Origin of the sequence: Enterobacter sp. RHBSTW-01064 (genome assembly GCF_014103035.1) — a bacterium.
GTDB lineage: Bacteria > Pseudomonadota > Gammaproteobacteria > Enterobacterales > Enterobacteriaceae > Enterobacter > Enterobacter mori.
Genome location: NZ_JABXOU010000005.1, coordinates 170,736 through 286,078 on the forward strand (window position 1 = coordinate 170,736; position 115,343 = coordinate 286,078).

Annotated in this window: 107 protein-coding genes and 1 pseudogene (1 of these 108 only partly in view); 55 read left to right on the plus strand and 53 right to left on the minus strand. The window is 56.2% G+C overall.

The genetic code is table 11. From position 1 onward, the window contains the following. Positions 1–77 precede the first annotated feature (77 nt). Both HV355_RS16230 and mcbA read right to left on the minus strand, forming a co-directional pair. Positions 78–344: a DksA/TraR family C4-type zinc finger protein gene (locus tag HV355_RS16230; RefSeq protein WP_010428900.1), complete on the minus strand. Its 267-nt coding sequence runs from the start codon at positions 342–344 to the stop codon at positions 78–80. A gap of 126 nt (positions 345–470) precedes the next feature. Further along, positions 471–734, minus strand: coding sequence for a DUF1471 family periplasmic protein McbA (mcbA, locus tag HV355_RS16235; RefSeq protein ID WP_042716255.1), 264 nt, complete (start codon positions 732–734; stop codon positions 471–473). A gap of 243 nt (positions 735–977) precedes the next feature. On the opposite strand from mcbA, the gene rlmF reads away from it, so the two are divergent. Then, positions 978–1,889, plus strand: a complete 912-nt coding sequence (gene rlmF / locus HV355_RS16240; protein ID WP_182402655.1) for a 23S rRNA (adenine(1618)-N(6))-methyltransferase RlmF — start codon at positions 978–980, stop codon at positions 1,887–1,889. Positions 1,890–1,934: 45 nt separating this feature from the next. Here rlmF and ybiO read toward each other — a convergent pair whose 3' ends face one another. The 6 genes from ybiO to rhtA all read right to left on the minus strand — a co-directional run bounded on the left by ybiO (position 1,935) and on the right by rhtA (position 8,541). Further along, positions 1,935–4,148, minus strand: coding sequence for a mechanosensitive channel protein (gene ybiO / locus HV355_RS16245; protein ID WP_182402657.1), 2,214 nt, complete (start codon positions 4,146–4,148; stop codon positions 1,935–1,937). A 125-nt stretch (positions 4,149–4,273) separates the two neighbouring features. Further along, positions 4,274–4,996, minus strand: coding sequence for a glutamine ABC transporter ATP-binding protein GlnQ (gene glnQ, locus HV355_RS16250; RefSeq protein WP_089598967.1), 723 nt, complete (start codon positions 4,994–4,996; stop codon positions 4,274–4,276). Then, entirely contained in the window at positions 4,993–5,652 is a 660-nt protein-coding gene (gene glnP / locus HV355_RS16255; RefSeq protein ID WP_010428919.1) for a glutamine ABC transporter permease GlnP, read from the minus strand. Before glnP ends, glnQ begins: the two co-directional genes overlap by 4 nt. A gap of 92 nt (positions 5,653–5,744) precedes the next feature. Then, positions 5,745–6,488 (minus strand): glutamine ABC transporter substrate-binding protein GlnH, encoded by a 744-nt coding sequence (glnH, locus tag HV355_RS16260; RefSeq protein ID WP_010428921.1) that lies wholly within the window; start codon positions 6,486–6,488, stop codon positions 5,745–5,747. A 361-nt stretch (positions 6,489–6,849) separates the two neighbouring features. Then, the gene (gene dps, locus HV355_RS16265) at positions 6,850–7,353 is read right to left on the minus strand and encodes a DNA starvation/stationary phase protection protein Dps (protein WP_010428924.1); all 504 of its coding nucleotides are present in this window, start codon (positions 7,351–7,353) and stop codon (positions 6,850–6,852) included. 300 nt (positions 7,354–7,653) lie between these two features. Then, complete coding sequence (gene rhtA, locus HV355_RS16270) at positions 7,654–8,541, minus strand: threonine/homoserine exporter RhtA (protein WP_120158395.1); 888 nt, start codon at positions 8,539–8,541, stop codon at positions 7,654–7,656. Positions 8,542–8,894: 353 nt separating this feature from the next. Between rhtA and ompX the strand changes: the two genes are divergently transcribed. Next, complete coding sequence (ompX, locus tag HV355_RS16275; protein ID WP_006177301.1) at positions 8,895–9,413, plus strand: outer membrane protein OmpX; 519 nt, start codon at positions 8,895–8,897, stop codon at positions 9,411–9,413. Positions 9,414–9,531: 118 nt separating this feature from the next. Here ompX and HV355_RS16280 read toward each other — a convergent pair whose 3' ends face one another. After that, positions 9,532–11,115 (minus strand): phosphoethanolamine transferase, encoded by a 1,584-nt coding sequence (locus HV355_RS16280; protein WP_182402659.1) that lies wholly within the window; start codon positions 11,113–11,115, stop codon positions 9,532–9,534. 279 nt (positions 11,116–11,394) lie between these two features. Beyond that, positions 11,395–11,523 (minus strand): manganase accumulation protein MntS, encoded by a 129-nt coding sequence (mntS, locus tag HV355_RS16285; RefSeq protein WP_042718971.1) that lies wholly within the window; start codon positions 11,521–11,523, stop codon positions 11,395–11,397. Between the two features lie 183 nt (positions 11,524–11,706). Here mntS and mntR point away from each other — a divergent pair, with 183 nt between their 5' ends. From mntR to HV355_RS16330, 9 genes and pseudogenes are all read left to right on the plus strand, one after another. Beyond that, a complete protein-coding gene (gene mntR / locus HV355_RS16290) occupies positions 11,707–12,180 on the plus strand; it encodes a manganese-binding transcriptional regulator MntR (protein ID WP_010428939.1) in 474 nt (157 codons plus the stop codon). Beyond that, positions 12,177–13,286 carry an anion transporter gene (locus tag HV355_RS16295; protein WP_042718972.1) on the plus strand — a complete coding sequence of 370 codons (1,110 nt, stop codon included), beginning with the start codon at positions 12,177–12,179 and terminating at the stop codon, positions 13,284–13,286. Before mntR ends, HV355_RS16295 begins: the two co-directional genes overlap by 4 nt. 101 nt (positions 13,287–13,387) lie before the next feature. Further along, positions 13,388–14,482, plus strand: coding sequence for an HlyD family secretion protein (locus HV355_RS16300; RefSeq protein WP_182402661.1), 1,095 nt, complete (start codon positions 13,388–13,390; stop codon positions 14,480–14,482). Continuing rightward, on the plus strand, positions 14,479–16,050 hold the full coding sequence (locus HV355_RS16305; RefSeq protein ID WP_042718973.1) for a DHA2 family efflux MFS transporter permease subunit: 1,572 nt from the start codon (positions 14,479–14,481) through the stop codon (positions 16,048–16,050). The genes HV355_RS16300 and HV355_RS16305 overlap by 4 nt, the downstream gene beginning before the upstream one ends. Further along, on the plus strand, positions 16,050–17,573 hold the full coding sequence (locus HV355_RS16310) for an efflux transporter outer membrane subunit (RefSeq protein ID WP_182402663.1): 1,524 nt from the start codon (positions 16,050–16,052) through the stop codon (positions 17,571–17,573). Before HV355_RS16305 ends, HV355_RS16310 begins: the two co-directional genes overlap by 1 nt. A gap of 102 nt (positions 17,574–17,675) precedes the next feature. Continuing rightward, positions 17,676–18,716: pseudogene (locus HV355_RS16315) on the plus strand (aldo/keto reductase). Positions 18,717–18,864: 148 nt separating this feature from the next. After that, on the plus strand, positions 18,865–20,241 hold the full coding sequence (locus tag HV355_RS16320; RefSeq protein ID WP_182402665.1) for a glycoside hydrolase family 1 protein: 1,377 nt from the start codon (positions 18,865–18,867) through the stop codon (positions 20,239–20,241). Positions 20,242–20,292: 51 nt separating this feature from the next. Continuing rightward, entirely contained in the window at positions 20,293–21,615 is a 1,323-nt protein-coding gene (locus HV355_RS16325; RefSeq protein ID WP_045355721.1) for a PTS transporter subunit EIIC, read from the plus strand. A 15-nt stretch (positions 21,616–21,630) separates the two neighbouring features. After that, positions 21,631–22,347 (plus strand): GntR family transcriptional regulator, encoded by a 717-nt coding sequence (locus HV355_RS16330; protein WP_010428962.1) that lies wholly within the window; start codon positions 21,631–21,633, stop codon positions 22,345–22,347. Between the two features lie 43 nt (positions 22,348–22,390). Here HV355_RS16330 and ldtB read toward each other — a convergent pair whose 3' ends face one another. Further along, positions 22,391–23,311 (minus strand): L,D-transpeptidase, encoded by a 921-nt coding sequence (ldtB, locus tag HV355_RS16335; RefSeq protein ID WP_010428965.1) that lies wholly within the window; start codon positions 23,309–23,311, stop codon positions 22,391–22,393. Between the two features lie 222 nt (positions 23,312–23,533). On the opposite strand from ldtB, the gene HV355_RS16340 reads away from it, so the two are divergent. Beyond that, complete coding sequence (locus HV355_RS16340) at positions 23,534–25,129, plus strand: ABC-F family ATPase (protein WP_010428967.1); 1,596 nt, start codon at positions 23,534–23,536, stop codon at positions 25,127–25,129. A 97-nt stretch (positions 25,130–25,226) separates the two neighbouring features. Here the strand turns inward: HV355_RS16340 and HV355_RS16345 are convergent, their stop codons facing one another. Together HV355_RS16345 and HV355_RS16350 are read right to left on the minus strand one after the other, a co-directional pair. Continuing rightward, positions 25,227–27,590, minus strand: coding sequence for a glycoside hydrolase family 31 protein (locus tag HV355_RS16345; protein ID WP_182402667.1), 2,364 nt, complete (start codon positions 27,588–27,590; stop codon positions 25,227–25,229). Positions 27,591–27,607: 17 nt separating this feature from the next. Then, complete coding sequence (locus HV355_RS16350; protein WP_023335029.1) at positions 27,608–28,909, minus strand: MFS transporter; 1,302 nt, start codon at positions 28,907–28,909, stop codon at positions 27,608–27,610. A 288-nt stretch (positions 28,910–29,197) separates the two neighbouring features. Between HV355_RS16350 and HV355_RS16355 the strand changes: the two genes are divergently transcribed. Next, complete coding sequence (locus HV355_RS16355) at positions 29,198–30,271, plus strand: LacI family DNA-binding transcriptional regulator (RefSeq protein WP_182402669.1); 1,074 nt, start codon at positions 29,198–29,200, stop codon at positions 30,269–30,271. On the opposite strand, the gene HV355_RS16360 is transcribed toward HV355_RS16355, so the two are convergent. The 4 genes from HV355_RS16360 to HV355_RS16375 all read right to left on the minus strand — a co-directional run bounded on the left by HV355_RS16360 (position 30,268) and on the right by HV355_RS16375 (position 35,991). After that, complete coding sequence (locus tag HV355_RS16360; RefSeq protein WP_182402671.1) at positions 30,268–31,524, minus strand: DUF1479 domain-containing protein; 1,257 nt, start codon at positions 31,522–31,524, stop codon at positions 30,268–30,270. The genes HV355_RS16355 and HV355_RS16360 overlap by 4 nt on opposite strands. A gap of 149 nt (positions 31,525–31,673) precedes the next feature. Further along, positions 31,674–32,489 (minus strand): Cof-type HAD-IIB family hydrolase, encoded by an 816-nt coding sequence (locus HV355_RS16365; RefSeq protein WP_182402673.1) that lies wholly within the window; start codon positions 32,487–32,489, stop codon positions 31,674–31,676. Positions 32,490–32,654: 165 nt separating this feature from the next. Continuing rightward, complete coding sequence (locus tag HV355_RS16370; protein ID WP_182402675.1) at positions 32,655–35,087, minus strand: formate C-acetyltransferase/glycerol dehydratase family glycyl radical enzyme; 2,433 nt, start codon at positions 35,085–35,087, stop codon at positions 32,655–32,657. Between the two features lie 4 nt (positions 35,088–35,091). Beyond that, on the minus strand, positions 35,092–35,991 hold the full coding sequence (locus tag HV355_RS16375; RefSeq protein ID WP_182402677.1) for a glycyl-radical enzyme activating protein: 900 nt from the start codon (positions 35,989–35,991) through the stop codon (positions 35,092–35,094). Positions 35,992–36,119: 128 nt separating this feature from the next. Here HV355_RS16375 and fsa point away from each other — a divergent pair, with 128 nt between their 5' ends. After that, entirely contained in the window at positions 36,120–36,782 is a 663-nt protein-coding gene (gene fsa, locus HV355_RS16380; RefSeq protein ID WP_126815609.1) for a fructose-6-phosphate aldolase, read from the plus strand. Between the two features lie 85 nt (positions 36,783–36,867). On the opposite strand, the gene moeB is transcribed toward fsa, so the two are convergent. Together moeB and moeA are read right to left on the minus strand one after the other, a co-directional pair. Then, the gene (moeB, locus tag HV355_RS16385; RefSeq protein WP_182402679.1) at positions 36,868–37,620 is read right to left on the minus strand and encodes a molybdopterin-synthase adenylyltransferase MoeB; all 753 of its coding nucleotides are present in this window, start codon (positions 37,618–37,620) and stop codon (positions 36,868–36,870) included. Between the two features lies 1 nt (position 37,621). After that, positions 37,622–38,854, minus strand: coding sequence for a molybdopterin molybdotransferase MoeA (gene moeA / locus HV355_RS16390; RefSeq protein ID WP_182402681.1), 1,233 nt, complete (start codon positions 38,852–38,854; stop codon positions 37,622–37,624). A gap of 189 nt (positions 38,855–39,043) precedes the next feature. On the opposite strand from moeA, the gene iaaA reads away from it, so the two are divergent. The 5 genes from iaaA to gsiD are packed head-to-tail and all read left to right on the plus strand — an operon-like array spanning position 39,044 to position 45,266. Further along, on the plus strand, positions 39,044–39,982 hold the full coding sequence (gene iaaA / locus HV355_RS16395) for a beta-aspartyl-peptidase (RefSeq protein ID WP_148399800.1): 939 nt from the start codon (positions 39,044–39,046) through the stop codon (positions 39,980–39,982). An 11-nt stretch (positions 39,983–39,993) separates the two neighbouring features. Further along, a complete protein-coding gene (gene gsiA / locus HV355_RS16400) occupies positions 39,994–41,865 on the plus strand; it encodes a glutathione ABC transporter ATP-binding protein GsiA (protein WP_148399798.1) in 1,872 nt (623 codons plus the stop codon). Positions 41,866–41,888: 23 nt separating this feature from the next. Continuing rightward, positions 41,889–43,427 carry a glutathione ABC transporter substrate-binding protein GsiB gene (gsiB, locus tag HV355_RS16405; protein WP_108415930.1) on the plus strand — a complete coding sequence of 513 codons (1,539 nt, stop codon included), beginning with the start codon at positions 41,889–41,891 and terminating at the stop codon, positions 43,425–43,427. 5 nt (positions 43,428–43,432) lie between these two features. Beyond that, positions 43,433–44,353 (plus strand): glutathione ABC transporter permease GsiC, encoded by a 921-nt coding sequence (gene gsiC, locus HV355_RS16410; RefSeq protein WP_120158414.1) that lies wholly within the window; start codon positions 43,433–43,435, stop codon positions 44,351–44,353. A gap of 1 nt (position 44,354) precedes the next feature. Then, positions 44,355–45,266 (plus strand): glutathione ABC transporter permease GsiD, encoded by a 912-nt coding sequence (gene gsiD / locus HV355_RS16415; protein WP_010429000.1) that lies wholly within the window; start codon positions 44,355–44,357, stop codon positions 45,264–45,266. Positions 45,267–45,374: 108 nt separating this feature from the next. Here gsiD and rimO read toward each other — a convergent pair whose 3' ends face one another. Continuing rightward, positions 45,375–46,700, minus strand: a complete 1,326-nt coding sequence (rimO, locus tag HV355_RS16420; RefSeq protein ID WP_120158415.1) for a 30S ribosomal protein S12 methylthiotransferase RimO — start codon at positions 46,698–46,700, stop codon at positions 45,375–45,377. A gap of 216 nt (positions 46,701–46,916) precedes the next feature. Between rimO and bssR the strand changes: the two genes are divergently transcribed. Both bssR and HV355_RS16430 read left to right on the plus strand, forming a co-directional pair. Continuing rightward, complete coding sequence (gene bssR / locus HV355_RS16425) at positions 46,917–47,300, plus strand: biofilm formation regulator BssR (protein WP_108415945.1); 384 nt, start codon at positions 46,917–46,919, stop codon at positions 47,298–47,300. A 106-nt stretch (positions 47,301–47,406) separates the two neighbouring features. After that, the gene (locus HV355_RS16430; protein WP_182402683.1) at positions 47,407–48,525 is read left to right on the plus strand and encodes a PQQ-dependent sugar dehydrogenase; all 1,119 of its coding nucleotides are present in this window, start codon (positions 47,407–47,409) and stop codon (positions 48,523–48,525) included. On the opposite strand, the gene HV355_RS16435 is transcribed toward HV355_RS16430, so the two are convergent. Then, positions 48,526–49,152 carry a glutathione S-transferase family protein gene (locus HV355_RS16435; protein ID WP_174340621.1) on the minus strand — a complete coding sequence of 209 codons (627 nt, stop codon included), beginning with the start codon at positions 49,150–49,152 and terminating at the stop codon, positions 48,526–48,528. 242 nt (positions 49,153–49,394) lie between these two features. Between HV355_RS16435 and dacC the strand changes: the two genes are divergently transcribed. Next, positions 49,395–50,600 carry a serine-type D-Ala-D-Ala carboxypeptidase gene (dacC, locus tag HV355_RS16440; protein ID WP_108416088.1) on the plus strand — a complete coding sequence of 402 codons (1,206 nt, stop codon included), beginning with the start codon at positions 49,395–49,397 and terminating at the stop codon, positions 50,598–50,600. Between the two features lie 87 nt (positions 50,601–50,687). Here dacC and deoR read toward each other — a convergent pair whose 3' ends face one another. From deoR to HV355_RS16455, 3 genes are all read right to left on the minus strand, one after another. Next, the gene (deoR, locus tag HV355_RS16445; RefSeq protein ID WP_010429018.1) at positions 50,688–51,446 is read right to left on the minus strand and encodes a DNA-binding transcriptional repressor DeoR; all 759 of its coding nucleotides are present in this window, start codon (positions 51,444–51,446) and stop codon (positions 50,688–50,690) included. A gap of 67 nt (positions 51,447–51,513) precedes the next feature. Next, on the minus strand, positions 51,514–52,122 hold the full coding sequence (gene ybjG, locus HV355_RS16450; RefSeq protein ID WP_126543525.1) for an undecaprenyl-diphosphate phosphatase: 609 nt from the start codon (positions 52,120–52,122) through the stop codon (positions 51,514–51,516). A gap of 7 nt (positions 52,123–52,129) precedes the next feature. Further along, positions 52,130–52,858 carry a phosphatase PAP2 family protein gene (locus HV355_RS16455; RefSeq protein WP_182402685.1) on the minus strand — a complete coding sequence of 243 codons (729 nt, stop codon included), beginning with the start codon at positions 52,856–52,858 and terminating at the stop codon, positions 52,130–52,132. A 168-nt stretch (positions 52,859–53,026) separates the two neighbouring features. Between HV355_RS16455 and HV355_RS16460 the strand changes: the two genes are divergently transcribed. Then, the gene (locus HV355_RS16460) at positions 53,027–54,259 is read left to right on the plus strand and encodes an MFS transporter (RefSeq protein ID WP_010429024.1); all 1,233 of its coding nucleotides are present in this window, start codon (positions 53,027–53,029) and stop codon (positions 54,257–54,259) included. Between the two features lie 58 nt (positions 54,260–54,317). Here the strand turns inward: HV355_RS16460 and HV355_RS16465 are convergent, their stop codons facing one another. Further along, positions 54,318–55,130, minus strand: a complete 813-nt coding sequence (locus HV355_RS16465) for a Cof-type HAD-IIB family hydrolase (RefSeq protein ID WP_010429026.1) — start codon at positions 55,128–55,130, stop codon at positions 54,318–54,320. Continuing rightward, positions 55,120–56,334, minus strand: a complete 1,215-nt coding sequence (locus HV355_RS16470) for an MFS transporter (protein WP_182402687.1) — start codon at positions 56,332–56,334, stop codon at positions 55,120–55,122. Before HV355_RS16470 ends, HV355_RS16465 begins: the two co-directional genes overlap by 11 nt. An 81-nt stretch (positions 56,335–56,415) precedes the next feature. Between HV355_RS16470 and HV355_RS16475 the strand changes: the two genes are divergently transcribed. Beyond that, positions 56,416–56,967: a TetR family transcriptional regulator gene (locus tag HV355_RS16475; RefSeq protein WP_010429031.1), complete on the plus strand. Its 552-nt coding sequence runs from the start codon at positions 56,416–56,418 to the stop codon at positions 56,965–56,967. Between the two features lie 22 nt (positions 56,968–56,989). Here the strand turns inward: HV355_RS16475 and arsC are convergent, their stop codons facing one another. From arsC to HV355_RS16505, 6 genes are all read right to left on the minus strand, one after another. Next, complete coding sequence (gene arsC / locus HV355_RS16480; protein ID WP_182402689.1) at positions 56,990–57,421, minus strand: glutaredoxin-dependent arsenate reductase; 432 nt, start codon at positions 57,419–57,421, stop codon at positions 56,990–56,992. A gap of 12 nt (positions 57,422–57,433) precedes the next feature. Then, the gene (locus HV355_RS16485) at positions 57,434–58,723 is read right to left on the minus strand and encodes an arsenic transporter (RefSeq protein WP_182402839.1); all 1,290 of its coding nucleotides are present in this window, start codon (positions 58,721–58,723) and stop codon (positions 57,434–57,436) included. Between the two features lie 40 nt (positions 58,724–58,763). Then, positions 58,764–59,084, minus strand: a complete 321-nt coding sequence (locus tag HV355_RS16490; protein WP_182402691.1) for a metalloregulator ArsR/SmtB family transcription factor — start codon at positions 59,082–59,084, stop codon at positions 58,764–58,766. Positions 59,085–59,310: 226 nt separating this feature from the next. Continuing rightward, a complete protein-coding gene (tssD, locus tag HV355_RS16495) occupies positions 59,311–59,790 on the minus strand; it encodes a type VI secretion system tube protein TssD (protein WP_108415953.1) in 480 nt (159 codons plus the stop codon). 221 nt (positions 59,791–60,011) lie between these two features. Beyond that, positions 60,012–60,719, minus strand: coding sequence for a hypothetical protein (locus tag HV355_RS16500; RefSeq protein WP_126815621.1), 708 nt, complete (start codon positions 60,717–60,719; stop codon positions 60,012–60,014). Between the two features lie 621 nt (positions 60,720–61,340). Further along, positions 61,341–63,026, minus strand: a complete 1,686-nt coding sequence (locus HV355_RS16505; protein ID WP_089598996.1) for an aspartate:alanine antiporter — start codon at positions 63,024–63,026, stop codon at positions 61,341–61,343. A 273-nt stretch (positions 63,027–63,299) separates the two neighbouring features. Between HV355_RS16505 and HV355_RS16510 the strand changes: the two genes are divergently transcribed. Continuing rightward, positions 63,300–63,674 (plus strand): inner membrane protein YbjM, encoded by a 375-nt coding sequence (locus HV355_RS16510; protein WP_042716356.1) that lies wholly within the window; start codon positions 63,300–63,302, stop codon positions 63,672–63,674. 30 nt (positions 63,675–63,704) lie between these two features. Here the strand turns inward: HV355_RS16510 and HV355_RS16515 are convergent, their stop codons facing one another. Further along, complete coding sequence (locus tag HV355_RS16515; protein WP_010429050.1) at positions 63,705–63,974, minus strand: GrxA family glutaredoxin; 270 nt, start codon at positions 63,972–63,974, stop codon at positions 63,705–63,707. Between the two features lie 184 nt (positions 63,975–64,158). Here HV355_RS16515 and nfsA point away from each other — a divergent pair, with 184 nt between their 5' ends. The 11 genes from nfsA to HV355_RS16570 all read left to right on the plus strand — a co-directional run bounded on the left by nfsA (position 64,159) and on the right by HV355_RS16570 (position 74,878). Beyond that, positions 64,159–64,881 (plus strand): nitroreductase NfsA, encoded by a 723-nt coding sequence (gene nfsA / locus HV355_RS16520; RefSeq protein ID WP_182402693.1) that lies wholly within the window; start codon positions 64,159–64,161, stop codon positions 64,879–64,881. 64 nt (positions 64,882–64,945) lie between these two features. Further along, positions 64,946–65,848 (plus strand): 30S ribosomal protein S6--L-glutamate ligase, encoded by a 903-nt coding sequence (gene rimK, locus HV355_RS16525; RefSeq protein WP_148399779.1) that lies wholly within the window; start codon positions 64,946–64,948, stop codon positions 65,846–65,848. Between the two features lie 63 nt (positions 65,849–65,911). Continuing rightward, on the plus strand, positions 65,912–66,388 hold the full coding sequence (locus HV355_RS16530; protein WP_010429060.1) for a YbjN domain-containing protein: 477 nt from the start codon (positions 65,912–65,914) through the stop codon (positions 66,386–66,388). Positions 66,389–66,740: 352 nt separating this feature from the next. Next, a complete protein-coding gene (potF, locus tag HV355_RS16535) occupies positions 66,741–67,853 on the plus strand; it encodes a spermidine/putrescine ABC transporter substrate-binding protein PotF (protein ID WP_010429062.1) in 1,113 nt (370 codons plus the stop codon). A gap of 102 nt (positions 67,854–67,955) precedes the next feature. After that, positions 67,956–69,089, plus strand: a complete 1,134-nt coding sequence (potG, locus tag HV355_RS16540; protein ID WP_042716353.1) for a putrescine ABC transporter ATP-binding subunit PotG — start codon at positions 67,956–67,958, stop codon at positions 69,087–69,089. A 9-nt stretch (positions 69,090–69,098) separates the two neighbouring features. Next, complete coding sequence (gene potH, locus HV355_RS16545; protein ID WP_042716351.1) at positions 69,099–70,052, plus strand: putrescine ABC transporter permease PotH; 954 nt, start codon at positions 69,099–69,101, stop codon at positions 70,050–70,052. Beyond that, positions 70,049–70,894 (plus strand): putrescine ABC transporter permease PotI, encoded by an 846-nt coding sequence (gene potI / locus HV355_RS16550; protein ID WP_042716350.1) that lies wholly within the window; start codon positions 70,049–70,051, stop codon positions 70,892–70,894. The genes potH and potI overlap by 4 nt, the downstream gene beginning before the upstream one ends. A 65-nt stretch (positions 70,895–70,959) precedes the next feature. Next, positions 70,960–71,433, plus strand: coding sequence for a YbjO family protein (locus HV355_RS16555; protein ID WP_182402695.1), 474 nt, complete (start codon positions 70,960–70,962; stop codon positions 71,431–71,433). A gap of 40 nt (positions 71,434–71,473) precedes the next feature. Beyond that, positions 71,474–72,613, plus strand: coding sequence for a 23S rRNA (uracil(747)-C(5))-methyltransferase RlmC (gene rlmC / locus HV355_RS16560; protein ID WP_126815625.1), 1,140 nt, complete (start codon positions 71,474–71,476; stop codon positions 72,611–72,613). Positions 72,614–72,717: 104 nt separating this feature from the next. After that, on the plus strand, positions 72,718–73,425 hold the full coding sequence (locus HV355_RS16565; protein WP_089599001.1) for a response regulator transcription factor: 708 nt from the start codon (positions 72,718–72,720) through the stop codon (positions 73,423–73,425). Beyond that, positions 73,409–74,878 (plus strand): ATP-binding protein, encoded by a 1,470-nt coding sequence (locus tag HV355_RS16570; protein WP_182402697.1) that lies wholly within the window; start codon positions 73,409–73,411, stop codon positions 74,876–74,878. The genes HV355_RS16565 and HV355_RS16570 overlap by 17 nt, the downstream gene beginning before the upstream one ends. Before the next feature lie 86 nt (positions 74,879–74,964). Here the strand turns inward: HV355_RS16570 and artJ are convergent, their stop codons facing one another. The 6 genes from artJ to HV355_RS16600 form a co-directional block, all read right to left on the minus strand. Continuing rightward, positions 74,965–75,696, minus strand: a complete 732-nt coding sequence (artJ, locus tag HV355_RS16575; RefSeq protein ID WP_033145047.1) for an arginine ABC transporter substrate-binding protein ArtJ — start codon at positions 75,694–75,696, stop codon at positions 74,965–74,967. A 179-nt stretch (positions 75,697–75,875) separates the two neighbouring features. Next, entirely contained in the window at positions 75,876–76,544 is a 669-nt protein-coding gene (gene artM, locus HV355_RS16580; RefSeq protein ID WP_010429086.1) for an arginine ABC transporter permease ArtM, read from the minus strand. Beyond that, positions 76,544–77,260 (minus strand): arginine ABC transporter permease ArtQ, encoded by a 717-nt coding sequence (gene artQ, locus HV355_RS16585; protein ID WP_089599005.1) that lies wholly within the window; start codon positions 77,258–77,260, stop codon positions 76,544–76,546. The genes artM and artQ overlap by 1 nt, the downstream gene beginning before the upstream one ends. Positions 77,261–77,266: 6 nt before the next feature. Next, the gene (gene artI / locus HV355_RS16590) at positions 77,267–77,998 is read right to left on the minus strand and encodes an arginine ABC transporter substrate-binding protein ArtI (RefSeq protein ID WP_125914173.1); all 732 of its coding nucleotides are present in this window, start codon (positions 77,996–77,998) and stop codon (positions 77,267–77,269) included. A 19-nt stretch (positions 77,999–78,017) separates the two neighbouring features. Beyond that, positions 78,018–78,746, minus strand: a complete 729-nt coding sequence (gene artP, locus HV355_RS16595; protein ID WP_182402699.1) for an arginine ABC transporter ATP-binding protein ArtP — start codon at positions 78,744–78,746, stop codon at positions 78,018–78,020. Positions 78,747–78,972: 226 nt separating this feature from the next. Continuing rightward, positions 78,973–79,491: a lipoprotein gene (locus HV355_RS16600; RefSeq protein ID WP_010429096.1), complete on the minus strand. Its 519-nt coding sequence runs from the start codon at positions 79,489–79,491 to the stop codon at positions 78,973–78,975. A 97-nt stretch (positions 79,492–79,588) separates the two neighbouring features. Between HV355_RS16600 and HV355_RS16605 the strand changes: the two genes are divergently transcribed. The 3 genes from HV355_RS16605 to HV355_RS16615 all read left to right on the plus strand — a co-directional run bounded on the left by HV355_RS16605 (position 79,589) and on the right by HV355_RS16615 (position 81,631). Continuing rightward, positions 79,589–79,912, plus strand: coding sequence for a heavy metal-binding domain-containing protein (locus tag HV355_RS16605; protein ID WP_006174327.1), 324 nt, complete (start codon positions 79,589–79,591; stop codon positions 79,910–79,912). After that, entirely contained in the window at positions 79,909–80,739 is an 831-nt protein-coding gene (locus tag HV355_RS16610; RefSeq protein WP_108415962.1) for an N-acetylmuramoyl-L-alanine amidase, read from the plus strand. Before HV355_RS16605 ends, HV355_RS16610 begins: the two co-directional genes overlap by 4 nt. A 268-nt stretch (positions 80,740–81,007) precedes the next feature. After that, the gene (locus tag HV355_RS16615) at positions 81,008–81,631 is read left to right on the plus strand and encodes a helix-turn-helix domain-containing protein (RefSeq protein ID WP_108415963.1); all 624 of its coding nucleotides are present in this window, start codon (positions 81,008–81,010) and stop codon (positions 81,629–81,631) included. On the opposite strand, the gene HV355_RS16620 is transcribed toward HV355_RS16615, so the two are convergent. Continuing rightward, complete coding sequence (locus tag HV355_RS16620; RefSeq protein WP_108415964.1) at positions 81,632–82,258, minus strand: hypothetical protein; 627 nt, start codon at positions 82,256–82,258, stop codon at positions 81,632–81,634. Continuing rightward, positions 82,258–83,823, minus strand: coding sequence for a peptidoglycan-binding domain-containing protein (locus tag HV355_RS16625; protein ID WP_182402701.1), 1,566 nt, complete (start codon positions 83,821–83,823; stop codon positions 82,258–82,260). The genes HV355_RS16620 and HV355_RS16625 overlap by 1 nt, the downstream gene beginning before the upstream one ends. A gap of 300 nt (positions 83,824–84,123) precedes the next feature. Between HV355_RS16625 and gspC the strand changes: the two genes are divergently transcribed. The 15 genes from gspC (at position 84,124) to HV355_RS16700 (ending at position 100,306) form a co-directional block, all read left to right on the plus strand. After that, entirely contained in the window at positions 84,124–84,855 is a 732-nt protein-coding gene (gspC, locus tag HV355_RS16630) for a type II secretion system protein GspC (protein ID WP_182402703.1), read from the plus strand. 12 nt (positions 84,856–84,867) lie between these two features. Continuing rightward, positions 84,868–86,787: a type II secretion system secretin GspD gene (gene gspD, locus HV355_RS16635; protein WP_182402705.1), complete on the plus strand. Its 1,920-nt coding sequence runs from the start codon at positions 84,868–84,870 to the stop codon at positions 86,785–86,787. 15 nt (positions 86,788–86,802) lie between these two features. After that, on the plus strand, positions 86,803–88,281 hold the full coding sequence (gene gspE / locus HV355_RS16640) for a type II secretion system ATPase GspE (RefSeq protein WP_182402707.1): 1,479 nt from the start codon (positions 86,803–86,805) through the stop codon (positions 88,279–88,281). Continuing rightward, positions 88,281–89,489 (plus strand): type II secretion system inner membrane protein GspF, encoded by a 1,209-nt coding sequence (gene gspF / locus HV355_RS16645; RefSeq protein ID WP_182402709.1) that lies wholly within the window; start codon positions 88,281–88,283, stop codon positions 89,487–89,489. Before gspE ends, gspF begins: the two co-directional genes overlap by 1 nt. A gap of 3 nt (positions 89,490–89,492) precedes the next feature. Next, positions 89,493–89,942 (plus strand): type II secretion system major pseudopilin GspG, encoded by a 450-nt coding sequence (gspG, locus tag HV355_RS16650; protein WP_028012525.1) that lies wholly within the window; start codon positions 89,493–89,495, stop codon positions 89,940–89,942. Continuing rightward, positions 89,942–90,427, plus strand: a complete 486-nt coding sequence (gene gspH, locus HV355_RS16655; protein ID WP_182402711.1) for a type II secretion system minor pseudopilin GspH — start codon at positions 89,942–89,944, stop codon at positions 90,425–90,427. The genes gspG and gspH overlap by 1 nt, the downstream gene beginning before the upstream one ends. Continuing rightward, on the plus strand, positions 90,420–90,800 hold the full coding sequence (gspI, locus tag HV355_RS16660) for a type II secretion system minor pseudopilin GspI (protein ID WP_182402713.1): 381 nt from the start codon (positions 90,420–90,422) through the stop codon (positions 90,798–90,800). Before gspH ends, gspI begins: the two co-directional genes overlap by 8 nt. After that, positions 90,797–91,420, plus strand: a complete 624-nt coding sequence (gene gspJ, locus HV355_RS16665) for a type II secretion system minor pseudopilin GspJ (RefSeq protein ID WP_182402715.1) — start codon at positions 90,797–90,799, stop codon at positions 91,418–91,420. Before gspI ends, gspJ begins: the two co-directional genes overlap by 4 nt. After that, positions 91,417–92,427, plus strand: coding sequence for a type II secretion system minor pseudopilin GspK (gene gspK / locus HV355_RS16670; RefSeq protein WP_148399760.1), 1,011 nt, complete (start codon positions 91,417–91,419; stop codon positions 92,425–92,427). The genes gspJ and gspK overlap by 4 nt, the downstream gene beginning before the upstream one ends. 15 nt (positions 92,428–92,442) lie before the next feature. Further along, positions 92,443–93,576 (plus strand): type II secretion system protein GspL, encoded by a 1,134-nt coding sequence (gspL, locus tag HV355_RS16675; RefSeq protein WP_120158444.1) that lies wholly within the window; start codon positions 92,443–92,445, stop codon positions 93,574–93,576. Beyond that, entirely contained in the window at positions 93,573–94,058 is a 486-nt protein-coding gene (locus tag HV355_RS16680) for a type II secretion system protein M (protein ID WP_182402717.1), read from the plus strand. The genes gspL and HV355_RS16680 overlap by 4 nt, the downstream gene beginning before the upstream one ends. After that, the gene (locus HV355_RS16685; RefSeq protein WP_182402719.1) at positions 94,055–94,852 is read left to right on the plus strand and encodes an A24 family peptidase; all 798 of its coding nucleotides are present in this window, start codon (positions 94,055–94,057) and stop codon (positions 94,850–94,852) included. The genes HV355_RS16680 and HV355_RS16685 overlap by 4 nt, the downstream gene beginning before the upstream one ends. 254 nt (positions 94,853–95,106) lie before the next feature. Beyond that, on the plus strand, positions 95,107–97,818 hold the full coding sequence (locus HV355_RS16690) for a glycosyl hydrolase family 18 protein (protein ID WP_148399758.1): 2,712 nt from the start codon (positions 95,107–95,109) through the stop codon (positions 97,816–97,818). A gap of 109 nt (positions 97,819–97,927) precedes the next feature. Next, positions 97,928–98,368, plus strand: a complete 441-nt coding sequence (gene iagB / locus HV355_RS16695; protein WP_108415977.1) for a type III secretion system invasion protein IagB — start codon at positions 97,928–97,930, stop codon at positions 98,366–98,368. A gap of 132 nt (positions 98,369–98,500) precedes the next feature. Then, entirely contained in the window at positions 98,501–100,306 is a 1,806-nt protein-coding gene (locus HV355_RS16700; protein WP_108415978.1) for a glycoside hydrolase family 19 protein, read from the plus strand. Between the two features lie 748 nt (positions 100,307–101,054). Here HV355_RS16700 and HV355_RS16705 read toward each other — a convergent pair. From HV355_RS16705 to poxB, 9 genes are all read right to left on the minus strand, one after another. Next, entirely contained in the window at positions 101,055–101,453 is a 399-nt protein-coding gene (locus HV355_RS16705; RefSeq protein ID WP_108415979.1) for a hypothetical protein, read from the minus strand. Then, positions 101,446–102,891, minus strand: a complete 1,446-nt coding sequence (locus HV355_RS16710; protein WP_182402721.1) for a PAAR domain-containing protein — start codon at positions 102,889–102,891, stop codon at positions 101,446–101,448. Before HV355_RS16710 ends, HV355_RS16705 begins: the two co-directional genes overlap by 8 nt. Before the next feature lie 12 nt (positions 102,892–102,903). Next, a complete protein-coding gene (locus HV355_RS16715) occupies positions 102,904–103,605 on the minus strand; it encodes a hypothetical protein (RefSeq protein WP_182402723.1) in 702 nt (233 codons plus the stop codon). Positions 103,606–103,758: 153 nt separating this feature from the next. Further along, entirely contained in the window at positions 103,759–104,571 is an 813-nt protein-coding gene (locus tag HV355_RS16720) for a site-specific integrase (protein WP_182402725.1), read from the minus strand. A gap of 12 nt (positions 104,572–104,583) precedes the next feature. Then, entirely contained in the window at positions 104,584–105,738 is a 1,155-nt protein-coding gene (locus HV355_RS16725) for an IS481 family transposase (protein WP_182402727.1), read from the minus strand. Between the two features lie 170 nt (positions 105,739–105,908). After that, positions 105,909–106,922 (minus strand): NAD(P)-dependent oxidoreductase, encoded by a 1,014-nt coding sequence (locus tag HV355_RS16730; protein WP_126815645.1) that lies wholly within the window; start codon positions 106,920–106,922, stop codon positions 105,909–105,911. A gap of 92 nt (positions 106,923–107,014) precedes the next feature. After that, positions 107,015–108,451 (minus strand): SDR family oxidoreductase, encoded by a 1,437-nt coding sequence (locus HV355_RS16735; RefSeq protein WP_126815646.1) that lies wholly within the window; start codon positions 108,449–108,451, stop codon positions 107,015–107,017. A gap of 10 nt (positions 108,452–108,461) precedes the next feature. Further along, complete coding sequence (ltaE, locus tag HV355_RS16740; RefSeq protein ID WP_126815647.1) at positions 108,462–109,463, minus strand: low-specificity L-threonine aldolase; 1,002 nt, start codon at positions 109,461–109,463, stop codon at positions 108,462–108,464. A gap of 38 nt (positions 109,464–109,501) precedes the next feature. After that, positions 109,502–111,220, minus strand: coding sequence for a ubiquinone-dependent pyruvate dehydrogenase (poxB, locus tag HV355_RS16745; protein ID WP_182402729.1), 1,719 nt, complete (start codon positions 111,218–111,220; stop codon positions 109,502–109,504). A 152-nt stretch (positions 111,221–111,372) separates the two neighbouring features. Between poxB and HV355_RS16750 the strand changes: the two genes are divergently transcribed. Next, positions 111,373–111,807: a DoxX family protein gene (locus tag HV355_RS16750; RefSeq protein ID WP_182402730.1), complete on the plus strand. Its 435-nt coding sequence runs from the start codon at positions 111,373–111,375 to the stop codon at positions 111,805–111,807. 93 nt (positions 111,808–111,900) lie between these two features. Here the strand turns inward: HV355_RS16750 and hcr are convergent, their stop codons facing one another. From hcr to HV355_RS16765, 3 genes are all read right to left on the minus strand, one after another. Then, positions 111,901–112,869 (minus strand): NADH oxidoreductase, encoded by a 969-nt coding sequence (gene hcr, locus HV355_RS16755; protein WP_182402732.1) that lies wholly within the window; start codon positions 112,867–112,869, stop codon positions 111,901–111,903. Between the two features lie 10 nt (positions 112,870–112,879). Next, positions 112,880–114,532: a hydroxylamine reductase gene (gene hcp / locus HV355_RS16760; protein ID WP_148399746.1), complete on the minus strand. Its 1,653-nt coding sequence runs from the start codon at positions 114,530–114,532 to the stop codon at positions 112,880–112,882. A 144-nt stretch (positions 114,533–114,676) separates the two neighbouring features. Next, positions 114,677–115,343, minus strand: partial view of a lysine exporter LysO family protein gene (locus HV355_RS16765; protein ID WP_010429149.1) — the 3' portion only. The gene runs 233 nt beyond the window's last position; only the last 667 of its 900 coding nucleotides appear in the window; its start codon lies off the right edge, out of view — the gene reads right to left on this strand; the stop codon is at positions 114,677–114,679.

Here is a 115,343-nt window from a genome sequence, read left to right on the forward strand (position 1 = left end):
ACATTTTGCTACGCGACATACGAAAATTCGTGAGCGTAAACGTATTCGCTTGCTCCGTTGACTTAGGTAAAGGAAAGTCAACGTAACTGGCTATCTTTCGATCCTCTGCGATTATATCCCGAATGTGAAGTGTTTTTTGAATCTTTCTCCTGCTGGCAGGTGATGCATAACCTTACTCCAGGGATGGCTTTTTGCCGCGCCTCGGGAATGGGGTCGCCGCACTCCTCACATTCCTGCAGGCTTTCACCGCGCGGTAATTCACCGCGAGCGCGGGCTACAGCATCTTCAATCGTACTGTTGATCTGTTCGTTTACGGCGTCGTCATTTGCCCAACCGGAAGCCATGGCGTTCTCCTGTTTGGTTTTATAAAACTCATAACATTAATGTGGGGTTAAAAATCGTACGGTCAAGACAGGAATAAAGAAACTGCATCTGTTGGGGCAGATGCAGTCGGGAGGAAGGTCGAACGGTTATTTGTAGATGGTTGCTGTGCCATACATGTGGTTATCGCCGCCAGCGGAATTCACCACGAAACCTTTGGCACCTTCCTGACGTGCTTTTTCAGCCAGCTTATCCTGGAGATCGTCAAGGTTACTCGCGCGACTGACGGAGACGGTACCGGCAGCACGCAGCTGGCTGGTGTCTGTGTTTTCATTCAGTGACTGAACGGACCAGGCAGAGAAAGATGCGGCTGCCAGCGCACCCGCGACAACAAGGGTCATATATCTTTTCATAATCACATCCTCAGGGGGAAACAACAGGTGATTCCCTTTAAGTTTAGAAGCCCGACGAGTGTGATTTAGCGCAAAAATTTGATGATGATCTGCTTATTTTTTGAACGATGTAAATTGACAATTTGCTGACAGATCATAGACATAAAGGTGACTGATTTCCGGTGTTTTTTTGCGTTGGGCAGACAGTTATTTACCGTTGGGTCCGCAAAGGGTATCTTACGCCGCTGTTGAAAGGAGAATGCCATGACTGCCCAAAAGCCGGGATTGCACCCGCGTAACCGCCATAACAGCCGCTATGACATGAAAGCGCTGTGCCTGAGCTGCCCTCAGTTGCAGGACTTTATTGTACAGACGCCAGCGGGTGAACCCTCGGTCAACTTTGCCGATCCTCAGGCGGTCAAAACGCTGAACAAAGCGCTGCTGGCCCATTTTTATGGCGTGACGCACTGGGATATTCCCGAAGGCTTTCTTTGCCCACCCGTGCCTGGCCGCGCAGATTACGTCCATCACCTCGCCGATCTTCTTGCGGAAGGGAATGATGGCGTCGTTCCCCAGCAGGCGACAATCCTGGATATTGGCACCGGGGCAAACCTGATTTACCCGCTCATTGGCGCGCATGAATATCAATGGCGTTTTACCGGCAGTGAAATTGGCACTGAGGCATTCGCCAGTGCGCAGGCGATTATTAACGCGAATCCAGGTTTAACCCGGGCGATCCGTTTACGTCGTCAGAAAGATGACAAATCCATCTTCAACGGCATTATTCATAAGAACGAACAGTACGATGCCACGATGTGTAATCCGCCGTTCCATGATTCTGCTGCCACAGCACGAGCAGGCAGCGAGCGTAAGCGCCGTAATCTGGGGCAGGCGGAAGATGCCGCACTGAACTTTGGCGGCCAGCAGCAGGAGCTCTGGTGTGAAGGGGGCGAAGTCGCGTTTATCCTGCGCATGATTGCAGAAAGTAAACAGTTCGGCCGTCAGGTGAAGTGGTTTACCTCGCTGGTGTCGCGCGGCGATAACCTGCCGCCGCTCTACCGCGCCTTGACCGAAGCCGGTGCGGTGAAAGTGGTGAAGAAAGAGATGTCGCAAGGCCAGAAACAGAGCCGCTTTATTGCCTGGACGTTTATGGACAATCACAAACGTCGCAAATAGTACCCCGTCGTAGGCCGGGTAAGGCGAAGCCGCCACCCGGCTCGGTTACAGCGTCGGCTCCTGCGGTGGCAGCGGCGATGCGGGCGGCGGCAATACCTGATACGTCTGCACCGGCATCCGCACATCCGCCAGATCAAAGTGCTTTTTCACCATACTGTCGAGCGCAAAACGCACCGTCCACTGCTTCAGCGGCTGGGTGGTGAACGAGACGCGCAGGGTGAATGCGGTATTCGTCAGCCCGACAATCCCGGCAAACGACGGCTCACCGATCACCAGCCCGCGAATATCGTCCATCTGCATCAACTCTTCTACCGCATCCCGCAGCGCCTGCTTCGCTTTGTCCGCATCCTCGTGGCGATCCACATCGTAGTTCGCCACAACGGAACCAATCCCGCGCACAAAGTTGGCGAAGGTGGTAATCGATGACCACGGAATAATGTGATACGCCCCGGTGTCCTGACGCACGCCGACGGAGCGGATGGACATTCGCTCAACGGTGCCGGTCAGCGGCCCGATGGTCACCAGGTCGCCCGTGTTCATCCCGTTCTCAAACTGAATAAAGATACCGGTAATAATATCCTTCACCAGCGTTTGTGAGCCGAAGGAGATCGCCAGCCCCAGCGCCCCGGCACCCGCCAGCAGCGGGGCGATATTCACGCCGATCTCCGAGAGCACAATCATGATGGTGATGGTGCTGATGATTACCGCCAGCGCGTTGCGGAACAACGTTAACAGCGTTCTTGCCCGCGCGCTGGGCAGGGGCCTGCCGTGAATATCGGACACCAGACGGTTTTCGATAAGGCTCGCCAGCAGCGTCCAGCCGACGGCGGAGAAGAACAGGATCAACGCGATACGGATCAGAATATCGACCGTTTTTTCACCCGCGCCGTTGTGCAGCCAGTTCCAGAAATCAAACAGTCCCCAGGCGTTCAGCAGCAGCATAATCGCCACGCAGACGGTCAAAATCCGCGCCACCTTAAGTGATACCGACATCCAGCCGTTCACGCGCTTTTGCAGTTCAGGGTAGTTCCGCTGTACCTGCGGTGAAAGGGTGATGGTTTTCGAGATCCAGCGGGACAGCAGGCCAGACACAAAAGCCGCAACGCCGATAATCGCCAGGCTTTTGAACGTCGCCCCCATCATAAATTTCAGGCTATTTCCCGGGTCAAACAGCGAGAAGAAGCAGAGCACAATAAAGTAGGCGCTCGCCAGCCAGTGCCACACCAGCGCGAAGGCGCGGATAAACAGGCTGAAGAAGGAGAGGGAACGGTCGGCCAAATGCAGCAGGCTTTCGGTGATCGCCTTTTTATTGTGAAAGATAAGATACAGCGACCAGACGGTAATACAGAGCATAATCAGCACGTTCGCCAGTGCGCCAAACTGCACGTTGACCTGGTTGGAGATGATTGGCACGGCCACCAGCAGGCCGTAGCCAATCAGGCCGCTGAGCACGCTTAACCGCACGGCCCAGTATTTCGCGCTCTCATCCTTAATATTAAAAGGGCGAAGTTCAGGCACGCGCGGGCAAAAGATGACGCGCAGCACCGCTTTAAAAAATTCGATGAGCGCAAATGCATTGAGGAAGAGCGCCTGCTGGAAGGCAATGGTTTTGTTGCCCGTATTGAGGCGATCGGCCAGGATCTGACCGACAAACAGCGTCAGTGCCAGCAGCAGTAAATCGATGATAAAGGCTCCGGCAACCATCGCCGGGAGGTGCAGCCAGCTGCTTTTATGCTGGTTTTTTTTCCGCCCCCAGATACCCATCTTGCGGTACAGCGGCCAGGCACACAGGCGTACCAGCCAGTAAAAAATAAACACACCGGCGGCCAGCATTAAAAACTGCGTGACGGCAGTGGAAAAGGTCTGTGGATTAAAGGCCTTATGCGGAGAGCCAATCAGATTTCGGTAAAGCTGGGCAAAACGAGAGGAGAGGGCATCCCCATAGTGGCGGCTGACGTCGGTGACGTTTTCCAGCACTGTTTTTTGCTCCTCCACCTGGGGCGGAGTGATGGCCGGAACGGACTCCTGGGATGGCGTGGCGGCGACTTTACGAAGCTCACCGATTAACTCTTGCCGGGCGGCGTCGTTTTCCAGCACATCGGCAAGGGCGCCGTAGGCGGCTTTTTTCTTTTCGACATCGGGCTCCGGTGGCGGCGTACTCTCCTTCGTCGCGGTGGTTCCGGTGGTGACGCCGGGGATCGCGACGGCGAACGATGGCGCACTAAACAGGCTAATCAACAGCAACAGGATCCACGGCACGGCGCCCTCCGGTGAAAATGTCGAACAAAATGATAAGTATAGAAGTCGAGGCGCGGAGGGGAATTTTTGGGAACAATCTGGCGTAAAAAAGCCGGGCAGGGCCCGGCTCGGTGTGACGCGAGGGATCAGGAGACGTGCTGGAGGAACTCCTGCAAACGCTGCCCTGGCGGGTTAGCAATAAGCTCTTGCGGGTTACCGTCCTGAGCAATACGGCCTTTATCAATAAAGATCAGGCGGGACGCTACTTTCTCAGCAAAGCCGATTTCGTGGGTCACGATCACCATCGTCATCCCTTCTTCGGCCAGATCCTGCATGACTTTCAGCACCTCGTGGCGCAGCTCCGGGTCGAGCGCGGAAGTCGGCTCATCAAACAGCATCATCTTCGGTTTCACCGCCAGCGCGCGGGCAATCGCCACGCGCTGCTGCTGGCCGCCGGACAGCTCGGAAGGGTAGTGGTGCGCACGTTCGGCCAGGCCGACCTTGGCCAGCAGATCTTTTGCCTGCGCTTCCGCCGCCGCTTTGCTCGCCCCGCGCACGCGCAGCGGGCCAAACATCACGTTTTCCAGCGCCGTAAGGTGCGGGAACAGGTAGAACTGCTGGAACACCATGCCCGCTTCCTGACGAATCAGACGCTCATCCACTTTCGGGTCATTGACCTTCAGGCCGTCGACGATCAGATCGCCGCTGGTGATCTCTTCCAGCTTGTTGATGCAGCGCAGCAGGGTGGATTTACCGGAGCCGGACGGCCCGATAATCACCACCACTTCGCCCTGTTTGATGCTCAAATCGATATTATGCAGCACCTGGGTTGGGCCAAAGTGCTTAGAAACGTTTTTAAATTCAATCACAGGATTTTCATCCTTCTTTCAAGACGACGCAGAACGAAGCTCAGAACCAGAGTGATGATCAGATAGACAACGGCTACCGCACTCCAGATTTCCAGCGCGCGGAAGTTGCCCGCAATGATCTCCTGGCCCTGACGGGTCAGTTCAGCCACGCCGATAACAATAAACAGCGACGTGTCTTTAATGCTGATAATCCACTGGTTACCCAGAGGCGGCAGCATACGGCGCAGCGCCAGCGGCAGAATCACGTGGCGGATCGTTTCGCGACGGGAAAGCCCTAGCGCCAGACCGGCTTCACTGAAACCTTTATGAATCGACAGCACCGCACCGCGGGTGATTTCTGCGATGTAAGCGCCTGAGTTGATCATAATGGTCACGACGGCGGCGCTGAACGGGTCAATGCGCAGATCGTTGAAAGCCATTGGCAGGGCGAAGTAGATAAACATGACCTGCACGACAATCGGGGTGCCGCGGATCACTTCGATGAAAACCAGTGCGATGTGGTTTGCAATCCAGCCGCCGTAGGTGCGGGCGAAACCGGCGACAAGACCGATAATCAACCCGCCAACCAGACCCAGGACCGAAATCCACAGGGTCATTTTAGCGCCTTCAAGCAAGAGAGGAATGGCAGGCCAGATGGCGCTCCAGTCAAACTGCATGATGTATTCCTGTATACCGTGGTAAAAAACGAAAAACGTAGGCCCGGCAAGCGTGAGCGCCACCGGGCGTTACAAACCTGAATTCAGGTAAATTATTTAGGCTCGGTACCGAACCATTTTTTGTAGATTTCGTTATAGGTGCCGTTCTCTTTCAGGGTTTTCAGCGCGCCGTTAACTTTCGTGCGCAGGTCGTCGCTGCCTTTCGGGAACGCGATACCGTACTGCTGTGCTTCCAGAGAATCACCGACCGCTTTGAACTTGCCGTTGCCCGCGGTTTTGATGAAGTACAGGATGTTAGGCGTGTCGTGCAGAACGGCGTCAGCACGGTTGGTACCCAGTTCCATGTAGGCATTGTCGATGTTCGGGAACTGGCGCAGATCTTTGGTTTTGATATTCGCTTTCGCGTAATCAACGGAACCCGTACCGCTCTTCACTGCCACCACTTTACCGTCGAGATCTTTTACGCTTTTTACGTCGTTATTGTCGGCTTTCACCATCACCAGCAGGCCGCTTTTGTAGTAGCCGTCGGAGAAGTCGATGGCTTTTTTACGCTCTTCGGTAATCGTGATACCCGCCAGTGCCAGGTCAACGTTTTTGGTCTGCAGCGCAGGGATGATGCCGCTGAAGTCCATCGGTTTCAGGGTGTAGTCCAGTTTGAGTTCTTTTGCGACCGCAGCCCACAGATCCACGTCAAAACCAACGTATTTGTCACCCTGTTTGAATTCAAACGGAACGAACGCCGTGTCGGTCGCCACAACGAGTTTGTCGGCAGCCTGAGAGGACACTGCAAATGCCAGGGTAAGTGCAGCCAGTGAAACTTTTAATACAGACTTCATAGCATTTCCTTTTATAACCACGGGGCGATCCCCTGCGAGAACGACAGGCACCATGAAAAAATCGTGCCAACTTTACAAGCTGTTGTTTTACAAAGGGGATGATGTCACGCATTGCACAAAAAATGGAGCAATGATGTCGTGTTGCACCAGCGTGAGGCACCATTTTGGTGCGACTCATTTGGCGTATCTGACGAGGTGATATTTAGCGCAGATTCTGACGGAAAAACAATCTTCCGTTAACGGTTGTGTGAGGTGATTATTACATTTCGTTCACTTTTGCAGGTGTGCAGAGCAAAAGTGTGCACCATAAATGTGCAAAACCCCCGCCAGAGGCGAGGGTGTCATTGGTAATTCGTATGGCTCATTCGATGTTAGATTCGATAAACCACAGGAATTGATCCAGGTCGCGAGAGGCGGCGGTGAAGATATCAGCCGTGTCTTCGTCTTTCGCTTCGCCGATGGCTTTACGCACGTCGTTCGCGACGATGGCATAACGGTCCGCCAGCTCTTTCAGGTGATCCTGAACGGTATGGATATCCAGCGGATAGCTTTTCAGCGGCGTTTTGCTGTTAATCACCTGCGTGGTCCCCAGCGCTACACCGCCTAACTGAACGGCACGTTCGGCCATCGTATCGAGGTGGGTAACCAGTGCTGTGCGGAAGCCATCCAGCATTTCATGAACGGCAATAAAGTTTGCACCGCGCATATTCCAGTGGGCCTGTTTGGTGATCAGCGAAAGATCGATGAACTGGATCACCTGGCGATTCAGCAACTCAATGGTCGCCTTTTTGTCGCTATCCGATACATCGTTACGGGTATAAAGCAGATTAGACGCTTTCGTTTTCACCAGTTTAGCGGTACTCATAATCTCATATCCTCTTGATGTTTGTGTCCCAGGTAATTACGGAACTAAGTATAGCACCGGATTTTTTGCCTGCGGTTTGGCTCTGCCTATCGGTTTAATAGCAAGAAGGACGTTGAGTCTGTATCGTGCTGAAAATAAATGATTTTTATGAAATTGATACAGATCAATCTTAATTCTGAACGTACGGTGCGTAGCCCTGGGGATTATTTCGTGAAGATGACAATTCGTGTAACGAAATATGATGAGCGTGGAAGGCGCTTATATTCTGCATGGCGAGAAAGCCATGCAGAATATAGAGCATTAATTGATGTCAACTTTCTGCACTTTGGGTTCAGGGCGCATTGTCAGCGTTGATCCCATAGAGGCCGCGATAATGGAGCACAGTGCCAGCGTCTGGGTAAACGTCAGCGTTTCGCCGAGGAAGACCATCCCCGAGATAGCCGCCAGCGCAGGCTCCATGCTCATTAACGTACCGAAAATGCGTGTCGGCAAACGCGTCAGGGCTATCATCTCCAGAGAATAGGGGAGTGCCGTAGAAAGAATAGCGACCGCCAGCCCCACGGGCAGAATGGACCATTGCCAGATGGATTCGGTGGCCTGCGCCATACCGAGGGGGACAAAGATGATGGCGGCAATCAGCGAGCCCAGCGCAACCGTGGCCGGACCGTGCTCCTCCCCGGCGCGTTGGCCGGTGAGGATATAGACAGCCCAGCAGGCACCCGCGCCCAGTGCCAGCGCGGCACCCGTCAGATCAATCTGCGCGACGCTCTGACCCAGCGGCAGCAGGAACCAGAGCCCCAGAACGGCTAACACGACCCAGATGAAATCCACCGGACGACGTGAAGAGAAGAGGGCAACCGCCAGCGGCCCCGTAAATTCAAGCGCGACGGCAATCCCCAGCGGGATGGTCTGAATAGAGAGGTAGAACATGTAGTTCATCGCGCCCAGCGCCAGCCCGTATAAAAGAAGCGGCAGTCGCTGCTCTTTTTTGAAACGCAGACGCCAGGGTTTAAAGATAACCACGAGGATCAGCGTCCCTAATGCAATACGCAGGGCCGTAACGCCGGGCGCGCCCACCAGAGGAAAGAGTGATTTTGCAAGCGACGCGCCACTCTGAATCGACAACATGGCGATCAGTATTACAGCGACCGGCATCCAGACCGATGACGTGCGGGATAACCCTGGCATCCTTTCTCCTGTCAATTTATGTCAAATAGGGTAAAAGCCGCAGTGTAATGGAAATATGCGCTCACGGTTGAGCTACTGTTGAAAAAAAACCAGGGAAAATCCGTAAAATAGATAAGCGTTGCTGGTTTTATCGCCTGTCAGATTAGGAATAATCTGGATGAATGTAACGGCGATGGCGCGCACTATGACTATTTTGCAGCGAAAATTTAACGTAATTTGAACGAGATAGCTGATTCTGGAAACGTTCTGTTACAGGAAAGACCTCGTTAGACATTACGAATCACAAAGAGTTTCGCAAAATTTTTTGATATATTTAAAACTTACGGACTTACTTGAACACATTTGAGGTGGTTATGAAAAAAATTGCATGTCTTTCAGCACTGGCCGCAGTTCTGGCTGTTTCCGCAGGTACTGCTGTAGCTGCTACTTCTACCGTTACCGGTGGTTACGCTCAGAGCGATATGCAGGGCGTGATGAACAAAACTAACGGTTTCAACCTGAAGTACCGTTACGAGCAAGACAACAACCCGCTGGGCGTGATCGGTTCTTTCACTTACACCGAGAAAGATCGCACTGAAAACGGCGCATATAACAAAGGTCAGTACTACGGTATCACCGCTGGTCCTGCTTACCGCCTGAACGACTGGGCTAGCATCTACGGTGTTGTAGGTGTTGGTTACGGTAAATTCCAGCAGACCGAAAACGAAGGTCTGAACCGCACTGCAAGCAACAGCGACTACGGCTTCTCCTATGGCGCGGGTATGCAGTTCAACCCAATCGAAAACGTTGCACTGGACTTCTCCTATGAGCAGAGCCGTATCCGCAACGTTGACGTTGGCACCTGGATCGCGGGCGTAGGTTACCGCTTCTAATCACTTCGGTGAGCCAGTAAAAAATCCGCCCATTGTGGCGGATTTTTTTTTGTCTTTTTCCCTCTCCCACAGGGAGAGGGGCAGGGTGAAGGCATCAGACCGCACGAGACGGTAGAGATCACTTACTCTTAATATCAAAAATGTCCGTACCCAGGTGGTTATAGTCAACTTTCTGTAACTTGAAGTTGGTAACGTAAACTGGGGGGCCCTTCTTGTTTGAGACAAACGGGTAAGAAATTTTTATCTGCTCTGCAGCAATCCCCGTCCATTGTGAAAAGAAAGCCAGAAAATCATTCGCCGAACGACGCGCTTTGATGATGCGATGCTTTTTGTCGTCACTCGACAGCACCATAAAAGGCACCTGGAAGTTCTGCTGAAATGCATCGTCGTGCGCCAGGTACTGCACCTCTTTACCGCGCTCTTTAAACGCCAGCCCGTGATCGGAGAAATAGACCATCGAGAAACTGTCGCCCGTATTGCGCAGCTGGGCATAGAGCTTGCTGAGCAGGTCGTCGGTTTGCGTCATGGTGTAGAGATAACATGATGTCTCTTTGGACTGCACAAACTCTGTGTACTTTCCGTTTGTACGATCGCACGCCTGAGGATGTGACCCCATCAGGTGCAGAACAATCAGCTGTGGCTGGGTGCGCTGAGTGGCAAAGACCTGTGCTGTCATTTTCAGCAATGCTTCATCTTTGGTGTTTTTGTCGGCTTCAAAATCACCGCTTTTCAGGAACTGAACCTCATCGGCACGCTTCGCAATACTGGCGATGGCGGTATCGTATTCGCCAATTTGCCCCTGGTTGGAGAACCACCATGTCTGGAACCCCGCGCGGTTTGCCAGCGTGACAAAGTTATCCTGGTACTGCGGTTTGCCGTCGACCACACGGTTCAGGGTCAGGCCGAGTGATTTCTGCGTCGAGCCGCTGGCTGCAACGTAATCGGTAAACAGGGCACCGTTTACCGAACTGGCAAACGGCGTGTTGTCCCAGTGACCGCCAAAAGCACCGAGCGCATCGCGGCGCGCGCTTTCGCCAATCACCACCACGTAGGTATGGTACTTAGGCTTCACGGCCAGCACGTTCCAGGTGTCTTTCATGGTGGAAAGTTCAGCCATACGCGCCTGCTCGTCGAGAACCTCTCTATTATTAACCACGACGTCTTTCACGAAGCGGAAAACCGGATAGCCGATATTGATGAGCCTTAACTTACCGTCCCAGGGAATATTCTGGATGGGGGCGACAAACGCCACGGCAATGCTGAACACCAGACAGAGTATTTCGATCTTACCCCAGGATTTTTTCTCGCCCGACTGGCGGCGGATGGCGATAACGCCCAACGCGAAGATAAAGAGCCCGACCACGTAGCTGTACCACGGGAAGATCGTCAGGATCTCCGTCGACTCTTCCATATTGGTCGAATGCAGCGCCAGCAGGGTATTGAAGTTTGGCGCGCCGTAGGCCTGGCCAAACGGGAAATACATCGCAGCAACCAGCGAACAGACCCCGACCAATGCTTTCTGCACGCGCGGGGCACTCCGCCACAGCACGTGGAGCACGCAGGTAAATGCCACGGCGTAGAGCAGGCTAAACGGGTAGCCAAGCGCAAAGTTAATCAGCAGCGATTGCAGAAAGTAGAATCCCGTCCACGGGCTTAAGGCCCGGCTGCGGGTAACAAGTGTTTCTTTCAGGGTTAAGTTCATAGATCACTATCATGAAAACGCCATGTGCTCACCCTGGCGCCAAGGGTCAAAGCCTGCCTGACAGTGCGTGGAGAGGGAATGAGGGTCCGCTTCAGCGAGCCGCAAATGGTGCAGGGCTGCAAGAAGATAGTGCGAGCGTGAAATAAGGTCAACAGTTGCTAAACAGATGTTTTGCGAGGGAGACTGCAAATCCGTAAAAAAGATCGGGATTAAGGCGGCCAGAGGCCAGTTTACATGGGGTTTGTGACGGAAAAATGAAGCGGCGTACCGCGACGCCGCTTAGTGAGAAGATTTGTCATCCTGCTGCGGTTTGTTGTTAAACATATCGCACAGCATGTTCAACAGCATTAAGCGCACTTTAAAAGGAGAGTGGGTAAACACGTTCATACACCTCTTGAATTCATTCATGTGACCTCCTGATTTCTGATCCCTTCGATCCGTGAAGGGTGACTGCATTACATACAGATATAGCACAGGCTATATTGTATAGCTATGGCTAATTCGTTAAATTTTTGTGCTTGTAGAGCTATGGTTTACAATGTGCGCTCCGTTACAGGACGCTGGAAGCGTCACCCCCATTGAGGAAGCACAATGAACCGTCGCGCAGGTAAGCCAACTACAAAAAAAACGACGCAACTGGTGAATGTTGAAGAGCACGTAGAAGGGTTCCGCCAGGTGCGTGAAGCGCATCGCCGGGAGCTGATTGATGACTATGTGGAACTGATCTCCGATTTGATTCGTGAGGTTGGCGAAGCACGTCAGGTCGATATGGCCGCGCGGCTGGGCGTTTCCCAGCCAACGGTAGCCAAAATGTTAAAACGTCTGGCGTCAGTGGGCTTGATCGAGATGATCCCGTGGCGCGGCGTGTTCCTGACGGCAGAAGGCGAAAAGCTGGCGCAGGAGAGCCGCGAGCGTCATCAGATCGTGGAGAACTTTTTACTGGTACTGGGCGTCAGCCCGGAAATTGCCCGCCGGGATGCGGAAGGGATGGAGCACCACGTCAGTGAAGAAACGCTGGTGAAGTTCCGTGAATTTACACTCAAATATGGTTCTTCTGCTGAATGAACATCCCCGGCCTGCAAGCCCTGACGCGTGACCGTTTCTTTCATCTCTTACTGATTATTGGTGCAGGCTTAAGCCTTTTTGTCCCCTTTACCCCTCACGCCTGGCCTGCGGCCATTGACTGGCGCACGATTATTACCCTGAGCGGCTTAATGATGCTCACCAAAGGGGTAGAGCTAAGCGGCTACTTTGATGTTCTGGGGCGCAAAATGGTGCGCCGTTTTGCCACCGAGCGCCGGCTGTCTCTGTTCATGGTCTTTTCCGCAGCGGTGCTGTCGACGTTTCTGACCAACGATGTCGCGCTGTTTATCATCGTGCCGCTCACGCTCACGCTGCGTAAGCTCTGTGAAATTCCGGTCAGCCGTCTGATTATCTTTGAAGCACTGGCCGTGAACGCTGGCTCGCTGTTAACGCCCATCGGGAATCCACAAAATATCCTGCTCTGGGGCCGTTCGGGTCTGTCGTTTGCCGCCTTTACCTGGCAGATGGCCCCGCTGGCGCTGGTGATGATGCTTTCCCTGCTGGCGGTCTGCTGGTTTGCCTTCCCGGATAAAAAACTGCAGTACCACAGCGGGACAACGGGCCCGCAGTGGCAGCCGCGGCTGGTCTGGAGCTGTCTGGCATTGTATATCGTCTTTTTGGTCGCGCTGGAGATGAAGGTTGAGCTGGCGGGCGTGCTGCTGGTTGCCGCCGGGTTTTTAGTGCTGTCGCGGCGGGTGCTGGTGAGCGTCGACTGGACGCTGCTGCTGGTCTTCATGGCGATGTTTATCGATGTCTATCTGCTCATCCAGCTGCCTGCACTGCAAAATGTGCTTCACGGCGTCAGCGGTCTGTCGCAGCCGGGACTGTGGCTGACGGCGATTGGCCTGTCGCAGTTTATCAGTAACGTGCCGTCGACCATTCTGCTGCTCAACTATGTTCCGCCTGACACCCTTCTGGCCTGGGCGGTAAACATCGGCGGGTTTGGGCTGCTGCCCGGTTCCCTTGCCAACCTGATTGCCCTGCGCATGGCCAACGACCGCCGCATCTGGTGGCGCTTCCATTTATGGTCGGTCCCGATGCTGATGTGGGCAGCCGCGATCGGTTTCGGACTATTCCTTCTCATATAGTGCGCTATTTGTCAGTTTATCCTGGCAAATGTATAGCAACGTCCTAGCTTTAGTGAACGGCATAGTGTGATGCCGCTCACTGACAGGACCGTTGCTGACCTATGGCTGAAGATCAAAACCCGCCTGCTGACGAGCAGGAAAACAACAATAAGGCGCGCAAGCGCCCGGGCAAAAAACCGTTAATTATCCTCGGCGTTGTCGTGGTGGTAATGGTCGTCGTGGCGCTGGTCTGGTGGTTTTTAACCCGTAACGAAGAGACGACCGACGACGCCTTTACCGACGGCGACGTGGTGACCATTGCCCCCAAAACGGCGGGATACGTCACCGAGCTTCGCGTGCGCGATAACCAGCGCGTGAAGAAAGGGGATCTGCTGGTGGTTATCGATCCTCGCGATACTACGGCCCAGCGCGATCAGGCTCAGGCGCAGCTTGGGCTGGCGCTTGCTCAGCTCCACCAGGCGCAGGCACAGCTGGCGCTCTCGAAGGTGCAATATCCTGCCCAGCGTGACGAAGCCAAAGCGCAGGTGCTAAAAGCGCAGGCCGATATGGCGAACGCCCAGGCGGAGTACCGCCGTCAGCGCGGCGTTGACCCGCGTGCGACCACGCAGCAAAGTATCGATTCTGCGAATGCCCAATTGCGCAGTGCGCAGGCCGGACTGGCCAGCGCCCAGGCGCAGCTGGAAGTGGCGGAGCAGGTACAGCTACAAATCCGTCAGCAGGAAACCAACGTTGAAGCCCGCGAACGTCAGGTCGATCAGGCCAAAGCGCAGCTGGAAAACGCGAACCTGAATCTCTCTTACACCGAAGTCCGCGCCCCGTTCGACGGCTTCGTCACCAAACGCAACGTACAGCCCGGCACGCTGGTGCAGGCGGGTACGGCGCTGTTCTCACTGGTCTCCCCGAACGTGTGGGTGGTGGCGAACTTCAAAGAGTCGCAGCTGGAGCGCATGAAGCCCGGTGACAAGGTCAGCGTCTCTGTGGATGCCTGGCCGGATATGGAACTTGAAGGCCACATTGACAGCATCCAGCAGGGCAGCGGTTCGCGCTTCTCCGCGTTCCCGTCGGAAAACGCCACCGGTAACTTTGTCAAAATCGTCCAGCGCGTGCCGGTGAAAATCGTGATTGATAAGGGGCTGGATCCGAACAGGCCGCTGCCGCTGGGGCTGTCGGTTGAACCGAAGGTGACGGTGGAATGACGGACCACAGCCACGATAGCTGGAAGCCCGCCAGCAACCCGTGGGCGGTGGCAATTGTCGTCACCCTCGCGGTGTTTATGGAAATTCTGGACACCACCATCGTCAACGTGGCGCTGCCGCACGTGGCCGGGTCGCTCTCGGCCAGCTATGACGAATCCACCTGGGTACTGACCAGCTACCTGGTGGCGAACGGCATCGTGCTGCCCATCTCAGCCTTCCTCAGTCGCCTGTTTGGCCGCAAGCAGTTCTTCTTAATCTGCATCGTGATGTTCACCATCTGCTCGTTTCTGTGCGGCATCGCCACCGAGCTGTGGCAGATCATCCTGTTCCGCGTGATGCAGGGCTTCTTTGGCGGCGGGCTGCAGCCCACGCAGCAGTCGGTGCTGCTCGACTACTTCAAGCCGGAGGACAGGGGCAAGGCCTTTGGTCTGTCGTCCATTGCCATCATCGTTGCGCCGGTGCTTGGTCCGACGCTGGGCGGCTGGATCACCGACAACTACTCCTGGCGCTGGGTGTTCTTTATCAACATTCCGGTGGGGATTGTGACGGTGCTGGCGATCTACCAGCTGCTGGAAGATCCGCCGTGGGAGAGTAAGTCAAAAGAGAAGCTGACCGTCGACTGGACGGGGATCGGCCTGATCGCCCTCGGCCTGGGCTGCCTGCAGGTGATGCTCGACCGGGGTGAAGATGACGACTGGTTCTACTCGAACTTTATCCGCACCTTCGCGGTGCTGACGCTCATCGGCATTATCGGCGCGATTTACTGGCTGCTGTATGCCAAAAAACCGGTTGTGGATCTGCACTGCATGAAGGACCGCAACTTCGCCATTTCCAGCCTGCTGATGGCAGGGATGGCGATGATCCTGTACGGCAGCTCGGTGGTGATCCCGCAGCTGGCGCAGCAGGACCTGGGCTATACCGCCACCTGGTCAGGGCTGGTGCTGTCGCCCGGCGCGGTGTTGATTGTGTTAACCATCCCGCTGGTGCTGAAGCTGATGCCGGTGGTGCAGACGCGCTGGATCATCGCCTTTGGCTTTACCTGTCTGGCGGTGTCGTTCTTCTGGTCGCGCACGCTGACGCCGGATATCGACTTTGAAACGCTGGTGCTGTTCCGCAGCGCCCAGTCGATAGGGCTGGGGTTCCTGTTTGTGCCGCTGACCACCATTGCCTTTATCTCGATACCGAGGCGGCTCAACGCCGACGCGGCGGCGCTGTTTACCATGTTCCGCAACGTGGCCGGTTCGATTGGGATTTCGCTCTCGACGGCGGCGATAACCGAACGCGCGCAGGCGCACAGCGCTCATCTGGCGTACCACGCTTCGCCGTTCAACGAACAGTTCCAGCTGGCGATTCGTGAGAGCGCGCAGGCGATTCAAAACTTCACCACCCAGGTGGGCGACCCTACGGGAATTGCCACCGGGCGGATGTACCAGACCATGATCGAGCAGTCGCGCTTCCTGGCCTACATCGACGTTTTCACCCTCCTGAGCGCGGTGGCCTTTTTACTGATCCCATTTTGTTTGTTGCTCTCGCCGGTTAAGAGCGAGGGGAGTGCAGGAGCACATTGATGATACACAGACGTTTACACCCCCTGATGATAATGATGCTGCTGGTGGGCTGTGCCGTAGGGCCGGACTACCAGCAGCCCGCGCCACCCGCCGTCACGCACTGGAACGATAAGGGCGACGGCGGGGTGAAATCTCAAACCACCTCCGCCGCGACCAACCCGCGCTGGTGGAAGACCTTCGGTTCGCCGCAGCTCGACAGCCTGGTTGAACGCGCCATCGCGGGAAACCTGACGCTGCAGCAAACGGTGCTGCGCATTGCCGGCGCGCGTGAACAGATTAACCAGGCGGGCGGGGCGTTTTATCCGTCGGTGAACGGTAACCTGCAGGCGACGCGCCAGCAGCTCGGGCTGGAAGGGGAGCTAAAATCCCACGGCGTGTACGACCAGGTGGATAGCATCGATCCCGATCTGAAAGGCGCGCTGGGGCCGCTGACGCAGCCGGTTAACCTCTACCAGGGCAGCTTCGACGCCCAGTGGGAAATCGACCTGTGGGGCAAGGTGCGCCGTCAGGTGGAGGCCGCCGAAGCGCAGCAGAAAGCGGCGATAGAGCAGCGTAACGACGCGCTGGTGTCGCTGGAGGCCGAAGTGGCCCGGGCGTGGCTCCAGCTGCGCGGGGCGCAGAGCATTATCGCCACGTTGAACACCCAGATTGAGAGCGCCCGGCAGACGCTGGATCTGACCGAAAGCCGCCAGCGCGGCGGGCTGTCTCCGCAGATGGATGTAGAAAACGCCCGGGCGCAGCTGGGGAATCTTGAAGCGCAGCTGCCGCAGTATCAGGCGCAGGAGCGGCAGGCGATGAACGGCCTGGCGATCCTGCTCGGCAAGCCGCCGGGCGCGCTGGATGCGGAATTGCAAAGCGTGCAGCCGATGCCTGCCCTGCCTGATATCGTGCAAACGGGCATTCCGTCGACGCTGGCGCGCCGTCGTCCGGACGTGCGCGAAGCGGAGGCGAACCTTCACGCTGCCACGGCGCAAATCGGCGTCTCGGTGGCGGAGCTGTTCCCGAGCTTTACGCTCTCCGGGCAGTTTGGCCTGCGCAACAGCGAAACTAACTGGCTGACCGACTGGAGCAGCCACTTCTACAGCTTCGGTCCGCAGGTCTCTATTCCCATCTTCCAGGGCGGCCGGCTGGTTTCCAGCGTCAAGGTGGCGCGTGCGCAGCAGGGCGCAGCGGTGCTGGACTATCGCCAGACGGTGCTCACCGCGCTCGGGGATGTGGAAAACGCGCTGGTGAGCTATCGCACCGACCAGCAGCGTGAAGCGGGCCTCGCGAAGACCATCGACGCGCTGCAAAACGCGTTCGACCTGGCAAGCGACAGCTACCGACAGGGGATCGCCAGCTTTATCGACGTGCTGGACGCCCAGCGTCAGCTTGCGCAGGCCCAGCAGCAGCGCGCACAGGCGCAGGTGCAGAGCGCGCTCGATCTGGTGGCGCTCTACAAAGCTCTGGGCGGCGGCTGGGAGCCGTATCAGCAGGTGCAATTACCGGAGTACAACGTCTTTGGCGACGCCCCGCGCGGATAAATTCAGAGGATTGGGCAAGAAACGGACAGGAACGCCACATTCGCGAGGGTTGAGGGGCGGGTATAACTATCGGGTACCCAATCGACATGCGAGGAATCACTTATGCGTTATCAAAAACTGGGCAACACCGGACTGTTTGTTTCTGAACTGTGCCTCGGCACCATGACCTTCGGCGGTGAAGACGGCATGTGGGGCAAGATTGGCCAGCTTAAGCAGAACGAGGCCGAGCAGCTGGTGGGCCGCGCGCTGGACTCGGGCATCAACTTCATCGATACCGCCGACGTTTATTCGGAAGGGCGCTCGGAGACGATACTCGGGCAGGCGCTGAAAAACCTGAACGTCCCGCGCGAAAATGTGGTGGTGGCCACCAAGGTGTTTGGCGAAACGGGCACCGCCGGGGTGAACTCGCGCGGCAGCTCGCGCTATCACATCATCAGCAGCGTGAAGGAGAGCCTGCGCCGCCTGCAGCTCGATCATATCGATCTCTAGCAGCTTCACGGCTTTGACCCCGCAACACCGATTGAAGAGACGCTCTACGCGCTGGATAACCTGGTGCAGCATGGCCACGTGCGCTACATCGGCGTTTCTAACTGGGCGGCGTGGCAGATTGCCAAAGCGCTCGGTATTTCTGAACGTCTTGGGCTGGCGCGTTTTGCGTCATTGCAGGCGTACTACACCATTGCCGGACGCGATCTGGAGCGTGAACTGGTGCCAATGATGCAGAGCGAAGGCGTTGGGCTGATGATCTGGAGCCCGCTGGCGGGCGGCCTGCTGAGCGGAAAATATGGCCGCGACGGGACGAGCGAAACCGGTGGCCGCCGTCTGGAGTTCGACTTCCCGCCGGTGGATAAAGATCGCGCCTTCGACTGCGTGGACGTGATGCGCACTATCGCCGAAAGCAAGGGTGTCTCCGTCGCGCAAATCGCGCTGGCGTGGCTGCTGCACCAGAAAGCGGTAACCAGCGTGATTATTGGCGCGAAACGCGTCGATCAGCTGGACGACAACATTGCCGCAACGGGGATCCGCTTAAGCGAAGACGAGCTTAAGCAGCTGGATGCGGTGAGTGCGCTGCCGCGCGAGTATCCGGGCTGGATGCTGGAGCGCCAGGGAGAATATCGCCGTAACCAGCTCGCACAACAGTAACCTTCCTTTTCCCCGGTGGCGCTTCGCTTGCCGGGGCTTTTTTTCCCGCACTGCTCACAAAAAACGATCCTCCTCTTTGATCCAAATTTAATCTTCGCCTATATGACTAGTCATGAAATTTTAAATGACTAGTCATATAGGAGAGACCATGAACAATTCACTGCCAGCCAACTTTTTATGGGGCAACTCGGTGTCCAGCATGCAGACGGAAGGAGCCTGGAACGAGGGTGGGAAAGGCATGTCGGTTTACGACATTCGCGAAGCCGGGGAGAACATCTCTGACTGGAAAGTCGCAACCGACTCCTACCACCGCTACCGGGAAGATTTCGACCTGATGCAGGATCTGGGCATGAACTGCTACCGTTTTCAGATCTCGTGGAGCCGCGTCTGCCCGCAGGGCGACGGCGAGTTTAACGACGAGGGCATCGCGTTTTACGACCGTTTTATCGACGATCTGATCGCCCGCGGCATCGAGCCGATGGTTTGTCTTTACCATTTCGATATGCCGCTGGCGCTGGCGCAGGAGTACAACGGCTTCAATGACCGCCGCGTGATGGACGCCTTTATCCGCTACGGCAAAAAAATGATCGACTGCTATGGCGACCGCGTGAAGTACTGGCTGACCTTCAACGAGCAGAACATCTTCCATATGCCGGAAGCGTTTCGTATTTCGGGCTATATGAAAGGCGAGCAAACCCTGCGCGAGCTGTATGAGCTGCAGCACCATACGATGGTGGCGCACATGGCGCTGACCGAGTATCTGCACCAGACCAAACCGGGCCAGCTGATGGGCGGCATGCTGGCACACCAGCTCATCTACCCGGCCACCTGCAAACCGCGTGACATCTTCTGCGCCCAGCAGTATGACGAATTTCTCAACCAGAACCTGCTGCGCGTTTTCGCGGGGCAGGGCTACAGCCCGGCGGTGATGGCGGTGGTAGAGCAGGAGGGCTTTGGTGATATCTACCGCGCCGAGGATTTAGCGCTGCTGGCGCGCACCAGAAACGACTATATGGCCTTCAGCTACTACGCCAGCAAAACGCTGGATAGCGATGCGATCCCGGAAGGCACGCCGGTGAACTATTACCTGCTTCACGGTGAGAAAAATAACCCGTACCTGAAGGCCACCGAGTGGAACTGGCAGATCGATCCGCTGGGCTTTCGCACCATCATCACCCGCTACGCCAACGACTGGCGGATGCCGGTCTTCCCGATTGAGAACGGCATTGGGGTGATTGAATCCTGGGACGGCGTGAACCCGATTGATGACACCTACCGCATCGACTACCACCGGGCGCATATCGAGGCCATGAAGGAGGCGATGTTCGAGGACGGGGCGGAGGTCATTGGCTACCTTGGCTGGGGCTTAATCGACATTCTGAGTTCCCAGGGCGACATGCGTAAGCGCTACGGCGTGGTCTATGTCAACCGGGAAAACCACGACCTGAAAGACCTGAAGCGCGTGCCGAAGAAGAGCTACGCGTGGTTAAAACAGGTTATCCATACCAACGGACGCGAGATGTAAGCCGTACGCTGCCGGGCCGTTTTTGTGACTGATTGATGGGAACTATCCGCTATGTCTGAAACAAAAATAACACCGCACATGCAGTCCTTTGTCGATAAGTTTGTTGAGTTTTCGGCGCGCCTGGCAAACCAGGTGCACCTGCGCTCCCTGCGCGACGCCTTCGCCACGGTGATGCCGATTTTCATCCTCGCCGGTCTGGCGGTGCTGGTGAATAACGTGGTGTTTCCGTGGATTTTTCACGGCGACACGCTCGCGCAGTTTAAGGTGTGGGGCGAGGCGATTATCAACGGCACGCTGAACATCGCCGCGCTGCTGCTGGCTCCGATGATTGCCTGGTCGCTCGCGCGCAACAAAGATTTCGACAATCCGGTCTCGGCAGTGGTTATCGCCGTCAGCAGCTTCATCATCATGATGCCGATGCGCCTGCAGATTACGCCCGTTGGCAGCGATGCCGCGGTGAACGTCACTCAGGTGCTGACGTTCGCCAATATTGGCTCAACCGGGATTTTCGCCGGGGTGCTGATCGGGCTGCTTTCAACAGAAGTGTTTATCGCCATCTCGCGGCTGAAGGCGCTTCACATTTCCCTCGGGGAAAACGTGCCGCCGGCGGTGAGCAAATCCTTTACCGCGCTGATCCCAACTATCCTCACGCTCTCCCTGTTCGCAGTGCTGGCGGCCATACTGGCAAACGTGCTGCACACGGACCTGATCCATCTTATTACGACCTTTATCCAGCAGCCCCTGCGGCTGATCAACACCAGCCTGCCGGGAACGATCTTCATCTACAGCTTCGGTAACTTCCTGTTCACGCTGGGTATTCATCAGTCGGTGGTGAACAGCGTGGTGCTGGAGCCGTTCCTGCTGATTAACACCAACGAGAACATGCTTGCCTTCGCCAACGGTCAGCCCATCCCGCATATCATCAATAACATCTTCGTGCCGACGTTCGGCATGGTGGGCGGCACGGGCAGCACGATATCGCTGCTGATCGCCATCTTTATCTTCTCCCGGCAAAAGTCGGCGAAGCAGGTGGCGCGTCTGTCGCTGGCGCCCGGCTTATTCAACATCAACGAGCCGGTGATCTTCGGCCTGCCGATTGTCTTTAACCTGCCGCTGATGATCCCGTTTGTGCTGCTGCCCGCCATCGGCATCTATTTCGCCTGGCTCTGTACTACGCTGGGGCTAATGTCGCGCTGCGTGGTGATGATCCCGTGGACCACGCCGCCCATTCTGAGTGCCTGGCTGGCGACGGCGGGGGACTGGCGGGCGGTGGTGGTGCAGTTGGCAATCATTGTATTTGGTGTATTCTTCTACCTGCCTTTCCTCAAGATTGCCGAGCGAGTGGCGTTGAAAAACAGCGGGATAGAAAACTAACAGAAAGGAAGGACGATGGCGGCGAAGTACATCACCATAGCGCGGGAAATTAAGAAACGCATTATCAGCCAGCAGTACGCCGCCAATGAACCGCTGCCGGACCAGTTTGCGCTGGCGGCGGAGTTCAGCACCAGCCGGATGACCATTCAGCAGGCCATGCGCCAACTGATTGTCGAAGGGCTGGTCTACACCCGTCAGGGGCAGGGAACGTTCATCCGTAAAAATTTCCTCCAGCTCTCGCAGTGGGATCTCTCCGGCAGCGACTACTTTGGCGCCACCAAAACCTGGGAGCATCTTGGAACGGTGACCAGCCAGGTGGTGCATTTCGAACTGCGCTTCCCGAACGAGAAAGAGCAGGCGTCGCTGATGATTAACGCCGATGCGCCGATCTATGACTTTATTCGTCTGCGTTTGCTGAACGGCGAGCCGATGTCGCTGGATTCCACGGTGATGCCGCTGAATCTGGTGCCCGGCCTGAACAAAAGCCATCTTGAAAGCTCGGTGTTCCGTTACGTGCAGGAGACGCTGGGGCTGAAAATAATGGGCTCGTATCGCGTCGTGCGCGCGTTAAAACCAAATGCGCTGGATATGCAGCACTTAATCTGTGAACAGACTGACCCGGTGCTGGAGGTGGAGCAGGTGATCTATCTTGAAGATGGCACGCCGCTGGAGTACGCACACTGTCACTATCGCTACGATCACGGCGGGATTGTGATCGTGAACAACGGATAAAAAAAAGCGGGCAACGAGGCCCGCTTTTTTATTCGCTTTGTTATCAGTTCAGACGTACTGGCATACCGGAACGGTTCTGGATCGCCTGGTCAACCACGGTCGTTTCCACGTCAGCCTGAGAGGTCACGGACTGCACCGCGCTGGTCAGGTTGATTGGCACGATTTCGTTGTTGTTGATCTGATCTTCGCTGGTGGACAGCGGGTTGTGCACTTCGATGTAACGGCTGCCGTCTGGCTCAGAGGTCGCTTTCACCGGTTCGTTGATGAACTGCACGCGGGTGCCGACCGGCACGTTTTCGAACAGGAACTTAATGTCGTCGTTACGCAGACGCACGCAGCCGTGGCTGACGCGCAGGCCGATACCGAAGTTGGCGTTAGTACCGTGGATAGCGTACAGGCGGCCAATGTACAGCGCGTACAGACCCATTGGGTTATCCGGGCCTGCTGGCACTACGGCTGGCAGCGGTTCGCCCGCAGCAATGTATTCCGCGTGCATTTTCGCGGTTGGGGTCCAGGTTGGACCCGCTTTCTTACGCTCAACTTTAGTGGTCCAGTTCAGCGGGGTATCTTTACCCAGCTGGCCGATACCGATTGGCAGCACGATAACGGTGTTAGTGCCTTTCGGGTAGTAATACAGACGCATTTCGGCGCTGTTGATTACGATACCTTCATGAACAGTATCCGGCAGGATCAGCTGCTGAGGGATGTTCAGCACGGTACCTGCTTTTGGCAGATACGGGTCAACGCCCGGGTTTGCTTCGAGCATGTTAGACAGACCGAGCTGGTATTCAGCGGCAAAATATTCCAGCGGCTGAGCGTTGCCTTCCGGCACAATCACCACCTGGTTTTGCCCAACCAGACGGCTACCGTCTGTCGGCAGGGGATACGTCACCGCAGAAGCGGTCTTGCAAAAACCTACTACGGCTAACGCTGCCGCAAAAAGCGTTGTCAATTTCATGTTCATGTTGTGCGAGGTATCTAAGCCATTCAGGCGATGAGTTGATAAGTCTGAATCTGTGATGGGAGCGCATTATATGTGCATTCCCGCTAACAGGGAATTCAGATGTGTACGAAATCACATTTTTTTCGATTTTGTTAAAGTTTAGTGGATTGCCGCAACACGGGATCTCAATTCGGAATTGTGGCATAATGCCGTGTTTATCACACTTTTCGCAGGAATCTCCCCGTGTTAGTTACCAGCAACGTCACTATGCAGTTTGGCAGTAAGCCGCTGTTCGAAAACATTTCCGTCAAATTTGGCGGCGGCAACCGTTACGGCCTGATTGGTGCCAACGGTAGCGGAAAATCCACCTTTATGAAAATCCTCGGCGGTGACTTAGAACCGACGCTCGGCAACGTGTCGCTCGACCCTAACGAGCGTATCGGTAAGCTGCGTCAGGATCAGTTCGCCTTCGAAGAGTTCACCGTGCTCGACACCGTGATCATGGGGCACGCGGAGCTGTGGGAAGTGAAGCAGGAGCGCGATCGCATTTACGCGCTGGCCGAAATGAGCGAAGAAGACGGCTATAAAGTGGCCGATCTGGAAACGCAGTACGGCGAGATGGACGGTTACTCTGCGGAAGCGCGCGCGGGCGAGCTGCTGCTGGGCGTAGGCATTCCCGTTGAACAGCATTACGGCCCGATGAGCGAAGTTGCGCCAGGCTGGAAGCTGCGTGTGCTGCTGGCACAGGCGCTGTTCTCTAACCCGGACATCCTGCTGCTCGACGAACCGACGAACAACCTGGACATCGACACCATCCGCTGGCTGGAGCAGACGCTGAACGACCGCGACAGCACCATGATCATCATCTCGCACGACCGTCACTTCCTGAACATGGTCTGTACGCACATGGCGGATCTGGACTACGGCGAGCTGCGCGTCTACCCGGGCAACTACGACGAATACATGACGGCGGCCACCCAGGCGCGTGAACGTCTGCTGGCGGATAACGCCAAGAAGAAAGCGCAGATTGCTGACCTGCAGTCCTTCGTCAGCCGCTTTAGCGCCAACGCCTCTAAGTCGCGTCAGGCGACCTCGCGTGCGCGTCAGATCGACAAAATCAAGCTGGACGAAGTCAAAGCCTCCAGCCGTCAGAACCCGTTCATCCGCTTCGAGCAGGACAAGAAACTGTTCCGTAACGCGCTGGAAGTGGAAGCCCTGGCAAAAGGCTTTGAGAACGGCCCGCTGTTTAAAAAATTCAACCTGCTGCTGGAAGTGGGCGAGAAGATTGCCATTTTGGGCGCCAACGGCGTGGGTAAATCCACCATGCTGAAAACCCTGGTGGGTGAACTGCAGCCGGACAACGGCACCGTGAAGTGGTCTGAAAACGCGCAGATTGGCTACTACGCGCAGGACCATGAATACGAGTTCGAAAACGACCTCACCGTCTTTGACTGGATGAGCCAGTGGAAGCAGGAAGGCGACGACGAGCAGGCGGTGCGCAGCATCCTGGGCCGTCTGCTGTTCAGCCAGGACGACATCAAAAAGCCGGCTAAAGTACTTTCCGGTGGTGAAAAGGGTCGCATGCTGTTCGGCAAGCTGATGATGGAAAAACCAAATATCCTGGTGATGGATGAACCGACTAACCACCTGGACATGGAATCTATCGAATCCCTGAACATGGCGCTGGAGATGTATCAGGGTACCCTGATTTTCGTCTCTCACGACCGTGAGTTCGTCAGCTCGCTGGCAACCCGCGTGATTGAAATTACGCCAGAGCGCGTGGTGGACTTCACCGGAAACTACGAAGACTACCTGCGCAGTAAAGGTATCGACGGCTAAAAAAAAGCCGGGTGGCGGCTTCGCCTTACCCGGCCTACGTTCTATTCCCTCTCCCCGTGGGAGAGGGTTAGGGTTAGGGTGAGGGCATCAGGCCGCACTACATCACCCACTCGTTCGCTTCAACCCCGTTCACCCGCAGCTTACGTTTTTCCCCTATCGGTAACGACACCTTCAGCGCTTTCCACGCCGGACGGTAATCCCCGCGCGCGTTGACCTTCAGGTTGATGGTTGCGCCGTCGCACACCATTTCCCAGTCCACCCACAGCGCATTGCCGTTCTGATAGCCCCAACTTTCTCCGTCATCTTCAAATAGCATGCCAGAGGTTGTCCCGACGCCTTTAACCGGGAAAAGCTTCAGCTCGCGGGTGTCGTCTTTTTCTGCGGATACGTGGGTGATACGCTCGCTGAGCGGCAGGCCGGCACCGGCGCGCACCAGCAGCGGCAGTTTTTCCAGCGGCGCGTCGAGAACAATCGACTGGCCGCCCGCATACCACGCGTGGGTGTAAAAATCATACCAGCCGGTGGCGTTATCCGGCAGCCAGACGCGGCGCTCGCGCTGCCCGGCTTCGACGACGCTGGCCACCAGCAGGTCGCGGCCCAGCAGGAAGTCATCGCACTCCTCAAACGTCTGCGCATCGTGCTCATGATCGAGGAAGGTCGGGCGCAGCATCGGCTCGTCGTCGGCGTGCGCCTGCCAGAGCAGGGTGTAGAGGTATGGCAGCAGGCGGTAGCGCAGCTCCACCGCGCCGCGAATGGCTGGCGTGACGCCCGGGTACATCCACGGCTCGTTCACGGTATGGTCATCGTTCCACGAGTGAATGGTAAAGCGCGGATGCATCACGCCGTTCTGCACCCAGCGCACGAACAGCTCGGCGTCTGGTTTGTCGCCGGAGAAACCGCCGACGTCGTGACCGACGTTGAACAGTCCGGACAGGCTCATGCCCAGCCCCATGCGGATGTTATAGCGCAGGGTGTCCCAGTTGGTGCGGTTGTCGCCGCTCCAGGTCTGGACGTAGCGCTGCATCCCGGCACAGCCGGAGCGGGAAATCAGGTACGGACGCTTTTCCGGCGCGAAACGCTGCTGCGCTTCAAGCGAGGCGCGCATCATCAGCAGCGGCATCACCGGGCGAATGTGCTTGATGGCGATCTCCTTGCCGAAGCCAAAGCAGCGCGCTTCCCCGTCCCACACTTCATACTCGTTGTTGTCGTTCCAGGTGGAGTCGATACCCATCTCCAGCAGCTGCGTGGTGACGCCGTTCTGCCACCACTGCACCGTCTGCGGGTTGGTAAAGTCGAGGTGCGAGCCTTCGTCATCCCAGAAGCTGGAACGTTCCGGCGCATCGGTTTCTGAATCGCGAATAAACAGTCCGCTCTCCGCCACTTCGTTATAGCGCGGATGATCCTGCAGCAGGCACGGCTTGATGTTGGCCGCAAGCTTCAGCCCCGCGTCGTGGAATGCCTGGCTCATCACCTTCGGCTGCGGCACCTTGTCATGGTTCCAGTTAAAGACGTAGCGCTTGCCGTTGATGGAGGTATAGCCGGAAGAGAGCTGGAACGAGTCGCACGGAATGGCGTGCTCTTCGCACAGGCGGATGAAGTTCATCAGCTGGTTCTGGGCGTCCGGCGCATCGGTGTAGTGCATGGTCGAGCCGCTGTAGCCGAGGCTCCATTTTGGCCCGAACAGCGTTTTCCCGGTCAGGCGAACAAAGGCTTTGGTGACGTCCAGCACGCGCGTGCCGGTAAAGATGTAGTAATCGATATCGCCCGCTTCCGCCTGCCAGCGACGGTAGGCGGTGTGGTAGTTGTCGATTTCGTTACCCAGATCCAGCCAGCAGCTGCTCAGGTTGTCGTAGAACAGGCCGTAGCTGACGTCGTCGCGGCGGGCGATGGTGAACGGGATGTGCTTGTAGAGTGGGTCGGTGCTGGCCGCGTTATAGCCCATTGCGTCGAGGTTGCGCATCTCGTAGCGTTTACCGTTGCGCTGCAGATCGCCCGCTTTCTCGCCTAGGCCGTAGAAACGCTCGTCCTTACGACGGCTCAGATAGTGCGCCACGCCGTCACCGTGGGCGTTCAGCAGGTAGGCGCTGGTTGGGCGGTCGTTGACCAGCGGCAGCCACTCGCCCGCCTCATTGCGGTAGTGCCACTCCAGCCACAGCGGCTGGTGGACGGTCACGCGCAGCCGTTCGGTTGCCACGGTTAGCGTCTCATCCTGCTGCGTGAGCGTCCAGGCCGGGCAGGTGAAACCGCTTAAATCGTCACGGCGGCGGCCTTCCCACGGCACGTCTTTTTCCGGCGCGATGCTCCAGGTGCGGTCCAGCGCCAGCTCGCCTTTGCGTTTGATCAGCACGCGGAACAGGTTCTCTTCCAGCACGTATAGGCACAGGCGGTGCTGATTATCGACCAGCAGTTCCAGATGGTTTGCCGACTGCTTATCTACGGTCCAGTTTTTCAGGGTTTTCATATGCAATACATCCACTATCAGGCGCGCTTGGCGCGACGTTCAGCAATAAATGCTACCAGGAAGACAGCGCCAATCAGGTCAAAGAAGCCCATGGCAATAAAGAGCGGGTTAAAGCCGATTTTGTCGGCGGTCACACCGATTAACAGCGAGAACAGGAAGCTGGCGATCCACGCCGCCGAGCCGCGCATGCCGTTGACGGTCGCCATCTGGCCTTTGTCGAACGACTCGACGACCAGGGCGCTCAGCATGCAGGAGATGATCTGGTGCCCGAAGCCGCCGATGGAGATCAGCACGATGGTGATATACGGGTCGCGGGTGATGGCCACGATGCCCAGCGAGATCATCAGGAACGCGCCCGTCACAGAGCTGGCAACAACCGAGTTAACGCGGGAGCAGCCGAACAGGCGGGTGTACAGACGCGTCAGGTAGCCGCTCGCCACGCTGCCCAGATCGGCGGCAAGGAACGGCAGCCAGGCAAACATCGCAATCTGCTTCAGATCCATGCCGTGCTCTTTGGCGAGGTACAGCGGCACCCAGAAGCTCAGCACCGCCCAGGCCGGTTCCGCCATAAAGGCTGGGATGGCGATACCGTAGAAACGTTTGTTTTTCGAAACGGTTTTCAGCGCGGTCAGGAAGGGCAGCCTCACCGCAGGCGGTTCGTTATCCTGCTTGATAAACGCCAGCTCGTCCTTGCTCAGGTTCGGGTGCTGTTCCGGGTTGTGGTAGAACGCCCACCAGAGGATCACCCACAGCAGCGCCAGCACGCCGGTAAACATAAACGCGCCCTGCCAGCCGAATGAGGCGTGAGCAAAGTAGATGATGGGCGGGGCCAGCATCGCGCCGATGGAGAAGCCCACGCCCGCCCAGCCTGCGGCAACGGGGCGTTCTGATTTCGGGAACCATTCGCCGATGGTTTTGGCGTTCGCCGGGGTGGCGGCGGCCTCAGAGGCACCCATAAAGAAGCGCAGAATCGCCAGGTGCAGCCAGCTTCCGGCGCCCGCGTGGAAAATACACATCAGCGCCCAGATCCCGGCGCAGACCATAAAGCCAATCTTCAGGCCGATAACGTCGATCAGCCAGCCGCACAGGGGCTGGAAAATGGTGTAGGCGATCTGGAACGCGCCGACGATCCAGGAGTATTGCTCGGTGGTGATGCCGAGGCTCTCTTTCAGTTCCGGGGCGAGGATCCCGAGCGAGTTTCGGGTGATGTAGTTAACGGTGACGCCAAGTAAGAACAGCACCAGCACGTACCAGCGCAGGTTCTTGATGACGCGACGGGTTTTGCTTGTCGCAACGGTGTTATTGATGTCCTGACTCATTTTACTCTCCACAAGACGGACGGTAAGGGGACGGAGGTTCAGGTGTCACACGGATTGTTATGGCTTTGATTTCTATCCATTTAAACTGCTTAAGTTGGTATACAACTAGTATGGAAGTTGTGTGACAAGTTCACCTTAAGGGAGAAAATGAGCAGGCAATAGTGGATTTTGTGCAAAATTTCTCATAACTGACGAAATGCCTCTGGCATGATGGTGTTTATGTCAGTTATTGCCTGACCAATACGCTATGAAAAATTTTTCATTTCGCAAATGGAGCCAGATCACAAAATGGACAAAAGGCTAAAAATCACCGAAATTGCCGCCCGTACACAGCTCTCCATCAGCACCGTGTCGCGGGTGCTGGCGGGGAAAGCGAATACCAGTGAAAAGGCGCGCGCAAAGGTGCTGGCATGCGCCCGTGAGCTGGGCGTGATGGAAGGTATGGCGGCGGGGCGGCTGCTGCTCAATAGCCTGGTGGTTTTTGCCCCCCAACGCGCCTTCGACGAGCGGTCCGACATCTTTTACTACCGTGTGATCCAGAGCGTGAGTAAAGGCCTGGCGTCCCACGATGTGCGACTTCGCTACTGCGCGCTGGAAGAGAACGATAGCGACGCGCAGCTGTTTCTGGCGCGCATGAATGAAGCGGACACCCAGGCGGCAATCCTTCTTGGCATCGACGATCCGCATATCCACGATCTGGCGGTAGATGTGGGGAAACCCTGCATGCTGATTAACTGCCGGGACCGCCACATGCGTCTGCCTGCCGTTGCACCGGATCATCGCGCCATTGGCGAGCGGGCGGCGGAGTACCTGTTCGAGATGGGGCACCGTGAGGTGATGAACGTGCTGTGCCTGCGTCGCTACACCATGGAGCTGCGCCTGTCGGGGATCCGCGATGCCTGGCAGTCCCATAACCTAAAGTTCAACGATAAACGCGATCTGCTGGTGGTGCCCAGCTTCAGCGCCAAAGAGACGGAACAACTGGTCAGCGAGTGGCTTAACCAGCAGAAGGGAAAGGATCTGCCGACGGCGTTTCTGGTCGGCGGCGACTTTATGGCGGCGGGCACCATTAGCGCATTACAAAACCACGGCCTGCGCGTGCCGCAGGACGTGTCGGTGATGAGCATTGACGGGTTTAACCTGGCGGCGATTCAGGATGTGCCATTAACGGCGGTACATGTTCCCCGCGATGAGCTGGGAACCGAAGCGGTGCATATGCTCCAGCAGCGGCTGATGCGCCCGGACGCGCCGGTGGGGACGTTACTGCTTAACGGTACGTTGACCGTTCGGGATTCGGTACGGCGGATACGTCAGGGGAAACGACGCACCGCCGTGGAGCGGGAAGGGCTGTACGACAGTTAGACCATGCCCAGCGCGCGCTTGCCGTGGATATTGAGATCGTTCACGGTAAAGCGGTCCTGCCAGCTCTTTTCATAATCCTCGCGCGGGAAATCTCCCGGCGACGCGCCGGTTTCCAGCGCTTCCTTGACCTTTTTCGCGTAGGCGAGGTTCTTCTCGCACATCGGCGCGGCAGGGATGTACATCACATTGCCCCAGCCCTGCTGATTTTCCACCGGCGCGACGGAGTGGATCACATCGCAGTGCCACCACACGGAATCGCCCGCCTCAAGTGCCGGAATGCTGCTTAATGCCTCGATGAGCAGCGGGTGCCACTTCTCGGAAACCGGCAGCACGCGTCCCGGCGCCACGCCGCACAGCTCGTCCTCCGGCACGTCGTCCAGCAGCGGGCGCAGCAGAATGTAGGCCATCGCTTCCGGGATCGGCACCACGTGCAGCAGCCCCTGGCCGGGGATCATGTCCGACAGCGCCGTCCAGCCCTGGAAGGTGCGGAACACCGAGCATTTGGTGGTGTTATCGACGGTGTACTCTTCCACTTCAGTACGGTGCGCGGCGTTCCACGGATCGTACTTATCGACGTTGCCGTCAAACACGCGGGCGAACACCTGTTGATAAGCCGGAAGCAGCCAGCGCTCCAGCGCGCCGGAGTCGGTATGCGCGCCCAGCCCTTTCGAGGTGGTTCCCGGCGGACGGCGGCGGATACGGTCCGGGTAAATCACGCTCACGTCCGGGTCGAACCACTGTTTGCCGTTGCTCTCGAATGTCCATAAACGGTTCAGGAACGACTGCACCTGCGCCATCTCTTCGCTCTGGCGCGCCTGCATTTGCGCCTGAGACCAGTAAATCGGGTAAATCTCCGGACGAGAGGCCGTTAAGGTGCCGAAGAAGTTATCGCCTGGGCCTTTGTACACGTCGTCAAACGTGTTGAGATCGAGGTAGTCGAGCATCGACTGATCCCATGCCAGCGCCTGCTCGCGCGGGAAATGACCTTTAATCACCGCGCAGCCGCGGCGTTTAACGGCCTCGCGCTGTGCGTCGGTAATGGTGCCGTTTTTCACATCCGCGAACGGGATCACCGGCCAGACGGTTTCGCCTTTGTTCTTAAGAGCGTTGATTTCCGCCACGCGGGTGGCAATTTTATCGCTGAGCTTATTAAACACCGCCTGCACGTCACCGATCTGCGCGCGCAGCTCACGTTTCAACTGACGGATTGCCGCTTTGTGATCCGCTGGCAAAGTTTCACTGGTAAAGGTCATAACTGCCTCGCATCTTTCATTCGAAAGTAAAAATATCTACAAGTGATACTTTAAGTTAAAATTAAGTTAATGCAAGTTTAAAAACTTGACGCAAGCCACAGGACGGAAAAAGAGTAAGAGGCCGGAGCGAGGCTCCGGCGAGGCGAGGATCAGACGTCGAACGGGGAGTGGTTGTCGAGCACGGCCTGAATGACGTTCAGCGCGCCCTGATGGTTGTTGTCGTCGGTGCTGTAGCGGCTGATGTCTTTGATGCTCTGCGCCGCGTTACCCATCGCAAAGGAATATTTCACCAGCTTTAGCATCTCGGCATCGTTGCCGCTGTCGCCAATGGCCACGCACTCCTGCGGGGAGATTTTCCAGCGTTTCAGCAGGCGGCTGATGCCGTTGGCTTTGTGCAGGCCGGGGATAATTAAATCCACAAAGCCAAAGCCGCTGGTGACCGGCTTCATGATGCCGTCCAGGGAGACGTGCAGTTTATCCACCAGATCAGGGATATCGCTGTCCGGCAGGTTCAGGGAGAATTTAAACAGCACATCGTCAATTTCGCGGTAATCGCTGATGCGCTTTAAGCGGTGATAGTGCTTTGACATCAGCGCCACAAACGCTTCAGGAGCCTGGTCGCTGACGTATGCACTCTCCAGCCCGCAGGCCACGAAGTTCAATCCTTTGTCTTTCAGCAGTTCGCCAATGACGATCTGCGATTCATGACGCGTCAGCTCGCCGTGGAAAACCTGTTCCCCGTGATCGAACACCAGCGCGCCGTTTTCCGCCACGAAGGAGATCTGCTCTTTCAGCTCCGGGAAGAAGGAGATGAGCTGGTAATACTGGTTGCCGCTGGCAACAACGAATTCAATGTCGCGGGCTTTAAGCTGTTCAAACTGTGCCTGAAAGCGGTCTCGATCGTACTGCTTGGCATCATCAAGAAAAGTTCCGTCCATATCGGTGACGATAACTTTAACGGTCATACTGTGCTCCTGGGTCACTGCGTTTTGAAACATTCTAATAACAAGGTGACGGGGAGCACAAATTTAATTTCGAATGAAAGTCAGAAAGCCGGGTGGCGGCTTCGCCTTACCCGGCCTACGGAGGGAGGAGTAGGCCCGGTAAGCGCAGCGCCACCGGGCGTTTTTTTACAGCGTATGCTCGGTACGGGCAATAATATCGTCCTGCGCATCCGGCGACAGGGCGGTGAAGAACGCCGAGTAGCCCGCCACGCGCACCACCAGATCACGATACTGGTCAGGATGTTTCTTCGCTTCCAGCAGCGTATCGCGCGAGACGATGTTGTACTGGATATGCCAGCCCTTATGCACCTCGAAGAAGGTGCGCAGCAGCACCATCAGCTTCTGGCGATCGCTGTCGTTTTCCAGCGTCGACGGGTTCAGCTTCTGGTTAAGCAGCACGCCGCCGAGAATCGCCTCGGTAGGCAGTTTACCGACTGAGCCAATCACCGCCGTCGGGCCGAGGTGGTCCGTACCGGAAGCCGGGCTTGCCCCTTCCGCCAGCGGGGTGTGCGCCTTACGTCCGTCCGGGGTGGCCATTGTCGCTGCGCCAAACGGCACGTTTGCGGAAATAGAAGAGGTGCCCGCGTAGTAGTTACCGCCAATCGGGCCGCGGCCGTAGCGCGGGTTGTGGTACTGCTTCAGCTCTTCAATGTAGGTCTGATAGGCGCGCGTCAGCAGCATATCCACGCTGTCGTCGTCGTTGCCGTACTTCGGCGCGCCGTTGATCAGACGCTGGCGCAGCTGTTCGTGGGTCAGCCCGTCGAAGTCATCCGCCAGCGCCGCCGCCAGCTGCTGTTGACCGATAGTGCCCTGCTCGAACACCAGCTTTTTCACCGCCGCCAGGCTATTGCCGAGGTTGGCGATGCCCACCTGCAGGCCGGAGACCCAGTCATACTTCGCGCCGCCCTGCTTGATGCTTTTTGCGCGCTCGATGCAGTCGTCCACCAGCGCCGAGCAGAGAATATCGTGGACGTTCTCTTCCAGCATGGTGTCCACCACGTACTCAATCTCGATGGATTTACGGGTGTAGTAGCGGATCTGGCTGTCCCACGCCGCCATCACCTCCTCGAAGTTGTCGAAGTTACCGGCAGAGAGGGCTTTCTCCTGCGGGAGGAACACCTTGCCGCTGGTGGCATCGCGCCCGCCTTCCATCGCCGCCAGCATCACGCGGGCGAAGTTGATAAAGCTCATGCCGGTGCAGCGGTAGCCCCATTTGCCGCCCACCGCGGTTTCGATGCAGCCGATGGCCGCGTAGTCGTAGGCGTCGTCTCGTTCTACGCCGAGCTTGATGAATTCCGGAATGACGATTTCATCGTTGTTAAAGGCCGGCATCCCGAAGCCGCAGCGGATCACCTGCACGCAGGCGTCGAGGAAGTCGTTGCTCATGCCCGCATGGTAGCGCACGCTCAGGTTTGGCTGGGTGGAGCGCAGGCGACCGCAGGATTCCAGAATTGCGTAGGAGAGCGGGTTGACCGCGTCCATCGGCTCGCCGTTGACCAGCTTCTGGCCACCGATGGTGACGTTCTGGTACAGCGGGCTACCGGCGGAGGCTTTAGAGTGCGAGCCGGAACGGATCTTGTTCACTTCCAGCAGCTTCAGCCAGCAGCTGTGCAGCAGCTCAATGGCGTGCTCGCGGTCGAGGCTCTGGTTCAGCTCAACGTCGCGGCGGTAGTACGGATAGAGATACTGGTCCATACGCGCGAAGGAGACGGAGTGGCCGTTGGACTCAATCTGCAGGATCAGCTGAATGAAGTAGCACAGCTGCAGCGCCTGCCAGAAGGTTTTTGGCGGCTCGTGGGCAATGATGTCGCAGTTTTCCGCCATTGCCAGCAGCTCGTCGCGGCGGCTTACGCGGGTTTCGGTCGCGGCCATTTCACGCGCCAGATCGGCAAAGCGTTTGATGTGCAGGCTCACCGCTTCCAGCACGATATCGATCGCCTTCAGGAACTGGTCGCCGTGCAGGTCTTCCAGCACCGTCAGGTTGATGCGCGAGCGGCGCTCGGCCACTTTGGCGCGCAGGCCGTCGAGACCTTTCTCCAGTACCAGCGGGAAGTTCACCGCCAGGTGCGCGTCGCCGGAGGTCATGTTGCCTTCGGCTTTGATAATGCCGGTTTCCAGCAGGCCTTTCTGCTCGTCGGTGAACATGCCGTAGCAGCGATCCTGCACCGTCTGGCCGCGCCACCACGGGCAGATGTCATGCAGGACGCGCTTGTTCTCTTCGCTTACCGCAAAGCCCGCGCCCGGGCGATCCGCCAGATCGTCGATCTCTTTCTCAATCCAGGAGACGGTATATTCCGGGAAGATCGGCGCGGCGCGCACTTCACTTGCCTGGTTACCGATGATCAGCTCGTCGTGTTTGATCCAGATGGTGCGCTCGGCCAGGTGATGCGCCAGCGCCAGGGCGCGACGCACCGGGATCGGCTTGTCCATGTGCTGCTGATACATTTCGGTGTAATGCTGCGCGCGCTCGGTACAGACCGGCGGCTTGACGATATGTACGAGGGCCGTTTTGTGCGCTTTAATGCGCTCGCTGAGGGTGTTGAGATTCAGGGTCGTCATAAGTTTATCCTCGTAAGGTCGCGGTTAACCCTTTCTGGCAGGCGTACTGCTGCGCGAAGTCCAGCAGGGCAGGGTTATCCAGCGGTTTGTCAGGGGCAGAGTAGGGTTGGCCGAGCAGGGTGTATTTGTTCATGCCCAGCGTGTGGTACGGCAGAAAATGGATATCCTCGACGCCGAGCTCGTCGGCAGCGAAATTGGTAATGGCGGTAACAGAGGCTTCATCGGCGTTAAAGCCCTGGATCAGCGGCACGCGGATGGTGATTTTTTTCCCGGCGGCGGCAAGGCGTTTCAGGTTGTCCAGGATCCGCTTAGCCGAACCGTCCGTCCACTGCTTGAAAACTTCAGCGTCGACATGCTTCAGGTCGGCGAGGAAGAGATCGACGTAGGGTAATGACGGCTCGATATAGTGCCACGGCACGTGAAGACAGGTTTCGACGGCGGTGTGGATACCCTGTTCGTGGCTGGCTTTAAACAGCGCGTACGCCAGCTCCGGGTTCATAAACGGCTCGCCGCCGGAGAGGGTAATTCCGCCGCCGCTGCGGTCGTAAAAAGGCTTATCGCGCAGTACGGTCGCCATGATCTCCTCGACCTGCTGTTCTTCACCACAGACGGTCAGCGCCTGCGTCGGGCAGCAGTCGGTGAGGACGTTGAGCGTGGCGTCATCAAGCTTCTCACGGTGAATGACCATCCCGTTCAGCGCACGTTCGATACAGCCCGGAGCCGCTTGCTGGCACAGGTCGCAGCCGTCCAGGCACAGGCGCGCATCAAACAGCACGTCCCGGCTGCGGGATCGGCTTTCCGGGTTCTGGCACCAGCGACAGCCCAGCGAGCAGCCTTTCAGGAACACCACGGTTCGAATGCCGGGGCCATCGTGGGTAGAGTAACGCTGAATATTGAAGATCATGATTTCGCCTCTCATCTTGCATATGAAGATTAAATTACTTTCGAATGAAAGTTATCTTGATGCAGGTCAACTCTTGAGCAGGTTTTGTCGTGATAGGGTAAGTGCAGGCTAATTTTGAGGGTGACATCATGGAACTTTATCTCGACACATCTGACGTTGCGGCAGTCAAACAGCTGGCGCGTATCTTCCCACTGGCGGGCGTGACCACCAACCCAAGCATTGTGGCAGCCGGTAAAACGCCGCTGGACGTGCTGCTGCCTGAACTGCACGACGCGTTGGGCGGTAAAGGCCGTCTGTTCGCACAAGTGATGGCGACTACCGCTGAAGGGATGGTGGAGGACGCGCGCAAGCTCCGCGCCATCATTAATGACCTGGTGGTGAAAGTGCCGGTGACCGCAGAGGGGCTGGCGGCAATTAAGATGCTAAAAGCGGAAGGGATCCCGACACTGGGTACGGCGGTATACGGTGCCGCGCAGGGGATGCTCTCCGCGCTGGCGGGGGCGGAATATGTGGCGCCTTATGTTAACCGCGTGGACGCGCAGGGCGGGGACGGGATCCAGACCGTGGTTGAACTGCAACAGCTGCTGACGCTGCACGCCCCGCAGTCAAAAGTGCTGGCCGCGAGCTTCAAAACGCCGCGTCAGGCGCTGGACTGCCTGCTGGCAGGCTGCGAGTCCATCACGCTGCCGCTGGACGTGGCGCAGCAGTTTATTACCTCTCCGGCCGTGGATGCGGCGATTGTGAAGTTTGAGCAGGACTGGCAGGGGGCGTTTGGACGGACGTCGATCTGACGCGTTTGCCGGGTGGCGCTAACGCTTACCCGGCCTACGTTCGAGCCGTTGTAGGTCGGGTAAGGCGGAGCCGCCACCCGACTTTTTATTTGCTACAAACCTCACACCCCGGGTTACGCATCAGCTTCATCTCGCGGAACTGGCAGGTCATCGCGTCATACATGACGATTTTTCCCGCGGCAGGCGTGCCGTAGTGTGCCAGGACTTTGATCGCTTCCATCGCCTGCAGTGAGCCAATCACGCCGACCAGCGGCGCCATCACGCCCGCCTCAACGCAGGTCAGCGCGTTCTCGCCGAACAGGCGGCTCAGGCAGCGGTAGCAGGGTTCACCTTCCGCGTACGTGAAGACGCTGATTTGCCCCTCCATGCGGATCGCCGCACCGGAGACCAGCGGAGTTTTGTGGGCAAAACAGCCTGCGTTCAGCTGGTTACGGACGGCGACGTTGTCGGTGCAGTCCAGCACCAGGTTGTGCTGCGCAATCTGCGCCGACAGCGCCTCGTCATCCAGCATAGCGTCAATCAGGGTGAACTGAACGTTGGGGTTGATGCGGGCCAGCGCAGCCCCGGCGGATCCCACCTTCGGCTGGCCAATGGTCGCGTCGCTGTGCAGCGTCTGGCGCTGCAGGTTAGACACCGATACGGTATCGAAATCCAGCAGTGTCATCCTCCCCACGCCTGCCGCCGCAAGGTACTGCGCGGCGGCGCAGCCCAGCCCGCCAAGACCAACAACCAGCACGCTGGCCGCCTTGAGCGCTTCCTGGCCCTCGAAATCAAACCCGCGCAGGATAATCTGGCGGTTATAGCGCAGCATCTCCGGGTCGCTCAGCTCCACCGTCATGTCAGCCTCCGAACAGGTGGTTAAAGCGCTCGATCTCAACCCATTCGCCTTCTTCCACATTGCCGCGCTCGCGCTCCAGCACGATAAAGCAGTTGCCCTGGCTGAAGGAGCTGAAAATGTGCGAGCCCTGGTGCCCGGTGGTGCTCACTTCGAGCTCACCGTCCGCGTTGCGCGCCAGAATGCCGCGCTGGAAATCGAGACGGCCCGGTGATTTTTTCAGGCGCGTGGCGGCACGCACGCGCAGGCGTTCCGGCAGCGGGTTAGCCTTGTTGCCGGAAAGCTTCGCCAGCAGCGGGATCACCAGCTGGTAGAAGGTGAGTGCCGCAGAGACCGGGTTACCCGGCAGGCCGCAGAACCAGCTGTGCGTGAGCTTGCCAAAGGCGAACGGTTTGCCCGGCTTGATAGCCAGCTTCCAGAAGGCGATTTCGCCCAGCTCTTCAAGGATGGTTTTGGTGTAATCCGCTTCGCCCACGGAGACGCCGCCAGAGCTGATGACCACGTCGGCTGCGTTATCCGCCTCGATAAACGCGGCGCGCAGTTTTTCCGGATCGTCAGGAATGATGCCGAGGTTAATCACGTCGCAGCCCAGCTGCTCCAGCATCAGGTGTACCGCCAGGCGGTTGGTATCGTAAATCTGGCCGTCCTGCAGCGGCTGGCCCGGAAGCTGCAGCTCGTCGCCGGTGGAGAAAACGGCAACGCGCACTTTACGGACAACGTCGATTTCAGCAACGCCGAGCGACGCCAGCACCGGCAGTTCACCTACCGTTAGCTTCTGTCCGGCGGCAAAGACCGTCGCGCCAAGCGTGATGTCTTCGCCCGTGCGGCGGATATTCTGGCCCGCTTTAACGTTCGCGGTAAAACGCACGCCGTCGTCGGTCTGTTCGGTCTCTTCCTGCATCACCACGGCGTCGCAGCCGGCCGGAACCGGCGCGCCGGTCATGATGCGCACGCAGGTACCCGCAGGCCATTCACCGCTAAACGGCTGACCCGCAAAGGCTTTACCTGCCACCGGCAGGGCGTTACCCGTCTGGAGATCCGCCAGGCGCACCGCGTAACCGTCCATCGCGGAGTTATCAAACCCCGGCACGTTAAGCGGAGAGACAATATCGCGCGCGGCAATACGGCCAAAACAGCGCACAAGCGGCAGCGTTTCAACCTCATGCAGCGGGGTAATGCGGCCAAGCATCTGCGTGAGTGCCGTCTCAAGCGGCATCAGTCCGGCGGTAAAATCCATGGTGGGCTCCTGCGGAGTAACAACGAAAACGCCCATTATGGCAGAAAAGTGCGGCTAACTGTATGACCCGATGGGTGTACGCTTTACATCACAGTTGCGTCTTTCTATATTCAAAAATCATCTGAAGTTTCATCGACGATAATGATATTTATAGAAAAAGCCGCAAATCAGGCTAACGGGTGATGCGAAATGGTTAATGCGGTAATCGCAATTCATGGTGGCGCTGGGGCAATCACCCGTGCACAGCTCAGTCCCGAGCAGGAAAAGCGCTATATTGACGCGCTGTACGCCATTGTGGAAACAGGCCAGCGGATGCTGGAAGCGGGCGAGAGCGCGCTGGATGTGGTCACCGAGGCGGTGCGCCTGCTGGAAGAGTGCCCGTTGTTTAACGCGGGGATCGGTTCGGTCTTTACCCGGGATGAAACGCACGAGCTGGATGCCTGCGTGATGGACGGTATTACCCTGAAAGCGGGCGCCGTGGCAGGCGTCAGCCGTCTGCGCAACCCGGTGCTGGCGGCACGTCTGGTGATGGAAGCGAGTCCGCACGTCCTGCTGGCGGGCGAAGGGGCGGAGACGTTTGCCTTCGAACACGGGATGGAACCGGTATCGCCCGATCTTTTTTCCACGGAGGAGCGCTTTCAGCAGCTGCTGGACGCGCGTACGGCAGGCAAGACGCAGCTTGACCACGCCGCGCCGCTGGATGAAACCACCAAAATGGGCACGGTCGGCGCAGTCGCGCTCGATAAAGCCGGAAACCTCGCGGCGGCAACGTCAACGGGCGGAATGACCAACAAGCTGCCGGGACGCGTCGGCGACAGCCCGCTGCCCGGCGCAGGGTGCTACGCCAACAACGCCACGGCCGCCGTGTCCTGTACCGGAACTGGCGAAGTGTTTATTCGCGCTCTCGCGGCCTATGACATCACCGCGCTGATGGATTACGGCGGATTAAGCCTGAGCGAGGCCTGCGAGCGCGTGGTCATGGAAAAACTCCCCGCGCTTGGCGGCGTCGGCGGGTTGATTGCGGTGGATCGTGAGGGCAACGTGGCCCTGCCGTTTAACAGCGAAGGGATGTACCGCGCCTGGGGCTATGCCGGTGATGAGCCCAGTACGGGGATCTATCGTGAATAAGGGGGCAAAACGTGCCGCACAGTGAAGAGCTGGACAACCGCCAGGTATTGGCTGTCCATCAGCTGAATATTGCGTTTCAGGAGGAGCGGCAGTTCATCCCCGCAGTACAGAATTTATCGTTTTCGCTGCATCGCGGCGAAACGCTGGCCATCGTCGGTGAGTCTGGTTCCGGTAAATCGGTTACCGCACTGGCATTGTTGCGCCTGCTGGAGCAAACGGGCGGGCAGGTCGGCAGCGAGAAAATGCTCCTGCGCCGCCGTAACCGTCAGGTCATTGATTTAAATGAACTGAGTGGTTCGCAGATGCAGGGCGTGCGTGGGGCGGATATCGCCATGATTTTCCAGGAGCCGATGACCTCGCTGAACCCGGTTTTTCCGGTGGGCGAGCAGATTGCCGAGTCCATCCGCCTGCATCAGGGGTTAAGCGGCGATGAAGCGCTTCTCGAAGCGAAGCGGATGCTGGAGAGGGTGCGCATTCCTGAAGCGCAGGCCATTCTGGGGCGCTATCCGCATCAGCTTTCCGGCGGGATGCGCCAGCGCGTCATGATTGCGATGGCGCTCTCGTGCCGTCCGGCGGTGCTGATCGCCGACGAGCCGACAACGGCGCTGGATGTGACGATTCAGGCTCAGATCCTGCAGCTGATCAAAGTGCTGCAGCAGGAGATGGAGATGGGGGTGATTTTTATCACCCACGACATGGGCGTGGTGGCGGATATCGCCGACCGCGTACTGGTTATGCACCAGGGGCACGCCGTGGAGACGGGCACGGTTGAGCAGATTTTTCATGCGCCTGTTCATCCTTACACCAAAGCGCTGCTGGCGGCGGTACCGCGTCTTGGGGCGATGAACGGCAGCGATTTACCGCGCCGTTTTCCGTTGATGGCTCAGGGCGAGGCGGGCGTGCAGACGGCTGAAACCGAGCAAGATACGGTGGTGCCGGGCAGGCCCATTCTGGAAGTCCGCGATCTGGTCACGCGTTTTCCGCTGCGCAGCGGGGTGTTCAATCGCGTGAAGCGCGAAGTCCATGCGGTTGAAAACGTCAGTTTTGATCTCTGGCCGGGCGAAACGCTGGCGCTGGTGGGGGAGTCGGGCTGCGGTAAATCCACGACCGGACGCGCGCTGCTCAGGCTGGTGGAGACCCAGGCCGGGACCATTACCTTTAACGGCGAACGTATCGACACCCTGCCAGACAGTAAGCTGCAGGCCGTGCGCCGGGATATTCAGTTTATTTTCCAGGATCCCTATGCCTCTCTCGATCCGCGTCATACGGTGGGGTATTCGATCATGGAGCCGCTGCGGGTGCATAACCTGCTCGACGGCGAGGCGGCGCAGCGTCGCGTGGCCTGGCTGCTGGAGCGCGTCGGGCTGAAGTCTGAACATGCCTGGCGTTATCCCCACGAGTTTTCCGGCGGACAGCGGCAGCGCATTTGCATTGCGCGGGCGCTGGCGCTGAATCCAAAAGTCGTGATTGCCGATGAGTCCGTTTCGGCACTGGATGTCTCTATCCGCGCGCAAATCATCAATTTATTGCTCGATTTACAGCGGGATATGGGCATTGCCTTCCTGTTTATCTCGCATGATATGGCGGTGGTGGAGCGTATCAGCCACCGTGTTGCGGTGATGTACATGGGGCAAATTGTTGAGATTGGCCCGCGGCGGGCGGTATTTGAAAACCCGCAGCATCCTTACACCCGCAAGCTGATGGCCGCTGTGCCGGTTGCCGATCCTGCGCATCACCACGCCCAGCGCGTGCTGCTGCAGGATGAAATGCCGAGCAATATTCGTAAACGGGGCGAAACCCTGGAGCGCGTTACGCTTCGGGAAGTCGGTCCCGGTCATTTTGTCGCACCACCGCGTCAGGACAATGCATTCTCGCGGTTATAACGTACACCAGGCAGGAGAACACAATGGTTAAATTTGTTGCTCGTACATGGCTGTTAGCCGCGAGCGTGACGGCGGCGCTGGCCGTCGCCCCCGCGTTCGCTGCCAAAGACGTGGTCGTGGCGGTCGGCTCTAATTTTACGACGCTCGATCCGTATGATGCTAACGACACGCTGTCGCAGGCGGTGGCGAAATCGTTCTACCAGGGGCTGTTTGGCCTGGATAAAGAGATGAAGCTCAAAAACGTGCTGGCGGAGAGCTATACCGTTTCGGACGACGGGCTGGTGTATACCATCAAGCTGCGTTCCGGCGTGAAGTTCCAGGACGGCACGGATTTCAATGCTGAAGCGGTAAAGGTCAACCTCGACCGCGCCAGCAATCCGGAAAATAGCCTGAAGCGCTACAACCTGTATAAAAATATCGCCAGTACCGAGGCGGTCGACCCGGCAACCGTGAAGATCACCCTCAAAGAGCCGTTCTCCGCGTTTATCAATATCCTTGCGCATCCGGCAACGGCAATGATTTCGCCAGCGGCGCTGAAGAAATACGGCAAAGAGATCGGCTTCCACCCGGTAGGCACCGGCCCGTACGAACTGCTTACCTGGAATCAAACCGATTTTGTGAAGGTGAAGAAATTCGCCGGATACTGGCAGCAGGGCTTGCCGAAGCTCGACACCATTACCTGGCGCCCGGTGGTGGATAACAACACCCGCGCGGCGATGCTGCAAACCGGTGAAGCGCAGTTTGCCTTCCCGATCCCGTATGAGCAGGCAGCGCTGCTGGCGAAAAACAGCAAGCTGGAGCTGGTTGCCAGCCCGTCAATCATGCAGCGCTACATCAGCATGAACGTCACGCAAAAACCGTTCGATAACCCGAAGGTGCGTGAAGCCATCAACTATGCCATTAACCGCCAGGCGCTGGTGAAAGTGGCCTTTGCGGGCTATGCCACCCCGGCGACCGGCGTGGTGCCGCCAGCTATCGCCTATGCGCAAAGCTACCAGCCGTGGCCTTACGATCCGGCCAAAGCGCGCGAACTGCTGAAAGAGGCGGGATTCCCGAACGGCTTCAGCACCACGCTGTGGTCGTCGCATAACCACAGTACCGCCCAGAAGGTGCTGCAGTTTACCCAGCAGCAGCTGGCGCAGGTCGGCATCAAGGCGCAGGTGACCGCGATGGATGCCGGACAGCGTGCGGCTGAAGTGGAGGGCAAAGGGCAGAAAGAGAGCGGCGTGAGGATGTTCTACACCGGCTGGACCGCCTCCACCGGTGAAGCCGACTGGGCGCTGTCACCGCTGTTTGCCTCACAGAACTGGCCGCCAACGCTGTTCAATACCGCGTTCTACAGCAACCCGCAGGTGGATAAAGACCTGGCCGATGCCCTGAAAACCACCAAACCGGAAGAGAAAGCGCGGCTGTATAAAGATGCTCAGGATATCATCTGGAAAGAGTCGCCGTGGGTGCCACTGGTGGTGGAAAAACTGGTCTCCGCCCATAACAAAGCGCTGACCGGGTTCTATATCATGCCGGATACGGGCTTTAGCTTTGACGACGCGGATTTAAAATAAACCTCATGCTGAATTATGTTTGTAAACGCCTGCTGGGGCTTATCCCGACGCTGTTGATTGTGGCGGTGCTGGTGTTTCTGTTTGTCCATATGCTGCCGGGGGATCCGGCGCGGCTGATTGCCGGGCCGGAGGCGGATGCGACCGTTATTGAACTGGTGCGCAAGCAGCTGGGTCTCGACAGGCCGTTGTATATGCAGTTCCTGCACTATATGGGCAACGTGCTGCAGGGCGATTTTGGCACCTCGATGGTGTCGCGTCGCCCGGTGTCGGAAGAGATTGCCAGCCGCTTTATGCCGACCTTTTGGTTAACCCTTGCCAGCATGGGCTGGGCGGTGGTGTTTGGTCTCGGTGCGGGAATTGTCGCCGCCGTCTGGCGCAACCGCTGGCCGGATAAACTGGGTATGGCGCTGGCCGTGACCGGCATCTCCTTCCCGGCATTCGCCCTCGGGATGCTGCTGATGCAGATCTTCTCCGTGGAACTGGGCTGGCTGCCGACCGTGGGCGCGGATACCTGGAAGCACTACATTCTCCCATCGATGACCCTTGGCGCAGCCGTGGCGGCTGTGATGGCGCGCTTTACCCGCGCCTCGTTTGTCGACGTGCTGAGTGAAGACTACATCCGCACCGCGCGGGCGAAAGGGGTCAGCGAGAAGTGGGTCATCCTCAAGCACGGTTTTCGCAACGCGATGATCCCGGTAGTCACGATGATGGGGCTGCAGTTTGGCTTCCTGCTGGGCGGCTCTATTGTGGTGGAGAAGGTCTTCAACTGGCCGGGGCTGGGGCGTCTGCTGGTCGATTCGGTCGACATGCGCGATTATCCGGTGATTCAGGCGGAAGTCCTGCTGTTCTCGCTGGAGTTTATTCTTATCAACTTAGTGGTGGACGTGCTTTACGCCGCCATTAACCCGGCCATCAGGTACAAGTAAGATGCGATTGTTGAACTGGCGTCGTCAGGCCGTATTAAATGCTATGCCGGGGCTAAAGCCGGAGCACATCCGCACTCCGTGGTCTGAATTCTGGCGGCGTTTTCGCCGTCAGCCTGTCGCGATGACGGCGGGGCTGTTTGTTTTGCTGCTGATTGTGGTGGCTATCGTTGCACCGTGGGTCGCGCCGTTTGATGCGGAAAATTATTTTGACTATGACCGTCTGAACGACGGGCCGTCGATGATGCACTGGTTCGGCGTGGATTCGCTCGGGCGGGATATCTTCAGCCGCGTGCTGGTGGGGGCGCAGATCTCGCTGGCCGCCGGGGTCTTTGCGGTGCTGATCGGCGCGGCGATAGGCACGGTTTTGGGTCTCGTCGCCGGGTATTACGAAGGCTGGTGGGACCGCATCATCATGCGCATCTGCGACGTGCTGTTTGCCTTCCCCGGCATTCTGCTGGCGATTGCCGTGGTGGCGATCATGGGCAGCGGCATGGCGAACGTCATCATTGCGGTCGCGGTCTTTTCGATACCGGCCTTCGCCCGTCTGGTGCGCGGCAACACGCTGGTGCTAAAACAGCAGACCTTTATCGAATCCGCCCGCAGTATGGGGGCCAGCGATGCCACCATCCTGTTCAGCCATATTCTGCCGGGTACGGTGTCGTCCATCGTGGTCTATTTCACCATGCGTATCGGCGTGTCGATTATCTCGGCGGCCAGCCTGTCGTTTCTGGGGTTAGGGGCGCAGCCTCCCACGCCGGAGTGGGGCGCGATGCTGAACGAGGCGAGAGCAGATATGGTGATTGCACCGCACGTGGCGATCTTCCCAAGTCTGGCGATTTTCCTGACCGTGCTGGCGTTTAACCTGCTGGGGGACGGGCTGCGCGACGCGCTGGATCCGAGGATTAAGGGGTAGGTTTATTGCCCCTCACCCTAACCCTCTCCCCGGAGGGGAGAGGGGACTGCTCGGTGCGGTTTTCCCCCTCGCCCCTTTGGGGAGAGGGCCGGGGTGAGGGGAATGTAATTAAACCCGGCTACCCCACAGGTCATACTCGTCCGCGTTTTCAACCTTCACGCGAATAATATCACCCGGCTTAACGTTGGTTTCACCGTTCAGGTACACCGCGCCGTCGATTTCAGGGGCGTCCGCCATGCTGCGGCCAATCGCGCCCTCTTCGTCCACTTCGTCGATAATCACCAGAATTTCGCGGCCCACTTTCTCCTGCAGGCGCTCAGCAGAGATCTGCTGCTGCAGCTGCATAAAGCGGTTCCAGCGCTCTTCTTTCACCTCTTCCGGTACCTGGTCCGCCAGCTCGTTGGCGGTTGCGCCCTCTACCGGGCTGTACTTGAAGCAGCCAACGCGGTCCAGACGGGCTTCTTTCAGGAAGTCGAGCAGCATCTGGAAATCTTCTTCGGTTTCACCCGGGAAGCCGACGATGAAGGTGGAGCGCAGGGTCAGATCCGGACAGATTTCACGCCACTGCTTGATGCGCGCCAGCTGGCGGTCAACGGAGCCAGGACGCTTCATCAGCTTCAGAATACGCGGGCTGGCGTGCTGCAGCGGGATATCCAGGTACGGCAGAATTTTGCCTTCCGCCATCAGCGGGATCACATCGTCAACGTGCGGGTATGGGTAGACGTAGTGCAGACGCGTCCAGATACCGAGCTTCGCAAGCTGCTCGCACAGGCCGACCATACTGGTTTTCACCGGCTCACCGTTGTGGAAACCGGAGCGGTGTTTCACGTCCACGCCGTAGGCTGAGGTGTCCTGGGAGATGACCAGCAGCTCCTTCACGCCCGCGTCGGCCAGACGTTTGGCTTCCGCTAGCACTTCACCGATTGGACGACTCACCAGATCGCCACGCATGGACGGGATGATGCAGAAGGTGCAGCGATGGTTGCAGCCTTCGGAAATTTTCAGGTACGCGTAGTGGCGCGGCGTCAGCTTCACGCCTTGTTCCGGCACCAGGCTCAGGAACGGGTTGTGCTTGGGTTTTGGCACGTAGTGATGAACATGTTCCAGCACCTGCTCGTAGCTGTGCGGGCCGGTGATCTCCAGCACCTTCGGATGCACTTCGCGGATCTGATCCACTTTCGCGCCCAGGCAGCCGGTGACAATGACTTTGCCGTTTTCGGTCAGGGCTTCACCGATGGCTTCCAGAGACTCCTGAACCGCACTGTCGATAAAGCCGCAGGTGTTGACGATCACCATGTCGGCATTGTCGTAGCTTGGCACCACGTCATAGCCTTCGGTACGGAGTTCGGTCAGGATGCGTTCGGAATCCACCAGGTTTTTCGGGCAGCCGAGGGAGACGAAGCCGATTTTCGGCTGGTGCGTAACATTGCTCATAGGTTAAAAATTCATCAATTATGGAGTTATCAGGGCGGGATTTTACAGCGTATCGCGGGGGATTTATACATTCTTTGCATGGCGGATGCGGTGAGGAAAGGTTGTAACATTGTAAAGAATGTTAATCAGTTAAGAATTATTGATCTCAGGCATTAAATTGTACAAAAAATGACCTTATTCTGAATGTGCAACATGACTGACAGAGGAGGAAATAGCATGTCCGTTGACAGACTGAAACGCGATCTGCTTAACAAGCTGATCAACGCCCGAATCGACCTGGCCGCGTATCTGCAGCTCAGGAAGGCAAAAGGCTATATGTCAGTCAGCGAAAGCGAACATCTGCGTGATAACCTGTTTGAACTTTGCAATTTCATGCGTGAAAAAGCACCGACCCTGAAAGCGGAATACGACGAAAGCGAGCTGATGGCGCTGCGCCGCGCCGCTGAGGTGCTCTCCATTGCAGGGGTATGTTTGATGAACGGACGCCACGACTGCCCGAATTTTATCGCTGTTAACGCGGAGAAGCTTGAAAACTGCCTGACAACGCTCTCTCTTTGCATCATGTGTCTGAACGAGCACGCGAAGCTTGCCCAGCACTGAGCCCGGGGGAGGCGACTCCCCCTTCTGCTTAAGCTTTTGTAAAAGTGGTAACGCGCCCGAACGTTGTGGCTAATCTTTATGCCATATGCCGATAAAGGAGCGCGTTATGCATCGATCCTCGCTGATTTTACTGCCTGCGTTATTTTTCCCTTTTTCTCTCCTCGCTGCCCCTGACGCGGTAAAGGTCGAGGTGTTGCAGAACCGACTCGATCACCCCTGGTCACTGGCCTTTTTGCCTGACAATAAAGGCGTGCTCATCACGCTCAGAGGCGGCCAGCTGAAACACTGGCAGGCCGGAAAAGGGTTGTCTGACCCGATTGTCGGCGTGCCCAGGGTGTGGGCAAACGGCCAGGGCGGTTTGCTGGACGTGGTGCTGGCACCTGATTTTGAACAATCGCGACGCATCTGGCTGAGCTATGCCGAAGTGGGAAATGACGGGAATGCGGGCACGGCGGTGGGCTACGGTCGGCTGAGCGACGATCTGTCGCGCATTGAAGCCTTCGAGGTGGTGTTCCGCCAGATGCCGAAACTCTCCACCGGGAACCATTTTGGCGGTCGGCTGGTGTTCGACGGCAAAGGGTACCTGTTTATTGCTTTAGGGGAGAACAATGAGCGTTCAACGGCGCAAGATCTGGACAAGCTTCAGGGCAAAGTGGTGCGCCTGACGGAGGACGGGAAGGTGCCGCCGGATAACCCGTTTGTAAACACCGCCGGCGCGCGGCCTGAAATCTGGTCCTACGGCATTCGTAACCCGCAGGGGATGGCGATGAACCCGTGGAGCGACACGCTATGGCTTAACGAGCACGGCCCGCGCGGCGGGGATGAAATCAACATCCCGGAAAAAGGGAAGAATTACGGCTGGCCGCTGGCGACCCACGGCATCAACTACAGCGGCCTGAAAATTCCGGAAGCCAAAGGCGAACACGCGGAGGGAACGGAAAAACCACTGTTTGTCTGGAAGGTTTCCCCTGCGGTGAGCGGCATGGCGTTTTACAACAGCGACGTCTTCCCGCAGTGGAAAAACAAACTGTTTATCGGCGCGCTGAAGGAGAAAGACGTCATCGTGCTGAGCGTCGACGGCAATAAGGTGACGGAAGACGGGCGTATTCTGGGTGATAAAGATAGGCGTATTCGCGATGTGCGGGTTGGGCCGGACGGCTATTTATATGTCCTGACCGACGAGACGGACGGGCAGCTGTTGAAAGTCAGCCCGTCCGGTACGTAATCAGGTAACCGGGATCATCACCGCGTTACGGTACGCCGGGCGCTCGGTAAGCTGCTGAAGCCAGCGCTCGAGGTGAGGGCGCGGCGTCCATTTCAGACCCATATTGGTCAGATTCCAGACGAATGGTGCAACCGCAATATCGCCCACGCCGAACGCGTCGCCTGAGAACCATTTGTGCTTCGCCAGCTCGTCGTCCATCATCGCAAACAGGGTCTCGCAGGTGTCCTGGGCTGCATGAATGGCGGGATAGTCACGTTCGGCTTCCGGCGTGCGGATAAGTCCCATCAGGATCACGCGGTGAGTGGGAGAGAGCGTCTGGTTTGCCCAGTCCATCCATTTTTCACCCTGAGCACGCTGGGCCGGGCTCTCTACCCACAGACGGCCCTGACCGTACTGCGCTGCAAGGTAACGGACAATGGTGTTGGACTCCCACAGCGTGGCATCGGTCTCATCGTCGCGCAGCAGCGGCACCAGCCCGTTCGGGTTCATCGCCAGGTAGTCAGCCTCTTTGTTCACGCCGAACGACATGCCGGCCATGATTTGATTGAACGGTAAATCCAGCTCCTCCAGCGTCCAGAGCACTTTCTTCACGTTGGTTGAGTTGTTCCTGCCCCACAGCGTAATCATATTTACTCCCGATGAGATGTGAATCCGAGTCAGCTTTTCGCCATGGTGAGATAAACCTAACAATTACGCAACAGAAGACAAAAAAATCGCCTGAATCAAAGCGTAAATGAATGTTATTGCATAAACTTTAATAACTTTACCCTGGTTGGGTTTCTTTAACCGTTTTAGTGCGCTATTACTCATCGCTTCTTGCGACACGGTGATGTGACGTAATTTTTTGAATGGACACTCGGGTGGCATTTATGACGCGAAAACTGACTTCTCTGCGCAGCCTGGCGGCAGGCTCTGCGCTCCTCTTCCTTTTTGCCCCAACGCTCTACGCGGCGGAACAGGCGGCGCCCGAAGCGCCACCGGTGGATGCCCGCGCCTGGATCTTAATGGACTACGCCAGCGGTAAAGTGTTGGCGGAAGGGAATGCCGACGAGAAACTCGACCCGGCAAGCCTGACCAAAATCATGACCAGCTACGTGGTGGGTCAGGCGCTGAAAGCAGGCAAAATTAAGCTTGATGATATGGTCACCGTCGGGAAAGATGCCTGGGCGACCGGTAACCCGGCACTGCGGGGCTCGTCGGTGATGTTCCTGAAGCCCGGGGATCAGGTCTCCGTTTCCGATCTGAATAAAGGTGTGATCATTCAGTCGGGAAATGATGCGTGTATCGCGCTGGCCGATTACGTCGCGGGCAGCCAGGATTCGTTCATTGGTTTGATGAATGGCTATGCGCAAAAACTGGGCCTGACCAACACCACCTTTAAAACGGTCCACGGTCTCGATGCGCCGGGGCAGTTCAGTACCGCGCGTGACATGGCGCTGCTGGGGAAAGCGCTGATCCATGACGTACCGGACGAATACGCGATCCACAAAGAGAAAGAGTTTACCTTCAATAAGATCCGTCAGCAGAACCGCAACCGTCTGTTGTGGAGCAGCAACGTCAACGTGGACGGGATGAAGACCGGCACCACGGCGGGCGCGGGTTATAACCTGGTCGCGTCCGCTACCCAGGGCGATATGCGCCTGATTTCGGTGGTGCTGGGCACCAAAACCGATCGAATTCGCTTTAATGAATCAGAAAAACTGCTGACCTGGGGCTTCCGCTTCTTTGAAACCGTGACGCCGATTAAGCCGGATGCCACGTTCGTCAGCCAGCGCGTCTGGTTTGGCGATAAGAGCGAGGTGAATCTGGGCGCGGGTGAGGCCGGTTCAGTGACCATTCCGCGCGGTCAGCTGAAAAACCTGAAAGCCAGCTTTACCCTGACCGACCCGCAGCTCACGGCTCCACTGAAAAAAGGCCAGGTCGTCGGGACGATTGATTTCCAGCTTAACGGCAAGTCGATTGAACAGCGTCCGCTGATCGTGATGGAAGCGGTAGAAGAGGGCGGATTCTTCAGCCGGATGTGGGATTTCGTACTGATGAAATTCCACGGGTGGTTTGGCAGCTGGTTCAACTAAGTTTTTTGCCGGGTGGCGCTGCGCTTACCCGGCCTACGTTCGAGCCGTTGTAGGCCGGGTAAGGCAAAGCCGCCACCCGGCATAACCTCAATACATCAACTTTACCTGCTGCGCCTTCGCATGGGCCACAATCTCGTCGTCCGGGCGGCAATCGCTCACAATAGCGTCAAACTGCGCCAGCTCGCCCATTCTTGCCGGACGCACCTTGCCAAACTTGCTGTGGTCCACCACCAGCACATGATACTGCGCGGCATTTAACGCCCAGTGCTTCACGGGTAACTCTTCCAGGTTAAAGCAGGTCGCGCCCTGACGCACGTTCACGCCCGCCGCAGAATAAAACGCGATATCCGGGCATAAGTTACTCAACGTGTCCTGCAGGTTCAGCGGCTTAAAGATGGCATTACTGGCGTGGAACTCACCGCCGCAGAGGATCACCCGGCATTCGGGTTTCTCCTGCAGCGCCAGAAAGGTGTTCAATGAGTAACAGACGGCGGTAAACGGGAGGCTGCTGTCAATGGCTTCGATGATCCACGGCGTGGTGGTCCCGCAGTCAAAAAACAGGGTTTGATGCGGCTGCACCAGGGAGGCCGCGAGCCGTGCCGCTTTGCGCTTCTCTTCCACCAGACGCGTTTTTTGATCGCTGATCAGATAGTGGCTGGCGCTACGCGGCTCGAGGACGATGTATCCGCCCAGCAGCACAACGGGGGCGCTGTCGCTGTTAAGATCCCGACGAATGGTCATCTCAGAGACGCCGAGCAGCGTGGCGGCTTCCTTGAGGTGCAGTTTATCACTGCGCTTCAGCGCCTGGAGCAGCTGAGCAATGCGGTCATCGCGTCGTGTTTCCATAGATCCTCAGGATGAAAAAGTGAACCCCCGCAGGGCGGGGGCTCAAGTGTAACCTGTCGGAACGGGATTAGTCACGTATCCAGCCTTTGCGGATCGGGAGGGCAAACAGCACGCGATACAGCTGAGACAGCCCGCGGTAAAGCGCCGGGCCAAAGAGGCTCCACAGGATCGCCGCGCTCACGCAGCCGATCAGCCCCACCAGGAACCCGCCCACCATATCCAGCGGCCAGTGAACGCCAAGATAAACGCGGGACCAGGCGATGGCCAGCGCGATACCCATCAGCACTGCGCCAGACCACAGGCGATGCCAGAACAGGAACGCCAGGGCGAAGGTGAAAATCACGGTGCCATGATCGCTTGGGAAGGAGTCATCAGGCGCATGGTGCAGGAAATTATACCCAACGCGATCGACGAACGGACGGTCGTGGGGGAAGGCATGTCCCAACAGATAGCTGGTCACTACGCTGACACCGATGGCCATCGCCACTTTGATCACCAGCTGGCGCTGTGCAGTGACCTCTTTACGCGGACCCCACAGCCAGAGAACAACGGCCAGTACAGGCACAATCGAGATCAAATCTCTGGCAACAAAGGTGGCGAAATCAATCATCCATTCCGGCGAGGCTGGCGTGGCGTTGATGAAATAAAACAGTCCGTAGTTCAGATTCTCTAACATAATGTCGTCACTCTTTCGCAAACCAGGCGGAAACAAGGCCATAGACCACCACCTGGGAAAACCAGACCCACCACCCAGCCCACAGGTTGTGAGAGAAAAAATGCGCCCCGCGCATGACCTGACCGTAGCCCATGGCCAGACCCAATACCGCACCCAGCACGACGAAACTCCAGGCCAGACGTGGACGTTCGCGCCAGAAGGCAAAAAACAGCCCCATCACCATAAAGCCGCTTGACGAGTGGCCGCCCGGGAAGCAACGGCCCGGTCCGCTGTCTGCCGGTACCGCGCTAAACAGGGGGTAAGAAACCGCCTTCCCGCCATACTCCACCAGATCCCACGGACAGCTATGGTGGCTAATGCTTTTCAGCACGCCGACAACCAGCGCACCCAGCCCCATCAGAAGCGCAGCCGTGACCAGTCGGGCATTGCGCTTGACGACACCGTAAATCAGCGCAACCGCAGCCAGGGCGATAGAGACATACTTCGCCAGCCGATGGTTGAGCAGGTCCAGCATCGGGTTTTGCTGCAACGGAAAATGGCGCGTCGCTGCGTCATACCAGAAATCGGTGATCCATCTGTCGAGCGTTTCGTCGCGTGAAAGCCAGGTAAACAGAACGGCGAGGACAATCAGCACGAAAAGCTGATAACCATAAAAGCGCAGGGGCAAACGGTAAAGGTCTTTTGTCTTATTTGTCGGCAAGTTAGACAATTCTGAAGGGCTGAAGGTGTAGGCCATAATTAGGGTCAGTGACGTGAAAATAGGGCTATCATAAAACTGTCAACTTAAGGAAACCTTAAACGACGACGATAAGTGCTTTATTTCTGTTTACTATCGATAATTTGCTATCTCGGGCTGCGGCAATTCATTACACTCATCGCGATTTTTTCATCATAAAGAGATTGCATGTTAAACCGTTCTTCTTCTGGTAATCGTCTGGGGCGTCAGGCGTTACTTTTCCCTCTGTGTCTGGTGCTCTACGAATTCTCTACCTATATCGGCAACGATATGATCCAGCCCGGTATGCTGGCCGTGGTAGAACAGTACAACGCGGGTATCGAGTGGGTGCCGACCTCCATGACCGCCTATCTGGCGGGCGGCATGTTTTTACAGTGGCTGTTAGGGCCGCTGTCGGACCGTATTGGTCGTCGTCCGGTGATGCTGACCGGCGTGGTGTGGTTTATCGTCACCTGTCTTGCCACGCTGCTGGCGCAAAACATTGAACAATTTACCCTGCTGCGTTTCCTGCAGGGGGTGAGCCTGTGCTTCATCGGTGCCGTGGGGTATGCCGCTATTCAGGAGTCGTTTGAAGAGGCGGTGTGTATCAAAATCACCGCGCTGATGGCGAACGTGGCGCTGATTGCGCCGCTGCTGGGACCGCTGGTGGGCGCAGCCTGGGTGCACGTTGCGCCGTGGGAGGGGATGTTCATACTCTTCGCCGCCCTTGCTGCCATCTCCTTCTTTGGTCTGCACCGTGCGATGCCGGAAACGGCTACGCGTCTGGGTGAAAAGCTCTCCCTGAAAGAGCTGGGACGCGACTACAAAGAGGTGTTGAAAAATGGCCGCTTTGTCGCGGGTGCGCTGGCGACGGGCTTTGTCAGCCTGCCGTTGCTGGCGTGGATTGCGCAGTCGCCCGTCATTATCATCAGCGGTGAGAAGCTCAGCAGTTACGAGTACGGTTTGCTGCAGGTGCCGATCTTTGGCGCGCTGATCGCCGGTAACCTCGTGCTGGCACGTCTGACGTCGCGCCGCACCGTTCGCTCGCTGATTATTATGGGCGGCTGGCCGATTGCGGCAGGGTTGGTCATGGCTGCGGTCGCTACGGTGGCCTCTTCCCACGCCTACCTGTGGATGACCGCGGGGCTGAGCGTCTATGCCTTTGGTATTGGCGTGGCGAATGCCGGACTGGTGCGCCTGACGCTGTTTGCCAGCGAAATGAGTAAAGGCACGGTGTCCGCCGCGATGGGCATGCTGCAGATGTTGATTTTTACCGTCGGAATTGAGGTGAGCAAGCACGCTTACGCGTTTGGCGGCAACGGGCTGTTCAGCCTGTTCAACCTTGCCAACGGCGTGCTGTGGGTGGGATTAATGGTGGTGTTCCTGAAAGACAAACGCATCGGCAGCGCCCTGCAACCCTAATTATTATTCCCTCTCCCCGTGGGAGAGGGTTAGGGTGAGGGCACCAGACCGCACGGTATTAATTAAAAGGTGCCTCCCCGTTCAACACCTTCTCAATCACGTTTAAAACGCCTTCATCGTTATTATGCTGCGCTTCAAACCGGGCGACCGCCTTAATATGCGGTTTGGCATTGGCCATCGCAAAGCTAAACCCTGACTGGCGCAACATTTCTACGTCGTTGCCGCTGTCGCCAAAGGCCACCACGTCGCTGTTCTCTATGCCCCATCGCGCCTGCAAAATGCGCAAGCCGTTAGCTTTGTGCACGCCGGGGATAATCAGGTCGATACTGCCGTGACCGGTGGTGACGGGCACCATAATATCGCCCAGCCTTTCATGCAGCAGCGCCTGAATACGCGGAATTTCATCATCGGAAACGTTAAGCCCAAACTTGAAGAAAATATCGTTCAGGTTATCGAAATCACTGACCCTTTCGAGGCGGTGATAATATTTTGAGGCCATATCGATGAAGGCATCGTCATAGGCTTTGAGGGTGTAGGCGCTGCCTTTGCCGCAGGCAATTATCTCAATGCCCGGAACGTCATTTAACACGTTCGCGACGGTCTCGAAATGGGCTTTCGACAGTTCACCATTAAAGACATCTTCACCTTCGCTCACGACCCAGCCGCCGTTTTCGGCAACAAACGCAATCTCATGCGCGATCTCCGGGAAAAAGGAGATCAGCTGGTAGTATTGGTTGCCGCTGGCGACCACGAAGCGAATGCCTTGCGCCTTCATGCGCGCGTACTGCGCCAGAAAACGCGTGCGGTTGTACGTCTTCGCATCGCTCAGGAAGGTGCCATCCATGTCGACTGCAATCAGTTTAACGCTCATATCCCTTCTCCAGTGTCGTTTGTTCTGCTTCCGGCTTTGCCACCGCGCGCGCCACCAGCGCCGCGATAATGACTAACCCTAATACCACCAGCATGGCGCTGCGCAGGCCGTAGTGCTCCCCGAGGAAACCGAGCAGCGGTGGTCCCACCAGGAAGGCGAGGTAACCGGTGGTCGCCACTACGCTGACGCGCGTTGGCGCATCCGGGCCGGTGTCGCTGGCGGCGGAAATGGTCAGCGGGAAGCCAAGTGATGCTCCCAGTCCCCACAGGATCACGGAAATGCCTGCAATCCAGTCCACGTCCACAAAGATGATCATCGCGATGCCTAACCCGCCGAGAAGGGCACTGGCGCGCACCACCGCTACGCGACTGTAGCGGTCGATAAACCAGCCGCCGGTGAAGCGCCCGACGGTCATCCCCAGCGTAAACCCGGCGTAAATCAGCGAGCCGGAGGTCGGGCTGAAGCCGTGACCGTCCACCATCAGCAGAGGTAGCCAGTCGTTGGCGGAACCTTCCGCGAACGCCATTGCCAGCACCACCACGCCGATCAGCATCAGCTGGAAGTCGCGGTAGAAGGGCAGCCCTTTTTCGGCCGAGTGCTGTTCGCCAGCGGAGTTCTTACCGGTGCCGTCCGGGATCGCCCGGATGCCCGTCAGGATCGGAATAATGCACACCAGCGCCGCCAGTAAAATATGCAGATTGGCCGCCACGCCAAACGCCGTCAGCGCCATCCCCACTCCCGCACCCGCCAGCGTGCCGAGGCTGTAAAAGCCATGCATCATCGGCAGCACGGTTTTGTTCATCTCACGCTCGACAGATGCCCCTTCGACGTTAATCGCTACTTCCGCCGCGCCGAAGCTGCCGCCAAAGACCGTCAGCCCCAGAGCAAACAGGACCGGCGAGGCAAACCACAGCGCCACGCTCAGCACCATCATCCCGAACACCGCGCAGCACATGGTGGTGCGGATCACCGCCCGCGTGCCAAAGCGTTTAACCAGCCACGCGGAGCAGAGAATGCCGCTCATGGAGCCTATCGACAGGCCGAACAGCACGATGCCCATCTCGGCGGTAGAGACGGACAAAATATCGCGAATAGCCGGGGTGCGCGTGGCCCAGGAGGCCATCAGCAGCCCGGGAATAAAGAAGAACATAAACAGCGCCCACATGCGTAATTGCAGGGCCTTACGGGGAGAGGTCAACGTCATTGGGGTAGCACCAGAAGTACAACAATAGCGACAACACTAGCAAGTTTGTGTACATTTGTACATAAACCGGATGAGGAATTTATGAGCAGACCACCCAACGATCCGCACCGCCGGGAAAAAATACTCCAGGCGACGCTGGACACCATCGCTGAGCACGGTATTCACGCCGTCACGCACCGTAAAATCGCCTCCTGCGCGGGCGTACCGCTGGGGTCGATGACCTACTATTTTGACGGTATGGAATCGTTGCTGGAAGAGGCCTTTACGTGGTTTACCCGGCAGATGTCGCAGCAGTATCGGGATTTCTTTGCCGGTGTGACCGGCCCTGAAATGGCGTGTGAGTCCATCACTACGCTGATCCACAGCTCGCAGGTGACCACGCCGCACAACATGGCGCTGATGTACCAATTGTACGCTTTTATGCACCGCAGCGCGGCCCTTAAAACGGTGATGCAGGACTGGATGAAGATGAGCCAGGACACGCTGGAGCAGTGGTTCGACCCGGTCACCACCCGCGCGCTGGATGCGTTTATTGAAGGGATGACGCTGCATTTTGTCACCGACCGCAAGCCCTTAAGCCGGGAGGAGATCCGCGCGATGGTTGGGCGGATAGCGGGCGAGGGCGGCCGTTAGGCACCACTCGCCCCAGTCAGACCTACCTGTGGTCGATTTTTTTCCCGCTGGCGTCCACGACGGCTTCGCCATCCTCTTTCGTAAACGCCCCTTTCTGCGCATCAGGCAGGATGTCGAGGACGATTTCAGACGGGCGGCACAGGCGGGTGCCAAGCGGCGTTACCACGATCGGACGGTTAATCAGGATCGGGTGTTGCAGCATAAAATCGATAAGCTGGTCGTCGGTGAAGTTAGCTTCGGCAAGGCCAAGCTGCTCATAGGGCTCCACGTTTTTACGCAGCAGGTCCCGCACTGAAATGCCCATATCGGCAATCAGCGTGGTCAGCTTATCGCGCGACGGTGGGGTTTCCAGATAGAGGATAATCTCTGGCTCCGTGCCGCTGTTGCGGATCATCTCCAGCGTGTTGCGCGAGGTGCCGCAGGCGGGGTTATGGTAGATAGTGATGTGGCTCATATCAGTGGCTCATTACAGTGTGAAGGAGAGACGTAGCGCCAGCGCGGCGAGCGTCACAAACAGGACCGGCAGCGTCATCATGATGCCCGTCCGGAAATAGTAGCCCCAGGTGATCGTCATGTTTTTCTGCGCCAGCACGTGAAGCCAGAGCAGGGTGGCGAGGCTACCGATAGGCGTGATTTTCGGCCCCAGATCGCAGCCAATCACGTTGGCGTAAATCATCGCGTCCTTGATCAGTCCCGTTGCCGTACTGCCCTCAATGGAGAGCGCGCCAATCAGCACCGTGGGCATATTGTTCATTATGGATGACAGGAACGCGGTGATGAACCCGGTTCCCAGCGTGGTGGCCCACAGCCCGTGTCCGGCGAGGTTATTCAATACGTCTGTGAGATAGTCCGTCAGCCCGGCATTGCGCAGGCCATACACCACCAGATACATCCCCAGCGAGAAGATGACGATCTGCCACGGTGCGCCGCGCAGCACTTTTCCGGTGTTTATCGCATGTCCGCGTTTTGCGACAGCGAATAAAATCAGCGCGCCGACGGTCGCAATGGCGCTGACCGGAATGCCGAGAGGCTCAAGTACGAAGAAACCGACGAGAAGCAGCAGCAGGACGATCCAGCCCGTTCTGAACGTCGGGAGGTCGTGAATGGCGCGCGCGGGCTCGCGGAGTTTTGACAGGTCATATTCCGGGGGAATTTCCTTACGGAAGAAGAGGTGCAGCATCACCAGCGTTGCGACAATTGCGGCGATATCCACCGGGATCATCACCGAGGCATATTCGCTGAATCCCAGCTTAAAGAAGTCTGCCGACACGATGTTGACCAGGTTGGACACAATCAGCGGCAGGCTGGCGGTATCGGCGATAAAACCCGCCGCCATCACAAACGCCAGCGTGGCCTGCTTGCTGAACCCCAGCGCCAGCAGCATGGCGATAACGATAGGGGTCAGGATCAGTGCCGCACCGTCATTGGCAAACAGCGCCGCCACGGCTGCACCCAGCAGCACGATATACGTAAACAGCAATCGCCCGCGACCGTTCCCCCAGCGGGCAACGTGCAGCGCCGCCCACTCGAAAAAGCCGGACTCATCCAGCAGCAGGCTGATGATGATGACGGCGATAAACGTTGCCGTGGCGTTCCAGACGATATTCCACACGACCGGAATATCGTTAATGTGAATCACGCCGCTGGCCAGCGCCAGCACGGCGCCGATGGTGGCGCTCCAGCCGATACTGAGCCCTCTGGGCTGCCAAATGACCAGTACCAGCGTAAACAGAAAAATAGCCCCTGCCAGAAACATCATTTACTCCGTTATATTTGATTTGGTGAATGTGTTGCGATTAACATGCGCCCGGTAGTCGGTTTTTTAGCTTCATGCGCGTCTCTTCCCGCAGGCAGTTCCAGCTGTTGTCGATAACGGTTGCCGCCCACGCAGGCATGTTGGGAGAGAGACGGTAATAGACCCACTTACCCTCGCGACGGTCGATCACCAGCCCGGACTCGCGCAACAAGGCCATGTGACGGGAGACTTTCGGTTGCGACTCGGTGGTCGCGGCGCAGAGATCGCAGACGCAAAGCTCACCGGCTTCGCGGAGCAGCATGACGATGGCGAGCCGCGTTTCGTCGGAGAGGGTTTTGAAGAGCTGGAGTGGGTGGAGCATTCTGTCATCCTGAATGTCTTTTTTCATATTCAGTAAATCATATATGTTTGTGGTGAGCGAGAAAAGAGGGGGATAACAGGAAGGATAGAAAAAGCGCCTGGAGGACTCGTTGAAGATCAAAACAGTCTTTATGGCTTGCCCGGACTACTCCTGATCGTCATGGGAAAGAAACCGTCCCCTTGGGACGGTTTCTTTTTATCTGCTCACTTTCAACGCTCTTCTGTGCTCAGGCGCAGCAGCGATCGTTCCAGGTGTCACGATAAATGATATTCCCCTCCGTGTACTTCCATGAGATGGCTTCATAACGTAATTCGAGCGTTTCAAGATGGGTGCTGCTCATCCCGTTAGGGGTCAGAAAGGGCGCCACTGTCGTGAACTTAACGTTTTCCATAACGATATTGAAATATTCGGCCTCGATACCGGACTCTAGAATACGGTACATTTTAATTATTCCCTTCTTCATAACTCGCCCTTCGCACACGGCGCGGTAAAGAAGCGGGGTAGTCTGATCAAATTCTTTGACTATCGTAATAGGGCGATGGATGCGCGTGCCAGTGAGCTTGCCCCAGCTTGGGTCAACCGGAATGGTTACGCCATGGGAGAACGATTTCAGTTCTATGGAACCATGACGGGTGGGCATCGTGCAGCTACCGACAATTGGCGAGCCGTTCTCGTCTTCAAGCCAGAGATGTGCGGGTGTAGACATGTTATTTCCTTATTAGTAAACATGAAGCTTTTATGGTCCTCAATGCCATATCCAGTAAGCCAGCCCCAGTGTGACCAGGTAAAACAGGAGGATGAATCCCGGGCTAACCTCAGGGAAATAAACGTCAAGGACATAGCCAAAAATGAACGTGAGAATGATGGGTATATAGGTCCAGAAGAAAAACTGGGCCTGAGATTTGAGCCAGCGTCTTAGAAAGCCCATTAGTGCCTGCCCATTAGCTTCAGGATCGTGTCTGCAACACCATAAGGGCTTTGGCCATCAGTCCACTGTTGGGTTAGCACCCCCGCGCGCATAAACGCAGGCTCCACCAGGAAATACATCATCTCCAGCTCTCGCAGGTATAACGCTTGATAGTAGGCTGGATGCATCACTTGCAGGCGGTGAGCGCTGTCAGCAGCTTTTTGCACAACCCCGTATATCCCCAGCCCGCCAATAGCCGCGCCAGTTAATCCTGAAACGACCTTTAACCCTGAAGGTGGAAGGCTCACATAGAGGCAAACAGTCGATGCGACGCTTGCAGAGAATGAATATGAGGTTAGCGTGCTGGTGGATATATAAACGTTAGCGCGCATTAGAGCATGCTGTATCGATAATAAATCTGCCGAGGAATAATCCTTAACCAGTTCCTCAACGTACGTGTTGATTAGGTCAAAGACGATGTTCCAGCGAGAAACGAGATGAAATATGCCCTTTCGGAAGCGAGCGTCCTCCAGGTTTTGTCTGGTGCATACATCATAATATTCATCAGTAAAGCAGGAGGTGTAGTACAGCAGGCGTTGGGCACCGGCCCCTATATTACTCAACTGGCTCTTTACCTCTTCGCCTACATCACGTACCGCCCGGTCCAGCTTCATTGCCAGTATCTTTTGGCTCTGAAGCTGGCGGATGATCTCTTCAGAATGGTACATGTTTACTGGCCTCGCTCTTCAGCTCAATAGAGCGATTTTTTGCTGCATGCCCTAAGACCTGTACGATGAGTTCAATTGCCATTACTGCCCGTGAAAACTTCATTCCTGTTCCCTCCATAACGTGTTTCTATCCGCTCCAGCGTATGCCCGCCACTAGTATGGAAGTTCAAAGCAGATCATGTTTATGACAAGCAGAGGCTTTTTAGGACAATGACCTGATATTTTTTAACCTAAATACAATCTGTCTGGCGTTCGAGGTGAAAATAGATGAGTTCGATATTGAATGGCTTGTTCCAGAATCCGAAAGGAATGCAGGAAGAATTAGCTTACTGATACTGACGCACCGCTGGCAGGTTTTTAATTACCTGTTACAGCCACATAAAACGTTCTACCGCGACGATGTCGCCATGTAAGGGAAAGTGGTGGTATAAGCCATTGATTTAAAGAGTGGTAATTTTCAGGCAACAAAAAACCCATCAACCTTGAACCAAAACGGCGGGGTTGATGGGCTCCACAAATTGGGGACATCAAAGAAAAGCAGTGGCACTAGTTATGACTGCCCCCTGATAAAAAAGTTCTGCGCGTAACGAAAATAATTTTCACCACGCGCAAACTTAAGACTTATCCGAGTCCTGGCCAGATGATAATGATCAGCGTACCCGCCAGCGTGAGCAGTACGTTAGCGATGGCGTACGTGCCCGCATACCCCAGCGCCGGAATGTTGCTGCGCGCGGTATCGCTGATGATTTCCATAGCAGGCGCACAGGTACGCGCGCCCATCATTGCCCCGAAGAGCAGGGCGCGGTTCATGCGCAGCACGTAGGCACCGAACAGGAAACAGATAACGACCGGCACCAGGCTGACGATAAGTCCGGAAACCAACATTTGCCAGCCGACGGCCCCCAGGCTGTGGCCGATGCCGCTACCGGCGCTCAAGCCGACGCCTGCCATAAACACCATCAGACCGAACTCTTTTACCATGTTCAGCGCGCCCTGCGGAATGTAGCCGAAGGTTGGGTGGTTGGCTCGCAGGAAGCCCAGCATGATACCGGCGAACAGCAGCCCGGCGGCGTTACCGATGCCGAAGCTAAAGTTGCTGAACTGGAAGGTGATCATCCCGATCATCAGGCCGACGATAAAGAACGCGCAGAAGGCCAGCAGGTCGGTGACCTGGCTGTGGATGGAGATAAAGCCGATGCGGTCAGCTACGGTTTTCACCCGTCGCGCGTCGCCGCTCACCTGCAAAACGTCACCTTTGTTGAGCACGACGTTGTCGTCGATGGGCATCTCAATCTGGCTGCGGATCACGCGGTTGAGGAAGCAGCCGTGGTCGGTCAGCTTCAGCTGCGCCAGGCGGCGGCCCACGGCGTTATGGTTTTTCACCACGATCTCTTCGGTGACGATACGCATGTCGAGCAGGTCGCGGTCGAACACCTCTTTACCGTTGCGGAAGCTCGGATCGAGACGGGCATGGGCGTCCGGGTAACCCACCAGCGCGATGTCGTCGCCCATCTGCAGCACCGCGTCGCCGTCCGGGTTTGCCAGAATGCCGTTGCGTCGAATACGTTCGATGTAACAGCCCGTCTGGCGATAAATGCCGAGTTCGCGCAGGTTTTTGCCGTCGGTCCAGGCCACCAGCTCCGGCCCGACGCGATAGGCGCGGATCACAGGCAGATAGACTTTACGCTTGGTGTCCGTGTCCAGACCGCGCTCGCGAGCAATTGTCTGCGCGCTGGTCTGCAGATCCTGGTGCTGCAATTTTGGCAGGTAGCGCGCACCCACGATCAGGCTCACCAGACCAATAAGGTAAGTCAATGCATAGCCCAGACTCAGGTGGTCGAGCGCGGTGGAAAGCTGTGCGCCCTGCATGCCGGAATGACGCAGGGTATCACCCGCACCCACCAGCACCGGGGTGGATGTCATGGAGCCTGCCAGCATACCGGCCGTTAACCCGATATCCCAGCCAAACAGTTTACCCAGTCCTAACGCAATCAGCAGCGCGCTGCCGACCATCACCAGCGCCAGCATCAGGTAATTTTTGCCGTCGCGGAAGAAAATTGAAAAAAAATTCGGCCCCGCTTCCACGCCAACACAAAAAATAAACAGCATGAAGCCTAAATTGAGCGCATCCGTGTTAATACTGAAATGCTGCTGACCTAATAATAAAGAGACGACTAAAACGCCAATGGAATTACCCAGTTGAACTGAACCCAGGCGCAATTTACCCAGGCAAAGGCCCAACGCCAGTACCACAAATAATAACAGGATGTAATTCCCATTTAACAAGTCTGCGACGTTTATATTCACGGAGGCTAACTTCTTGTTTACCAGTAAGTTGTTGAATGAAAGGACTATTTGGGCTACTGTTTTTAGGGCCAGGGAAAGACTTCACGACTCCCTGCTTCCTAATAAATTCCCTAAAACATGCGCTGGCGGTTAGTTTAATCGTATTAGCTACCGACAGCCACCTATTATCGCATCAGCCTGTGCGTGCTTTGGCAAGGATTGCCGTACTGCTTTATCTGACTGGGCGTCCACTGGACGAAGTTGTATTTGATAGAGATAAGTCAGGAGGATAGTTTGAACATTAAACGAAACTGGGCGGGCGTGGTCAGCTGCTTTTTGCTGTTTACGGTCGTTTGCATGTCGCTCGCTTTTAATGTGAAGGGGGCATTCAGGGCGTCCGGCCATCCGGAACTGGGTTTGCTCTTTTTCATCCTGCCGGGCGCCGCAGCCAGTTTTCTCTCGCGTAAAGGAGAGGTGATCAAGCCTCTACTCGGGGCCATGCTGGCAGCACCGCTGTGCCTGCTGATGATGCGTCTGATGTATGTCCCGACAAGAAGTTTGTGGCAGGAGCTGGCGTGGTTACTGAGCGGGGTGTTCTGGTGTGCGCTGGGGGCGCTTTGCTATCTGTTTGTGCGCAGCCTGCTGCACCGGCGCAAACATCCGCAATAAAAACGCCCTCACGGTGAGGGCGTCTTCGCATTACTGAGCGGCAAACAGGCCCAGGTTTTCTTTGGCGTAGGCTTCAAAGTCAGTGCAGCCGCCGATGTGTTTCTGATCGAGGAAGATCTGCGGTACGGTTTCAACCGGCTTGCCGACGGTTTTTTCGAGATCCGCTTTGGTGATGCCTTCCGCGTGGATATCCACGTAGCGGAAGTTGAAGTCATCGCGCTCTTCGGTCAGTTTCTCAGCCAGCTCTTTCGCGCGAACACAGTAAGGGCACCCTGGACGACCAAAAATTACTGCAAACATTTCTCTCTCCTCAAAAAACAAGCCTGACGGCGAATGACACGTATAGTGCCCCATAACCCGCCGTCATTAAAGAAGGTTTCGCCTGTCGTTATAATATCTATGAGCTATGTTTCGCCAATTACACCGCGCACATCATTGCCTATACTGGCTGCCATAGGGTTTTAGCAAGATAAAGAGAGAGAAGATGACGCCAACCATAGACCTGCTCCAGTCCCACCGTTCCATTCGCCACTTCACCGATGAGCCGATTACCGAGGCGCAGCGTGCCGCGATTATTGACAGCGCCAGGGCGACCTCCAGCTCCAGCTTCCTGCAGTGCAGTTCGATTATACGCATTACCGACCCGGCCATGCGCGAGCAGCTGGTCACGCTGACCGGCGGGCAGAAGCATGTGGCGCAGGCGGCAGAGTTCTGGGTATTCTGCGCCGACTTTAACCGCCATCTGCAAATCTGCCCTGAAGCCGAACTGGGGCTGGCCGAACAGCTGCTGCTGGGCGTGGTGGATACTGCGCTGATGGCGCAAAACGCCTTTACGGCGGCGGAATCGCTGGGGTTAGGCGGCGTCTACATCGGCGGCCTGCGTAATAACATCGAAAGCGTTACTGAGCTGCTGAAGCTGCCAAAACATGTGCTGCCGCTGTTCGGCCTGTGCCTCGGCTGGCCTGCGGATAACCCGGATTTGAAACCGCGTATTCCTGCGGCGATGCTGGTGCATGAAAACCACTACCAGCCGGTCAATCAGGACGTCCTGGATCAATATGATGAAGAGCTGGCGAACTACTACATGACGCGCGGCAGCAATACCCGTCGCGATACCTGGACTGACCATATTCGTCGCACCATCATTAAAGAAAACCGCCCGTTTATTCTCGATTATCTTCATAAACAGGGCTGGGCGACGCGGTAGTCCATTCCTCCTGCGCCTCGTGTATGATATGCAGGCTTTTTCCATGTCTTCAGAGAGGTGCAGGGTGAAAATTGCCATATTGTCCCGGGATGGAACGCTCTATTCATGTAAACGCCTGCGCGAGGCGGCGGCAAAACGCGGGCATCAGGTTGAGATCCTCGATCCGATGTCCTGCTATATGAACATCGACCCTGCTGCGTCGTCGATTCACTACAAAGGCCGCAAGCTGCCGCATTTCGATGCGGTGATCCCCCGCATCGGCTCTCAGATCACCTATTACGGCACCGCCGCGCTGCGCCAGTTCGAGATGCTGGGCAGCTATCCGCTCAATGAATCTGTCGCCATTTCCCGCGCCCGCGATAAACTGCGTTCGTTGCAGCTGCTCGCCCGTCAGGGGATCGATCTTCCCGTCACCGGAATTGCCCATTCACCGGACGACACCAGCGATCTGATCGACATGGTGGGCGGTGCGCCGCTGGTCATCAAACTGGTGGAAGGCACGCAGGGCATTGGCGTGGTGCTGGCAGAAACGCGGCAGGCAGCGGAAAGCGTGATTGACGCCTTTCGCGGTCTGAATGCGCATATTCTGGTGCAGGAGTATATCGAAGAGGCCAAAGGTCGCGATATTCGCTGCTTCGTGGTCGGAAATGAGGTGGTTGCCGCCATCGAGCGTCAGGCGAAAGAGGGCGATTTCCGCTCTAATCTTCACCGCGGTGGCATTGCCAGAATCGCGGATATCAGCGAGCGCGAGCGGGAAATCGCCGTGAAAGCGGCGCAAACCCTTGGGTTGGACGTGGCCGGTGTGGATCTTCTGCGGGCGACACGCGGGCCGCTGGTAATGGAAGTCAATGCCTCGCCGGGGCTGGAAGGCGTGGAAAAAACCACAGGTGTCGATATTGCGGGTAAAATGATCGCATGGATCGAGCGTCATGCCACGCCGGGTTACTGTCTGAAAACGGGCGGTTAAATGGTATTGAGCACGCTTTTTGCGTAATCTATGCAAAGTTTTTATTTAAGAGGCTGCACAGCGATGGATTTACAGGTCGTTCCAACACTGGATACGTTACGTCAATGGCTTGATGATGCCGGAATTACGTTTTTCGAATGCGATTCCTGCCAGGCGCTGCATCTGCCTCATATGCAGAATTTCGACGGCATTTTCGATGCTAAAGTCGATCTGATTAACGACGTGATCCTTTTCTCCGCGCTGGCCGAAGTGAAGCCGTCCGCGCTGCTGGCGCTGGCTTCCGATCTTTCGGCCATCAACGCCAGTTCCTTGACGGTGAAAGCATTTCTCGACATACAGGATGATAATCTGCCAAAACTGGTCGTTTGCCAGTCTTTATTCTCCGGTGCTGGCTTATCCTTTAAGCAGTTCGCCTGGTTTATGCGCTTGAGTGAAGAGCAAATTTCGATGGTCATGATGGAAGCCAATGCACATCATCTGCTGTATAGCGCGGAAGATGACGCAGAGAATAATGATGCATCTCCCAATTTTCTCCACTAAGCCTGTCTGACTTTTGCGCAGTCGCTGCCAGAGCGGCTGCATAACGCCATTTTTTCTGCTGCTTTTAACCTTTCCTTAAAGAATTTTTCACCTCCCTGAAGGCCCTTTCGGCTTATCACGTAGACATAACCTGCATAAAAAATTGATAAAAGGCGTTTTTTCGTCTGGGCTATAGCCGGAGACACGGGCTACAGTTATTCTTGCGATGCTTACAAAAAAGCGAGCGGAACCTGCCAGGAAAGGGGTTTATTTTTATTTCGGGCAGAACGACAAACTATGCATGATTTTTGCATATATCCAGATTGCACAGTTTTGGTTCGTTTGTTAACGAGCTTTCAGAAGGAATAACACTATGATCGCCTTGAATAAAAAATGGTTATCGGGTCTGGTTGCGGGTGCTCTGATGGCCGTCTCTGCCGGCACGCTCGCTGCGGAACAAAAAACGCTGCACGTTTACAACTGGTCTGACTATATCGCGCCGGATACGGTCGCTAATTTTGAAAAAGAGACCGGCATTAAAGTGGTCTATGACGTTTTCGATTCCAACGAAGTGCTGGAAGGAAAGCTGATGGCGGGCAGCACCGGTTTTGACCTGGTGGTGCCCTCTGCGAGCTTCCTTGAGCGTCAGCTGACCGCCGGCGTTTTCCAGCCGCTGGATAAGAGCAAATTATCGAACTGGAAAAACCTCGACCCGGAAGTGCTGAAGTTGGTGGCGAAGCACGACCCGGACAACAAATACGCGATGCCTTATCTGTGGGCGACCACCGGTATCGGCTACAACGTCGATAAAGTGAAAGCGGCGCTCGGCCCGGACGTCAAGTTGGACAGCTGGGATGTGGTGCTGAAGCCGGAAAACCTTGAGAAGTTGAAAAGCTGCGGCGTCTCCTTCCTCGATGCGCCGGAAGAGATTTTCGCGACCGTGCTGAATTACCTGGGCAAAGACCCGAACAGCAACAAAGCCAATGACTACACCGGCCCGGCGACCGATTTGCTGCTGAAGCTGCGTCCAAATATTCGCTACTTCCACTCTTCCCAGTACATCAACGACCTGGCAAACGGCGACATCTGCGTCGCAATCGGCTGGGCAGGTGACGTGTGGCAGGCGGCTAACCGCGCGAAAGAGGCGAAAAACGGCGTGAACGTCTCTTACTTCATTCCAAAAGAGGGGGCGCTGGCGTTCTTCGACGTCTTCGCGATGCCTGCTGATGCGAAGAACAAAGACGAAGCCTATCAGTTCCTCAACTATCTGATGCGTCCGGACGTGATTGCCCACATCAGCGACCACGTTTACTACGCGAACGGTAACAAGGCCTCGGTGCCGCTGGTGAGCGAAGAGATCCGCAATAACCCGGCGATTTATCCACCGGCGGATGTGTTTGCCAAGCTGTTCACCCTGAAAGTTCAGGATCCCAAAATTGACCGCGTGCGTACCCGCGCGTGGACCAAGGTGAAGAGCGGTAAATAAGTTACCGTGAGTCGTAGGCCGGGCAGGTGCTAGCGCCCCCGGCAACAGGTGCACCGTTCTGGTGCGCCTGCACCAGTTTTGATCTCTACCGGAGAACACCCCGTGAATGACGCGATCCCCCGCCCGCAGGCGAAAGTCCGTAAAGCGCTGACCCCGCTGCTTGAAATTCGTAACCTCACCAAATCTTTCGACGGCCAGCATGCCGTGGACGACGTCAGCCTGACGATCTACAAAGGCGAAATCTTCGCGCTGCTGGGCGCATCCGGCTGTGGAAAATCGACCCTGCTGCGTATGCTGGCGGGTTTTGAACAGCCTACCGCCGGGCAAATCGTGCTGGACGGCGTAGACCTGTCCAGCGTGCCGCCGTATCAGCGCCCGATTAATATGATGTTCCAGTCCTACGCGCTGTTTCCGCACATGACGGTGGAGCAAAACATCGCCTTTGGCCTGAAGCAGGACAAACTGCCGAAGGCTGAAATTACCGCGCGCGTGGCTGAGATGCTGAGCCTGGTGCACATGCAGGAGTTCGCGAAGCGTAAACCGCACCAGCTCTCCGGCGGCCAGCGTCAGCGCGTGGCGCTGGCCCGCAGTCTGGCAAAACGTCCGAAATTATTGCTGCTCGACGAACCGATGGGCGCGCTGGATAAAAAACTGCGCGACCGCATGCAGCTCGAAGTGGTGGACATTCTCGAGCGCGTGGGCGTGACCTGCGTGATGGTTACCCACGACCAGGAAGAGGCGATGACCATGGCCGGACGTATCGCGATCATGAACCGCGGTAAGTTCGTGCAGATCGGCGAGCCGGAAGAGATTTACGAGCATCCGACTACGCGCTACAGCGCGGAGTTTATCGGCTCGGTGAACGTCTTCGAAGGGCTGTTGAAAGATCGTCAGGAAGACGGGCTGGTCATCGAATCGCCGGGGCTGCAGCATCCGCTTAAGGTCGACTCTGATAACTCGGTGTTAGATAACGTGCCGGTCTACGTGGCCCTGCGTCCGGAGAAGATCATGCTCTGTGAGGATCCGCCAGCCGATGGCTATAACTTTGCCGTCGGGGAAGTGGTGCACATTGCCTATCTGGGCGACCTGTCTATTTACCATGTGCGTCTGAAAAGCGGACAAATGCTCAGCGCCCAGTTGCAGAACGAACATCGCTATCGCAAGGGACAGCCGACCTGGGGCGACGAAGTGCGCCTGTGCTGGGACGCGGACAGCTGCGTCGTACTGACGGTATAAGGAGCGATCATGAGTACACTTGAACCTCCAGCCCGCGTCAAAAAGCCGGGCGGTTTTGCCCACTGGCTGGCGCGCATGCAGATGAACCACGGTCGCAAGCTGGTGATCGCCATGCCGTATATCTGGCTGATCCTGCTGTTCCTGCTGCCGTTCCTGATTGTTTTCAAGATCAGCCTGGCGGAAATGGCGCGGGCGATCCCGCCGTATACCAACCTGCTGGACTGGGCCGACGGGCAGCTGACGCTGACCTTAAACCTGGGCAATTTCCTGCAGCTCACCGACGACCCGCTCTATTTCGAAGCCTATTTGCAGTCGCTGCAGGTGGCGGCGATCTCGACGATCTGCTGCCTTCTCATGGGCTATCCGCTGGCCTGGGCGGTCGCGCACAGCAAGCCGTCGACGCGTAACATCCTGCTGCTGCTGGTGATCCTGCCGTCGTGGACCTCGTTCCTGATCCGCGTTTACGCGTGGATGGGGATCCTGAAAAACAACGGCATACTGAATAACTTTCTGATGTGGCTTGGGGTGATCGACCAGCCGTTGACCATCCTGCACACCAACCTCGCGGTCTATATCGGGATTGTTTACGCCTATCTGCCGTTTATGGTGCTGCCGATTTACACGGCCCTGACGCGCATTGATTACTCGCTGGTGGAAGCGTCGCTCGATCTTGGCGCACGTCCGTTAAAAACCTTCTTCAGCGTCATTGTCCCGCTGACCAAAGGCGGCATTATCGCCGGGTCAATGCTGGTCTTTATCCCGGCGGTAGGGGAGTTTGTGATCCCTGAACTGCTCGGCGGCCCGGACAGCATCATGATTGGCCGCGTGCTGTGGCAGGAGTTCTTCAATAACCGCGACTGGCCGGTGGCCTCGGCGGTGGCGATTGTCATGCTACTGCTGCTGATCGTGCCGATCATGTGGTTCCACAAGCATCAGCAGAAACAGATGGGAGACCACGGATGAACAACTTACCGGTAGTGCGCTCCCCGTGGCGAATTGCGATCCTGGTGATTGGCTTTACCTTCCTGTATGCGCCGATGCTGATGCTGGTGATCTACTCCTTCAACAGCTCTAAGCTGGTAACGGTCTGGGCGGGCTGGTCGACGCGCTGGTACAGCGAGCTGTTCCACGACGATGCGATGATGAGCGCGGTGGGGCTGAGCCTGACCATTGCCGCCCTGGCGGCCACGATGGCCTGTGTTCTGGGCACTATCGCCGCGCTGGTGATGGTGCGCTTCGGGCGTTTTCGCGGTTCGAACGGCTTTGCCTTTATGATCACCGCGCCGCTGGTGATGCCGGATGTGATCACCGGCCTGTCGCTGCTGCTGCTGTTCGTTGCCCTGGCGCACGCCATCGGCTGGCCGGCGGATCGCGGCATGCTCACCATCTGGCTGGCCCACGTCACCTTCTGTACCGCCTACGTGGCGGTGGTGATCTCCTCGCGCCTGCGCGAGCTGGATCGCTCTATTGAGGAGGCGGCGATGGATCTCGGCGCTACGCCGCTGAAAGTCTTCTTCATCATCACGCTGCCGATGATTATGCCTGCGGTGATCTCCGGCTGGCTGCTGGCGTTTACGCTCTCGCTCGACGATCTGGTTATCGCCAGCTTCGTTTCCGGGCCGGGCGCGACGACGCTGCCAATGCTGGTCTTCTCCAGCGTGCGTATGGGGGTGAATCCGGAGATCAACGCCCTGGCGTCAATTATCCTCGGCGTAGTCGGAATTGTCGGATTTATCGCCTGGTATTTGATGGCGCGCGCGGAAAAGCAGCGGGTGCGTGATATCCAGCGTGCAAGACGCGGCTGAAGCATTTAAAATTTCCAGTGAAGTGCCGCGCATGACGCGGCACTGTTTTTCAGGGAAGTAAAACATTGGGATTCTTTCAAAAAACACGTCATACGCATGCCCGTCCGAACGTTCCTGCGCTGGTGCAGGTGGCGGCGCTCGCCATTATTATGATCCGCTGTCTGGACGTGCTGATGATTCTGAACACCTTAGGCGTCCGCGGCATCGGTGAATTCATTCACCGCAGCGTACAGACGTGGAATCTGACGCTGGTTTTTTTGAGCAGCCTGGTGCTGGTGTTTATTGAAATCTACTGTGCATTCTCGCTGGTCAAAGGGTGCAACTGGGCGCGCTGGGTCTATCTGCTGACGCAAATCATTGCTGCGGGTTATTTGTGGGCGGCTTCGCTGGGCTACGGATATCCTGAACTGTTTAGCATTCCCGGTGGTTCCCGGCGGGAAATTTTCCAGTCGCTGGTGATGCAAAAGCTTCCGGACATGCTGGTGCTCTGCCTGCTTTATATCCCGGCTTCCAGTCGGAGATTCTTCCGCCTGCAATAATGTGTATAATCGCAGCCCTCGTGATCCTTAAGGTTTTAATATGCAGTGCGCACTCTTTGACGCCGGACGCTGCCGCTCCTGTCAGTGGATAGAACAGCCGGTCTCTCAACAACTCACCGCCAAAATGGCCGACCTGCAACAGCTGCTGGCAGCACACGCGGTGGGCGAGTGGTGCGCACCCGTCAGCGGCCCGGAGCAGGGCTTTCGCAACAAAGCCAAAATGGTGGTCAGCGGCAGCGTTGAAAAACCGCTGCTGGGAATGTTGCACCGCGACGGCACGCCGGAAGACTTAACCGACTGTCCGCTTTATCCCGCCTCGTTTGAGCCCGTCTTTGCCGCACTGAAACCTTTTATCGCGCGTGCGGGCTTAACGCCTTACAACGTTGCCCGCAAGCGCGGCGAGCTGAAATACCTTCTGCTGACCGAAAGCCAGAAAGACGGCGGCATGATGCTGCGCTTCGTGCTGCGCTCCGAATCCAAGCTGGAGCAGCTGCGCGCGGCGATACCGTGGCTTCAGCAGCAGCTTCCGCAGCTGAAGGTGATTACCGCAAACATTCAGCCGGTGCATATGGCGATCATGGAGGGGGAGAAAGAGATTTTCTTCACCGGACAGCACGCGCTGGCCGAGAATTTCAACGGTGTGCCGCTGTGGATCCGCCCGCAAAGCTTCTTCCAGACTAACCCGGCCGTGGCAAGCAGTCTGTACGCCACCGCCCGCGACTGGGTGCGTGCGTTAAACATCCAGCATATGTGGGATCTGTTCTGCGGCGTGGGCGGCTTTGGCCTGCACTGCGCGACGCCAGAGATGCAGCTCACCGGAATTGAGATCTCCGCCGAAGCGATTGCCTGCGCGAAACAGTCCGCCGCCGAGCTGGGGTTAACAAATCTGCACTTCCAGGCGCTGGACTCCACGCAGTTCGCCACCGGCCAGGGCAACGTGCCGGAACTGGTGCTGGTGAACCCGCCGCGTCGTGGTATCGGAAAAGCGCTGTGCGACTATCTGAGCCAGATGGCGCCAGAGTACATCATTTACTCCAGCTGTAACGCGCAGACCATGGCGAAAGATATCGCTAACCTGCCGGGCTACCGCATTGAACGCGTGCAGCTTTTCGATATGTTCCCGCATACCGCGCATTATGAAGTGTTGACGTTGTTAATCCGTAGGCCGGGTAAGGCGTAGCCGCCACCCGGCATGAACCCCGCACAATGTTCAACAAAATGTGAACTCTTCATCCCTGCGAAATCAGGTAAGCTTACGTCATAAGAAATGAATAAGGCTTACCCATGAAGCAGATCCTGCTGGTGGAAGACGACCACGATATCGCGGCGCTTCTGCGACTCAATCTAGAAGATGAAGGCTACGCCATCACCCACGAGCCCGACGGGGGCAACGCCCTGCAGCGTCTTGAAAAACAGCCGTGGGATGCGGTGATCCTCGACCTGATGCTGCCCAACGTTGACGGGCTGGAGATTTGCCGCCGCATCCGTCAGATGACGCGCTACCTGCCGGTCATTATCATCAGCGCCCGCAGCAGCGAAACCGACCGCATCACCGGGCTGGAAACCGGCGCCGATGATTATCTGGCTAAGCCGTTCTCGGTGCAGGAGCTGATTGCGCGCATCAAAGCGCTGTTCCGCCGTCAGCAGGCGATGGGGCAGGCGCAAACCGACGGGCAAATTCAGGCTCACGGGCTGACTATCGATCCGCTGGCGCGCAGCGTGCTGCTTCACGGCCAGGTGGTGGATCTCACGCCGCGTGAATTCGAGCTGCTGTACTTCTTTGCCCGTCATCCCGGCGAGGTGTTTTCCCGGTTAGCGCTGCTGGAGCAGGTCTGGGGCTATCAGCACGAAGGCTATGAGCACACCGTTAACACCCATATCAACCGCCTGCGCATCAAGATTGAAAAAGATGCCGCCGAGCCGGAGATTATTCGCACCGTCTGGGGCAAGGGCTATAAATTTGCGGAGCCAAATCATGATGCGCCGCTTTAGCCTGAGCCAGCGCCTGACGCTGCTATTCATCCTGCTGATGATGCTCTGCGCCACCGTCGCCTGCGCGGTACAGCTCTACAGCAGCACGCAGTACGGTAACGCGATGGTGCAGCGGCTGTCGGGCGGGCTGGCGCAACAGATAGTCCAGCGCGAACCGATTCTGGACGCGCAGGGCAGGGTCGACCGAACGTCACTCAAGCCGCTGTTTGACCGGCTGATGACCTTTAATCCGAGCGTTGAGCTGTACGTCGTCTCCCCGGATGGCGATATCCTGGCCGATGCCGCACCGCCGGGCCATATTCAGCGGCAAAAAATCGACCTGTCGCCGGTTCAGACCTTCCTGAGCGGTACCGCTATTCCGATATTGGGCGACGATCCACGCAGCCAGAATAAAAAAGTCTTTAGCGCCACGCCGCTGCGGCAGGACGGCGAGCTAAAAGGCTATCTGTACATTATTTTGCAGGGCGAGGAGTCGAACGCGCTGGCGGAGATGGCCTGGCATAAGGCGCTGTGGAGCACGGTGCAGTGGTCACTGTTGTGGGTCGCGCTGTTTGGCCTGCTGGCGGGCCTGCTGGTCTGGTACTGGGTCACGCGTCCGGTAAAAGAACTGACGGTCGAGGTCGCCGGGCTGGATCGGGACAGCATGAGCGCAATCAGGCAGCTGTCGGTAGAAATGCCTGATGCGACGGCAAAGGATGAAGTGGCGCTCCTGCGCAACAGCTTTATCGAACTGGCACGCAAAATCACCCAACAGTGGGACCAGCTGGCCGACAGCGATCGCCAGCGCCGGGAGTTTATCGCCAACATTTCGCACGACCTTCGCACGCCGCTCACCTCGCTGCTGGGCTATCTGGAAACCCTGTCGCTAAAATCCGCGACCCTGACGCCGCAGGAGCACCAGCAGTATCTCGCTACCGCGCTCCGACAGGGGCAAAAGGTACGCCATCTTTCACAGCAGCTGTTTGAGCTGGCGCGCCTGGAGCATGGCGGCATAAAGCCGCAGCGCGAGCGGTTCGCGATGGCGGAGCTGATTTCCGACGTGGCGCAGAAGTTTGAGCTCACTGCCCGCACGCGCGAGGTGAATCTGCATATCGACGTACCGGGGCCGCTGCCGCTGATTAACGCCGATGTGTCGATGATCGAACGCGTGGTGACCAACCTGCTGGATAACGCAATGCGGCATACGCCGACCGGCGGGGAAATTCGTCTGGCGGTCTGGCAGGAGAATCAACAGCTTCAGGTCGAAGTGGCAGACAGCGGAACGGGCGTCGATGCCGCACTGCGCGACGATCTGTTCCAGCGGCCGTCGGCGTTGACGACCCAGGCATCGCGGGAGAATCGCGGCGGGTTGGGGCTGCTTATTGTGAAGCGAATGCTGGAGCTGCACGGAGGCGGGATCAGGCTGATGGAGTCGGTGAGCGGGGCGCGGTTCAGGTTCTTTGTGCCGTTGTGAGAGAGTGCCGGGTGGCGCTGCGCTTACCCGGCCTACAACTCCCCCCGTAGGCCGGGTAAGGCGCAGCCGTCACCCGGCAAAAACCATTACTGCGGGAACCACTGGTCGCTGATTTTCTGATACGTACCGTCCGCTTTAATCGCTTTCAGCGCACCGTTCAGTTTTTCCAGCAGGGCCTTGTTATCAGGACGTACCGCGATACCCAGGCCTGTACCAAAGTACTGCGGATCGGTCACTTTCTCGGTTGCCGTGCCCAGCTGCGGATTGGTTTTCAGCCATTCGTTCACCACGGCGGTGTCACCGAATACACCGTCGATACGGCCATTTTTCAGGTCGATAATCGCGTTCTGGTAGCTGTCATAGGCCACGGTTTTCACTTCAGGATGTTTGTCCTGCAGGTATTTCTGGTGCGTGGTGCCGTTTTCCATTCCGATGCGTTTGCCTTTCAGCTGGTCAAAAGAGGTGTATGCCCCTTTTTTCGCAATCACCACCGCCGAGTTGGCGTAGTACGGGTCGGTGAACGCAACCTGCTTGCTGCGCTCAGGCGTGATGTCCATCCCGGAGATCACCGCATCGTATTTTTTGAATTTCAGCGACGGGATCAGGCTGTCGAAGGCATGGTTGGTAAAGGTGCAGTCGGCCTGCATCTGTTTGCACAGCGCTTTCGCCAGGTCGATGTCGAAACCGACGATCTGGTTGCTGGCATCCAGCGATTCAAACGGCGGATAGGTGGCGGAAACGCCAAAATTGATTTTATCCGCAGCGGATGCGCCAGCGGCGAAGGTTGCCAGTAATGCGGCCAGAACTAACTTTTTCATTGTAATGCTCCCGTCTGTCTATCTTGTCATCATGCGCCGTGTCTGCGGCATGGATGCACAATGCCAGTTAATGAATTTATATGCAATAAATATGATTAAATATTGTGTCTCACACAAAAAAAAGCGGATAACCCATCAGGTTACCCGCCTTTGATATACAGATTTATGCATTTGCCAGGTTAATTTCTGCGCTCAAACGCCAGCGCTTTACGCTCGATCAGGCGCATCATCAGCGTCAACAGACCGTTGACCACCAGATACACCAGCCCCGCCGCCCCAAACACCATCACGTCGTAGGTGCGTCCGTACAGCAGCTGTCCGTGGCCCATCACTTCCATCAGCGTGATGGTGTAGGCCAGAGACGTACTCTTGAACACCAGCACCACTTCGTTGGAATAGGAAGAGAGTGCGCGCTTGAAGGCGTACGGCAGCAGGATCGCCAGCGTGTCTTTCTTGCTCATGCCCAACGCCCCGCACGACTGCCATTGTCCTTCCGGGATGGCGCGGATCGCCCCGTAGAACAGCTGGGTGGTATAGGCCGCACTGTTCAATGAGAGCGCAATCAGGGCACACAGCCACGGCTCAGAGAGCAGGTGCCAGATAACCGGATACTCCTGCAGCGACGGGAACTGGCCCGGGCCATAGTAAATCAGGAAGATCTGCACCAGCAGCGGCGTGCCGGTAAACAGGGTGATGTAGGCACGCACGATCCACACCAGCACCGGCGTTTTCAGCGTCAGGATGATGGTGAAGATCAGCGCCAGGATCAGCGCCACGACGATGGACGCCACGGTCAGCGTCAGGCTGGTGTGCAGCCCCTTCATCAGCTCGGGTAAGTAGTCAAGCATCAGCCCGGTCTCCGTTCAAAACGCGTTGCACGCAGGTCGATGCGTTTGAGGATGTACTGACTCAGCAACGTGATCACCAGGTAGATCGCCGCCGCCACGATGTACCAGGTAAACGGCTCCTGGGTACGGGTGGCGATACTTTTGGTCTGCAGCATTAAATCGTTCACGCTGATGAGGCTCACCAGCGCGGTATCTTTCAGCAACACCAGCCACTGGTTACCCAGTCCTGGCAGGGCATGACGCCACATCTGCGGCATCACCAGGCGGAAAAAGATCGCCGCTTTCGACATGCCGAGCGCCTGGCCGGATTCCCACTGTCCTTGCGGAACCGCCTTCAGCGCCCCGCGCAGCGTTTGTGACGCGTAGGCAGAGTAAAGCAGGGAGAGGGCAATCACGCCGCACAGGAACGGGCTGACGTCGAAGTTTTCAATCTGCATCTGCACTGGGATCTGCGCAAAGCCGAGATTGATCGTGAAGCCGTCCGACAGCGTCAGCAGCAGCTGTGAGGAACCGAAATAGATAAACAGGACCACCAGAATTTCCGGCAGTCCACGCAGCACGGTCACCAGTGCGGAACCTGTCCAGGCGACGGGGAACCATTTTGCTGATTCCCACACCGCAAAGAACATCGCCAGCACAAGGCCGATAATCAGTGCGCAAACGGCAAGGCCGACAGTCATCCCGGCGGCGCTTGCTAATGGAAGAATTTCATTCATCAGGAATTACTTCTGGAACCATTTTTGGTAGATGGTTTCGTAGGTGCCGTCTTTCTTCACTTTTTCCAGCGCAGCGTTGAATTTCTGCTGCAGCTCAGTGTTGCCCTGACGCACGGCGATGCCCAGACCGGTACCGAAATAGGCTTTATCGGTCACTTTGTCGCCCACTGGCGCCAGCTTGTCGTTGGCTTTCAGCCATTCAGTCACCACCGCGGTATCACCAAACACGCCGTCGATACGGCCGTTCTGCAGATCCAGCTTCGCGTTCTGGTAGCTGTCATACGGAACGGTGGTGATTTCCGGATGTTTATCCATGATGAATTTCTGATGCGTGGTGCCGTTCTGCACGCCCACTTTCTTGCCTTTCAGCTGGTCGATGGACGTGAACTTGCCTTTCTGCCCGATGAACAGGGCGGAGTTGTCGTAGTAAGGGGTAGAGAACAGCACCTGCTTTTCACGCTCAGGGGTGATGTCCATACCGGCCATCACGGCGTCAATACGGCGGAACTTCAGGCTTGGGATCAGGCTGTCGAACGCCTGGTTGCTGAAGGTACAGGTTGCGTCGATCTCTTTACACAGGGCGTTCGCCAGGTCTACGTCGAAGCCAACAATCTTGTTGTTCGCATCGATGGATTCAAACGGAGGATAAGACGCTTCAGTGGCGAAACGAATGGTCTGGGCTGCGGTAGCGGAAAGGCTGACGCTAGCAAGCAGCGCGGCAATCAATACTTTTTTCATTATCATTTTCCCTAACACATCAGTGAGATAAGTAATTTTTAAAGGCATCGGTTTGCGGGTTGGTGAAGCAGCTCGCGTCCCCTTGTTCAACGATATACCCGTTTTCCATGTAGACCACGCGGCTGGCGGTTTTGCGCGCCACTTCCACCTCGTGGGTCACGATGACCTGGGTAATGTTGGTTTCCGCCAGCTCGCGAATGATGCTCACGATCTGGGCGGTGATTTCCGGATCCAGCGCCGCGGTTGGCTCGTCAAACAGCAGCACCGCAGGCTCCATCATCAGCGCGCGGGCAATCGCTACGCGCTGCTGCTGGCCGCCGGAAAGATGTAAAGGATAGCGGTCGCTGTACGGCTTAAGGCGCAGACGTTCCAGCAGCTTTTCGGCACGCGCCATCGCCTGGTCCTTGCTTAAACCGAGCACGCGGCACGGCGCTTCAATCAGGTTTTGCTGAACGGTCAGGTGCGGCCAGAGATTGTATTGCTGAAAGACCATGCCCACGTTTTGACGCAGTTCACGAATCGCTTTATCAGACGGCGTTTTCGCAAAATCAAAATGGTTACCGGCAATTGCCAGCGTACCCGAGCGGGGCATTTCAAGCAGATTAAGGACACGCAGAAGAGAACTTTTGCCAGCGCCGCTTGGGCCGAGCAAAACCAGCGTTTCGCCCTCCGGGCAGTTCAGCGTGATGTCGAACAGCGCCTGGTGTGCGCCGTAGAAGCAGTTAATGCCGTTTAGTTTAATACTCATCGGGGCAGTCTTTACTCATCCAGGCAATCTATAGCAATTGAGGCCGCAGATAGTACCGTTGACAGAATAGTTATGCAATATTTCTGCGTTAAAAGTTAAATATAACCCGTATTTCCTCTTAAACATAGCACAAAATAGCGAAGGGTAAGGGGGGCGAGTATAAATGTCGGCATTCCGCGAGAAATGCCGGACATTTTACGGGGTTAACAATTATTTTACTGATGAGTTAGCGGTTCTCAATCGACTGTCGCAGCGTGCCTGCCGGGGCATGAACGCTGCCGCCGATGTAGCGTACATCGTCGACGGCCCAGCACTGGCCTTCGCGGATCATCAGCACTTCATCCTGCCAGGACTGGGTGCCCTGGGTCAGCTTCACGCGCAGCGGGATATTTCGCGCATCGGTGTTTGGGATGGTGGAAGCACTCGCGACCTCGGCGCTGTCGGGCAGCGTTGCGCGGCTGGAGAACGGGTCCGACTGAAGCAGCGCGTTATGCTGCGGATCGCGGGTCGCATCATTCAGCAGTTTGGCCAGACCGTCGCTCAAATACGGACGAAGGGCAGTAAGATCGTTACCGCGATGCTGAATACGATAATCATAGAACTGTTGCGCCACGGTATCCGGGCCACCGTCAATGCAGGGGCCGCTGCGGGTACCGATATCCTTAAAGGCTGGCGTGACCGGGGTGGTGCACGCGCTGAGCACCAGCGCGCAAGGCACTAAAAGCGTTAAAGCAGAGTAGCGCATGTTGATTTCCTTATTTATTAACTATCCTTTCAATCATAGCGTAACGAACCGATAATGCTGGTGGTAAGGCATTGAACGCTAAAGAAGGAGAGAAAGTATGCAGTTTTCCACCACCCCAACCCTGGAAGGGCAGCCAATTACCGAGTATTGCGGCGTCGTGACGGGCGAAGCGATTCTGGGCGCCAACATCTTCCGCGACTTTTTTGCCGGTATTCGCGACATCGTCGGCGGACGCTCGGGTGCTTACGAGAAAGAGCTGCGCAAGGCCCGCGAAATTGCCTTTAAAGAACTGGGCGAGCAGGCAAAAGCGCTGGGCGCTGATGCCGTTGTCGGCATTGATATTGACTACGAAACGGTCGGTAAAGACGCCAGTATGCTGATGGTGAGCGTAAGCGGCACGGCGGTGAAAACCCGTCGATGAAGCGTTCGCTTTCAACACTCCTGCTGGCGCTGCTGCTGGCAGGGTGCGCCACGGAAAAAGGCGTTATTGATAAAGGTGCCTACGAGCTGGATACCCGCCACCAGGCGCAGGCGGCCTACCCGCGTATCAAGGTGCTGGTGATCCACTATACCGCGGATGATTTTGACAGCTCGCTGGCGACCTTAACGGACAAAAATGTCAGCTCCCACTATCTCATTCCGGCAATTCCTCCCGCTCCTGATGGCAAACCGCGCATCTGGCAGCTGGTGCCTGAAAGCGAACTGGCGTGGCATGCCGGGATCAGCTTCTGGCGCGGCACCAACCGTATCAACGATACGTCCGTGGGGATTGAGCTGGAGAACCGTGGCTGGCAAAAAACGTCTGGCGTTAAGCACTTTACCCCTTTTGAGCCTGCGCAAATTGCGGCGCTGGTGCCGCTCGCCAAAGACATTATCACCCGCTACAACATCAGGCCTGAAAATGTGGTGGCCCATTCGGACATCGCCCCGCAGCGTAAAGACGATCCCGGCCCGCTCTTCCCGTGGCGGCAGCTGGCACAGCAGGGCATTGGCGCATGGCCCGATCCGGCACGCGTCGCGTTCTATATAAACGGGCGTCCGCGCTATCAGCAGGTGGATACCGGTGCATTACTCGATCTGCTGGCGCGGTATGGCTATGAGGTGCCGGTTGACAGCACGCCGGCGCAGCAAAATCGCATCATTACGGCGTTCCAGATGCATTTCCGGCCTGACCTGTGGAACGGCGTCGCGGATGTAGAAACCCTGGCAATTGCAGAAGCACTGTTAGAAAAATACGGGCAGGGGTAATCCTTCGGTTACCCCCGAATGAGTATATTTAGACTGTTTTCGTTAAGATTAATCTTAAGTACAAACTCAATTCACTTTTAGTTAATTGACTTAAAAGTATCCGGATTTAAGATAGACACATAGCTTGCTAAGTAATGAAGCAAACAAATTTAAAACGCGCTTATTTTATTTTTATCTTTCATTTTTTCATCAGGAAAATATTTCGTGATTTGGGCCCGTTCGCCTAAATTGCGGCTTTTAAATTTTACATCTTAAATCGGGTATAACAATGTTAAGCATCTATGCAAAAAAATTACGTCCGCAACAGGAAATGGAAGCCATTATTTCTGCAACGTCAGGTTTTGAAGAAAAAACCTTAAAGAAATGGCAGAAAATATCCACGTCTGAATCGCAATATATTCATATTATCGTCAGCGGTGAAGTTGAATTCCGCCGCGAATCTGACGAACTGTGTATGTTCACGGTTACGGGCCAGTGTATTTTTGGTCTCTCCTCGATGTACTACAACGCAACCCATATGTACGGCCTCGTTCGCGCCAACACCCTGGTGCGCTCGATCAAGAAAGAGACCTTCGCCCAGTTGATGACGGATAACAACTTATGGCCTGAATTGACTAAAGTGCTCTCCTGGTACATCTGCATGCTGAGCAAACGTGACGATGTGCTGGTTGCCCGCAGCGCTTACTCTGTTGTGCGCGAATTCTTGTACGAAATTAATGAGCTTATTGTTCATCATCAGCGCGATATCAATATTTATGATTACATCCAGGAATATACCAACCTGGCGCGCAGCACCATTATTAAAATTCTCTCCGACCTGAAGAAAGGCCAATATATCGTGGTGGAAAAAGGTCGACTTCTTAATCTCAACGCTCTGCCAGAAAAATATTAATTACTCCAGCCGGTCTCCTTTAATACTTAAGGGAGATCGCGCCTTATTTTCGTGTAGCATACTGCTTTGAGGATTTTCCTGCGTTTCGTCTACCGGCGGCGCGGGAATTTTGCCTTGGGAATAATCCTGCTCTTGTTCTTTTAACGCCTGCTTAAATAACGCCGTTAATGATGAATCATCGCCGCCTGCGCTGGTGGGCGCAACATCGTGCGCTTCGGTTCCCGGCAAGGTATCCCGCGAGGTATCGTGCGGAACGGCGCCATCGGGTGCCTGCTGCCAGTCGGCATCATCGCTGTTAATGGGCAAATCCTGCATGGCCGGGACGTCGGTATGCACGGGGACAGGTTTCGGCTGCGGATGTGGGAACGGTTTGCTCACATACACATAATGCATATCCGAAAGCTGCGTTTCCGGTTTGGCGACGCTCACTTTTATCGGTTCTGGCGCAGGGTGGCGCAGGTTCCAGTAAATGTGCGCGTACAGCCCTGCTATTACCATGGCGCACAGACCCAGCATGCATAAAAAGGTTTTACCGAACACTTTTCTCAGGTTTGGGACGCGGTACGAAAACCAGACCGCCTCCCCGGTAGTGTAGCTGCGCTGAGCCGCAAGACAGATGGTAGACATCAGGAATGCTTCTCCTGCTTTTTCGCGTCCGGTGTGGAACGCGAGGCCTGTATTAATACGCTCGGTGCGGTATCGGTTTCACGCATTAACTGCATCAGCGTATCTTCCCCTGGAATGCCATCCACGTGCAGATGCATTTTTTGCTGGAACTCTCGTGTGCGTTTCATCAGCTCCGCCGTCCAGGTCTGGGCATGGGTTTCCGGCTGGTTAAGGGCCACGCTCAGCTGCTGGTCAAGCCAGCCCATGTCTTTTGCATCGCTGGCGGCGCTGATGGCGTCTTTGCCGTCCGGCGTCAGGCGGTGCAATTGGGTGTAGTTGCCGGTCGCATGCTGATTAAACCAGCTGCGGCTCACCTGCCAGGTACGGTTGTTCATCAGCAGATCGAGAGAGGTCTCCCCGACGCGTGCGACCACGGCGTAATTAAGGTGGTTGCCGGTTTTCAGTTCACTGACCCATGGATAGCCCTCCAGTGCCAGCGCATCCGGCGAGGCGTTCCCCTGTTTACACATCAGGTTCACCTTCGCGGCGTTTTGACACAGGGCATCTTCCGCCGAGGCGTCATACCCCCACATCTGATAAAGCTGATGCATGGCGTCCGGCTGATTAACGACGTCGTTGTCAATAACCGGCAGCACGGGCACCTGTACTTTTGGCGTCGGGTGTTGCCAGCTAACGGGAACGGGCAGTTGAACCGGCAGTCTTGCACTAATAGAGGACGTTAAACACCAGCCGCAGGCGGCGAACAGCACGGACGCGAATAATCCCACGGTTGCCAGGCGCTTACCGTGTTTTTTCGCGGGCAGGATCTCACCTGCCGCCAGGCGTAAATGACGCGGGCTGACCTGTCTTGCCCGTTCGGTCCAGGCGGCCAGCAGCGACAGGTGCGCCAGCTCGTTCAGCTTGCTGATACTCCCTTTGGTCAGGGCATGCATCTTGCGCACGCGCGCCGGCGTTAAGGGCGAAGTCTCGCACCCGTGCTCCTCACACTGCGCCTGAACATAGCTCAGGAATTCGCGGCAGGTCAGGGGACGCAAGGCATGATGTGTGTGCGTGTATTCACGCAGTTCAGGCTGCTGCTTCAGAACGGCTTCCTGATCCGCCGCGCCCATCAACACCACGGACAACCGGAAATCCAGCTCCTGAGCGCGGGTGAGCAACATCGCCAGGACTTCCCGGCAGTTGTCTTTCATCGCTTCGGTATGGGCGATGACCAGCACTTTGGCTTTCGCTTTTCCCTCCTGCCACTGACGCAGTACGGCATCCACCGCCTGAAGCCGGTTCTTGCTCTCTTTCGTTCCCGGATTGAGTTTGTACAGCAGGCTACTGGCACTCAGTTTTGGAAACGCGTTGATGGCAAGCACGCCAGCATTAGCGGATTTCAGGGCACTGTTGAACTGGCCCAGCAGCGGGGCATCGTTGGAAAAGAGCCCGATAATTCCCGCCCGTTGGGTTTTCTCTTTCAGCAGGTTGAACACGTCCTGATGATAAGGCACCAAAAAATCCCCGGATAACCGGGTTATTTTCCGAAAGGGCGGATTTTTAAAATTAAAGTGGCTCTGATACATAACGACTTACCGTCTCTGATTAGGAATAGCAACAGGACGAGAAAGTAAAGCAACGCTATAGGGTGGTCAATTTGCGCACAGGGTAAAAATATCCTGCCGGTAAGGCCTAACATCTGGATTTTATACGGTCAATATTTTTCGGTATGAAAGTTAGCGGCAAAGTCAGTGGTTGTTTTTACAGCGTGAAATTACTCTTTGCTCACATATTGGCGCAGCACGACGCTGCTTATTTTCGCTTTGTTAAAGGCCAGATGAAAAATGAGGTTCTCATTTCTGTCACGGTGGGTAACGCCTTGCATTATGTTTGTGCTGTTAATTTTTTGCGGCGAGCAAGGGTATCTGACGTTTAAAGATTATAAAAAAGTTACGAATAAGTTGGCTAATGCTGATGCGCAGCCGCTGAAAAAACGTCATGACGAAAAGCCATTCACCCTTTTCACGGCAGCGGTACGTCAGGACAACGCGGCAACGGCGGTAAACGTCCCGCTGGCAGCGGAAATAGAAGGCATTGTTCGCAGCGATGACGCCTGGCTTTCGTTCGCCGTTATCAAAACGCCGGGTGGCCAGAAGAGCTACCGTGAAGGCGAGCCGCTGATCGGTTTTAACGATGCTTTTATTCAGGAAATTAATAAAGACAATGTGGTGGTTAATTACGAAGGTGCTACGCAGGTACTGGCGTTAAATAAACCTGATTATTTTAAAGGCGGCGTTGACAGCGGCCCGGTGACCAAATCGACGAAAGATGCAGGCGTGGACAGTGTGCATCTGGATGATTATCTGGTGTTAAAGCCGTTAATCGAAAAGGGCCAACTGGAAGGCTTTAATATTAATCCACGGAATGCGTCTCCTTTTTACAGCGATACAGGGCTGAAAAAAGGCGATGTGGTAGTGAAAGTCAACGACGTCGATATGACGAAAGAAGCGCAGGCGAAAAATATCATCGCTAACTGGTCGAAAATGAAAGAGGCGGAGGTCGTCGTCAGGCGGCACGCTCACCTTGAAAATATTCGGGTTAATGTTTTAAACAATTAACAAGTGTACATCATGAAGAAATTTCCGTGGGCGTGCGTGGCGCTGACCGCATTGTCGTTATATTCCAGTTCGCTGCTTGCAGCTAACTTTAGCGCCAGCTTTAAAAATACCGATATCCGCGAGTTTATTGATACGGTGAGCCGCAATCTGAACAAAACCATTCTCGTCGACCCGTCCGTTCAGGGCTCTGTGTCGGTGCGAACCTACAACGTGCTGACGGAAGATGAGTACTACCAGTTCTTCCTGAGCGTGCTGGATCTGTACGGCCTGTCGGTGATCCCGATGGACAACGGCATGGTGAAAGTGGTGCGCTCAAGCGTAGCCCGCACCGCCGGCGCGCCGCTGGCCGACAGCAAAAACCCGGGCAAAGGCGATGAGATCATCACCCGCGTGGTGCGCATGGAAAACGTGCCGGTGCGTGAACTGGCCCCGCTGCTGCGTCAGCTTAACGATGCCACCGGCATCGGCAACGTGGTGCACTTCGAGCCCTCCAACGTGCTGCTGTTGACCGGTAAAGCCTCGGTGGTGAACCGCCTGGTGGATCTGGTGCAGCGTGTCGATAAAGACGGCATTCAACGCCGCGAAATTGTGCCGCTGCGCTTTGCCTCCGCTAAAGATCTCTCGGACATGTTGAACAACCTCAACAACGAAGAGCAGAAGGGGCAGAACGCGCCGCAGCTGGCGACCAAAGTGGTGGCGGATGACGAAACCAATAGCCTGGTGATCAGCGGTTCGGAAGATGCGCGCATGCGTACCCGCTCCCTGATCCATCAGCTGGATCGCGAGCAGAACAACGAGGGGAATACCCGCGTCTTCTACCTCAAATTTGCCAGCGCCACGAAGGTGGTGCCGGTGCTGACAGGGATTGGCGAACATCTGAAGGACAAGCCGGGTGCCGCAAAAGCGAAAACCGCGAGCGCCTCGACGGATCTGAATATTACCGCCGACGAATCAACCAACTCGCTGGTGATCACCGCCCAGCCTAACGTGATGAACTCGCTTGAGAAAGTGATCGACAAGCTCGACATCCGCCGTCCGCAGGTGCTGGTGGAGGCGATCATTGCTGAAGTGCAGGACGGTAACGGTCTGGATCTCGGCGTACAGTGGACCGGCAAGCACGGCGGCGTGCAGTTCGGCTCCACCGGCCTGCCAATCAGCCAGATTAAGAACGGCACTATGAAGGGGGCGAGCTTCACCGGCCTGGCGACCGGCTTCTTTAACGGCGATTTCGGGGCGCTGATGACCGCGCTCTCTACCGACGGCAAAAACGACATTCTCTCCACGCCAAGCGTGGTCACGCTGGATAACAAAGAGGCGTCGTTCAACGTCGGTCAGGACGTTCCTGTGCTCTCCGGCTCCCAGACCACCAGCGGCGACAACGTCTTCAACTCCGTTGAGCGTAAGACGGTCGGTACCAAGCTGAAAATTGTGCCGCAAATCAACGACGGCGACATGATCCACCTGAAGATTGAGCAGGAAGTCTCCAGCGTTGACAACAGCGCGACGGAAGACGCCAGCCTCGGCCCAACCTTTAACACCCGCACCATCAACAACGAAGTGATGGTGCACAGCGGGCAGACGGTGGTGCTCGGCGGACTGATGGAAAACGTCACCAAGCAGTCGGTCTCCAAAGTGCCACTGCTGGGCGATATCCCGCTGGTCGGCCAACTGTTCCGCTACACCTCGCAGGATTCGTCCAAGCGTAACCTGATGGTGTTTATCCATACCACCGTTCTGCGTGACGACGACAACTACAGCGCGGCGTCAAAAGAGAAATATGACCAGATCCGCGCCCGCCAGCAGCAGCGTGTGGAAGAGAAAAAGCTCGGCATTATTGAGCCAGCGGATAACGCGGTACTGCCCGCGTTTCCCGTCGACGCCAGCGCCGCACCGGTGAAAACCAGCGCATCGCGTAATCCGTTCAAACACTAAGGCGGAGGGGGCAACGTGGACGAACTGAGTAAAGCGCTGTGCAGCAGCAGCTACGCAAAGGATAACGGCGTTCTGTTTTATAACAATGACGTCTACATCCGTGATGACACGCCAGCGACGGCACTGCTGGAGGTGCGCCGGGTGCTGGGACGCGCGTTCGTCCCGGTGACCCTGACGGCGGAAGCCTTTGACGAACTGCTTGCCAGGATCTGGCAGCAGAGCAGCGGCATGTCGCAGCAGCTGGTGGACGACATGGACGCGGATATCGATCTGATGGCGTTAACCGAGGAGATCCCGGATCACGAGAATCTGCTCGATAACGACGAAAACTCCCCGGTGATCCGCCTGATCAACGCCATTCTCGGCGAGGCGGTCAAAGACGGCGCGTCGGATATTCATATCGAAACCTTCGAACGCACGCTGAGCATTCGCTTCCGCGTCGACGGCGTGCTGCGCCCGGTGCTGCAGCCGGCGCGTAAGCTCGCGCCGCTGCTGGTGTCGCGCATCAAGGTGATGTCAAAACTGGACATCGCCGAGAAGCGCCTGCCGCAGGATGGTCGTATCTCCCTGCGCATTGGCCGCAAGGCGATCGACGTGCGCGTGTCGACCATTCCTTCCCAGTACGGCGAGCGCGTGGTCATGCGTCTGCTCGATAAAAGCAACCTGAAGCCCGACATCAACAAGCTGGGCCTGATTGATGAAGAGCTGGAGAAGTTAAAAGGGCTGATTGACCGCCCGCACGGCATTATCCTGGTCACCGGGCCAACGGGCTCCGGTAAAAGTACCACCCTGTACGCCATTCTCTCGGCGCTGAACGGCCATGAACGCAACATCCTGACCGTTGAAGACCCGATTGAATACGAGCTGGAAGGGGTGGGGCAGACGCAGGTTAACCCGCGCGTGGACATGACCTTTGCCCGCGGGCTGCGCGCTATTCTGCGTCAGGATCCGGACGTGGTGATGATCGGGGAAATTCGCGACGGTGAAACCGCGCAAATTGCGGTGCAGGCGTCGCTCACCGGTCACCTGGTCATGTCTACGCTGCACACCAACAGCGCCGCAGGGGCGATTACCCGTCTGCGCGATATGGGGCTGGAGTCCTTTTTAATCGGTTCATCGTTGCTCGGTGTCATTGCCCAGCGTCTGGTGCGTCGGCTGTGTACCCACTGCCGAACCACCAGTCCGCTGGACGCCAATGAAAAAGCGCTGTTCAGCTTTATGGACGCGCCGCCCAAAGCGATTTACCGCGCGGTGGGCTGCGAGCACTGCCGCCAGAGCGGCTACCAGGGGCGTGCCGGTATTCATGAGTTCCTCGTCGTGGACAGCACCATGCGTCGGGCCATTCATGAAGATAAGGACGAGATGTCCATCGAAACGCAGCTGTTTAAGCAGGCCTACAGCCTGCGCGAAAACGGGCTGCTGAAGGTGATTAGCGGCGTAACCTCTCTGGAAGAGGTGATGCGCGTCACCGCCGAGCGTGGGGGAGATGAGTAATGGCCTTCTACGCCTGGACGGCGACGGATGTCGCGGGCAAAACCCGGCGCGGCACTTTGCAGGCCGAGGGGCAAAAGCAGGTTCGCCAGATGTTGCGCGAGCAAAAGCTGATGCCCGTCAGCATCACCGAAACCCGCGAGGCGGCGGCGTCCGGTAAAGCAAAAACCGGGGCCAAGCTCTCCACGCCGGTGCTGTCGATGTTTACCCGTCAGCTCTCCACGCTGGTCAACGCCGCGCTGCCGCTGGAGAGCGCGCTGAAGGCGATCTCGAAGCAGACGGAAGACAAAAAGCTGGCGACGATGGTGGTAGAGATCCGCGAGAAGGTGGTGGAAGGGCATACGCTCTTCGACGCCTTTAGCCAGTTCCCGCGCACCTTCGACAAGCTCTACTGCACGCTGGTGATGGCCGGTGAAAAGACCGGCCACCTGGGCGACGTGCTGGAGAAGCTGGCGGAATACAACGAGCAGCGCCAGAAGATGAAAAGCAAGCTGACGCAGGCGATGGTCTACCCGATAACCCTGACAGTGGTGGCCATCGCGGTGATCGGCATTCTGCTGGTGGCGGTGGTGCCGCAGGTGATCGAGCAGTTCACCCACATGAAGCAGCAGCTGCCGATCACCACCCGCACGCTGATTGCGGTGAGCGATTTCCTGCAGGCCTACGGCATCTATATTGTCGGGCTTCTGGGCGGTGGGGTTGTCGGTTTTAAAACCTGGCTCAGAAATGCCAAAAACCGTTTTCGCTGGAACCGCTGGCTGGTGAACGGCGCGCCGATTAAAAAGCTGGTGTGCGCCATCAACAGCGCCCGCTATATCCGCACCCTGAGTATTCTGCAGGCCAGCAGCGTACCGCTGCTGGAGGGGATGTATATCGCCATGGACGGTATCGAAAACCTCTACGCCCGACAGGTGCTGGAGCAGGCGGCGGATACCGTGCGCCAGGGGGCATCGCTTTACGCGGCGCTCGAGCAGGCGAAATTATTCCCGCCGACCATGCTGTACATGATTGCCTCCGGCGAAGAGAGCGGCGAATTAGGCAATTTAATGGACCGCGCGGCGGAAAACCAGGAATCGGCGCTGCAGCATCGCATTACGTTAACGCTGTCGGTATTTGAACCGGCGCTGGTGGTCTCCATGGCGACGATTGTTTTATTCATCGTGCTGTCAATATTACAACCGCTTCTGCAACTTAATAATATGGTAGGTTAAATCATGGCTTTAAAACGTAAAAACCTGGCTCGCCAGGCGGGCTTCACATTGCTCGAATTAATGGTGGTCATCGTTATTCTCGGCGTTTTAGCGAGTATGGTGGTGCCAAACTTAATGGGCAATAAAGAAAAAGCGGATACGCAAAAAGCGACCAGCGATATTGTCGCGCTCGAAGGTTCGCTGGATATGTACAAGCTGGATAACCACCGCTATCCGACCACCGAACAGGGATTGCAGGCGCTGGTGACCAAGCCTGAAATCGCGCCCATCCCGAACGGCTACCGCGCCGACGGCTATATTCGCCGCCTGCCGCAGGATCCGTGGGGCGGGGATTATATCCTGGTGAGCCCGGGCGAACACGGTGCGGTTGACGTCTTCTCTGCCGGTCCGGACGGTGAAGCCAATACCGCTGATGATATTACGAACTGGTCTCTGGATAAGAAAGAGAAATAATGAAACATCAACGCGGCTTTACGTTGCTGGAAATTATTCTGGCGCTGGTGATATTTGCCAGCTGCGCCATGATGGTGGTGTCAACAATACCCTCGCGCAGCGGTGCGGATATATTTGGCCAGCAATTAAAAGCCCTCGTTGATTATGGTTCAGACCGTGCGGTAATGGATGGAAATATCGTCGGGCTGGTAATGACCACGGATAACTATCTGCTGGTGACGCTCGACGATAAAAACGGTGAGCGCCGCTGGGTGCCGTTAACCGCGGGCCGTATTACCACCAAAGGCGATTTCCCTGAGGAGATGCACGTTTCGCTCTCGCCGCAGCGTCTGGCCGCCACGGTCGCCTCCGAGCCGCAGGTGATCTTTTTGCCGGACGGTGAAATCAGCCGCTTCACGCTGACGCTGCAAAGCTACGACAAACAGCACCATTTCCGCGTGGTGTCGCAGGGCGCGGCTCCGGTATCGGTAGAAAACGATGGCTAACGGAAAGAAAAAGCAAACGGGAATGACGCTGCTGGAGGTCATGGTCGCGCTGGTGATCTTCTCCACCGCCGCGCTGGCGCTGATGAACTCGGTCTCCCTGAACGTGCGTTTTACCCACGGGCTGGCCGACACGCTGCAGGCGAGCTGGGTAGCTGAGAATCAGCTGGCAGAAGCGCAGCTCGCGAAAACCGACTTCCCGGATGCTGAGCAGCAGGGAACGGAAATCATGGGCGGACGCAGCTGGAACTGGCACAAGCAGCGGGTCAAAACCGCCGACAGCGGCTGGGCTAACGCCATCCGCGTGTATGCGGAGGGCGACGACAGCCAGCCGGTCATCACGTTACAGATCGTTGGGCCGGGAGAGAGCCAGTGAAGAGAACCCGACGCCAGGGCGGTTTTACCCTGCTGGAAATCATGATTGCGCTGACCATCTTTGCGGTGATCAGCACCCTGGCCTGGCAAATTCTGGACGGCGCGATGCGCACCAGCTCGGCCACCGATGCCAGCGCGGCGAAGCTCAATCAGCTCCAGCGGGCCTGGAACCTGATGGAGCGCGATTTCTACCAGCTGCAGGCGCGCGCGCCGCGCAACGAGCCGGAACTGTTTCGTCAGGTGGACGACGCGCTTGAGCTGACCACGCTGAACGGCGTGAGCGGAACGGTCCAGCTGGAGCGCGTGCGCTGGCGGCTGGAAGCGGGGCGGTTGTATCGCGACGTCTGGCCGGTGATTGACGGCCCGGCGGACGCCAAACCCGATGAAGTCCCAATTGTCAGCGCGGTGAAATCCCTCCAGTGGCGTTTTTACCGTCAGGGCTGGCAGAAAAGCTGGAACGACCCGGCGCACCTGCCGGACGGCGTGGAGCTGACGCTGACCATGGAAAACGGCGATACCTGGCGCTGGGTGTTTACGACCCCGGGCGATATGCCTGAAGCGGCCACACCAGCGCCTGCCGCAGCGCCTGCGCCACAACCGGCACCGGAAGCAAAATCATGAGTGCATTACGCAAACAGAAAGGCGTGGCACTGCTGGTGGTGCTGATCCTCCTGGTGATGATGTCGGCGCTGGCCGCCAAAATCAGCCAGCAGTTCTGCCGCAACCTGCAAAAAACGCATTACCAGGTAAGCCAGCAGCAGCTGCGCTGGGCGATGCAGGCGCAGGAAAAGGTGGTGAAAGACCGGCTGCAGACCGACGCCAGCGGGGAAAGCAAACCGCTCTCCCTCGACGGCGACTGGCATCAGCCGCTGGAAACCCGGGGTGAAGACTACACGGTGGTCAGCCAGGTGGAAGACGCGCAGGACTGCTTTAACGTCAATAACCTGCTGGCGGTCGAAAAAATTGCGCAGGGGCAAAACGCCCCGACGGTGCCGGAAAAGCCCCGCAGAGAGCAGATTGTTGAACGGCTTCTGACGGAGAGCGGCCTGAGCCAGACCAACGCGGAAGAGGTGTATCTGCAGCTGGTGGACTATCTCGATGGCGACACGACGACGGCCAAAGAAGGCGCAGAGACCGATGCCTGGGCTGGCGTGGTGCCCGCCCGCCAACCGGCGAACCAGATGATGCGCACCATTGCCGAGATCAAGCTGCTGCCTGCGTTCCCGGCTGCCGCTTATCCGAAGGTGAGCAAGCTGCTGTGCGCGCTGCCGGACTCCGCCAGCAAGGTGGATGTGAACACCCTTAAACCGGAGCAGGCCGCCTTACTGGCCGCCCTGTTCCCCGGAAAACTCAATGAAGATGATGCCGCTCGCCTGATTGAATCGCGTCCTGAAACCGGCTGGGAAAATAGGGAAACCTTCAGCAAAGCGCTGGAGCAGAGCTTCCCTCAGTTAAAGGACGACCTCCCACAGGTGGCCGACTATCTCTCCATTAATAGCCGGTATTTCCGCGTGAACTATACCGGCAATACCGATGAATTAACGCTTCGCGTGGTGAGCCAGCTTCAGGTGAATAACGAAGCCGGTGAGATCGTGACGTGGCAACGTCGTTACCGAATGATTGAATAAGAAAAGTAGAACGCTATGAAACAGGTCCTTTTTGTTCGTCCCGACAGCCGCGAGGGCGGGAAAATAATGTGGTGTGTCTCCGGCAGCGAGCAGGTTGAGGTGCTGGAGAGCCTGGACGCGCTGGTGGACCATCCTCTGGCCGCCCGCGTTTGTTTGCTGCTGCCCGCCTGCAACATGATCTTCCGCCACTTTACGCTGCCGAAGAAAGTTGCCTCGCAGGCGACGGCATTCTCGTGGATGGCGGAAGAGACGTTGATTGGTGACGTGGATAACCTTCACTGGACGGTGCTCAACAAAAAGGGCGCCGAGGTCGATGCTGTGGCGATTGATGCCGACCTGCTGCGCGCATGGTTAACCCGTTTTCAGGCCGCTGGAATGAAGGTGATTCAGGCATTGCCGGATGCCTGGCTACTGCCGGTGGCTGAAGGGGGAAGCACGCTTGTCCAACAGGATGAAAGCTATTGGCTGCGTTTATCCCCTCATACCGCCGGGGAGATGGAGGCCAGCCTGCTGCCGCTGCTGATGCAAAAAGCGGGCGAGGGCGAGGTGTGCTGCTACGGCGCGCAGCCTGAGGGGGTTGACGTGGACCTTCTGCAGCCCTGGCAGCACCCGCTGGTACTGATTCAGCCGCAGTGGCAAACCTGCCGCGTGAATATTATGCACGGCGAATTCAGTGCAAAAGCGGGCACGGATAAAGCCCGGAAAGGCATCAAAGCGGCAATGGTCGCGGCGGGCCTGCTCTCTCTCGGCCTGCTCCTGGGCCCGCGCGTCGCCATGGCCTGGATGCTCGTTCAGCAGGAGAATGCCATTCAGCAGGAGATTGTTCAGGTTTACCAGCACCATTTCCCCAGCATGCGCCAGCAGACCAACATCAAATACCACTTTGGTCAAAACATGAAGAAACAGACCAAAGGGGTATTTTTGCAGCTTGAAGTGCTGGAGAAAGCCAGGCAGGCCGTACCGGCGATGGAGATCGATCTGCTGGAATACGATGCTCAACAGAATACGCTGACGCTGAGCGTCAGTGCGCAAACCCAAACCGCGTTGCAGACGTTTGTGAAGCAGGCCGGTGAAAACTTTGATTTCACCTTGCAGCCTGTCTCCACCGCTGCGCCTTATACCGCCATGATCGCAGGGAAATATAAATGAAAGAGCGAATCGCGCAGCTTAAGTCTCGTTACCAGAATTACAGCGTCAGGGAAAAAGTTCTTATAAAAATGTTTGCCGTTGCCCTTGCAGGGGCGGCCGTTTATTACGCAGGTGTGATCCCGCTGGATAATATGATTCAAAACAGTAAAGCCACGCTAAGCAGACAAAAGGAGACGCTGAACTGGATGCGCAGTGAAATAGATAAAAATCATCTGCAGGTACAGATTATCAAAACGGATAATCCACGCACGGTGGTGGAGAATAGTGCGCATGAGATTAATTTGTCACTGACGGATGTGCGTCAGGATGGGCAAACCTTATCCTTTGTGGTCAGTCGCGTTAACGTTTATGAATTAAAGAGCTGGCTGCGGGAAATTAACCAGACCGCAGGCGTCAGATTGCAGAAAATGAGCCTCACCCCGGTCGATCATCTCAGTGACGTAAAAGCCGAAGTGCAGCTCACCTGGAGCAAAACCGCATGAACACCTTCGCGCTGATGCGGGAGGTCTACCCGGTGGGGTTCCCGGTGATGAGCGCGATCCTGGGCGGTATAGTGGGGAGCTTTCTGGGCGTCGTCGCCGAGCGCGTACCGGGCATGGTGATGGACGACGAGGGCGGAGGCAATTTGCTGTTCCCGGCCTCGCACTGCCCGGCGTGTCAGCACGCGCTGGCCGCCTGGGAGAATATTCCGCTGGTCAGCTGGCTTGTTTTACGCGGACGCTGTAGCCGCTGCGGCACCGCCATCCCGCTGCGGATATTTTTAATCGAACTTTTTTCCGCGCTGTTTTTTGGCGTCTCCGCCTGGTGTATGCCGGACGTCCAGTCATTGTTCTCCCTGTGGCTGCTGGGGAGCTTTTTAATGCCCCTTGCGCTGATCGACTGGCGGCACCAGCTGCTGCCGGACTGCCTGACGCAGCCCCTGTTGTGGGCAGGATTATTGCTCCATGCATTTGACCATACGCTGCCGCTACGCGATGCGCTGTTCGGCGCCGTTGCGGGCTATCTCTCGCTCTGGCTGCTGTACTGGGCGTTTCGCCTGACCACCGGACGGGAAGGGCTGGGATATGGTGATTTTAAGCTGCTGGCGGCCCTGGGCGCCTGGTGCGGCTGGCAGGCATTGCCCTCGCTGGAATTAATCGCTGCGTTGAGCGGTATTGTCGGTTATTTCGCGTTAACGCATTTAAATAAAAATAACCTCACTATTTCTTTCGGACCTTATCTCTCATTTGCTGGAATAGTGGTGTTCAGTGCACAGCAGTTTGCTTTCATATTTTAAATATTCAGGTCAAGTTGTTTTATAAATTTTTTCGATTGTGTAAGAGAAGGACGTCTCTTTGCGCTCAGTGTATCGTAAGGGATATAAGCTACACGGAATTTGGGCTTGTATCTTTTTATGGAGGAATACAACGCAGCAACGCTTTTTTGTCACGGTTTTCAGGTTGGTTAAATACGCATTACGCGAAAACACGCCATGTTCTCATGGAAGACATGGGTTATTAACGTTACGAATAAATTTATCAGGAAATATAAATGAAATTTATGAAGCCTAAATATCTGGCGCTTTTTGTTGCGGCCGCAACAAGCTCTGTATTTGCAGCGGCACCAGGTACGCCGACTATCGGCTATGGCAATGACAAGTTTGCGCTTGTTGAAGTCGACCCGGCGGCACAGGATTACAACAACCTCGTTAAAGTACACAACGATGGTGTGGATGTGAAAGTCGAGTGGAACGTCTGGAGCGGTGATGCACCAACCTCTGCAAAAGTACTGCTGGATGGTAAAACCGTCTGGACAGGGGCGGGCAGCGCGAACGGCTCTGCGACCTTCAAGGTGAAAAAGGGCGGACGTTATCAGGAGCAGGTTGAACTCTGTAATACCAGCGGCTGCACGAAGAGCGCCAGCAAGCTGATCATCGTTGCAGATACCGACGGTAGCCACCTGCTGCCGCTAAATGCGCCGATGCAGGAGAACAACAAAACCTTCGCTAAGCACACCGACAAAGTGGTTGCGGCCTATTTCCCTGAATGGGGCGTGTACGGTCGTAACTTCCCGGTTGATAAAATCCCCGCAGCTAACCTGAACCATATCCTGTACGGCTTCATTCCAATCTGTGGCGGTGACGGCATCAACGACGGTCTGAAAACCGTTGAAGGCGGTAACAGCTTCGAAGTGCTTCAGCGTGACTGCCAGGGCCGCCCGGACTTTACCGTGGCGATCCACGATCCGTGGGCTGCGCTGCAAAAACCTCAGTCTGGCGTTTCTAACTGGGACGACCCGTACAAAGGTAACTTTGGCCAGCTGATGGCGCTGAAAAAAGCGCATCCAGACCTGAAAGTGCTGCCTTCCATCGGCGGCTGGACCCTGTCCGATCCGTTCTACCACATGGGCGACCCTGCCATTCGCGCACGCTTCGTCTCTTCCGTCAAAGAGTTCCTGCAAACCTGGAAATTCTTTGACGGTGTGGATATCGACTGGGAATTCCCGGGCGGCGGCGGCGTAACTGAGACCAAAGGCAATCCGCAGCAGGATAAAGCGACCTATACCGCGCTTATGCACGATCTGCGCACCATGCTGAACGAACTGTCTGCGCAGACTGGTCGTACCTATGAACTGACCAGCGCCATCGGTGCCGGTAAAGATAAAATTGAAGATGTGGATTACACCACCGCTCAACAGTATCTCGACCACATTTTCCTGATGAGCTATGACTTCTACGGCGGCTGGAGCAACACCGACCTGGGCCACCAGGCTGCGCTGCGTGCACCGGCATGGCGACCTGATACCAACTATACGACCGAAAACGGCGTTAACGCGCTGCTTCAGCAGGGCGTGCAGCCAGGCAAAATCGTCGTGGGTGCAGGTATGTATGGCCGCGGCTGGACCGGCGTGCATGGTTACACCGGCGACAATCCATTCACCGGTACCGCAACCGGTATGGTGAAAGGCACCTGGGAACCGGGCGTGGTTGACTACCGTCAGATTGTTAACGAATACAAAGGCAAGCCAGGCTGGGAATCCGGTTACGACGCAACCGCTGAAGCACCTTATGTGTTCAACAAGTCTACGGGCGATCTGATCTCTTATGAGGACGCGCGTTCAACAACGGCAAAAGGCAAGTACGTTCTGGCGAATAACCTGGGCGGTCTCTTCGCATGGTCAATCGATTCTGACACCGGCGATATCCTGAACGCGATGAACGAGAGCCTGATGGGCGGTTCTGCTCCGGTCGACCCGGTTGTAACCAACCACGCGCCAATCGCGTCATCTGCTGACCAGAACATCTCTGGCCCGGCGACCGTTACGCTCGATGGTTCTGCTTCCAGCGATCCAGATGGTGATGCGATTACCTATAAATGGACTCAGGTTTCTGGCCCATCGGTCACTATCACCAACAGCACCAAAGCGAAAGCGACCTTTAATATTGCAGCCGCGACGTCCGACCAGACTCTGGTGTTCCGCCTGACGGTGACTGACGCTAAAGGCCTGAGCAACGCGATTGATGTGCAGGTTGTGAACAAAGCGCCAAAAGCGAACCAGGCGCCGGTGGTAAACCAGATGGAAGCGGTCACGCTGCAGGCGGGTGAAACCTACGCCCTGCATGCGCAGGCTGTGGATCCTGACGGTGACGTGCTGACCTACGCCTGGAGCGTACCAGCGGACATGCACGCCACCGGTACTGATACCGCGAACGTGAGTATCACTGCGCCAGATGTGGCCTCTACGTCTACTTACACCCTGAGCGTGGTTATCGGCGATGGTAAAACCAGCGTGCAGTCTAACGTGCAGGTTACCGTGAATCCGAAACCGGCTGACGTTACGCCACCGGCTGATGACGTTACGCCACCGGCTGATGATGTGACGCCTCCAGCGGACGACGTTACACCACCATCTGACGAAGGCTCTGCAACCGGTAGCTGCGACAATCCTGTCGATGCTAACGCCAGCAAATATGCTGCGTGGGATGCCAGCAAAATCTACAACAATGGCGACACCGTGAGTGCCGACCATCTGGTGTGGAAAGCGAAGTACTGGACGCAGGGCAACAAGCCTGGCTTCGGTGTGGATGCATGGGAACTGGTCAGCAACGTGAAGATGAACTGGCGTTCTGACCTGGTCTACAACGGCGGCGAAACCACAACCTACCAGGGCAACGTTTACCGTGCCAAATGGTGGACCCGTGGTGATAACCCGGCTAACAGCGATGTATGGGTGAAAGAAGGTCCATCAACCGACTGCAAATAATCTAACCCGATAAACGCTCACCGCTCTCTTCCGAGGGTGGTGGGCGATTCAAAATTCATTTTACAGGATGTGGGCAAGGAGAAATTACCAAAACTGTCAGCAGGTAAAAATGAAAAAATTAATGTTGTTGTTATTGATAATAAGCCAAAGCGCACTGGCAAACTGTTGGGATAAAGCGGCGCATTATTATCATGTCGATCCTTATTTATTGTATGCCATCGCCAATGTTGAATCCGGAATGAATCCGTATGCGGTGGGCCAAAACCACGACGGCACACGCGATGTCGGGCTAATGCAAATAAACAGCTCGCATTTTACGGCGCTGGAGAGCAGGGGGATTGATGAGTACCGGCTAATGACCGAACCCTGTACCTCCATCATGGTGGGCGCGTCCATCCTGTCCGGAATGATTAAAGTTTATGGCTATAACTGGGAGGCGGTAGGCGCCTATAACGCCGGTTTGAAAAAAGAGAATTATCCGCAGCGGATGAAATATGCTCATAAAGTCTGGGCGAAATATCAGCAGTTGAAACTAGCGGCGCAATATTAATGTTTTTTATTTTTGAAGAATTCCCGAGGGTGTTCTTCGAAAAGTGAAAACAGCTGTCTGTGGTTTATTTATTAACGGATTAATACATAAGCCGGGATTTTTAATTTAACTTCTATTTACAGGAATACAGAAATGAACAAAAGGACGTTACTGAGTGTACTCGTTGCTGGCGCATGCGTAGCCCCGTTTATGGCGCAGGCTGCTTCGCTGCAAGCGACCACCAGTGAACCGTACACCATGAAAGCCAGCGATCTGGCGAAGAAGGAAAAAGAGCTGACCAGCTTCCCGCTGATGGCCTCCGTAAAAGAGACCATCCAGACGCTGGACAATGCTCAGGTCGAAATGATTGAGCCAGGCCGTGCGGCGAACCCGGAAAACGTTAAGCGCGTTGAAGGGATTGTGAAGGCCAGCGACTGGGAATACCTGTTCCCGATGCGTGCGCAGTCCTATACCTACAGCAACTTCCTGAAAGCGGTGGGTAAATTCCCGGCGCTGTGTAAGACCTACAACGACGGTCGCGACAGCGACGCCATCTGCCGTAAAGAGCTGGCAACCATGTTTGCCCACTTTGCGCAGGAAACCGGCGGCCACGAAAGCTGGCGTCCGGAAGCTGAATGGCGTCAGGCGCTGGTTCACGTCCGCGAAATGGGCTGGACTGAAGGTCAGAAGGGCGGCTATAACGGCGAATGTAATCCGGACATCTGGCAGGGGCAGACCTGGCCATGCGGGAAAGACAAAGACGGTGATTTCGTAAGCTACTTCGGCCGCGGTGCTAAACAACTGTCTTACAACTACAACTACGGTCCCTTCTCTGAAGCGATGTTTGGTACTGTCCGTACCCTGTTGGACAAGCCTGAACTGGTGGCCGACACCTGGCTGAATCTGGCGAGTGCTATCTTCTTCTTCGCCTATCCGCAGCCGCCAAAACCAAGCATGTTGCAGGTGATCGACGGCACGTGGCAGCCGAACGATCACGATAAGGCCAACGGTCTGGTACCGGGCTTTGGCGTGACCACCCAGATCATCAACGGCGGCGTCGAGTGCGGCGGCCCGACTGAAATCGCGCAGTCTCAGAACCGCATCAAGTACTACAAAGAGTTCGCGAACTACCTGAAAGTGCCTGTTCCGGCAAATGAAGTGCTGGGCTGCGCCAACATGAAGCAGTTCGATGAAGGCGGTGCCGGCGCGCTGAAGATTTACTGGGAACAGGACTGGGGATGGAGCGCCGATACGCCAGACGGTAAGACCTACTCTTGCCAGCTGGTGGGCTACCAGACGCCATTCAGCGCGTTCAAAGAGGGTGACTACACCAACTGCGTTAAGAAGTTCTATAACGTGAACATCATTAACGACGATGGTTCTGCCACTACGCCGGATGAAAAACCCGTCACGCCAACGCCAGCTGAAGATGAAATGCCAGCACCAGCGCCAGTACCGGATGAAACTCCGGTAGTCGTGAACCACGCCCCTGTAGCACAGATTGCAGGTCCAATCGGTGCGGTTGATGCCGGTGCGCAGGTCTCTCTGAGCGCGGAAGGTTCTACCGATGCTGATGGCAACAAGCTGACCTACACCTGGCGTTCACAGGATGGTCAGACCGTCACCGGTCAGGATAAAGCGGTGGTGACCTTCAAGGCGCCAGAAGCGGCGACGGCTCAGCAGATTGAAATCAGCCTCACCGTCAGCGATGGTGAACTGAGCAGCACCACGTCCTACCTGCTGAACGTGAAGGCGAAAGCGGCCACGCCATCTCAAGACGACGCGTCTTACGCCGCGTGGAGCGCGAACAGCAAGTACAACGCAGGTGATATCGTGAACAACCACGGTAAACTGTTCCAGTGCAAACCGTTCCCGTACAGCGGCTGGTGTAACAACGCTCCGGCATACTATGAACCAGGCGCAGGCCTGGCATGGTCTGATGCCTGGACGGCTCTGTAAAAGCAAACGGCAACCGAAAGGTTGCCGTTTTAGTGTTTGCACCCTCTCCCTATGGGAGAGGGCAGAGAAGAAGCAAAGCTAAAAAAAATTTTTTATAAAAACAATGGTTTAGTTATAATTTTAATCAACCAACTTATTTGAAGTTCAAGGAAAAGTTCAAATTTCAGAAGCCAATTTAAGAGGTGCTCCTGGATTATGCATTTTATTGCATAAAAAATTTATAAAAGAGCAGTGATAGGAAAGGTGTTAGTGTTTATAAATGAGATATCATAATAGTCAATGTGATTTGATAGACTACATCCTCTGACTGTAACATCATTTGCATGAGTTCGAGAAGGGTAGTCATAGGCAAACATGCCGTTTGAATATGTTCCTAACCAACCATAAGAGGCCATATCCCCCCAGTCACCAACCAGTGTACCTGCTGTTCCACGAACAAATGGTTCGCCTATACTACCAAAGTCAGGCAAGGCAGGAATATTGTATAAAGGGTAATAATCCCCAATGAACTATATTTACCATGAATGAATACCCTTAAATCATTGATGAGGTAATGCATACGTTCGAATGTTTGCGGGAGGGATTTTGTTACGGAAGGCGATAAAAATATGTGATTGTTATCTAATAATAATTCATCTGAAAATCATATAAATAAAACATTATAATCCAGAAAAGGAATGTCTTAAATTTTATAAAATAGATATATCAATAAAAAAGCCCCGCAGGGCTTTTTTATTGAATTAAGGGTCTAGATATATTTATCAATCAGCACTAATATTCCTAATACCACCATAAACGAAAATGCCGTAACTGTTATGCCGTATTCTATATAGAATGGTTTTCTGAGTCGTAAAGGTAATCCACGAATGAAATCTTTATCATCATTTTGGGAAGAACTAGATTTCTTATTCCATATCAATGGTCTGAAAATAAAATCCATCCGAAAGCCGTAAGCGGATTTAACATATAAACTGTTAATGTTGTCATATATTTGAGTCATCCAAGGAAGTTTACCATACTTTTCTTTATATAAGGCGCAAATTTCTTTGTAATATTTACGGTTCACTCTCCCTAGAATAGCGCTGATTATGCACAACAGCATAGCTATAATACCAGTATATGCTATAGCGTACTGTAAGTTATTCATCACTTGTTATCTCATATAAGCCAAGCATCTTACCAAGATACTCTCCAACACTACCGAAGGTAGAACCAAAAAATTTATCGCTACCATACCCAATTCCTCCAGCTACGCCTATCGTACAAAGCAAAGCTCCCGCACCACCTGCTTCAACGGTTGCAGCTCCCAGAACTAATGAGCAGACGGCAGTTGCAGCTCCTTTATCAATTAATTGTGAAGCTACCATCCCACCAAACATACTACCTGAAAACTCACCAATCGAGGTAAAAGCAGTTTTTGCACAATCCCGGCCCACTGCGCAAGCTTCTGTAATTTTTGAAGCAGTATCAAGGGCAGATAAACCAACTCCGATTTTTCCTGCCACGTCCATCAATTTGATGTACTTTGCAAGTTTCTCAATATGAGTAGCGTAGCCCTCGATATCTCCGACACCTGTTTCATCCCACCGATGTGTTATGGAATGGGTTGAAAGGCCCAGGGCTGATTTCAGGTCTGCATATTGATTGAACATGAAGCGATGCTTCATGAACATTTTCAGAACGCTATCAAGTTCCTTAAACAACCTTCCTCTTTCAACATAAAATTGTTCGCCGATCAGTGTGCCACTGGTGAGGTACTGATTTTTGTAGGTTGTTTCGATCTCTTTGAGAATTTTCTCAACTCTTTCAAAGTAACGTTTAGCGGCTTCTGTAGCTTGTCCAGAATAACTGTACACGTTGTTTGCTGTACTGGCGGCGGCTGCAAACATTTCAACAGTATCTTTATTTTTATAGAGGAAGCGGGCCTGTTGGTCTGTCAGAGGGGCTAATGCTTTATCTAACTTCTCCTGTGCTGCTTTCATATGCTCTATCTGCTTGCTGTCCTGCTTATCAGGATCAACCAGAAGGAAGATAGAACCTGCTTTTCGTGAAACATTCGTGTTCAGTGAACGATATAGTTCGCGTGTACCCGCTGGTGGATTATCGAAAATATAGCGATCAAACGCTGGAGCAGATCCGCCATAGGGAAGAATGCAGTAACCCGCATCTACAGGGATTCTTGGCTCGCTGGGGGCTACTGGAGCTGGGGCTGGAGCAGGTTGTGCAACGGTTTTCGGCTGAACTTCAGGCTTGGCGCTGGCAACAGGTTTTGGTGCTGGCCTGGCTGATTGCAGTTTACTTTCAGATTCGAAGTTATAGCTATCATTCCAGTTAGAGGGGATGAAGCGGCACTTGCAGCCGCACGTACCTCTGCTGTGTAGGGTTCCCGCAGCACTTACTCCATGAATTATATAATTTGGTATGCCGCCAGCAATATGGTAAATTTTTCCATCTTCACCACAAATGTATTTATCTCCATTCCTTGCAGTGGCGCGTCCATAAAATGAATGATTTTCACAGCCTGTTATTATTCTGCCCCCGCAAGTTGTCTTATCACCAACCGTTAAAAAATATCCCGTAGCCATTTTTTTAATCCTTTAATTGATAGGGTTATTTAAATTTGAGTAAATCCATTTTTGTTCCGGCATAGACCATATTGTTGCAATGTCAGGATTGAAATCTCTATTGGTTTCTGCCGAATTGATATTTTCGAGAGCAAGGATTGCTTCTTTCTTGCAGATTACATCATCAAGTTCATTAACTGACTCAAGATATTTCCTGTAGTCAGCGCTATCACTGATTTTATTGTTCCAGCATGAATAGATAAAATTCAATGTTTCTTTACTGAATCTTATTACAATGTCTTCATCACCCTCATATCTGCTGTCAACAGTGAACCCCTCAACTGCAAGGCACTGGCTTAAACAATATTTTTTATTAATTAAGTTACCCTCGCTATCACTCCAGAATCCAAATGAATAAATAAAGTTGTACCTGCTGTTATTGGTTAATTTTTCACAATTAACCATCATTTCTTGAATGTCAAAATTATTAAGTGGATAGACTTTCCATCGTTCATTATTCCTTTGCATATATTGCACTAATATTTCCGCATCCAGCCGTGAAACAAATATTGCAATACCTTTTTGATCGGAGGTAGATAGCCAGAAAGGTTCCATCCACTGTTTAACTTCCTTCTTCTCATTAACTACATCAACTAGCCTGGCGATAACCCATAAATCACATTCATTGATGTATTTAATCTTATCATCCGGTTTGTAAAAATAAATATCGTTCAATTTAGAGTTCTCTTGTAAGTGAAAGCTCTAAGATATGAGGTGGATAGATATTTTTAATGATCCAGTTCAAATGATATGCAGTTTATGGGTTGCTTTTGATTATCTAGATGTTACCTATTTAGATGGTGAATATTAATGCCTGCATTAATATTTTTAATTTATTAAATTCAGTAAAACAGATTCCCATTTCAAAACCGCTTCCATCTTCTCTTCAAAGTAATCATAGCGATCATAGTGTTTAGAAGACACGTCACTTTTATTATGATTCTGAATGCGGTCCCTGATTTCCTTTGACAGTTTTATTTGTCCTCCGAGGGTTTTAAAAGTTCGACGGAAATCGCGTGGCGTAAATGATTGCATATCAACACGCTCACGACGAATATTTTCACTGAGAATACTTGTTGATATGAAAGGAGTGGGTTTTACAGAGTTCTTTTTCAGGGTTCCTTCCTTCTCTTTTGTAATCCATCCCTCCATTTTTGATTCATAACGTATATCAGGGAAAAGGTATTCACTTTCAGGATAACGCAAACACATTTCATCAATTAATTCTATCGCGCTGGGGCTTAAAGCGATGTGATACCATTTTTTTGTTTTTGCAATTTCAGGAGGGATCGAAAGTAACTGCGCATCCCGATTATAATGTTCTTTTTTTGCTGCCAGTATTTCGTATGGACGTTGACCACAACAAAAGAAAACAAGCTTTAAAAACACACTTATGTCATGTATGAAGTGTTCGCCTGAATGCGCATCTTTCAGTAGCTGACCCAGCTCATCAAAAGACAGGTAGCGCTCACCTACGTAGCTCTCACAAGCAAGTGTAGGAATGGCAGTAACAGGGTTAAAAGGGATATCAAACTTGCTTTGTACAACATCCATAACAGGCGATTTATCAGACTTCATACCCCAGGAAAAGAGAGCGCACATGTAGGAACGAACTTCAGGTAGACAGGTGTTCGGGGACATGGTGAACACTTTTTAACATCCTTTACCCATGGTGATCGACTTTTTCTTCAGGTCGATCACCCCCACTTTCGTGCTGTACCACCACACCTCGTAGCTGCCGTCTTCCTGCATCTCCTTCAGCCCGACCCGTTCTCCCCTGAACGCCTTGCCTGCGCTCAGACTTACCCCTTTCACGCTCAGCTTGCCGCTGATATCGACTTTCCTGACCATCACGCCCTCATCGTATTCCGGGGGCGTTGTGTTGCCGCTGTACTGCCGTGCAGACGGCTTATACCGCGAGCCCGGTACCGCCATATCCAGCGCCTCATGCGGGCGTTCAAGGTTATAGACCGTCCGCCAGTGGTCGAAGGCGCGCTGCAGCTCACCCTCGCTCGCGAACCACTTCCCCTGCAGCACCTCTGCCTTCAGGCTGCGGTGAAAACGCTCCAGCTTGCCCTGCGTCTGCGGATGATACGGCCGGGAGTGCCCCACCCGGATACCCTGGCGCATCAGCCACAGCTCCAGCGCTGTCCAGGTGCCGGTGGTGTCTCCCCACGGTGAGCCGTTGTCCATCGTCATCCGGTCCGGCAGGCCGTAGCGTTCAAACACGCTGACCAGCTGCTGCTGCACGGTCTCACGCCGTTCATCGTTACAGTGCGCCAGGCACAGGGAAAAACGGGAGTGGTCGTCCAGCAGGGTCAGCGGATGGCAGCGGCCACCGCCGAAGGGAAAGTGGCCCTTAAAATCCATCTGCCAGAGGCGGTTCGGTGCGTCGTGTTCGAAGCGGCCGGTGGCCGGAATGCCCGGTGAAGTGCCCGGCAGCAGGCCATGGCGGGCCATCAGGTTATGGACGGTGCTGAAGGCGGGCATGGTGTGCCCCAGGTCTTCGAGCCAGCGCTTTATCTTGCGTGCGCCCCAGCGTTGATGGCGCTCATGGGCCATACGCAGCAGGGCGGTGATGTCGTCAGATGAGCGGTTCGGGGAATGGTGCGGTATGCGCGGGCGGTCCTGAAGGCCGGCGGCCCCTTCCTCCGCCCAGCGGCGAAGCCACTTATAGCCGGTGGCAGGTGAAATGCCGAAGCGACGACAGAGGGAACGGATGTTCGCCCCGTCCTGCGAGGCGAACAAAACAAACTCGGTACGTAATGACATGGTATCTCTCGCATCCCAGGGCATAAGCGACTCCATAAACGGGTTCTTATGCCTTAGTTGTAAGTGTCTACCATGTCCCCGAACAAGTGTTCACTATGTCCCCGGACCGTACAGTGGGAGAGGGCCGGGGTGAGGGCATCAGGCCGCAGAGTTCTGTTTTTTGCCGGGTGGCGCTGCGCTTACCCGGCCTACATGGGGCTGGGTGCTTACCGGTGCAATTTCCCGTGATCCCGCAGCCACGCCGCCGTGCGCACAATCCCTTCATCCAGCGTCACAATCGGTTTATACCCCAGCTCATTCTCCGCTCGCGAAATATCCAGCGTGAAATCAAAGTTAAGCTTCGATACGCCGTAATGCGTCAACGCAGGCTCTTTGGCGGATTTACTGCCAAAACGCTCCATGCTGCGGGCGATCATGTCCAGCATCGGGTAGGGGACGGAACGAATGCGACAGTCGATCTGCAGCTCGTCGATCAGCCGCTGCACAATGCTGCGAAGCGTGCAGGGCTCGCCGTTAGTGATGTTATAGGCGCGACCGGAAATCAGCTTATCGCAGTCCGGCTGGCTCGCCAGCCACATGGCGTGGACGGCGTTTTCGTAATAGGTCATATCCACCAGCGCATCGCCGCCACGCGGCAGCAGCACGCTACCGTAGTGGTGCATCATCTGCGCCAGACGCGGAATAAACACCTTGTCGTGCGGCCCGAACAGGCTCTGCGGACGCAGTACCGTAAAGCGGGTATGCGGGTTCGACTGCGCCAGCAGATCAATCACCTCTTCGCTGGCCGCCTTGCTGCGGGCAAACTCACAGGCAAAGCGAGCCGGACGGAAATCTTCCTGCACGTCACGATGGTGGTGATAGTCGAAATAGAGTGACGGAGACGAGATATGAATAAAGTTACGCACGCCCCAGGCAACGGCCCATTCGCCCAGACGGCGGGTTGCCCGCACGTTGGCGAGATCAAAGGCTTCCTGGGTGCCCCACGGGGAGGTGAAACTGGAGCAGTGCCACAGCGTATCGATACCGGCGAGCATCACTTTTGCCTGTGAGGAGACCAGCTCCGTCAGGTCGGCATGGACGAACTCTGCGCCCATTTTTTGCAGCAGTTTCCCCATCGCTTCGTTGCGACCGGTAGCCCTGACGCTGATGCCCTTGTTGCGCAGAAATTCGACCGCATTTCGGCCTAAGCCGCTGGTCGCCCCGGTAACCAGTACCTTCATATCAATCCACTGTGTTGAAAAGAATTTCGTGCGCATTCTTTCGTGAATTACGACGTGTTGCAATGGGAAAGGTGAAAGAATAAGAGTTTTATTTACTTATTTTCCGCCTTTTGTTCTGCCAGCTGCGCGATACGTTTTGCCATTCCGCGGAAGATAAACAGGTGCGCAGGGATCATCAACAGCCAGTAGAACAGACCCGGCATTCCGTGCGGGTGCCACCAGGCGCGCACGTCCAGTTCACGATAATCGCCTTTGTCTTTCAGGGTAAAGCAGAGCCGGCCCAGCCCTGGCGCTTTCATGCCGAACAGCAGCGCCAGCTGTTTTTCCGGCTCGACGATGATCACCTTCCAGCTGTCGACCGTATCGCCCACGTTCAGATACGGAGCGGCAGGGCGACCTTTTGCCAGCCTGTGCCCCACCAGTAGATCCATTGCCCCGCGCGTTTGCCAGAGAATATTGCCGAAGAAGTAGCGCTCTTTGCCGCCGATCTGGTTCACGGTCTCCCACAGCTCTGTAAGGCTGGCGGAAGTTTTCACCGTGCAGCCTGCCTGTTTCGGGTAGTAGCCATACTCGGGTCGCCAGCGGGCAAAGGCCTGCGCGTCGTAACCCCAGTCGCTGGAGTTCACCAGTTGCTCTTCCTCTTTCAGCGTATTGCGCACGGCATCGTCAAAGCGGATCAAATCCTGGGGAATGAGCGCCCGCAGCGCGCGATCGTCCGCCAGCAAATCGTGCTTCAGTCCCTGAATCAGCGCTTTTGCCGTGGTTGGCGGCACCGACGTAATGACGTTCAAAAACCACACCGAAATCCAGCGGGTCGGGAAGGGGATGGGGATGAGCCAGCGGCGGCGACCGCTGACGCGCATGAAATGTTCGAACTGCTCCTGATAGCTCAGGACTTCGGGGCCAGCGGCTTCCACCACGCGGTGTTGCGCCGCCGGGTGATCCAGCAGGGCCACCAGATAATGCAGCAGGTTCTCCAGCGCAATCGGCGTGGTGCGTGAACGGACCCAGCGCGGCGGCGTGAGTACCGGCAGGTTGTAGACCATATCGCGCATCACTTCAAAGGCGGCGGAGCCCGCGCCGACGATAATCCCGGCCCGCAGTTCGGTGACGGGAATGTTCGCGCCGCGCAGGGTGTCCGCCGTCAGCTGGCGCGCGCGCAGATGGTCGGACTGCTCGCTTTCGGGTGCCTGGAGAGAGCTTAAGAAAATCACCTGCTTAACCGGCGTTTGCAGCAGGGCATCGCGGACGTTCATCGCCACCTGACGCTCGTGGGCGATAAAATCCCCGCCTTCGCCCATGCTGTGCACCAGGTAGTAAAGCGTGTCGACCCCGTCCAGAAGCGCGGGAAGTTCCTTCGGCCAGTTGAGGTCAACGTTGTGGCAGGTGACGCCTGGCAAACTGAGTTTTTGCAGGCGTTCGGTGTTGCGTGCCGCTGCCAGCACCTGGTGTCCCCGCTGGCTTAACGCCGCGGTGAGATGCTGACCGATGTACCCGCTGGCGCCGAGCACCAGAATGCGTTGCGGCACGTGATGCTCCTTATCGCTGTAAAAACGCCTGCCAGTGTTTCACCACGTCTGCCAGCTGTTCGCGGCTCACGTCAAGGTGCATGACCAGGCGCACGACAGATGAGGCGTTGATCAGCACGCCACGTGATTTCATAAATTCGCCCAGTGCGGCGGCGTGCTCATCTCCGACGCGCACGAACAGCATGTTGGTGTCGTGACGCATCACGTCGGCACCAATCTCGCGCAGCTGCGACGCCATCCACGCGGCGTTGTCGTGATCGTCTTTCAGGCGCGCCACGTTGTTTTTCAGGGCATACAGTCCGGCAGCCGCCAGAATACCCGCCTGACGCATGCCGCCGCCGGTCATCTTGCGCCAGCGGTTGGCACGCTTGATGTAGTCTGCGTTACCAACCAGCAGAGAGCCGACCGGCGTGCCCAGACCTTTAGACAGGCAAATGGTGAACGAGTCGCAGTATTGCGTGATCTCTTTCAGTTCGCAGCCGTTCGCGACCACGGCGTTAAAGATACGCGCGCCGTCCACGTGCAGCCCGAGCTTGCGCTCGCGGGTAAACTCCCAGGCCGCTTTCAGGTATTCGCGCGGCAGCACTTTGCCGTTGTGGGTGTTTTCGAGGCTGAGCAGTCTGGTGCGGGCGAAGTGAATATCGTCGGCTTTGATTTTCGCGGCGACCTTATCGAGCGGCAGGGAGCCGTCCGGCGCGGCGTCAATCGGCTGCGGCTGAATGCTGCCGAGCACCGCCGCGCCGCCTGCTTCATACAGGTAGTTATGCGCACCCTGGCCGACAATGTACTCTTCACCGCGCTCGCAGTGGCTGAGCAGCGCGACCAGGTTAGCCTGCGTACCGGTTGGCAGGAACAGGGCGGCTTCCTTGCCGCTCAGTTCAGCCGCGTAGCGCTGCAGTTCGTTGACCGTCGGGTCATCGCCGTAGACGTCGTCCCCGACCGGAGCGGCCATCATCTCTTCGAGCATGGCGCGGCTCGGGCGGGTTACGGTATCACTGCGTAAATCAATCATTTCACATCCCTTTATTTTAAGAGGTCATGCGAAATGTTTTACCTGAGCCAGTTGGTTTTTGCCAGTTCGATCACTTCGTCACCGCGCCCGCTGATGATGGCGCGCAGCATATACAGGCTAAAACCTTTGGCCTGTTCCAGCTTGATCTGCGGCGGGATCGCCAGCTCTTCTTTGGCGACGACGACATCCACCAGCACCGGACCGTCGATGGAGAAGGCGCGCTGCAGGGCTTCATCCACCTCAGAGGCTTTCTCCACGCGAATACCGGTAATGCCGCAGGCCTCGGCGATGCGCGCGAAGTTGGTGTCGTGCAGCTCTGTGCCGTCCGTCAGGTAACCACCGGCCTTCATCTCCATCGCCACAAAGCCCAGCACACTGTTGTTGAAGACCACGATTTTCAGCGGGAGCTTCATCTGCACCACCGACAGGAAATCCCCCATCAGCATGCTGAACCCGCCGTCGCCGCACATCGCCACCACCTGACGCTCGGGGGCCGTCGCTTTTGCGCCCAGCGCCTGCGGCATGGCGTTGGCCATCGAGCCGTGGTTGAACGAGCCGAGCAGACGGCGTTTGCCATTCATCTTCAGATAGCGTGCGGCCCAGACCGTTGGCGTGCCCACGTCGCAGGTAAAGATGGCATCGTCGTCCGCGAAATGACTGATCTGCTGCGCCAGATACTGCGGGTGAATGGCTTTGTCGCTCGGTTTGGCGAGGTCGTCCAGCCCCTTGCGGGCATCGCGATAGTCACTCAGTGCTTTATCAAGGAACGTGCGGTCGGTTTTCTCTTCGAGAAGCGGCAGCAGTGCTGCAAGGGTAGATTTGATGTCGCCCACCAGCGCCATATCGACCTTGCTGTGCGCGCCGATGCTGGCCGGGTTGATATCAATCTGAATGATTTTCGCATCCGCCGGGTAGAACGGGCGGTACGGGAACTGGGTGCCGAGCAGGATCAGCGTGTCGGCGTTCATCATGGTGTGGAAGCCGCTGGAAAAACCGATCAGCCCGGTCATCCCCACGTCGTAAGGGTTGTCGTACTCGACGTGCTCTTTGCCGCGCAGGGCGTGGACAATCGGCGCTTTCAGCTTCCCGGCAAATTCGAGCAGTTCTTTATGCGCGCCCGCGCAGCCGCTGCCGCACATCAGGGCGATGTTGCTGGAGTAACGCAGCAGCTGGGCCAGCTTTTTCAGCTCCTCTTCAGCAGGCGTTACCACGGGCTGCGGGGCGTGATACCAGTGGGTGCTGGCCCCTTCTGGCGCAGCCTTGAGCGCCACATCGCCCGGGATGACAATCACCGATACGCCGCGGTTCAGCACGGCTTTACGCATGGCAATCGCCAGTACCTGCGGGATCTGCTCCGGGGATGAAACCAGCTCGCAATAGTGGCTGCATTCACGGAATAGCTCCTGCGGATGCGTTTCCTGAAAATAGCCGCTGCCGATTTCGGAAGAGGGGATATGGGCGGCAATCGCCAGCACCGGCACGTGGTTACGGTGACAGTCGAACAGGCCGTTAATCAGATGCAGGTTGCCCGGCCCGCAGGATCCGGCGCAAACGGCCAGCTCGCCCGTGAGCTGTGCTTCAGCGCCTGCAGCGAAGGCGGCAACCTCTTCATGGCGAGTGGGCATCCATTCGATGGTCTTCATCTTGTTGAGGCTGTCGCTGAGTCCGTTCAGGGAATCGCCGGTCACGCCCCAGATACGTTTCACGCCAGCCTGTTCGAGCGTTTTTGCTATATATGCAGCCACGGTTTGTTTCATGGTTGTCCGTCTCCTTTTTGTGATATCGCTTACAAGCTTAGAAGAAAGTCACTGTATTGCCTGCTTATTACCCCTTAATTAAAGGTGGTTTTCCTGCGCAATTATTCGGCATAATCTGGTGATACTTAGGATGAAAACAGGAATCATTTCAAATGGTTAAATCATTGTTAATTGCTGTTAATGAAAAGCTATCATGCGACGATCTTGGCAAACTCTTGTTACGACTTGCCGTCGGCGGGCTGATGTTGTTTCACGGGCTGCATAAGCTTTTTGGTGGCGTGGGGTTCATCAGCGGCATGCTGGTGGAAAAGGGGTTGCCGGGGTTTATCGCCTACGGCGTGTTGGTTGGCGAAGTGGTAGCGCCGATTCTGATTATTGTCGGGCTCTTTACGCGCCCGGCCGCGCTGGTGCTGGCGTTTACGATGATCGTGGCGTGGCTGATGGTGGGCACGGGCAAAACCTTAGCGCTGGATGCGGTAGGCGCATGGGCGATTGAAAGTCTGGTGTACTTCTTTATTGGTTCGCTGGCGGTGGCGTTTTTAGGGGCAGGGCGGTACGCGGTAGGGAAAGCGCCCGCGTGGCGGTAATGTCGTGGTAGGTCGGGTAAACGCAGTGCCACCCGACAAAAAAAGCCCGGTGGCGCTGACGCTTACCGGGCCTACAGGTGAATGGTTTACCGTTTATGCGAGAACCAGATCACCCTGCGGATGACACGAACACGCCAGAACATAGCCTTCAGCAATTTCCGCATCCGTCAGCGTCATGGTGCTGCTGACGGTGTAGTTACCTTCAACCACCTTTGTCTTACAGCAACCGCACACGCCCGCACGGCAGGCTGCGACCACCGGCACCTTGTTGCTTTCCAGCGCCTCCAGCAGCGTGGTGCCCACGCGGCCAAAGAAGGTTTGCGCTGGCTGAAGTTTGGTGAACTGAATACCACTGGTTGCCGCTTCCGCCACCGGGGTGAAGAACTGCTCTTTGAAGAAGCGGGTCACGCCAAGCGCTTTCACCTCTTTCTCGACGATATCCATGTACGGCGCCGGGCCGCAGGTCATCACGGTGCGGTTCGCCATATCCGGCACGCTTTGCAGCAGCTCGCGGCTCAGGCGACCGGGCACAAAGCCGTGGGTCGCGTTGTGCTCAGCCACCAGCGTCACCGGATAATCACGCCACTCCTCGGCAAAAATGACATCTTCCGGTGAACGCACGCTGAAGATCACCTGCACGTCAGCCTGCGGGCGATTTTTCTCCAACCAGCGGCGCATCGACATAATTGGCGTTACGCCACAGCCCGCCGCCAGCAGCAGGAATTTATCGTCTGCTTTGTCGTCACAGGTGAAGTCACCCTGCGCGTCAGACAGCCAGATATAATCTCCGCGCTTCACGTCACGTGTCAGCCACTGGGAGCCTGCGCCGTCGTCAATACGGCGGACGGTGAGCGTAATGTACTCGCTCACGCCCGGCGTTGAGGAGATCGTGTAGGCGCGCAGGGTGTCCGCCGAATTGCGAACGCTGACCAGCGCATACTGACCTGCACGGTACGGATAGTAGTCATGGCACAGCAGCGACAGCGTCCACACATCCGGCGTCTCCTGATGGATGTGATGAACCTGCATCCGCCACGGACATTGTGAGGTTGGCATGGTCATGAGTTACTCCTTACGCGCTCAGCAGCTGCTTCATGTCATCTTCAACGTTGGTCACGGAACGCAGACCGAATTTCTCGTTCAGCACCGCCAGCAGGTCCGGCGTCAGGAAGCCTGGTGCGGTCGGGCCGGTCACGATGTTGGTTACGCCGAGAGAAAGCAGGGTCAACAGGATGACAATTGCTTTCTGCTCGAACCATGAAAGCACCAGCGACAGCGGCAGGTCGTTCACGCCGCAGCCCAGTTTCTCCGCCAGAGTGACCGCCAGAATGATGGCCGAGTAAGCGTCGTTACACTGGCCCGCATCGATCAGGCGCGGCAGGCCTTCGATGTCGCCGAAGTCCAGCTTGTTGAAACGGTACTTGCCGCACGCCAGCGTCAGGATCAGGCAGTCTTCCGGCACGCGGGTGGCGAAATCGGTAAAGTAGTTACGCTCGCCGCGGGCGCCGTCGCAGCCGCCGACGAGGAAGATGTGGCGCAGCTTTTCACGGCTGACGAGATCGATCAGCGAATCAGCGGCGCCCAGCAGGGTTTCACGACCGAAGCCGACGGTGATCAGGTGCGGGATCTCGCTGTACGGGAAGCCCGCCATCTGCTGCGCCTGGGCGATAACGGGACCGAAATCGTCGCCTTCGAGGTGGCTCACGCCCGGCCAGCCGACGATGCTGCGCGTCCAGATGCGGTCGTCATACGCGCCCACGGTAGGGTCGATGATGCAGTTAGAGGTCATTACGATAGGGCCCGGGAAGCGGGCGAACTCCACCTGCTGGTTCTGCCAGCCGCTGCCGTAGTTACCGATCAGATGCGTAAACTTGCGCAGCTCCGGGTAGCCGTGCGCGGGCAGCATTTCACCGTGGGTGTAGACGTTAACGCCGGTGCCTTCGGTCTGTTTCAGCAGGTTGTAGAGATCTTTCAGGTCGTGACCGGAAATCAGGATGCACTTGCCTTCGGTCGCCTTAACGTTGACCTGCGTTGGCGTCGGGTGGCCGTAGGTGCTAGTTTCACCGGCATCCAGAATGCTCATTACCTTGAAGTTCATCTGGCCGATTTCCATTGAGCATTCCAGCAGCGCGTTCATATCCGCAGGCCAGGTGCCCAGCCACGCCATGATTTTGTGGTATTGGGCGTAGATGTCGTTATCGTACTGGCCGAGCACGTGCGCGTGTTCCATATAGGCCGCAGCGCCCTTCAGGCCGTACAGGCACAGCAGACGCAGGCCGAGAATGTTCTCGCCAATCGCCGCTTTGTCTTTATTCGGGGTGAATTCTGCCGCCTGACGCTGCAGGTCGCCCAGATCGTCGCTCACCAGCTGCAGTTCGGACATCGGGTTTTCCACGCGGGCGCTGGCATCGGCCTTCAAACACTGCGCTTTCAGCGCTTCACGCAGGGCAATCGCTTCACGGGCATAGCCGACAATGCGCGGAGAATCGAAGTTAACGTTGGTCAGCGTGGAGAAAAATGCGCGAGGGGCGAAGTTGTCGACATAGTGGTCGACAATGCCGTATTCACGGGCTTTAAAGGCCCAGGCGGAAAGGCCTTGCAGGGCTGCAATCAGCAGATCCTGCAGGTCAGATGTTTCTGCGGTTTTGCCGCACATACCCTGTGCGTAGGAGCAGCCATTGCCTGCCGGGGTACGGATGGTTTGTTCACATTGCACACAAAACATAATCACACCTGTTAAAGTTATATTTGATATACATGTTTAAGGTTATGCCTGTGCCAGAACGGTGAAAAGGGCTTTTTGCTACAAAATAGAGGGAGATTGATTTAGCGCAATTTTGGCGGCAGGTTCGCTACCGCCAAAGAAGTATCAGGCCGAGAAGAAGGCCATCAGAACGGGAACCAGCAGGCTTAAAATAAAGCCGTGCACGATGGCGGCAGGGACCAGCTCCAGCCCCCCTGAGCGTTGTAAAACCGGCAGGGTAAAGTCCATCGAGGTCGCGCCACACAGCCCCAGCGCGGTAGAGCGGCTGCGGCGTACCAGACCTGGGATCAGCATGATGGCAATCAATTCGCGCGCAAGGTCATTGAAGAAGGCGGCGCTGCCAATGACCGGACCGAACGATTCGGTCAGAAGAATACCGGAGAGGGAGTACCAGCCAAAACCCGACGCCATCGCCAGGCCGGTTTTCAGCGGCAGGTCGAGAATAACGGCATTAATCACGCCTGCGACCATTGAACTGGCGACGACGACAATGGCGACTATCATTCCCCGGCGGTTGAGGACAATCTGTTTCAGCGTCATGCCATTATTTCGCAGCTGAATACCAATCAGGAACAGCAGGAAGATCAGGGTATATTCGCTGGCCTCCGTGGCGTGCTGTAAAAATGACCACCCTGTAAGGCCAAGAAGAAAACCGAGCACCACGACGCCGCAGAGTTTTAATGATTCCAGCGCCATCGCAATACGGGAAGGGAGTTTTTCCTGTTGATGGTTATTTTTCCAGGGAATAGTGCGTTCCAGCCAGAACAGTGCG

Bases quoted from the DNA above. Each gene is read 5' to 3' on its own strand.
- fsa (WP_126815609.1), top strand. From the start codon at position 36,120: ATGGAACTTTATCTCGACACATCTGACGTTGCGGCAGTCAAACAGCTG.
- HV355_RS16705 (WP_108415979.1), bottom strand. From the start codon at position 101,453: ATGAATAACTTACAGTACGCTATAGCATATACTGGTATTATAGCTATG.
- dps (WP_010428924.1), bottom strand. From the start codon at position 7,353: ATGAGTACCGCTAAACTGGTGAAAACGAAAGCGTCTAATCTGCTTTAT.
- mntR (WP_010428939.1), top strand. From the start codon at position 11,707: ATGAACCGTCGCGCAGGTAAGCCAACTACAAAAAAAACGACGCAACTG.
- HV355_RS16700 (WP_108415978.1), top strand. From the start codon at position 98,501: ATGAACAAAAGGACGTTACTGAGTGTACTCGTTGCTGGCGCATGCGTA.
- potI (WP_042716350.1), top strand. From the start codon at position 70,049: ATGAACAACTTACCGGTAGTGCGCTCCCCGTGGCGAATTGCGATCCTG.
- artJ (WP_033145047.1), bottom strand. From the start codon at position 75,696: ATGAAAAAGTTAGTTCTGGCCGCATTACTGGCAACCTTCGCCGCTGGC.
- HV355_RS16690 (WP_148399758.1), top strand. From the start codon at position 95,107: ATGAAATTTATGAAGCCTAAATATCTGGCGCTTTTTGTTGCGGCCGCA.
- HV355_RS16430 (WP_182402683.1), top strand. From the start codon at position 47,407: ATGCATCGATCCTCGCTGATTTTACTGCCTGCGTTATTTTTCCCTTTT.
- HV355_RS16750 (WP_182402730.1), top strand. From the start codon at position 111,373: ATGGTTAAATCATTGTTAATTGCTGTTAATGAAAAGCTATCATGCGAC.
- HV355_RS16570 (WP_182402697.1), top strand. From the start codon at position 73,409: ATGATGCGCCGCTTTAGCCTGAGCCAGCGCCTGACGCTGCTATTCATC.
- HV355_RS16460 (WP_010429024.1), top strand. From the start codon at position 53,027: ATGTTAAACCGTTCTTCTTCTGGTAATCGTCTGGGGCGTCAGGCGTTA.
- ybjG (WP_126543525.1), bottom strand. From the start codon at position 52,122: ATGTTAGAGAATCTGAACTACGGACTGTTTTATTTCATCAACGCCACG.
- rhtA (WP_120158395.1), bottom strand. From the start codon at position 8,541: ATGCCAGGGTTATCCCGCACGTCATCGGTCTGGATGCCGGTCGCTGTA.
- HV355_RS16305 (WP_042718973.1), top strand. From the start codon at position 14,479: ATGACGGACCACAGCCACGATAGCTGGAAGCCCGCCAGCAACCCGTGG.
- HV355_RS16470 (WP_182402687.1), bottom strand. From the start codon at position 56,334: ATGACGTTGACCTCTCCCCGTAAGGCCCTGCAATTACGCATGTGGGCG.
- HV355_RS16365 (WP_182402673.1), bottom strand. From the start codon at position 32,489: ATGACCGTTAAAGTTATCGTCACCGATATGGACGGAACTTTTCTTGAT.
- moeB (WP_182402679.1), bottom strand. From the start codon at position 37,620: ATGACGGTGGAGCTGAGCGACCCGGAGATGCTGCGCTATAACCGCCAG.
- gspD (WP_182402705.1), top strand. From the start codon at position 84,868: ATGAAGAAATTTCCGTGGGCGTGCGTGGCGCTGACCGCATTGTCGTTA.
- gspK (WP_148399760.1), top strand. From the start codon at position 91,417: ATGAGTGCATTACGCAAACAGAAAGGCGTGGCACTGCTGGTGGTGCTG.
- ldtB (WP_010428965.1), bottom strand. From the start codon at position 23,311: ATGAACATGAAATTGACAACGCTTTTTGCGGCAGCGTTAGCCGTAGTA.
- ompX (WP_006177301.1), top strand. From the start codon at position 8,895: ATGAAAAAAATTGCATGTCTTTCAGCACTGGCCGCAGTTCTGGCTGTT.
- nfsA (WP_182402693.1), top strand. From the start codon at position 64,159: ATGACGCCAACCATAGACCTGCTCCAGTCCCACCGTTCCATTCGCCAC.
- arsC (WP_182402689.1), bottom strand. From the start codon at position 57,421: ATGAGCCACATCACTATCTACCATAACCCCGCCTGCGGCACCTCGCGC.
- bssR (WP_108415945.1), top strand. From the start codon at position 46,917: ATGTCCGTTGACAGACTGAAACGCGATCTGCTTAACAAGCTGATCAAC.
- tssD (WP_108415953.1), bottom strand. From the start codon at position 59,790: ATGTCTACACCCGCACATCTCTGGCTTGAAGACGAGAACGGCTCGCCA.
- HV355_RS16465 (WP_010429026.1), bottom strand. From the start codon at position 55,130: ATGAGCGTTAAACTGATTGCAGTCGACATGGATGGCACCTTCCTGAGC.
- HV355_RS16610 (WP_108415962.1), top strand. From the start codon at position 79,909: ATGAAGCGTTCGCTTTCAACACTCCTGCTGGCGCTGCTGCTGGCAGGG.
- HV355_RS16320 (WP_182402665.1), top strand. From the start codon at position 18,865: ATGAACAATTCACTGCCAGCCAACTTTTTATGGGGCAACTCGGTGTCC.
- HV355_RS16475 (WP_010429031.1), top strand. From the start codon at position 56,416: ATGAGCAGACCACCCAACGATCCGCACCGCCGGGAAAAAATACTCCAG.
- HV355_RS16725 (WP_182402727.1), bottom strand. From the start codon at position 105,738: ATGGAGTCGCTTATGCCCTGGGATGCGAGAGATACCATGTCATTACGT.
- HV355_RS16330 (WP_010428962.1), top strand. From the start codon at position 21,631: ATGGCGGCGAAGTACATCACCATAGCGCGGGAAATTAAGAAACGCATT.
- HV355_RS16355 (WP_182402669.1), top strand. From the start codon at position 29,198: ATGGACAAAAGGCTAAAAATCACCGAAATTGCCGCCCGTACACAGCTC.
- artM (WP_010429086.1), bottom strand. From the start codon at position 76,544: ATGCTTGACTACTTACCCGAGCTGATGAAGGGGCTGCACACCAGCCTG.
- artI (WP_125914173.1), bottom strand. From the start codon at position 77,998: ATGAAAAAAGTATTGATTGCCGCGCTGCTTGCTAGCGTCAGCCTTTCC.
- HV355_RS16455 (WP_182402685.1), bottom strand. From the start codon at position 52,858: ATGGCCTACACCTTCAGCCCTTCAGAATTGTCTAACTTGCCGACAAAT.
- HV355_RS16710 (WP_182402721.1), bottom strand. From the start codon at position 102,891: ATGGCTACGGGATATTTTTTAACGGTTGGTGATAAGACAACTTGCGGG.
- ltaE (WP_126815647.1), bottom strand. From the start codon at position 109,463: ATGATTGATTTACGCAGTGATACCGTAACCCGCCCGAGCCGCGCCATG.
- gspI (WP_182402713.1), top strand. From the start codon at position 90,420: ATGGCTAACGGAAAGAAAAAGCAAACGGGAATGACGCTGCTGGAGGTC.
- gspG (WP_028012525.1), top strand. From the start codon at position 89,493: ATGGCTTTAAAACGTAAAAACCTGGCTCGCCAGGCGGGCTTCACATTG.
- poxB (WP_182402729.1), bottom strand. From the start codon at position 111,220: ATGAAACAAACCGTGGCTGCATATATAGCAAAAACGCTCGAACAGGCT.
- gspL (WP_120158444.1), top strand. From the start codon at position 92,443: ATGAAACAGGTCCTTTTTGTTCGTCCCGACAGCCGCGAGGGCGGGAAA.
- HV355_RS16565 (WP_089599001.1), top strand. From the start codon at position 72,718: ATGAAGCAGATCCTGCTGGTGGAAGACGACCACGATATCGCGGCGCTT.
- HV355_RS16435 (WP_174340621.1), bottom strand. From the start codon at position 49,152: ATGATTACGCTGTGGGGCAGGAACAACTCAACCAACGTGAAGAAAGTG.
- HV355_RS16500 (WP_126815621.1), bottom strand. From the start codon at position 60,719: ATGTACCATTCTGAAGAGATCATCCGCCAGCTTCAGAGCCAAAAGATA.
- mcbA (WP_042716255.1), bottom strand. From the start codon at position 734: ATGAAAAGATATATGACCCTTGTTGTCGCGGGTGCGCTGGCAGCCGCA.
- artQ (WP_089599005.1), bottom strand. From the start codon at position 77,260: ATGAATGAAATTCTTCCATTAGCAAGCGCCGCCGGGATGACTGTCGGC.
- gspC (WP_182402703.1), top strand. From the start codon at position 84,124: ATGTTTGTGCTGTTAATTTTTTGCGGCGAGCAAGGGTATCTGACGTTT.
- HV355_RS16720 (WP_182402725.1), bottom strand. From the start codon at position 104,571: ATGTCCCCGAACACCTGTCTACCTGAAGTTCGTTCCTACATGTGCGCT.
- deoR (WP_010429018.1), bottom strand. From the start codon at position 51,446: ATGGAAACACGACGCGATGACCGCATTGCTCAGCTGCTCCAGGCGCTG.
- HV355_RS16530 (WP_010429060.1), top strand. From the start codon at position 65,912: ATGGATTTACAGGTCGTTCCAACACTGGATACGTTACGTCAATGGCTT.
- gspF (WP_182402709.1), top strand. From the start codon at position 88,281: ATGGCCTTCTACGCCTGGACGGCGACGGATGTCGCGGGCAAAACCCGG.
- iaaA (WP_148399800.1), top strand. From the start codon at position 39,044: ATGGTTAATGCGGTAATCGCAATTCATGGTGGCGCTGGGGCAATCACC.
- HV355_RS16685 (WP_182402719.1), top strand. From the start codon at position 94,055: ATGAACACCTTCGCGCTGATGCGGGAGGTCTACCCGGTGGGGTTCCCG.
- HV355_RS16345 (WP_182402667.1), bottom strand. From the start codon at position 27,590: ATGAAAACCCTGAAAAACTGGACCGTAGATAAGCAGTCGGCAAACCAT.
- HV355_RS16350 (WP_023335029.1), bottom strand. From the start codon at position 28,909: ATGAGTCAGGACATCAATAACACCGTTGCGACAAGCAAAACCCGTCGC.
- potF (WP_010429062.1), top strand. From the start codon at position 66,741: ATGATCGCCTTGAATAAAAAATGGTTATCGGGTCTGGTTGCGGGTGCT.
- HV355_RS16620 (WP_108415964.1), bottom strand. From the start codon at position 82,258: ATGTCTACCATCTGTCTTGCGGCTCAGCGCAGCTACACTACCGGGGAG.
- HV355_RS16310 (WP_182402663.1), top strand. From the start codon at position 16,050: ATGATACACAGACGTTTACACCCCCTGATGATAATGATGCTGCTGGTG.
- glnH (WP_010428921.1), bottom strand. From the start codon at position 6,488: ATGAAGTCTGTATTAAAAGTTTCACTGGCTGCACTTACCCTGGCATTT.
- HV355_RS16485 (WP_182402839.1), bottom strand. From the start codon at position 58,723: ATGTTTCTGGCAGGGGCTATTTTTCTGTTTACGCTGGTACTGGTCATT.
- rimO (WP_120158415.1), bottom strand. From the start codon at position 46,700: ATGAGCAATGTTACGCACCAGCCGAAAATCGGCTTCGTCTCCCTCGGC.
- gsiC (WP_120158414.1), top strand. From the start codon at position 43,433: ATGCTGAATTATGTTTGTAAACGCCTGCTGGGGCTTATCCCGACGCTG.
- glnP (WP_010428919.1), bottom strand. From the start codon at position 5,652: ATGCAGTTTGACTGGAGCGCCATCTGGCCTGCCATTCCTCTCTTGCTT.
- artP (WP_182402699.1), bottom strand. From the start codon at position 78,746: ATGAGTATTAAACTAAACGGCATTAACTGCTTCTACGGCGCACACCAG.
- HV355_RS16605 (WP_006174327.1), top strand. From the start codon at position 79,589: ATGCAGTTTTCCACCACCCCAACCCTGGAAGGGCAGCCAATTACCGAG.
- HV355_RS16730 (WP_126815645.1), bottom strand. From the start codon at position 106,922: ATGAAGGTACTGGTTACCGGGGCGACCAGCGGCTTAGGCCGAAATGCG.
- rlmF (WP_182402655.1), top strand. From the start codon at position 978: ATGACTGCCCAAAAGCCGGGATTGCACCCGCGTAACCGCCATAACAGC.
- HV355_RS16680 (WP_182402717.1), top strand. From the start codon at position 93,573: ATGAAAGAGCGAATCGCGCAGCTTAAGTCTCGTTACCAGAATTACAGC.
- gsiB (WP_108415930.1), top strand. From the start codon at position 41,889: ATGGTTAAATTTGTTGCTCGTACATGGCTGTTAGCCGCGAGCGTGACG.
- HV355_RS16295 (WP_042718972.1), top strand. From the start codon at position 12,177: ATGAACATCCCCGGCCTGCAAGCCCTGACGCGTGACCGTTTCTTTCAT.
- gsiD (WP_010429000.1), top strand. From the start codon at position 44,355: ATGCGATTGTTGAACTGGCGTCGTCAGGCCGTATTAAATGCTATGCCG.
- HV355_RS16625 (WP_182402701.1), bottom strand. From the start codon at position 83,823: ATGTATCAGAGCCACTTTAATTTTAAAAATCCGCCCTTTCGGAAAATA.
- hcr (WP_182402732.1), bottom strand. From the start codon at position 112,869: ATGACCATGCCAACCTCACAATGTCCGTGGCGGATGCAGGTTCATCAC.
- HV355_RS16370 (WP_182402675.1), bottom strand. From the start codon at position 35,087: ATGACGACCCTGAATCTCAACACCCTCAGCGAGCGCATTAAAGCGCAC.
- iagB (WP_108415977.1), top strand. From the start codon at position 97,928: ATGAAAAAATTAATGTTGTTGTTATTGATAATAAGCCAAAGCGCACTG.
- HV355_RS16230 (WP_010428900.1), bottom strand. From the start codon at position 344: ATGGCTTCCGGTTGGGCAAATGACGACGCCGTAAACGAACAGATCAAC.
- rlmC (WP_126815625.1), top strand. From the start codon at position 71,474: ATGCAGTGCGCACTCTTTGACGCCGGACGCTGCCGCTCCTGTCAGTGG.
- HV355_RS16300 (WP_182402661.1), top strand. From the start codon at position 13,388: ATGGCTGAAGATCAAAACCCGCCTGCTGACGAGCAGGAAAACAACAAT.
- gspH (WP_182402711.1), top strand. From the start codon at position 89,942: ATGAAACATCAACGCGGCTTTACGTTGCTGGAAATTATTCTGGCGCTG.
- moeA (WP_182402681.1), bottom strand. From the start codon at position 38,854: ATGGATTTTACCGCCGGACTGATGCCGCTTGAGACGGCACTCACGCAG.
- potH (WP_042716351.1), top strand. From the start codon at position 69,099: ATGAGTACACTTGAACCTCCAGCCCGCGTCAAAAAGCCGGGCGGTTTT.
- HV355_RS16375 (WP_182402677.1), bottom strand. From the start codon at position 35,991: ATGATCTTCAATATTCAGCGTTACTCTACCCACGATGGCCCCGGCATT.
- dacC (WP_108416088.1), top strand. From the start codon at position 49,395: ATGACGCGAAAACTGACTTCTCTGCGCAGCCTGGCGGCAGGCTCTGCG.
- HV355_RS16600 (WP_010429096.1), bottom strand. From the start codon at position 79,491: ATGCGCTACTCTGCTTTAACGCTTTTAGTGCCTTGCGCGCTGGTGCTC.
- HV355_RS16360 (WP_182402671.1), bottom strand. From the start codon at position 31,524: ATGACCTTTACCAGTGAAACTTTGCCAGCGGATCACAAAGCGGCAATC.
- hcp (WP_148399746.1), bottom strand. From the start codon at position 114,532: ATGTTTTGTGTGCAATGTGAACAAACCATCCGTACCCCGGCAGGCAAT.
- HV355_RS16490 (WP_182402691.1), bottom strand. From the start codon at position 59,084: ATGCTCCACCCACTCCAGCTCTTCAAAACCCTCTCCGACGAAACGCGG.
- HV355_RS16325 (WP_045355721.1), top strand. From the start codon at position 20,293: ATGTCTGAAACAAAAATAACACCGCACATGCAGTCCTTTGTCGATAAG.
- HV355_RS16515 (WP_010429050.1), bottom strand. From the start codon at position 63,974: ATGTTTGCAGTAATTTTTGGTCGTCCAGGGTGCCCTTACTGTGTTCGC.
- mntS (WP_042718971.1), bottom strand. From the start codon at position 11,523: ATGAATGAATTCAAGAGGTGTATGAACGTGTTTACCCACTCTCCTTTT.
- HV355_RS16615 (WP_108415963.1), top strand. From the start codon at position 81,008: ATGTTAAGCATCTATGCAAAAAAATTACGTCCGCAACAGGAAATGGAA.
- HV355_RS16280 (WP_182402659.1), bottom strand. From the start codon at position 11,115: ATGAACTTAACCCTGAAAGAAACACTTGTTACCCGCAGCCGGGCCTTA.